This is a genomic window from Perlucidibaca aquatica (assembly GCF_001676655.1).
Classification (GTDB): domain Bacteria; phylum Pseudomonadota; class Gammaproteobacteria; order Pseudomonadales; family Moraxellaceae; genus Perlucidibaca; species Perlucidibaca aquatica.
The window spans coordinates 401,048-516,390 of record NZ_LZDB01000002.1; the positions used below are offsets into that span (position 1 = coordinate 401,048).

Genomic DNA, 115,343 nt, shown 5'->3' on the forward strand with positions numbered 1-115,343 from the left:
TGCCGAATTAGCCAGCTTACGAATCACGGGGCTGAAGAAGCTGTGCAGGGCAATGAGGTCGTCGGAGCGGGTGATGCCGGACGCATCAAAGACCAAGGCTTTAAATTTCTGACCATCTTCTGCGCTGGGTGCATAGGACACGGTGGCCAGGCCGGCGCTGGAGGCGAGGCCATGAACGGCGCTATCAGCCGCTGCAAATACCTCTGCCTTGATGTTCGCCAGCACTTGCGTGATGGCGGCAGTGAGTTCGCTGCCCGCGGCCGCGCCCACCAGAACGGCACCTTTAACAACGGGCGCTTCTGGCTTGAAGCGATCCAAAGCCAGTGGCGCCGGCAGGCCGAGATTCTTTGCCAGCAGTTGGCCCAGCGGGGAGTTCACAAAATCAATATAACGATCGCTCATGACGAGGTCCTCTCACAGGTAAAACAGCCAAGACTTTGTCGCGAAAAACGACACAAGTCGGAAGATTTTGACGGCATCGGGCCGTAGAAGTGCGGAGACTAGACAATTCGAAGGAAATTGGCGAGTACTGACGCGCGCACAACAAATCGTTAACATGCCGCCGACGCAGACTAACAAAGGCAATGGCAACAGAGTTTGCCGGTTGCCAATGCATTTACTGCATTTCGGCCAATGACCTGTTCAACGCTTGTGCTAGCGTGGCAGGGGTAATCAACAGGAGTTTCACATGACCACCATCCGTCGTGTCGCCATTGTCGGCGCCAACCGTATTCCATTCGCACGCTCCAACAGCGTGTACGCCACTGCTTCAAACCAAGACATGTTGACTGCCGCATTAGACGGCTTGGTCGATCGCTGCAACCTGGGTGGCAAGCGCATTGGTGAAGTGGTTGCCGGTGCCGTGCTCAAGCACAGCCGTGACTTCAACCTCACGCGTGAATGTGTTCTGAGCACCAAGCTCGATCCTCAGACCACTGCGTATGACATTCAGCAAGCCTGCGGCACTGGCTTGGAAGCCGCTATTTTGGTGGCTAACAAAATCGCCCTCGGTCAAATCGACTCCGGCATCGCCGGTGGTGTGGACACCACATCCGATGCGCCTATGGCACTGAGCGATGGCCTGCGCGGTGTATTGCTTGAAATTAATCGCTCCAAGACACCTGCTGATCGCCTGAAAGCTGCCAGCAAGCTGCGTCCTAAGCATTTCATTCCTTCTTTCCCACGTAACGGTGAGCCTCGCACGGGTCTGGCCATGGGTGACCATGCTGCCATTACTGCTGCTGAATGGCAGATCCCACGTGAAGAGCAAGATAAGTTGGCTATTGCTAGCCATCAGAAGCTGGCGGCTGCTTACGAGCGCGGTTTCTTCAATGACCTCATCACGCCATACCTCGGCCTCAAGCGCGACCAGAACCTGCGCCCCGAAGCGAGCTTGGAAAAGCTGGCCACGCTCAAGCCCTGTTTCGGAGATCGTGAAACCGGCACCATGACGGCCGCTAACTCCACCCCGTTAACAGACGGCGCATCGGTAGTGCTGTTGGCATCGGAAGAGTGGGCTAACGCCAACAACCTGCCAATCCTGGCTTACTTCATTGATGGCGAAGTAGCTTCCATCGATTTCGTTCACGCAAAAGAAGGCCTGCTGATGGCGCCAGCTTATGCCGTGCCCCGCATGTTGGCTCGTCGTGGTCTGACCCTGCAGGATTTCGACTACTACGAAATCCACGAAGCCTTTGCTTCGCAGGTCCTGTCGACACTGAAGGCTTGGGAGGATCCCACGTTCTGCAAAGAGCGTCTGGGTCTGGATGCGCCTCTGGGTTCGATTGATCGCAGCAAGCTCAATGTTAACGGCTCATCGCTGGCGGCAGGTCACCCCTTCGCGGCAACCGGTGGTCGTATTGTGGCCACGCTGGCCAAGATTCTCAGCGAGAAGGGTTCGGGCCGTGGCCTGATCTCTGTCTGTGCCGCTGGTGGTCAGGGTGTGGTTGCTATCATCGAGCGTTGATGAATTTGCAGCGTCGCCTAACGGTGGCGCTGCAGAACGAACGCATAAAAAAACCGGCGCACATGCGCCGGTTTTTTTCGTCTCAATTTCTCAGTCTAGCGTACTAAAAAAGCGAATTAACCTTCGATTTTCAGCAGTTCGATTTCGAATACCAGAGTTTCGTTAGGGCCAATCTTTTCGCCCGAACCTTGTGGGCCATAAGCTAGGTTGCCTGGGATGTAGAGCTTGTACTTGCCACCAATCTGCATGAGCTGAACGCCTTCAGTCCAACCAGGAATGACTTGGTTGAGCGGGAAAGTAGCAGGCTGGCCACGATCGTAGGAGCTATCGAAAACCGTGCCGTTGGTCAGTGTGCCCTTGTAATGCACGGTGACAACGCTGGTTGCAGCGGGCTTGGCACCGGAACCGGCTTTCAGGGTTTCAATCTGCAAACCGCTAGCGGTGGTTGTGACACCCGCACGCTTTCCATTGTCGGCTAGGAATTTGGCGCCGGCATCAATGGCGGACTTTCCTTTGGTTTCCATTTCTTTCATTTTCTTCTCACGCAGCTGTTGCGCCATCGTGGTCAGAATTTGTTTGCGCTCTTCATCGTTCAGCGCCAGTTCGGCTTTGTCCTGAACGTCTTGCAGGCCTTGTTGTAAGGCAGCGAGATCGATGTCATCACGGATAGGCTCCATCGAGCGACCGATATCGACACCGATGGCATAGCTGAATTTTTGCGTGTCGGACTCAAGGTTGGCTTTGCCGCTGAAGGGATTGTTGCAGGCAGCCAATGTCAGTGAGGCAATCGCCAGCGAAAGAACACGAATTTGAAGCTTCATTTTTTATCCTTGTAGTGAGGGTTAGCGAATTTCAGGTGACCGATTGAAGCGTAATTCAGTCGGGCTTTCCAGTGTTTGTAGCAAATTCTTGCAAGCGTTTGAGCAGGCTAGAGGTATCCCAGCGACCGCCGCCCATGCGCTGTACATCCCGATAAAAATCATTGATGACCGGGGTGAGGGGGAGTTGCACGCCCAAGCGACGCGCCTCCGCTTCCACGATATCTAAGTCTTTACGCATCCAGTCCACCGCAAAGCCATGATCGTATTCGTCCCTAATCATGGTCTGATGGCGGTTGATGAGTTGCCAGGAAGCCCCTGCACCTTGTCCTACTAGTGACATGACTTGCGCCACATCCAAGCCGGCTGCTTCGGCAAAGTGCATCCCTTCGGCGACGCCTTGAATAACTCCTGCCACACAGATTTGGTTGACCATTTTGGCAAGTTGACCTGCGCCAACGGGGCCTACATGGGCTTGTGCTTTTGCGTAGGCGGCCAAAATGGGTTGTGCACGAGCCACTGCTTCAGGGCTGCCGCCACAGAAAATACTGAGCTGGCCATTAATCGCGCCTTGTTGCCCGCCCGACACCGGCGCATCCACGAATTGCTGTTGGGATGACAATAATTGCTGGGCAATCTGGCGCGATACCTCGGCCGACACGGTGGAGTGATCAATGAGCAGGGCTTGAGGCTTGAGCCCCTTTAAGATGCCGCTTTCACCGTGAAGCACTTCGAGTAAATCTTCATCACGACCCACGCAAGTGAGCACAATATCAGCGCTTTGGGCCGCTAGGGCAGGTGAGTCTGCCAGTTTTCCGCCGTACTGGGTCTGCCATTGTTCCGCTTTATGTCGGGTGCGATTCCACACCACTACGTCGTGACCCGCTGCTAGGAGGTGACCTGCCATGGGGAAGCCCATGTTACCCAAGCCGATAAATGCCACCGCTGCCATTACATGCTCCTGTTCGTGATGTGCCCGTGGGATTTTACGCACCTAAGTCAATGAAGGCGTAAAATTTACTTGTAAATGCGAATCTATCTCATTTACTATCTGAGGGTCGATCTCATTTAATGGGTAACAACCTATGTATGTCTGCTTATGTCATGGCATTACGGACCGCGCCATTCGTCAGGCGGCCCAGCGGGGTGAGCAAACATTTGAGCAGTTGCAAGTCAGCACAGGGCTGGCCACTTGCTGTGGTGCCTGTCGTGACTTCGCAGAAAATATTTGGCAGGAGGCACTGAGTGCCGAGGCGGTTGTACGCCTGAGTCAAAGCTCACACACGTGGCAGCCCGTGGTATAACGGTCGCAATTATTCAATAGAGGCGGCTGCCCCATGAAAGGCGATAAAGCGGTTGTATCGCTGCTTAACCAGCAGTTGAAAAACGAACTCACAGCCATTAACCAGTACTTTCTTCATGCCCGCATGTATCGTCATTGGGGCTTGGAGCGTTTAGCGAAAAAAGAGTACGACGAGTCCATTGGCGAAATGAAGCATGCGGATAAGTTGATCGACCGCATTTTGATGCTGGATGGTCTGCCGAATGTGCAGGACATGCACAAAATTATGATTGGCGAAGATGTGCCGGAAATGCTGGGTGCCGATCTGTCGCTGGAAAAGACCGCCCAGTTAACCGTAAAAGAGGGCATTGCGGCCGCTGAGTTAGCGCGTGACTACGTGAGCCGGGACCTCTTGTTAATGATTCTTGAAGATACCGAAGAGCACATTGACTGGCTGGAAACCCAGCAGGACTTAATTGCTAAGATGGGTTTGGCGAACTATCTGCAAAGTCAGGCCTTTCAAGCCTCTTAAGCAAGCGATCTACACTTAGTTAGCAATAAAAAAGCCGCTTGCAGGCGAACCTGACAAGCGGCTTTTTGTTGCCTAAAAGAAGCGCTTAGCGCTTCTCTACGGGTGGCAAGTCGCGTTGCACATAGCCCGTGTAGAGCTGACGCGGACGACCGATCTTGTAAGGGCCGCTGTGCATTTCTAACCAATGCGAGATCCAGCCGACGGTGCGGGCGAGGGCAAAGATCACCGTGAACATGGAGGTTGGAATGCCAATGGCCTTCAAGATGATGCCCGAGTAGAAGTCGACGTTCGGGTACAGCTTACGCTCCACGAAGTACGGGTCGTTCAGCGCGATGCGCTCCAGTTCCATTGCCAGAGCCAGCTGCGGATCGTTGATGTTGAGCGCAGCAAGAACTTCGTCGCAGGTCTGCTTCATGACCTTGGCGCGCGGGTCGAAGTTTTTGTAGACGCGGTGGCCGAAGCCCATCAGCTTAACTTCCTTGGTCTTCACTTTCTCCATGAAGTCAGCCACGTTTTCCACGCTGCCGATCTCATCAAGCATTTTCAGCACGGCTTCGTTGGCGCCACCGTGTGCCGGGCCCCAGAGTGCGGCAATGCCAGCAGCGATACAGGCGTACGGGTTGGCACCCGTAGAGCCGGCGAGACGCACGGTCGAAGTCGATGCGTTTTGCTCGTGGTCGGCGTGCAGCGTGAAGATGCGGTCCATGGCCTTGGCCAGGATCGGGTTAACTTTGTAGTTCACATCAGCCGGCACTGAGAACATCATGTGCAGGAAGTTTTCGGCGTAGTTCAGATCGTTGCGTGGATACGTGAACGGCTGGCCGGCGGTGTACTTGTAGCTCATCGCGGCAATCGTCGGAATCTTGGCGATCAGACGAATAGCGGTAATTTCACGGTGCTTCGGATCATTGACGTCGAGGCCATCGTGATAGAAGGCGGACAGAGCGCCAACAACGCCGCACATCACCGCCATCGGGTGAGCGTCACGACGGAAGCCTTCAAAGAACTTGCGGAGCTGGTCGTTAACCATGGTGTGGTCGGTGACGAGCTTGGTGAATTCAGCCTTCTGTTGGGCATTCGGCAGTTCGCCGTTGAGCAACAGGTAGCAGACTTCAAGGTATTCAGCTTTTTCAGCGAGTTGGTCGATGGGGTAGCCGCGGTGCAGCAGGATGCCCTTGTCGCCATCAATAAAGGTGATCTTGGACTCACAGGCGGACGTCGCCATGAAGCCAGGATCATAGGTGAAATAGCCTTTCGCGAGCACGTCTTTGACATCAATGACATCAGGGCCAAGGGTGCCAGAAGTAATCGGCAGGGTCAGGGTTTCGTCGCCGATAGTCAGCGTTGCAGTCTTGGCCGTCATCACGGTCTCCTTAGAAAGGTCTTACGCTCGCAGCGCGTAGCCGGTGCTGGAAGCGGGGTAGCTTAAATCACAAGGTAAAATTGTCAATGAAGAGCAGCGCTCAGGACGCAAGAACTTCGACTTAAGTACTAGCAATTCCTATGCCCTTGTTGAGCTTTTGTGTGGCAAACCTATTTGTATTACGGAATGTGCGGGATTATACTTTCGCGGCAATCTCGTAACGCCCTTCAGATTATGCAAAATTGCATTTAATTTCAATGGCTTATGAGTGTTTCCGAACCATTTCTAATGGTTGCCAGACCCACCAGACCAACAGGATGCCCTCTGTGAAAAGTAACAGACCGGTCAATCTCTCGCTCGCGACTGTCATCGAATTAAATTTGAAGTCGCCAGTAGCCATTGCCTCCATTTTGCACCGCCTCTCCGGCGTATTGTTGTTCTTTGTCATTCCCGGCTTGCTCTGGCTGCTGGATTGCTCCTTGTCTTCTGCAGAAGGTTTTGCCTGTGTGCAAGCCATGTTGACGGGCACTGTGGGTAAGCTGGTGCTGTTTGTGGCATTAGCAGGCTTGGCGTACCACTTTATTGCGGGCGTTAAGCATTTGGTCATGGACTGGGGCGTAGGCGAAACGCTGGAAGGCGGTCGTACCTTTGCCAAGATCAGCCTTGTGGTGTCGGCACTCGTCATTGCCGCGCTCTTTGTAGGAGTGGTTCTCTAATGAAAAGCGCAACAAGTTTTTCGCGTTCTGGTTTGTCCGATTGGCTGCTGCAACGCGTTAGCGCCATTGTTCTTGCTGCCTACACTGTCTGGCTGGGCGGCTGGTTTCTGATCACGCCGGTGGTGGACTTCCAAACGTGGCACGATTTTATGAGCCAAACCTGCATGCGTATTTTTACGCTGCTGGCTCTGTTGGCCTTTGTGGCGCATGCCTGGATTGGTATGTGGACCGTTTTCACGGATTACTTAACGGTTCGACAGATGGGCCCTAAAGCCAACGTCGTGCGTTTGGTGGTGCAGGTTGCGATGGCGTTGGCCCTGTTTGTGGTCATCGTCTGGGGCATTCAGATTATTTGGGGCAACTAAGTCATGTCTAAAATGCGTACTGTAAATTTTGATGCCGTGATTGTGGGCGGTGGCGGCGCAGGCATGCGCGCCTCGCTGCAGTTGGCACAGTCGGGCTTCAAAACAGCGTTGATTTCCAAGGTATTCCCGACTCGCTCGCACACCGTGTCAGCGCAGGGCGGCATTACTTGTGCCATCGCTTCAGCTGACCCGAATGACGATTGGCGCTGGCACATGTACGACACCGTAAAAGGTGCCGACTTTATTGGTGACCAAGACTCCATCGAATATATGTGTTCGGTTGGTCCGCAAGCCGTTTTCGAATTGGAGCACATGGGGCTTCCATTCTCCCGTACTGAAGAAGGCCGTATTTATCAGCGTCCTTTCGGCGGTCAGTCCAAGGGTCCAGATAACCCCACGCAGGCTGCACGTACTTGCGCTGCCGCTGACCGTACGGGTCACGCGCTGTTGCACACGCTTTACCAGCAAAACCTGAAGTTCAACACCAAGTTCTACATTGAGTGGCTGGCGCTGGATCTGGTACGTAACCAAGACGGTGCTGTTTGTGGCGTCATCGCCATGGACATCGCCAGCGGCGAAGTCGTGTTCTTCAAGTCGAAAGCCACCGTGTTCGCCACCGGCGGTGCCGGCCGCATTTACTCGTCCACGACCAACGCGCACATCAACACCGGTGACGGCGTGGGTATGGCGGCTCGTGCCGGCATTCCGCTGCAAGACATGGAAATGTGGCAGTTCCACCCCACCGGTATTGCCGGTGCCGGTACGCTCGTGACCGAGGGTTGCCGTGGTGAAGGTGGCTACTTGCTGAATAAAGATGGCGAGCGCTTCATGGAGCGCTATGCTCCGAATGCGAAGGACTTGGCGTCGCGTGACGTGGTTGCGCGTTCCATGGCCACCGAAATTCGTGAAGGCCGTGGTGCCGGTCCAGATGGCGAATATCTCTATCTGAAGCTCGATCATCTCGGTAAAGACGTGCTGCACAGCAAACTGCCTGGCATCTGCGAACTCGCCATGACCTTTGCGCATGTCGATCCAGTTAAGGAGCCGATCCCGGTTATCCCAACCTGCCATTACATGATGGGCGGCATTCCGACCAACGTTCACGGCCAGGCTATCAGCACTGATGCCAATGGCAAAGACAGCATCATTCAGGGTCTGTATGCCGTGGGTGAAATTGCCTGCGTATCCGTGCACGGCGCCAACCGTCTCGGTGGCAACTCGCTGCTTGACCTCGTGGTATTCGGTCGTGCTGCCGGTCTTCACATCGAAGATGCATTGCGTCAAGGCATGGAGCAGCGCGAGCCCTCCGAGTCTGACGTAGCCAAGGCACAAGCCCGTATGGCGCGTTGGAATGGTTCGGTCAGCGGCGAAGCAGTGCCAGCTCTGCGTAAAGAGTTGCAGAAGTCCATGCAGAGCGCCTTCGGTATTTTCCGCCGTGGCGAAGATATGGATGTGGGTGTTTCGAAGGTGGCCGAGCTGCGTGAGCGTATTGCGAATGCGCACTTGGGCGACAAGACCAACTCCTTCAACACCGCTCGCGTTGAGGCATTGGAGCTGGACAACCTGCTCGAAACCGCTGAAGCCACCGCGTTGTCTGCTCAGACCCGTACCGAGTCCCGTGGTGCGCACAGCCGTGAAGACTACCCAGATCGTGATGACGAAAACTGGCTGGCTCACTCGCTGTACAACACGGAAACCAAGACCGTTGGCAAGCGTGCAGTTAACTTCGCGCCGAAGCAGGTCAAGGCCTTCCAGCCCAAGGCTCGTACATACTAATTTAGGGGTGCAACATGCTTAAAGTCAGCATCTATCGCTACAACCCGGATACGGATAGCGAACCGTACATGAAGGACTATCAGGTCGACACCCAAGGTCGCGATCTGATGGTGTTGGACATCTTGAACTTGGTAAAAGAGCAAGATGATTCGCTGGTCTACCGTCGTTCGTGCCGTGAAGGGGTTTGTGGCTCCGACGGTCTGAACATGAATGGTAAGAATGGTCTGGCCTGCATCACGCCGGTGTCGATTGCCACCAAAGGCGGCAGTCATCTGGTGGTTAAGCCATTGCCAGGCCTGCCTGTGTTGCGTGACTTGGTTGTGGACATGACCATGTTCTTCAACCAGTACGAGAAAGTTCAGCCGTACGTGATCAATGACACACCAGCGCCGGCTATTGAGCGTCTGCAGTCGCCAGAAGACCGCGCGATGCTCGATGGTCTATATGAGTGCATCTTGTGTGCGTGCTGCACCACATCGTGCCCATCTTTCTGGTGGAACCCTGAAAAGTTCCTGGGTCCATCGGCGCTGTTGCAGTCATGGCGCTTTATTGCCGACACGCGTGACACGGCAACAATGGAGCGTTTGGCTAAGCTCGACGACCCGTTCTCGCTGTTCCGCTGCCGCGGCATCATGAACTGCGTCAGCGCGTGTCCGAAGGGGCTGAACCCGACCAAAGCCATTGGTCACATTCGTAATATGTTGTTGACGCAGGGCTCCTAAGCCTCAGCTCAGCAAATAGTGCGAAATCAAGAGCCCGAGTGATGTTTCAACGTCACTCGGGCTTTTTTATTTCCGTTGGTCAAGAAAAGCATTTTCACACTTTAGTAGTGGTTCCTCACGCCCTGCAATCGCGCTAGTATCAAGCGGTTTTACAGCCATGCCCGCGCCGAAATGGGGCGAAAATCCAGAATATGTCATTGACGCTGGTTTTCTGAACAAGTTCACGTGGGGCATGTGAAGTTGGTGCGTATATTGCTTACTGGCATCGCGCGCTGAATGGTGTAATGGTTTTGCACTGTTTTGGTGAGCACGCACCATCAAGAGAAAGGGATGGGGGTCACGCTGCCTCAAAAAGGCACGTGAGAATCTGATTCAATAGTGGACGCGTGTGTTGAGGCCGATCGCCCAAACACGTTTGCTCGGGAAAAAAAGACTATGCAAGATGGCCAGATGTTGCGCCAGAGAGGAAGTTCGCAACTTTCCGCAGAGAACGCTGCCTATGTTGAGGCGCTGTACGAACAATACTTAGTGGCGCCACAATCAATCCCAGAAGATTGGCGCAATTACTTCGAAAAGCTTCCCCGCGTTGCTGACATTAGTCAGGACACGCCGCATCAAGGTGTGCGCGAGCAATTCCTGCTCTTAGCCAAAAATTCCAGTCGCTCTCAGCCTATGGCCGTTAGCCGCGTCAGTACCGATCACGAGCGCAGGCAAGTCGCGGTACTGCAATTAATTGCCGGTTATCGCAACCGTGGACATCAACGCGCCAAGCTCGATCCGTTGGCCTTGATGCCCAGGCCGTCCGTTCCGGATTTAGAGCTGTCACAACACGGCTTGTCTTTGGCTGATCTGGATACCGTGTTCAACACCGGTAATCTCGCCCTTGGCAAAGAAGAGTGCACCCTGCGTGAAATGGTCGATGCCATGAATGCCATTTATTGTGGCAGCGTCGGCGTGGAGTACATGCATATTGTGGATACCAACGAAAAGCGTTGGTTGCAGCAGCGTATGGAAGGCATGCGCGGTAATCCCAATTTCTCGGCTGAAACCCGTAAGCAACTGTTGCAGCAACTGACGGCAGCGGAAGGCTTAGAAAAATATCTGGGCACCAAATATGCCGGTGCAAAGCGTTTTGGCCTTGAAGGTGGCGAATCCTTGATTCCCATGATGACCGAGTGTATTCAGCGCGCGGGTACCTACGGCACGAAAGAAACCGTGATTGGCATGGCTCACCGTGGCCGTTTGAATGTGCTGGTCAATATTTTAGGTAAAAACCCCGCCAATCTGTTTGATGAGTTCGAAGGCAAAACCTTTAACGCCAAAGGTTCGGGTGATGTGAAGTATCACCAAGGCTATTCGTCAAACATCCTCACCGCCGGCGGTGAAATGCATTTGGCCATGGCCTTTAACCCGTCGCATTTGGAGATTGTGTCACCCGTAGTAGAAGGCTCTGTGCGTGCGCGCCAGGATCGTCGCGGCGATGTCACGGGAAAAATGGTGCTTCCCATTAGCATTCATGGTGACGCTGCATTCGCCGGTCAGGGCGTGGTCATGGAAACCTTCCAGATGTCCCAGACCCGGGCGTATCGCACCGGCGGTACCATTCACATTGTCGTGAATAACCAAGTGGGCTTTACCACCAGCCGTATTGATGACGCACGCTCGACTGAGTACTGCACCGGCGTCGCGAAAATGGTTCAACCCCCCATTTTCCACGTCAACGGTGATGATCCTGAAGCTGTGTTGTTTGTGACACAACTGGCCGTGGACTTCCGTATGGAGTTCCAGAAAGACGTGGTCATCGACATGTACTGCTACCGTCGTCGCGGCCATAACGAAGCCGATGAGCCGTCGTCGACGCAGCCGATCATGTACCAGGTGATTAACAACCTGCCGACCACGCGTGCACTTTATGCAGAACGTCTGCTGGCAGCTGGCGTGATCGCACCGGGTGAAGCCGATGCGATGGTTAATGAATACCGCCAAGCCTTGGAGTCGGGCCAGCATGTGGTGAAATCGCTGGTGATGGAGCCCAACAAAACGCTCTTCGTGGACTGGACACCGTACTTAAACCACGCCGTGGTGGATGAGTGGGAAACCGGGGTGCCTATCGCTGAGTTGCAAGCTCTGGGTAAGCGCTTAGGCGCATTGCCTGAAGGCTTTGTGGTGCAGCGCCAAGTACAAAAAGTGCTGGAAGATCGTCAGCGCATGTGGTCCGGCAACTTGGAATTGAACTGGGGCGCGGCTGAAATCATGGCCTACGCCACCTTGCTCGACAAAGACATGTTGGTACGTCTTACGGGGCAGGACGTGGGGCGCGGTACCTTCTCGCACCGCCATGCCATCATGTACAACCAGAAAGACAACCAGCCCTATGTGCCGCTACAGCACATCAGCAAGCGTGTTCCGTGCTTCGATATCTATGATTCGTTGCTATCGGAAGAGGCTGTGCTAGCGTTTGAATACGGCTACTCCACGACCACACCGAATGCACTCATTATTTGGGAAGCCCAGTTCGGCGACTTTGCGAACGGCGCGCAAGTGGTTATTGATCAATTCATCTCCAGTGGCGAAACCAAGTGGGAGCGTCTCTGCGGCCTGACCATGCTGTTGCCACATGGCTATGAAGGGCAGGGACCTGAGCATTCGTCGGCTCGTTTGGAGCGCTTCCTGCAGCTCTGTGCTGAGCACAATATGCAGGTCTGTACGCCGTCCACGCCCGCGCAAATTTTCCACCTGTTACGTCGTCAGGCCGTGCGCCCGCTGCGTAAGCCGCTCATCATCATGTCGCCCAAGAGTCTGCTGCGCCACAAACTGGCGGTGTCGACCTTGGAAGACTTGGCGCATGGTCGCTTCCAAACGGTAATTGGTGAGCTGGATGCCATTGCGCCAGAGTCGGTAAAGCGTATCGTCATCTGCGGTGGCAAGGTGTATTACGACCTTCTCGATAAGCGTCGTGAGTTGGCACTGGAAGGCGTGGCGATTCTGCGCGTAGAGCAGCTCTATCCTTTCCCCGACAGAATGTTGGTGGATGCCCTGAAGATTTACAGCAACGCCAGCGACGTGGTGTGGTGCCAGGAAGAGCCAATGAACCAAGGGGCTTGGTACAACACGCGCCATAACCTTGAGCGCGTGGTGCGTCAGTGGAAGCCGGAGTTGACCATAGGCTATGCCGGTCGCCCGTCTTCAGCAGCGCCTGCGTGTGGTTCGGTTTATTTACATGCAAAAGAACAAGCGGCCTTGGTCGCCGATGCCCTCGGCACCACAACAGCCTGAATGTGTTAAGCCAATTAGTGAGCTAGAAGGAATATCAAGATGAGTCTGGAAATTAAAGCCCCCGTTTTCCCAGAGTCCGTTGCCGATGGCACGGTGGCTACTTGGCACAAAAAGCTCGGTGAAGCCGTCAAGCGTGACGAACTGATTGTAGACATCGAAACCGACAAGGTGGTGATGGAAGTGGTTGCGCCCGCCGATGGTGTGATCAGCCAAGTCATTAAAAATGAAGGCGATACGGTACTGTCGCAAGAAGTACTGGCGATTTTCACCGCCGGTGCCGCTGCAGCTCCTGCCGCTGTAGCGCCTGCTGCCAGCGCAGCGGCGCCAGCGCCCACTGCATCGGCTCCAGCAGCAGCGGGTCCGGCGGCACGAAAAGCGGCTGCAGAGGCGGGTGTAGACCTTGCCGCAGTCGCTGGCAGTGGCGTGGGTGGTCGGGTTACTAAAGAGGATGTTGCCGCGGCTAAGCCAGCTGCCATCCCTGCGCCGGCCCCAGTGGTTTCTGCACCAGCCTTAGCGTTGTCTGTGGGCGAGCGCGTCGAGAAGCGTGTACCCATGACGCGTCTGCGCGCCAAGGTCGCCGAGCGTCTGCTCGAAGCCAAGCAGTCCACCGCCATGCTGACCACCTTCAACGAAGTCAACATGAAGCCGGTCATGGACCTGCGCAAGCAATACGTGGAGAAGTTCGAGAAGGTTCACGGCGTCAAGCTGGGCTTCATGTCTTTCTTTATCAAGGCCGCCGTTGAAGCGTTGAAGCGCTTCCCCGCTGTAAACGCCTCCATCGACGGCAATGACATCGTCTATCACGGCTTCCAGGATATCGGCGTAGCCGTGTCGTCGGATCGTGGTCTGGTCGTGCCGGTGCTGCGCAGCGTCGAGAAGATGAGCATCGCCGAAATGGAAAAGGGCGTGATGGAGTTTGGCAAGAAGGCCCGTGATGGCAAGCTCTCCATTGACGATATGACTGGCGGCACTTTCACCATCTCCAATGGCGGTGTTTTCGGTTCGCTGTTGTCCACCCCTATTTTGAACCCGCCACAGACCGCAATCCTTGGCATGCACAAGATCCAGGATCGCCCCATGGCCGTGAATGGCCAAGTTGTGATCCTGCCAATGATGTATCTCGCGCTGTCCTACGACCATCGTTTGATTGATGGCAAAGAAGCCGTGAGCTTCCTCGTGGCCATTAAAGAGCTGGTGGAAGATCCGGCCCGCCTGTTGCTGGAAATCTGAGCGAGAGAATTAAGTTATGACGCAACAAGCTGATTTAGTAGTCATTGGTGGCGGCCCCGGCGGGTATGAGGCGGCCATTCGCGCGGCTCAGCTCGGCCTTTCGGTCATCTGTATCGAGCGTCGAGTGCATAAGGGCAAGCCATCGCTAGGCGGTACTTGCTTGAACGTCGGCTGCATCCCGTCCAAGGCATTGCTGGACTCGTCGCACAAGTATCACGACCTGAAAGCGGGTTACGACAATCACGGCATCAGCACCGGCGAGGTCAAGCTCGATCTCGCCGCGATGCTGGCGCGCAAGGACAAGGTCGTTGATCAGCTCACCGGCGGTATTGCTCAGTTGCTGAAGGGCAACGGCATTACCTGGCTGCAGGGCAGCGGCAAGCTGCTCGCGGGCAAGCAAGTCGAGTTCACCCCACTGGAGGGTGAAGTTCAGATTCTTCAGGCCAAGCATGTGATTTTGGCCTCGGGTTCCGAGCCGGTACAAATTCCAGTCGCCAAGCTGGTCGATGATGTGGTGGTCGATTCCACGGGTGCGCTGGAGTTTCAGATAGTGCCGAAGCGCTTAGGCGTGATTGGCGCCGGTGTTATCGGTCTTGAGCTGGGTTCGGTCTGGGCGCGTCTGGGCTCGGAAGTGATCGTGCTGGAAGCGGTGGATCAGTTCCTGCCGATTGCCGATCGTGCCATCGCCAAGGAAACCCAGAAGATCCTGACCAAGCAGGGCCTGGACATCCGCCTCGGTGCGCGTGTCACCGGCACGCAAGTGGCCAATGGCCAGGTCACGGTCAGCTACACCGATGCCAATGGCGAGCACAGCGAAGTGTTCGACAAGCTCATCGTCGCCGTTGGCCGTCGTCCGGTCACGGCCGGTCTGCTCAGCTCGGATTCCGGCGTGTCGCTGGACGAACGCGGCTTTGTCGCCGTCGATGACCAGTGCCGTGCCTCCGTGCCGGGCGTGTTCGCCATCGGCGATCTCGTGCGTGGCCAGATGCTGGCGCACAAGGCCATGGAAGAGGGCGTGATGGCGGCCGAGATCATGGCCGGCCACCATGCCCAGTTCAATTACGACCTGATCATTTCGGTGATCTACACGCACCCGGAAGTGGCGTGGGTCGGCATGACCGAAGAGCGTGCCAAGGCCGAAGGCTTTGACGTGAAAACCGGCCAGTTCGCCTTCGCGGTGAACGGTCGCGCACTGGCCTCGGACGACAACCAGGGCTTTGTGAAATTTGTGGCCGATGCCAAAACGGATCGTCTGCTCGGCATGCATGTCATCGGCCCTGCCGCCGGTGACATCATCCACCAGGGACTGATTGCACTGGAATTCGGCGCCAGCGTCGAAGACCTGCAGTTGATGTGCTTTGCTCACCCGACGCTGTCGGAAGTAGTGCACGAAGCGGCGCTTGCGGTTGATGGTCGTGCGATCCACGCCATCCAGCGCAAGCGCAAGTAACTCTTTTTACAACGAGTGGTGATCACACGATGAATCTGCACGAGTATCAGGGCAAGCAACTGTTTGCCGAATATGGCCTGCCAGTGTCCAAGGGCTTCGCTGCCTCGACGCCGGAAGAAGCCCGCGCCGCTGCCGAGCGCATTGGTGGCGATGTCTGGGTTGTCAAAGCCCAGGTCCACGCCGGTGGCCGTGGCAAGGCCGGTGGCGTCAAGCTGGTGAAGTCGCTGGATGACGTCGAGGCATTTGCCCGCGCCCAGCTCGGCACGCGTCTGGTGACCTACCAGACAGACGCCAAGGGCCAGCCGGTTTCCAAGATTCTCGTCGAGAACTGCACGGATATCGCTCGTGAGCTGTATCTCGGTGCCGTGGTCGATCGCGCGACGCGTCGCATCGTCTTCATGGCGTCGACCGAAGGCGGCGTGGACATCGAGAAGATTGCCCACGACACCCCGGAAAAGATCCTGACGGCTGCCATCGATCCGCTGGTCGGCCCGCAGGCCTACCAGGGTCGCGAACTGGCCTACCAGCTCGGCCTCAGTGCCGAACAGGTCAAGCAGTTCGTGAAGATCTTCATGGGCCTCGGCAAGATGTTCACCGACCTCGATCTGGCGCTGCTGGAAATCAACCCGCTGGTCATCACCAGCGAAGGCAATCTGCACTGCCTGGATGCCAAGATCGCCATCGACTCCAACGCCCTGTACCGTCACCCCAAGCTCAAGGCCATGTATGACCCGAGCCAGGAAGACGAGCGCGAGCGTCGTGCCGTTGAGTGGGAGCTGAACTATGTTGCGCTCGAAGGCAACATCGGCTGCATGGTTAACGGTGCTGGTCTGGCCATGGCCACGATGGACTTGATCAAGCTCAAGGGCGGCCAGCCTGCGAACTTCCTCGACGTCGGCGGTGGTGCCACCAAGGAACGCGTGACCGAAGCCTTCAAGATCATCCTCTCCGATGACTCCGTGGAAGCCGTGCTGGTCAACATCTTCGGCGGCATCGTTCGTTGCGACATGATTGCCGAAGGCATCATTGGCGCCGTGAAGGAAGTCGGCGTGAAAGTGCCGGTCGTGGTTCGTCTCGAAGGCAACAATGCCGAACTGGGTGCCGCCAAGCTGCGCGAATCCGGTCTCAACATCATTCCGGCCGCCTCGCTGAACGAAGCGGGCGAGCTCGTCGTCAAAGCTGTGGGAGCCTGAACATGAGTGTCCTGATCAATAAAAGCACGAAAGTGATCTGCCAGGGCATCACCGGCTCGCAGGGTACGCTGCACACCGAGCAGGCGATTGCCTACGGCACCAACATGGTCGGTGGCGTCACGCCGGGCAAGGGCGGCACCACGCACCTCGGCCTGCCGGTGTTCGACACCGTGCGTGAAGCCGTCGAGAAGACCGGCGCCAACGCCTCCGTGATCTATGTTCCGGCCTCGTTCGCCAAGGACTCGATCCTGGAAGCCGTGGATGCCGGCATCGAGCTGGTGGTTTGCATCACCGAAGGTGTGCCGACCATCGACATGCTGTTCGTCAAGGAATACATCCTGCGCAAGGGTGGCGTGCGTCTGATCGGGCCGAACTGCCCGGGCATCATCACGCCGGGCGAGTGCAAGATCGGCATCATGCCGGGTTCCATCCACCTGCCGGGCAAGGTCGGCATCGTGTCGCGTTCGGGCACGCTGACCTATGAAGCCGTGAAGCAGACCACCGACCTCGGCTTCGGCCAGTCGACCTGCATCGGCATCGGTGGCGACCCGATCCCGGGCATGACCTTCATCGACGCGCTGCGTCTGTTCCAGGACGACCCGCAGACCGAAGCCATCATCATGGTGGGCGAGATCGGTGGTTCGGCGGAAGAAGAGGCTGCCGAGTTCATCAAGGCGCATGTGACCAAGCCAGTGGCTTCCTACATCGCCGGTGTCACGGCTCCTGCTGGTAAGCGCATGGGCCACGCCGGTGCCATCATCTCCGGTGGCAAGGGCACGGCGGACGAGAAGTTCGCTGCGCTGCAGGCCGCTGGTGTGAAGACCGTGTCGAACCCGGCCATGCTGGGTGCCGCCATTGCTGAATTGACGGGTTGGAAGTAATTCCGGCTTGTAGTTTGGTGATGTGAAAAAGCCCGCTTGCTTTCATGCATAGCGGGCTTTTTTATGGAGGGCCGTTATGATTCGTTCAACTTTTAATCACGTAAGTGAGACCTGTATGCGCAGCGTGCTAGTGCTTTGGTTTTCGATAACCTGCTTGATCCTTACCGCGTGTGGTGAACCTACAGCGTCAGCGGGCGCCGCGCCGTTACCTAATGACACTCCGGCCAGCGCGAGCCAAGCGCCGTTATTGCCGCTAACTAATATCCTACCGCCGTTGAGTTCTCCGTCATCCGCACCTGATTACACTGAAGCCTGTGGTCTAGATGGATTGAAGTGTCTGCGCTGGGTTGAAGCTGAGCTGGCAGGCTGGGAACGATTTTTCGGCTGTGATCATCGCGCGGTGTTTCCAACGGTCTATCGCTTACTCACCCAAGAAACCCGTTGGCAAATGGAAAATGACCCCAGTGTCTTTCAAGATCCAGCTGGGCTGGGTCAGGAAGCTGTGGAGTTTTATCGTCTTTATGAGCAGATGATTCGAGCGCATTTAGCTGGCGAGGCTATTCCGCCGGCCTGGCAGTTAGTCATGGATGTGGCACAAGAAGGTGATTGGACGGGTGGCCATGACATGCTTATGGCGATTAACGCACATGTTCAGCGGGATATGCCTTTTGCAGTAGCAAAAACTGGCCTTACCTTGCCCAGTGGGGAGTCTCGTAAGGCTGATCACGATCACTTTAATTCCATTCTGAATCGTGCATATCCGCGCATTGTGCAAGCGGTGGGGCAGCGGTATGACCCCATAATGCTGAATGTTGCTGATCTGGGCGTGCCGGGGAATTTAGCCGCAATGCAACTCGTGGCCCTTTGGCGCGAAGGGGTGTGGCGTAATGCTGAGCGTCTGACGCAAAGTGATGATGCACTTACGCGCGAAAGCATTGAGCAACAGGCGCTGATCACCGGGACCGTGATGAAAGTAGGTGAGGTGCCTGGCCGTCGTGCCATGCGGAAAGCGTACTGTGAGGCTCAGAAGGCAAACTAACGCTGGGTATCGAAATGATGGCTGCACTGTCCGCTTGATCTTCTTCCGCGAGACGGCAACAGTAGCGCTACTTTTTTACCTCTGAGTTGTTATGAAATTTCCCTATTTATTGCTTGCATCTGTCTTGCTCTGCTCAGCTGCGTTGATGGTCATGACAGGCGTTGGTGTGTCGCGAGCCGAGCAGCAGCATGACCCCATTGGTCAATTCATCACGGTCAAGGGCGTGAAGCTGCACTATGTGATGGCAGGCGAAGTAATGGCAGGCGAGGGGCCAGCCATTGTTCTGGTCCATGGTGCCAGTTCGAATCTGCGTGAATTTAGCAGCAGTTTGCTACCAGAATTAGCCAAGACGCATCGCGTGATTGCCTTTGATCGGCCCGGCTACGGCTTTAGTGAGCGGCCATCCGAAGACGCAGGCTGGCTAAACCCCGTGCAAGTGGCGTCGTTATTGCTCGATGCCAGTGAGGCGTTAGGCGTACATAAGCCGCTCATACTAGGCCACTCTTGGGCGGGTTCGGTGGTGATGTCGGCCCTCGTTCACTTGCCCGAGCGCGTTTCGGGCGGCGTGTTATTAAGTGGCGTGGCCGGGCATTGGACAGGTCCTTTAGATTGGAAATACACCTTGGCGGAACAACGGCCTTGGCTGAACAAACTCTTTGCTCACACCTTGGTTCAGCCCATCGGTAAGCATTTTGTGCAAGAGGGACTGGCGGAAGTGTTCGCCCCCGATCCTGTACCGGAAGGGCAGGTGGAGCGCAGCGGTATTGCGCTGGCGCTGCGTCCTAAAACCTACCTATACAATGTTCGCGACATGAATGAGCTCAGCGTGTTCATGCAAACGCTAAGTCCGCACTACCACCACATAAAGTCACCCTTGCTGATCATTCACGGCGAGGCCGATACGCTGGTGCCGTTTTGGAATCATGGACGACGCTTGCTGCCGGTCATTCCGCAAGCACAAGTTTTGCTGTTACCAAAGACAGGGCATGCCCCGCATCACACAAAGACAGCGGAGGTCACAGCGGCAGTTTTGGCCTTTAGTCGTGGCGAGGTACGCCCCCCCTTGGCTCAGCCGTGGCCCATCTGGCCAGAATTGCCGGCGGTAGATCTCGGCCAACCATGACGCTGCACTGCCTTAACAGCATCCGTGACGTGCGGGCGGCGGATTGGGATGCCCTAGTCCCTATCGATCAGCCGTTTTTGTCGCATGCGTTTTTATTGGCTTTAGAGCTCAGCGAAAGCGTCGGCCCCGGCACGGGTTGGCAGCCTGCACATGCCGTGCTGCACAACGATGTCGGTCAATTGGTGGCAGCAATGCCCGGCTGGCAAAAGCTGCACTCTCGCGGCGAGTATGTGTTTGATCAGGGATGGGCAGAGGCGGCCTTTCGTGCGGGTCTAGGGTATTACCCGAAATGGTTGTCGGCCGTGCCCTTTAGTCCCATCACCGGCCCACGCTTACTCGGCGCAGCCAAGGCCGTGAATGATTTGCTGATGCAGTTGCCTAGTCATTCGGCCTGGGCAGGCTTTAGCGGCTTACACGTAAACTTTACGGACTCATCGAATGATGCCTGTTTTGCCAGTGATACGCGTTGGCTGCATCGGCGCGACTGTCAGTACCGTTGGCTCAATCGCGGCTATACAGACTTTGAGGCGTTTCTCGCGCAACTCACCGCAGATCGTCGTAAGAAAATTCGGCAAGAACGCAAGAAGTTGATCCCGCTGGGGCTGAAGTATGTCTGGCGTTATGGCGATGACTGCGACGCTGCTTTGCAACAGCGCATCTACGCCTGCTATGCCAATACCTATGCGGTGCGTGGGCAACAGCCCTATCTGACGCCTGCTTTTTTTGCCGAGATTTTTGTCACGATGGCGCGGGCAGTGCAGGTGCTTTGCGTAGAGCGAGAGGGTGAGTTAGTCGCGATGGCGCTGTATTTGGCCGGAGACAAAACGCTGTATGGGCGCTATTGGGGTGCGTTAGACGAGATCCCTCTATTGCACTTTGAAGCCTGTCTTTATCAAGGTATTGAGCGCGCCATTGCCCAAGGGTTTGATGTTTTCGATGCCGGTGCGCAAGGAGAGCACAAGCTCATTCGCGGTTTTGAGCCCGTGCTGACCAGTTCCTGGCATTTGCTCCGACACGGCGGCCTACATGCGGCTATTGCCGATTTTCTACAGCGTGAACGCGGCGAGGTCCTGCGCTATCAGCAGGCAGCGCAAACGGCCTGCCCACTGAAAACCAGCACTTAACGACCGTTGTTGCAGCTCGGTAATGAGCTGCTGGCGCGCTTGAACCAGATAGGCGCGGAAACGGCAACAATCTTGCCGGTGGCTTGATCACGGATTCGCACAAATGCCCAATGTTGGCGGGCGTCGTTGTTCAGCGTAAAGCGGCTCGTCGTTCCCGATGCCGAGGCTACTGGCGCGTAGCCAGCTTGGTTATTGCGCACCGAACTGATCACATCAATCACGGTATTTTGCGCTTGCAGCGGCGTGCTTTTACCCGCGCGCTGGTTAACGCTGACCTGAAATTGAAGCTCATTGTTAGGCAGCGACAAGCGTGAGCCCATGGGGTAACTCACGCCATTGTGCGTGGCCGTAAAATTTAACAGAAGATGGTTATAGTTCTGTGCCACAGCATAGGTGCGTCGCGCCAACAGGGCCTCGCGCAAGTCTTGTTGGCTCTGAGTGCGCGCAATGATCACGGTCTTTGGCAGGTTGCTATTGCCCCAGCCGGTTTCGTGATGATCTTCCGAGCCTGTGGGCGCGAGATACCAGCCCTTGTCTAAGGCATAGCCAAACCAGCTTTGTAGCTTGCCATCGGTATCGTATTCGTCGCCTTTACCAAACACTTCAATACCCACCACACGATAGTCGGCACTCGGAACATAATTGAAGTCATTAAACGCATAGGCAGGGTCACCGGGAGCGGTGAGTAGGTCTTGAATGGGGTTGCTCGGGAGAGGGCTTTGATTGGCAAAGCCTGCAATGCCGAGCGGAGCGAGAGCATCTTTTAATTCGGTGAGTGGGCCATGAATAGCGTCCTCGCGACCGGGGTGATTGAACACCATAAGTCCATCACCCCCGCCGCCGCGACTCGCGGGGGTTACAAACCAAGCCCAGAAGCCTTCCATCGTCACCACATAGCCCGGTCCGGTTTTCGGGTTCACATAGTTCTGTGACATCAGCACATTGGCATGACCAAAACGGTCAGACGTCCATTCGAAACCACGAATGGCGGTGAAGCTAGGTGTTGTGGCCTGGAGGGCTTGTGCCTGAGTAGCTTCCCATTTTGTGAGGTTACTCGCGGGATTTTCCGGGTCCGAAAGTACGCAGGCGAGTGGGTTGGTGGCGCAAAACTCCGGGTCCTTAGCGATGACAACTGGTACGGGGAGCCCCATGTTATCGGAGTGATCGGTGGAGATGGCGAACGACCAGCCTTTGGCCTTGCCCCGTGCAAAGACATCAGCAGGTTTAGAGAGCTGGAAACCATCGGAATATGCCGTGTGCTCATGCAGCATGCCCGTAAAGTGAGGCCAATCGGTACGACCCACAGGATTACAAGCGCCAGCCGAATCGGATCCTGTGGAGACACCTAATGCAGGCGCGACGGGGTTAGCAGTCAGTAGTTGCTTCAAGCCGCTGAAACAGCCTACTTGTGTTGGTGCGGCTAGGCAATCCGTTAGGCTGGGCTCGCCGTAGTTGTCTTGAGCGGCAACCGGCACGCTGAGGTTTTCCGAGGTGCTGGCTAAGCCATCCGAAACGGTGACTTGAAAGCTCAGCGTGCTGGCATTGGCGGGTGCAGTAAAGCTAGCGTTTGCGCTATTGGCATCGGCAAGAAACACGGCCTCACCGCTGGTTTGTTTCCACATAAAAGTTAAGCCGTTGTTATCGGCATCCTGAGCACGCACTCTCAGTGCTACAGGCTCTTGGGGACGAGCAGGGTTAGGGTTGGCTTGAGCTTGCTCAATCACCGGAGCGGTATTGGCGGTGGAAGCGCTCTTGGTGATTCGTGTTTGCGCACGATCTTCGGCGCCGTCGTTATCGGTCACAGTCAGCTCAAAGGCATACACTTTCTCTGCCGCAGAGGGTGCATTCAAAACCGTTGTGACTTTGCAAGAACTTCCCACGAAAGTGGCAGGCGAAGTGGCCAAAGAGGTCCACACATAACGACTTATTTCGCCGTCTGGGTCAGCCGATTTACAGCCATCCAAGATGACACTGGTTGTTTCATGGCTAACGCGTTGATCGGCACCCGCGTTAGCAATAGGTAAGCGATTTGGCAGCACGTTGCGCACTAGCACCGTGGTTTTGTCTTCGCTGCTTTGACCTAGGTTATCTTCAACGCGGAAAATAAAGGTAAGCACGGTGTCTTGCTCGACCTGCGGTGCATTAAATTCGATGCTGGCTTGTCCGGTATCCGTGGGTAGGCTGGCTTTAATGCTATCGGTGCTTAGTTGCGACCAAGAAACTCGACGAACGGATTGCTGGCTACCGGCTCTGGCTTGTCCTTGCAGCGTCACGGGCTCCGCTTCTTTCGCGGTTTGGCTATTGCCGGCAATGGCCACGGGGCGCTCGGCATCCGTGCGAGGATTGCTGCTGGAGTTGCCCGATGAGGATGTGGTTTCACCGCAGGCAATAAGGGCTGTAGCAATAAACGATAGGCTTAAAAGACGAAAGGCATTCATTGGACATGCTCGTAGAAATTATTTATAGCCTTAGTCGTGAAAAATGACGAGGGCATTTTTTTGATTAAAAATACAGCATCAATGGGGTTGGCAGCAAACGTACTTGCATCAATTTGACGTTAGGCGAGGGAGTGCTATGGGCTGATTTGACAAGGCCAGTTCATGTCTGAATATGCCTAACTGCTCTGTTGATGAATAATTACCTATGCCACTGAGTGCAGTCTGAAGAGCATATTAAGCTGTAATTGTTACTGGTTTATTGCTGAGGACAGCGTGACTAAAAGGTAAAAAAATGCCCCGAAAAAACGGGGCATTTTATGAAGCAAAAGCGTGATCAGTGGTGATGACCACCGGCGCCATGCACATGGCCGTGATCTAACTCTTCCTGCGATGCGGCGCGAACTTCTTTCACGGTCACATCAAAGTGCAGTGTTTGGCCTGCTAATGGGTGATTGCCGTCAACAGTCACGGTGTCGCCTTCAACAGCGGTTACGGTGATAACTTGCATGCCACCGCCGGTCTGGGCGTGGAACTGCATGCCAACTTCAATTTGCTCAACACCTTGGAACAAGTTGCTGGGCACATTTTCAACCAGCGACGGGTTCACTTCGCCATAGCCTTCAGCGGGTGCGATGCTGACCTTCAGGCTGTCGCCAACGGCTTTGCCGAGCAGGGCTTTTTCCAGGCCTGGAATGATGTTCTGGTGACCATGCAGGTAAGCCAGCGGTTCGCCGCCGTTGGAGCTGTCGATGACTTCACCGGCATCGTTGGTCAGGGTGTAGTCGATCAGGGCGACGCTGTCTTGAGCGATTTGCATGTTAAAAACCTTTCAATAAGAAACGGCTGAAGTGCCGAGTGGCGCATATTATCCGATTCGGCGCATTTCAGAAATAACGTAGCCAACTCAGGCTGAGTCGATCCCGACGAGCATCTCGCTCACTCTGCTGCCACTGCAAGCGCAGAGCATTATCCCGATTGATTCCCCATTGCAGGCCAAGCTCAGTCTCACGACTGGCGCGCCCGGCTCCTGCCAGATAGCGACTATCCACTTGCCATTGCAGTGCGAGTGCTGGCCATTGACCAAAGCAGCCCAGCCTTGGCCCCACACGGCTATCTAAGCCATGGCCAGCTTCGTAGCGGTTGACCCACGCCAGCTGGCCATGACAGTAATTGGTTGAGTTCAGTGCTGTGGTTAGGCCGGCGCTGGCATTAAAGCTTGTTTGTGTGTGCCAACGTGGGCTGTCGCCTTCACTGAGCACAGGCTCTGCGCCTAAAAAAGCGGTCCAGCTCAATGGGGTGGCTAAAGCATCTACAGGCGTGAAGGTATCAACAGCAAGTAAGGTAAAGCGCTCTAACCCTAACCGCTGCTTTCCGGTGGGCGTGACATCCAGTCGTAGGGTAGTCTCCAACACACTGACGCGCGAACCGGGGCGATAGCCGGCGGGGTCGTCCAAGACATCGTGATAAGCCGGTCGGTAGTGCAGCAAGACGCTTTCACCCTGGGATGACTGCTGAAAGCCCACGCCGGTTCGGGCCGTCCGATGGCTTTGCTCGGGGCGTGTATTGGGTGTGGACGGCTGCGGGCGTTGCTCGGCAATTGGCACGCGATTTCTCGCCATCAGCAGTTGTCGAAACCAGGGGCCATAGTCGCTGCGCTGATCGCGATTGAAGCGGCGGTATTGCTCATCGTGTGCGAGCTCTAGGGCTTGCGCCTGCTCAATAGGAGCAAGCGTTTGCAAGGGAGCCAGCGTTCGTGTGCTAAGCATTTCCACCACGGCATGGTTTACCGCTTGTGAGTTGCGTGTCACCTGGGTTTGCAGGCGCGTGTTGGCAGAGGCACGCCAGCTCACCTGTTTCACCAGACCCGCGCTGACAATCTCACGCACGGTATCGGTCGGGATGACGGCACCTTTAAAACGAGCCTGTAGGTTGAGGCTAGGTCGGGTTGCGTCGAGCAGGCCTAGAAGTTCGTACGAGCAGTTTTCGCGCAGAAAGTAGTACGCTGTTTTTTGTTGGCGCCAATCCCAGTACACCCTAGCCATGTGCTTTGCTTCAGCGGGCGTTAAATTGAGCTCGTACTGCCACAAATCCCGGCTTTCTAAGTCGTTATATTCGCGAACTTTGTCGTAGTAGGGCAGCAGCGAGAAGCTGCCGGGGAAGCGTCCGGTCATGCCCGCTAGGGCATAGCTCAGGCCGCCCACGCCACCGCTGTTGGCGGAAAAATTGATGGCATAGGCTAATAAATCATTTTGCTGATTTTCGCTGTCGATGCGTAGCAAGGTGTGACCAAACAACGAGGACGGGTTCCCGGCGAAGTCACTGGCATAGACCAGCGTCACGCGCTCGGGCTTTAAGTCGCGTAGCCAGCTTTCAAATTCAGGGCAGGAGACGGAAGGCCACTGTTCCGCCAAGTCGGGTCGCTGTTCGCGTAACCAGTGTGCGCGGGCCGGGTACAAACATAGGGCGTGTTGGTTACCCAGAGGCGCTTGGCTGGCGAATGCCACTAGCGTGGTATCAAGCATGACGCGTGGCTGCTCTGCTTCCGTTCGAAGCAAGCGTAGCCAGTAGGGATCTTCAGCCAGTTGCTCCAAGCTAGGCGCGGCTGATAACAGACCCGCACCCAAAAGGCTTGCCAAGAAAAAGCCCTGCCTAAGCAGGGCTTTTGCTAACCGCAACGCGCTTAGGCCTTAACGACGTAAGCAGCGAGGGTGGCGTCTTGTGCGAGCACGCTGTTCATTGCGCTCAAGACTTGGCCGGCCGTGGTTTTGTCATCCGCAAAAATGGTGCTGAAGTTGTCACGAGTGGCTTGGAAGAACGCCGGCTTGTCTTGGCTAGGTACGCCCATCAAGTCAGCTAAGGTGTTCAACGTTTCGCCCTGGCCTACAGACATTTCGCTGGCGAGCTTGTCGATGTTGGAGCCGGTAAACATGGTGATGCGAACGGAAGAGCTCACCACGCCATTGTTATTACAGCCAAACACACCGGCAGTAATGGAAACGCTTTGGAAGAAAAAGCCATTGGTAAACGAAGCTAATGCTTTCGGTAATAAACCGGAGTTACCGGCCCAGATCGACGAGCCTACGCCGCAACCGGCGTCTGGATCGGCATAAGACATGCTGCTCGCACTAGCAAGAATGGCAACGGCAAGGAACTTTTTCATGGTGAAGTCTCTTCTAAGTTCGGGGAATTTGAGTGTAGTCATTTCTCTGCGTCTGCATAGCTGCCATTTGTCTAAAAGTGAGCAGATAAACAGCCCTTGAATTCTCAGTGATAGACCGCATTAACAAGCCATGGCAGTGCTTTGGGCATTGCAGCGTTGTATTGCGTCTTTTTTCAGGAGCTAATTCATGACCTCATCCGAACAAACCACGTCCACGGCATCGCAAAAGGAAACACGCGGCTTCCAGACCGAAGTGTCTAAGCTGCTGCACCTGATGATTCATTCGTTGTACTCCAACCCGGAGATTTTTCTGCGCGAACTGGTGTCGAATGCGTCCGATGCCGCCGACAAACTGCGCTTCGAGGCGCTAAGTAATGGCAGCTTGCTGGCGGAAGATCCTGAGCTGGGTATCTGGCTGGACGTGAACGCTGACGCTAAAACCATCACGTTGCGTGATAACGGTATTGGCATGAGCCGTGAAGAGGTGTTGCAGAATTTAGGCACCATCGCGCGTTCGGGCACGGCAGAGTTCATGAAGAACCTCAGTGGTGATGAGAAAAAAGACAGCCAAATGATTGGCCAATTTGGCGTGGGCTTTTATTCGTCCTTCGTGGTGGCGGATCGCGTCGTGGTGGAGACGCGTCGTGCAGGAGCATCGGCGGATGAAGGCGTGCGTTGGGAATCCGAGGGGACGGGTGAGTTTAGTATTGAAACCATCCACCATGAACAGCGTGGCACCACCATTACCTTGCATCTGCGCGAAGCCTCGCAAGAGTTTGCGGATGGCTGGCGTTTACGCAGCATCATCAATAAGTATGCCGAGCACATTGCGCTGCCGGTGTACCTGCGCAAGCCCGCTGAGAAAGAAGGCGAGGTTGGCGAATTCGAGCGCGTGAATCAGGCGCAGGCACTGTGGACACGCCCGCGCAGCGAGCTGAAAGACGACGAATACCAGACCTTCTACAAGCACATCGCTCACGATTATGAAGATGCCCTGAGCTGGAGCCACAACAAGGTCGAGGGCAAGCTCGAATACACCTCGCTGCTCTATGTGCCGGGTCGTGCGCCGTTCGATCTGTATCAGCGCGATGGCGCCCGCGGCCTCAAGCTCTATGTGCAGCGCGTGTTCATTCGCGACGATGCCGAGCAGTTCATGCCGCTGTACCTGCGCTTCATCAAGGGCGTGGTCGACTCCAACGACCTGCCGCTGAATGTCTCCCGCGAGCTGCTGCAATCGTCCGACATCATCGACAGCATGAAGTCGGCACTGACCAAGCGTTCGCTGGACATGCTCGCCAAGCTCGCTGAAGACCCAGAAAAATACGCCAAGTTCTACGCCATCTTCGGTCAGGTGCTGAAGGAAGGTCTGGCCGAAGATCACGCTAACAAAGATAAAATTGCCAAGCTGCTGCGCTTTGCCTCTAGCACCACCGGCGAAGGCACGCCCAGTGTGGCGCTGGCGGACTATCTCGGCCGCATAAAGGAAGGTCAGGACACGATCTATTACCTCACCGCCGACAACTACACCACGGCCAGTCAGAGCCCGCATCTGGAGCTGTTCCGCAAGAAGGGCGTGGAAGTGCTGCTGTTCATCGATCGCATCGATGAGTGGATGATGAGTTATCTCATGGAGTTCGAGGGTAAGAAGTTCCAGCACATTGGTAAGGGTCAAGTTGATTTAAGCCAGCTCGCTGGCGATAGCGCAGAGCCTGAAGTCAGCGCCGAGCAAACTCAGCAAGCCGAAGCCGTGGTTCAGCGCTTGCAGAAAGCGCTGAAGGATCGTGTGAAAGAGGTGCGTACCACCAACCGTCTTAGCGAGTCGCCGACTTGCTTGGTTTTGGATGCCTTCGATCCCGGTTTCCAAATGCGTCAGCTCATGGAAGCCGCTGGTCAGAAACTGCCAGACGTGAAGCCCATTCTGGAAATCAACCCGGCGCATCGCTTGGTCGAGCGCTTAGCGGAGGAGCAAGATGAGGCGCGTTTCAGCGACCTCGCACTGGTCTTGCTGGATCAAGCGGCGTTGGCCGAAGGCGCACAGTTGGATGATCCTGCCGCGTATGTGCGACGCGTACAGCGCCTTCTGCAAGGCGTCTAAGGCAAAACAGTCGGGTCTATTGCCAAATCGTCCGACAGAATTCCTTGGCGGGGCAGGGCCGGTCGGTATAATCCGGCCATCTTGCCCCGATTCATGGGGGCGTTCTGTCAGGATGTTTTCATGACTCAAGTTCGTGTAGCGGTGCTCGGTGGCGGCAGTTTCGGCACCGTCATCGCTAATCTCTCGGCCAGCAATGGCAACCCCACCACCTTGTGGCTGCGTGACCCTCAACAACTCGCCGATATGCGCGAGAGCCACGAAAATACGCGCTATTTACCCGGCTTCCAACTCTGCCCAGAACTCCAGTTTAGCGATGACTTATTGGCGACTGTGGCGCAGGCCGATCTGATTTTTGTTTCCATTCCGAGCAAGGCATTCCGCTCGGTATTGCAGGCCGCCAAAGCATCTTTGCGGCCCGAGCAAATGCTGGTTAGCACTACCAAAGGCATCGAGAAAGGCAGCTTTGCCTTGATGAGCGAAATCCTTCGTGAAGAAACTGGGCTGTCACGAATTGGGGTGATTAGCGGCCCGAATTTGGCCAAAGAAATCATGTCGAAACAAATCGCCGGCACGGTGGTGGCCAGCCATGACGAAGTGCTGCGCGACACGGTGCATGGCGTGTTGTCATGCCCGTATTTCCGTGTGTTCTCCAATACCGATGTCTATGGCGTGGAGCTCAGTGGCGCGCTGAAAAATATCTACGCTGTGGCCTCTGGCATTGCGGCGGCCCACAAGCTGGGTGAAAACAGTCGAGCCATGTTGCTGACGCGCTCTCTCGCTGAGATGAGCCGCTTTGCCGTGCATTTGGGCGCGAATCCATTGACCTTCTTAGGGCTTGCGGGAGTCGGCGACCTCATCGCGACCTGCTCCTCGTCGCTGAGCCGTAATTACCAGGTCGGCTTCGCCATTGGTCAGGGTCAGACGCTGCAGGAAATTGTGGAAGAGCTGGAGCAAACGGCCGAGGGCATTAACACCATCGAGATGGTGAAACATCGCGCCGATGCCTTGGGTATTCGTATGCCCCTCGTCAGCGGGCTTTACGAAATTATTTTCAATGGCCGCAGCCTCTATGACGTGGTGCTGGCCATGATGTTGGCCAGCCAAAGTAGCGATGTTGAATTTGTGCTGCCAAAGCCGGGCGAGGAATAAGCATGCGTTTGTATCTCATACGCCATGCAGAAGCCGCCGCTCATGAGGAGGATGCTGCCCGCGAGCTGACCGAGCTCGGCTGGGCACAGGCGCAGCTTGTGGCGGACTGGCTGTGCAAGCAAGTCTCTGGTCCGGTTCAGCTCTTGGCGAGTCCCTTGTTGCGCGCTCAGCAAACGGCCTCGGTGATGCAGCAAGCGTTTGGTCTATTGCAGTTTGAAACGCACGAAGAGCTCGCACCGGATGGCGACATTCTGCGTGCTGAGCAAGTGCTGTCTCTGGCGCTGCGTGCAGGTGTGGATGAGCTCATTGTGGTGAGCCATATGCCATTGATTGCTTCACTCAGCCAATGGCTCAGTGAAGGTGTGCTGAGTACCGGCGAGCCGTTTGCATTGGCGGAGGTTCGCGTACTGGAAGCACAGGTTATTGCGCCCGGTATTGCCACGGTGGTCGCGCAGTTTGTGCCACCGGAAAGCAACAATGCACTGCAAGATTTGCGCGCGATGCTTGCGCGCTTCGGCGATAACTGAGCGAGCTTAGGGATTCGTTGAGGGTAGGTTGCTGGTCACAAACTGACGCAGGCTAATGCCAGCAATACTGCAGATATTGGCTTGGATGCCGCGCTTCTCGAACTCGCGCTTTAGTTCGTTGATCAAGATGCGTTCTACCTCACCTTCAACATCCTTAACGAGCTTGCCAAACAGAGCCGACAACGAGCCTCGATGCTCCCGCACGAGTTCGTCTAGGTTGGTAATTTCAATGGTAATCATGCGGGGCTCCTGAGCGAGCAGGCATCTTACCCTAGCCCTCATGGCGCTTGTAAAGTGCCTTCAAGGAGTGTGTACGAGATGATTTTATTGCAGATGCTGGGGACAGCTATTTTGTCGAGCATTTTGACCCTGGCTATCGTGCGCTGGTGGTTGAGACGCAGCGGCGCACCGCTGTGGGAACACCACTTAGATGCCCTGCATGAGTCCATTGCACGCACGGTCGATGTGCGTGTGAAGCGCGCCATCATAGAGAGCTTGTCGGAAAGCGCGCAGCAAGAGGCGTTGCGCGATTCAAGTGGGAAGGCCAACCGCAGTGGCACGGATCTGATTAGTGAAAGCCTGCAAGCCTTGCTGAGCCGAAAGAAACGAGACTAGTTCACTCGGCTGCCATGGAGCTTAGTAGCGAGAGCGTCGCCAAAAGCGAGTACACACCAGCGTGGCGGCAAAGACCGCCCAGCTAATATGCAGGCTCGTGAGGCCTTCGAGTTTGCTGCTGATGGTGTCGCCAGGAGTAAAAACGAGGCAGGTACTGAGTACTAGCATGAGCATTAAGGCCACATCCCAGCGGCGTTGATGATGTAAGTCACGCACACTGTCGCGCAGGGTTTGCGCTTGCTCATCCACGTCGGCACGCAGCAATTTCAGCTGAAGTTGAGCATCCCGCATGAGGTTGGGCATGGGCATGAGGTCGGTCAGCCAACTGGGGTCGTGGCGGCGAAGCCGTGCCAACATATCGTTGAGATTGAGGTGCTCACCCAACCAGCGTTGCGCCGATGTGCGGAAATTAAATTCGCGCAGTAAATCCTTTAGCCAGACGACTTGAGCCTCATCGCCCCAGACATGAATCTTGCGGTCGTTATCGAGGCCTTGGCCACCGAGCAGGGCGCCGACAATCGCGATGGCTGAGCCGCCCACGCGAACCTTGGCCATGCCCGGGCTTTGGCTGGAAAGCTCAATGCCGTGGTCGGTGAATAGCACATAGAAAACGCCATAAGGGTCTGCGCTTTTGACGCGCACAATCAATCCTTCACGCGAGCGACATTGCGCCTGTGTATCAGCGTCTAAGTCTATAAAGGCATTGATCAGGCTTTCCAATCCGCCCAGCATTAATTCTTGAATGAGGGCCGGCTTGCGAGCGTGTTCTTTTTCTTCGGTGTGATGTGAGCTCATGGGCCTGACTTTTATCGGGTTCGGCGAATCCGCGCAAGTGTATACTCGCCGGCATATTTTAGCTGCGCTGTTGATGGCGCTGATTTTTCAGATCGGTAAGGACGGCAATGAGCGATTGGTGGCTTGAACTCAGCACGCGTGCAGACCTCTGGCTGCTCGTCAGCATGCCTTTTGTTGCTGCTTTTGTTGGTTGGCTGACGAACTGGCTGGCCATCAAAATGACCTTTGCGCCCATCGAGTTTGTTGGCATTAAGCGTTGGCACTTGGGCTGGCAGGGCATCATTCCCTCGAAGGCCGGCAAAATGGCCGGCATTGTGGTGGATAACTCCCTTGCCAAATTAGCCACGCTGTCTGAGCTATTTCGCGAGTTAGAGCCCGAGAAAATTGCGGCGCATATCAGCCAAAACGTGGGCTTGCGTCTGGAAGAATACATCGACGAGATCATGACGGAGCGCAATGCCGTGCTCTGGGAAAACTTGCCCATCATGGTGCGCAATCGTGTCTATGCCCGAGCTCGTCGCCAGCTGCCTGAGATCCTCGATAACATAGTCGATGACATGGCCGAGAACATTGAGCAGCTCATCGATTTGAAGGCCATGGTCGTGCGCCTCATGCAGGAAGATAAATCCCTCGTGGTGCGGGTGTTTCAGCAGGTAGGTCGGGTTGAACTCAAGTTTGTGGTGAACTCCGGGGCCGGCTTTGGTTTTCTTTTTGGACTTATCCAAGTGCTGGTGTATCTCGCTTTTCCGGAGAGTTGGGTCTTGCCGGTCTTTGGCTTTGCCGTGGGCTATCTGACCAACTGGTTGGCCTTGAATGTCATTTTTCGACCCGTTGAGCCGCTCAAGTTAGGTCCATTTTGTTTGCACGGTTTATTTATGCGTCGCAAATTAGCCGTAGCCGACACCTTTGCCGAGTTTTGCACGCGCGACATTATTAACCTGAGTAACCTCATGACAGAAGTTATGACCGGCGGCCAGGCGCATCGCAGTAAGGCCATGATTAAGCGGCATTTACGCCCTTTGCTCGAGTCGGGTGTGGTGCGCACCGCGATTCAAATCAGCATGGGCGCCGAGGGCTATGCCAACTTAAAGTCCCGGGTCGCTGATAAGGCACTGGAGATGTCGTTGGAGTCTGTGAGTGATATGCACTTCAGTCGTGAGCGATCGGGCGTGATACAGCGCATCCTCAGCCAACGCATGGCCGCCATGACCGATACGGAATTTCAACAATTACTCCGCCCCGCTTTTAAGGAAGATGAGTGGATTTTGATTATGCTAGGAGCCGCACTTGGGGCTATCGCTGGCTTTGTGCAATTATTGCTGATGGGTTTTTACTAAGCCTTTTCGGATTTGAAGAGTGAGGATGTAGCGTGGATATGAATGACAGCAAAGCCGCTCGTGGCCGTTTGAAAATTGCCCCGAGTAAAGACTTGCGTAAATACACGCAACAAATTTGGCTCGCAGGTCTGGGGGCGTTTTCACGCGCAGAAGAAGAGGGCGGGAAACTGTTCGATAACTTGGTCAAAATCGGCGAAGAGTTAGAGCATAAAACCAAGGAAATCACCGACTCCACGGCGCATGACTTAAAGGAAAAAGTTATCGAGAAGGCGTCGGATACCCGCGAGAAAGTTGAGCGGGCGATCGATGAGCGTCTCACGGGCACGCTAACGCGCTTGGGCATTCCCTCGCAAAAAGATATTGAAGTCTTAACGGACCGCATGGACCAACTCACGCGTGTCATTGAGCAACTAGCCAAGCAATTGGAAAAGTCGCGTTAAGCTGGCTGGCGAGTATTGACAGTGCTGGGGGCGATGCCTAGAATGCGCCCCCACAGATAAGCGGGAATAGCTCAGTTGGTAGAGCACGACCTTGCCAAGGTCGGGGTCGCGAGTTCGAGTCTCGTTTCCCGCTCCAAATACGAAAAACCCCCGGTGCCGAAAGGCCCGGGGGTTTTTTATGGCCGACGCTTGAGTTTTTTTGTTTTTCCCGAGATAGGCAGCTACCATACGCGGCTAACGAAACACACGACAGCTGGTGGAGAGCCGCATGATCCTTGGTAGCCTGGTGGCCTTAGTCACACCCATGAACTCTGATGGCAGTGTGGATTGGGCGGCACTTAAGCAGTTGGTTGAGTGGCATGTTGCCGAAGGCACGCATGGCATCGTCGCCGTGGGTACCACGGGCGAATCGGCTACCTTAGATGTGGATGAGCATCTGGAAGTCGTGCGTGTGGTCATTGAAGTGGCTGCAGGTCGCTTAGCGGTTATTGCCGGTACCGGTGCAAACTCCACACGCGAAGCAATTGAGCTCACACAAGCGGCCGCGAACTTAGGCGCAGACGCCGTCTTGCTCGTCACGCCGTATTACAACAAGCCCACGCAAGAGGGTTTGTACCAGCACTACAAAGCCATCGCAGAGGCCGTGCAAATCCCCCAAATTCTCTACAACGTGCCAGGTCGAACCGGCGTCGATATGCTGAACGCAACGGTGGCGAGATTGGCGGGCACGCCCAATATTGTCGGCATTAAAGATGCCACTGGCGACCTCGTGCGAGGCCAAGAGCTCATTGGCTTAGTAGGCGATCGTATGGCGGTGTATTCGGGTGATGATGCCACTGCCATTGAGCTGATCCTTCTGGGTGGCAAAGGCAATATTTCGGTCACCGCCAATGTGGCCCCGGGTGTGATGGCCAATGCCTGCGAAGCGGCGTTAGCGGGGCACGCTGAGCGAGCTCGCGAGCTAACCGAATCGGTAGCCCAGCTGCATCAAATTTTGTTTATTGAGTCGAACCCGATCCCGGTTAAGTGGGCATTAGCAGAAATGGGCCGTATGGGGCTCGGCATTCGCCTGCCTTTAACGGTACTCTCCGCAGATGCCCAGCCGCGCGTTCGTGCGGCGTTGTCTGCATCTGGAGTGCTTTAATGCGTCAATTCGTCCTTGTTGCCCTTGCGGTCACGCTGCTGCCCGCGTGCTCAGGTTACTTTCGTGATCGCAGCTTAGATTACGGTCAGGCTAAGCCTTCGCCCGCGTTGGTCATGCCTGCGGGCGTGGAAACCCGTCCGATCAAGCCGCTCTACCCCATTCCAGCGGTTGCCGAAACAGCATCCGCCTCGGGCAAAAACTTTGTTGTGCCTTTTCCTCCGGCCATGAAACCCGTTCAAGAAGTATCTCTGCCACCGCTGCCGAATAGCCCTGGGCGCACGCCTGTTAAATTGGGAACGGATGGTAATGGCGTTCCTGAGCTGCGTGTCGTTGGTCCTCGTGAGCGTGTTTGGGACGAGCTTGGCCGTGCCTTGAATAACGCGGGTGTGAGCCTGAAAGACCGTAACCAAGAGTTAGGTTTGGTGGATATCAGCATTGCTGGTCAGGACTACCAATTACGCATGGTGCGTGCCACCGAAGCCTTTGTGCTGAGCTTGCAACGCAACGATGAAACCTTGGCTCCAGTAGCCGTATCGCGAAATTTATTGACCACCTTGCAGGCGCGTTGGCCCTGAGGTTTGGAGAGTTTTGATGGAAAAGCGTGACCTGCTCTACACGGGCAAAGCCAAGTCTGTATTTGCTACCGATGATGCCGATCATGTGGTGATTGTTTATCGCAACGATACTTCTGCGTTCGATGGCAAGCGTATTGAACAACTGGATCGCAAAGGTGCGGTTAACAACCAATTCAATGCGTTCATCATGGACAAATTGTCTGCTGCGGGCATTGCCACGCATCAGGTCAAGCTGTTGTCGCCGACCGAATCGCTGGTCAAGCGCTTGCACATGATTCCGGTCGAGTGTGTGGTGCGTAACTACGCCGCAGGCTCACTGGTGCGTCGACTTGGCGTTGAAGAGGGTTTGGCGCTGAACCCGCCCACCTTCGAACTGTTCCTCAAGAATGATGCCTTGGGCGATCCCATGATCAATGAAGCGCATGCCGTGTCATTTGGCTGGGCGACCTTAGAGCAACTCACGGAAATGAAGCGTTTGTCGCTGCAAATCAACGACATTCTGAAGGCTTTGTTCCTCGCCGGCGACATGCTGTTGGTCGATTTCAAGCTAGAGTTTGGCGTGTTTAAGGGTCAGATTGTTTTAGGCGACGAATTTTCCCCTGACGGTTGCCGTTTGTGGGATAAAGAAACACGCAAGAAGCTCGACAAAGATCGATTCCGCCAAGGCCTCGGCGACGTGGTGGAAGCTTACGAAGAAGTGGCGCATCGTTTGGGTGTGACCATCGCCTAACAATCCAGGGGTGAGCGACATGCAAACGCAGAAGCTGTTACGCGGTGTAGTTATTTTGGCCTTAGCGAGCAGCCTCAGTGGCTGCTTGTTAACGAAATTAGTCACTATGCCCATGCGTGTTGTCGGCGCGTCGGCATCCCTCGTTGGGGCCTTTGTCTCTGTGGTGCCCGTGGTGGGCGACTCCGTTGATGAAGCCTTGGAAAGTGTTGATAGCGGTATTGATACCGCTGCCGATAGCATCGATAAAATTCCGCTGTAAGTAAGGCACTTGCTGAGCGCTAAGCGGCGACTGTTTTTTCGCCGCTCAGTGTTTGAATGTGTTGAGTTAGCGGAAGGCTTCCGGTATCTTTCGCATCCTTCGGAGAAGTGGCAGAGTGGTTGAATGCACCAGACTCGAAATCTGGCATACGGTCATACCGTATCGAGGGTTCAAATCCCTCCTTCTCCTCCAAATCACGCCCACGCAAGCGGGCAGTACCCCTAGATAACCCCCGCGAAGCCCAGTAATATCAAGGCTTCCGGGGGTTTTCTGTTTGCACGGTTGCCCTCACTTCACCACCGATAACCACGGTTCACCACAGCTAGTCTGTAGGTATCGCTGTAGGTACAAATCGGGAGAGGGCGGCACGATGCCTACAAATGCGCTGACAGATGCGCGCTGCAAGGGAGCCAAGGCCAGCGACAAGCCCTACAAGCTGTTCGATGGCGGTGGTTTGCACCTCTATGTTTCCACGACCGGCTCGCGTACTTGGCGGCTGGCGTATCGTCTGGCTGGCAAGCCGCAGACCATGAGTCTTGGCTCGTATCCTGAAATTACACTGGCTGCCGCGCGCGTGAAGCGTGAGGAAGTGAAACGGGCGCTGATTGAAGGCCATGACCCCATGGCTCCTCGGCGAGTCAATCGCCAAGGCATGACGCTGGCCGAAGCGACCGATACTTACTGGCAAGGCCGCAAGGATGTGTCTGCGACTTATCGCACCAATGCCCTGCGCGGCATTGAGCTGCATCTGGTGCGTTTGATGCCGAAGCCGATTGGCAGCATCACGCGTGATGACTTGCTGGGCGAATTGCTGCTCATGGATGCCGCCGGCCTGCATGTGTATGTGCGCAAGGTACGCATGTGGGTGGGGCAGGTGTTCGAGTGGGCGGTTGAAAACGGCATCGCCAACATCAACCCGGCGGCGCTGATCCGCCCGGAGAAAGCATTCGGCCGTGCCAAGGTCACCAGCTTTGCCGCCTTGGCCTTGCGAGAAGTGCCGGAGTTTCTGGAGCGCCTGGCGATGGAGGGCGACTTGCAAAGCGTGCTGGCGTGTCGCTTGCTGGCGCTGACTTGGGTGCGTACCAATGAGCTACGCATGATGGAGTGGTCGGAAGTCGACGAAGCCGCCAAGGTTTGGCTGATTCCGGCCGGCAAGATGAAGCGGGATCGCGATCATTTGGTGCCGTTGTCGAGCCAGTCGCTGGCCGTGCTCAAGCAGCTGCGGGCGCGGAGCCGGCCGGAAGCCCGTTATGTGTTCTCGGCTCCGCATCGCATGGATAGACCCATGTCTGAGAATGCGGTGCTGACCTTGATTGCGCGAATGGGTTACCGAGGGCGCATGACCGGCCATGGTTGGCGATCAGTGGCCAGCACCTGGGCCAACGAAAACGGTTACTCGCCAGATGCCATCGAGCGCCAGTTGGCGCATGTGCCTGACAACAAGATTCGTGCGGTCTACAACCGTGCCGAGTACCTGCCGGATCGCAAGAAGCTGTTGCAGGACTGGGCTGACTGGCTGGACAGCTGCGGCCTCACGCCAGCTTGATGCCGGCGCGCTCCAGTGTGGAGCGCTTCCAGCCCACGGTTTTGCGGGTTAAGGCGACATCCGGCATGGGCAGTTTGCTGGCCAGCAGCCAGCGACGGATGGTCTCGCTGCTCACATGAAGCAGTGCCTGCAGTTCGGGGCGGAAGATCACGCGGTCTTCAGTGGGGATATTCATGGCAATTCGACTCATGGAGGGGAATTGCCTGCCATGGTGGCCTTGCGGGTGAAACTGCCCAACCTGTTGCAGCGTAGCGCAGCGCGCTCTAGCGGCAAGGTCGTCAGCCGTAGTGAGCTAGCAAGTTGACCGGTCAAATGCCCGGCGATTTTGCCGGCGCTGAACATGGGATTTTCGCCAGAACATTCTTTTGATTTCAGCCTTGTTCACATGCCTGCAGAGGCCTTCTATTAATTCCGATCGTACTGTGATGTGACTGACGCCATCTCACTCAAACCTAAGCCTAACGGGATGGGGTACTATCCAGATAGTTGTTAGGTAAACGATGATGTTGATGAGTCAAGCATTTGGAAGAAAATAAAAAAATAGGGTTAAGTCGCGTGGCTAAAACGCAAAATGTGCTGCTTAGTTGGATAGGTGGAAATGATCTCATGGCAGTGTCAGGAGGTAACGCTGGGCCTGTGCTTGCGACGCTTAGATCCGGGTCTTTCTGTCAGGTCGAATTACTGTCCTCTTACCCGGCTGAGAAGGTTGAGCCCTATCTGTCCTGGCTGCGTGAGCAGGTAAGTGCGGAAATCAATATCAGCTATGAACCGCTGACATCGCCGGTGCATTTCGGCGATATCTATCAAGCTGCCAATGCCCATCTGGGGAGGATGCAGTCTCCTGAGACTAAGCTGTCCATTTTGCTTAGCCCCGGCACACCAGCCATGCAGGCTGTTTGGATTTTGCTTGGCAAGACTCGTTATCAAGTCACTTTCTATCAGTCCTCGTTAGAGCAGGGGGTTCAGAAGGTTGATGTGCCATTCGAGATCGCCGCAGAATATGTTCCGGTAGCTAACAGCATTACTGCTGATAGGCTACTTCAGCTTGCTGATGACCAGGCTCCAGTCAATGCGGCTTTTGATAGCATCATTACACAGAGTGAACGGATGCTCAGGCTCAAAGCGCAAGCGCAGATTCTTGCTCAAAAGCAGGTGCCTGTTCTGATTTATGGTGAAACAGGTACTGGGAAAGAGCTATTCGCCAGAGCGATTCACAATGCCAGTCTTCGCTCATCTGGACCATTCGTTGCGGTCAACTGCGGTGCTATCCCCCCAGAGCTGATTGACTCCACATTGTTTGGTCATCGCAAAGGAGCCTTCACAGGTGCTGTTGAGAGTCGTGCCGGAGTTTTCCAACAGGCTGATGGCGGAACTCTGTTCTTGGACGAGTTTGGAGAGTTGACTCCTGATACTCAGGTCCGTCTGTTACGAGTGCTGCAGGAGGGGGTGGTAACCCCTGTCGGAGGTAGTCAAGAGGTCCGCGTGGATTTTCGACTGATCTTGGCGACACACCGCAATCTGATGCAAGCGGTGGTAGATGGTGACTTCCGGGAGGACCTTTTCTATCGCGTTGCCATCGGTGTCCTGCATCTGCCGCCGCTTCGTGAACGAGAGGGTGATCTGTTGCTATTGGCCGATGCGCTGTTGAACGGAATTGCAGATAGGGACGAGCTGCTCAAAGGTAAGAAAATTTCCGCAAATGCAAAAAATCTTATCCTCTGTAACGCTTGGCGAGGCAATGTGCGTGAGTTGCAATCGACATTGCTGCGCGCTGCGCTTTGGTGTCGTAGTGATGTGATTGATGCTGATGATATAGAGCAAGCGCTGTTCCAATTGCCCCGAAATCAGGACGATCCAATGTCTCTTGATGTTTCTCAAGGAATTGATTTGCAAGAAGTAATATCATTTGTTGCTAGACATTATCTGCGACTAGCTCTGAAACTGACCGATAAAAATAAAACCCGTGCGGCCAGCCTGCTGGGGCTCAAAAGTCAGCAGACACTGACTAATTGGATGGAAAAGTACGGCATCGAATAAGAATTGGCACGGTCCTCGCTATAGGGCCCTCATGGACAGAATCGCTTATATGAAATCAGTCAACTTCGAGTTTCTCCGCACCGGCAACGAACTACTGGCGAACCTCGGTGGCCTCGCTGAAGCCGTCCTACATATCGATCCGGGTAGTGCACTCACTCGCCTGCGCAGCTTCGCAGAAGAGTTAACCAAAGCTATTTACAAGGAAGAGCTGCTGCCACGTATGCCGCAGTCAACCTTCTACGATCTGGTGAAAAACTCGGTGTTTACGGATTGCGTCAGCAAGTCGTTGGTTCACCAGATCAATTTCTTGCGTATCCAGGGCAATGACACCGCTCACGGTGCGGAAGGTGACCTGCGCGATGCACAGCTGGCACTGAAGACCGCGCATCAACTGGCCATGTACATGGCCATCAAGTACTACGGCATCGCACAAGCCGATATTCTCCCCTTTGCAGAGGTGCAGGATACGACAGCGACTCTAGCCAGTTTGCAAAAGACCGTCTTCAGCTATGAGAAAGAGCTCAATCAGCAGCAGGAAGAGCTGCAGCGCGTCATGGAAAAGCTTGAGCAGGAGCGCATTCGCAATCTCGACAAGCTGGAGCCGCCTGCCAAGCCTGACCAGCAAAAGCGTCAGCAGCAGAGCCAAAAGGTTGCAGACAGCCTGCAGTGGAACGAAGCTAAGACCCGCGCTCTGCTAATCGACGCCATGTTGGTGCAGGCGGGCTGGGATATTGGCAATACCTCGCAGGTCGGTCAGGAAGTGGATGTCGATTTTCCTGATAATTACTCCGGCAAGGGCCGTGCGGACTATGTGCTATGGGGCGACAATGGTCAGCCGCTGGCCGTGATCGAGGCCAAGAAATCAGGCAATGTCAGCCTACAGGCCGGGCGCGAGCAGGCCCGCATGTATGCCGATGGGTTTGAGCGCATGGGCATGCAGCGCCCAGTGATTTTCTACAGCAACGGCTACGAGACCTTCCTCTGGGACGACGCGCAGTACAACACCTACCGTCCGGTGTATGGCTTCTACAGCAAAGACAGCCTTGAATACCTGATCTACCAGCGCCAATACCGCAAACCGGAGCTGGAGCGACATAACCCGGATCTGAACATCGCTGACCGCCCGTATCAGATCGAAGCGATCAAAACGGTTGCCGCACACTTCCAGCAGCAACGCCGCCGCGCACTAATTATACAAGCCACCGGTACTGGCAAGACCCGCGTGGCCATTGCCTTGGCCGAGTTGCTGCTTCGCACCGGTTGGGCCAAGCGCGTGTTGTTTCTGTGTGACCGCAAAGAGCTGCGCGTTCAAGCCGATGATGCCTTCAAACAGAACCTGCCCAGCGAGCCGCGCTGCGTGATTGGTGAAACTAACAAGGTGGATCAGACTGCACGTGTTTACATTGCTACTTACCCGGGCATGATGAACCGCTTTGCGCAGCTCGATGTAGGCTTCTTCGACCTGATCATTGCCGACGAAAGCCACCGTAGCATCTATAACAAGTACCGTGATCTGTTCGACTATTTCGATGCTCTGCAAGTAGGCCTTACCGCCACCCCGGTGAAGTTTATTAGCCGCAACACCTTCGATATATTTGACTGCGAGACCACCGACCCGACCTTCGAGTTCGGTCTCGATGCCGCGATTAACAACGATCCGCCTTACTTAGTACCGTTCCGCGTCAAAGACCTCACCACCGACTTCCTGCGCGATGGCATTCACTACAACGACCTGAGTAAGGAACAGCAGCGTCAGCTCGAAGCAGACCTAGGCGAGGTAGAGGCCAAGCGCACCACCATCGCTGGCAAGGACATCGGTCGCAAGATCTTCAGTGTAGACACCGACCGCATCATCCTGGAAAACTTGATCAACAACGGCCTCAAGGATGAGACCGGCTCACTTGTCGGCAAGACCATCGTCTTCGCTCAGCGTCAAGACCATGCTGAGCATCTGGAGGCGCTGTTCTGCAAGCTCTACCCACAGTATGGCAGCAAAGTCTGCAAGGTCATTCATAACGCCATTCCTCATGTGGAGACGCTGATTAAGGAATTCAAAAAGCCCGGCAACGACTTCCGCATCGCCATTTCGGTGGACATGCTTGATACCGGCATCGACGTGCCCGAAGTGGTCAATCTGGTCTTTGCCAAACCGGTTAAGTCTTGGGTGAAGTTCTGGCAAATGATTGGCCGTGGCACACGACTGCGTCCTAACTTATTTGGTCAGGGTAAGCACAAAACCGAGTTCCTCATTTTCGATCACTACGGCAACTTCGACTTCTTCGAGCAAGAGTACGAAGAGCCGGAAGATCATGGCAGCAAGTCGCTCCTGCAGACTACCTTTGAAGCACGTCTGGATCTGGCGCAGGTGGCTCTCAAGCACAACCATGCCGCCGCCTTTGATGCCGCTATCGCGCTGCTGCGTGCCGACATCAATGATCTTCCGGAGAGCAGTGTCGCAGTCAAACGTGAGCTGCGAGCGGTGCATCAGTTGCAGCAGGGTGGCCAGCTGCAAAAGTTCGACGCCAAGACCCAGCACCTGCTGGCGACCACCATTTCCCCACTGATGTCTGCTCGTGTGCTGCGCGACAAACATGCCACCGCGCTCGACAAACTCATTGCTGGTATCGAGCGCTGCCTGGTGGAGCAAGCTAGCTGTTTCGAGGATGGCAAGATCACCCTGCTGGCAGAGATCGACAAGCTCGCTATCAATATTCAGGCTGTGCGACAGAAGGATGCCCTGATTGAAGAGGTACGCAGTGCTATTTTCTGGAAGCAGCCGAGCATCGACAAACTGGAGAACGCTCGCAAGGAGTTGCGCGGCATCATGAAATACCGACAAACCAGCGGTATCGATGATTATCCCATGCCCAGTACACGCACTGGCGATGGTGGTTTGAAAGTGAATGAGCGTAAGGTAATTATTGCTGGTGCCAACGAAGTTATGATCTATCGGCGTCGCCTCAAGGACATCCTCGACGGTATGCTGGCTGCCAACCCGACCCTGCAGAAAATCCACAAGGGCGAGCCAATTGCCGAGCAGGAGCTGGACTCGCTCACTTCGACGATCCTCTCCAGCCATCCTGGTGTCAGCCTGCAGGTGCTCAACGAATTCTATGGCCGCACCGCCAGTGAGCTACAGCTGACCGTGCGCGAGCTGATAGGTCTGGATGTGCAAGCTATCGAGCAGCATTTCGCCCAGTTCCTGCATACCCACCCCAGCCTTACGGCCCAGCAGGTGCAGTTCCTGAACCTGCTGAAAAGCTACATCGCCCAGCACGGCAGCATCGTCATTGAAAAGCTCTATGACGCTCCGTTCTCCAGCATTTCCCACGAAGGCATCGACGGCGTGTTTACTCCTGACGATGTGGGTGAGCTGGTGTTTGTGCTAAAGCCCTTTTTGCGAGCGGAAACCCCTCTCAACAGTCACTAGGAGTGAACATGCAAGCCAGTCAATGGACGTCTGAGATAATCGTGATTTGCGCAGTGCTCGCCATCGCCGCAGCCGTCATCGGCTCTGTGCTCGCAACCCTGCGTCAAAGCCGGCAAGTTAACCAGCTCGGTGCACAGCTTGAACAAGCGACAGAGGTCAAGACTTCAACAGAAGCACAGTCGCAATTACTTCAGCGCCAGCTTCGCGAGTCAGAGGGTCGAAGCCAAGCGCTTCAAGTGGAGGAGGGTAAGCTCAAGGCGCAGTTTCAGGCGTCGATCGAAACCAACGCTCGCCTGATGCAAGAACTGCAGGATCACAAAGCGACTGCAAATGACCTGCAGATGAAGCTCGAGGAAGCTAGCCGACAACATCACGAAGCTGCCAAGCGCTTGGAGGCAGCACAGTCCAGTATTCACGGTCAGCAAGAGCAGATGAGGGAGTTGCGGGAACGTCTTGATACAACTAGTACGGCCAAATTCGCGTTACAGGAGGAGAGGGATCGCTTGAAAGATGCACTGGCGAATGAGGAAACTCGTGCCAAGGTGGCGGAGGCCTCTGAGCGTGATGCCCGCGCACAGTTGGCTGAAACCAAGCAGCAACTGAATCTACAAGTAAAGGCGTTTGGCGAGCTTCAGGAGCGTTTCAATACCTTGTCATCTGAGCACACCAAGCTCAAAACCACCCTGAGCCAGCGCGAAGAGCACCTCCAGGAGCAGATGGCGCAGCTCGCTGATGCGCGCAAGTCGCTGACCCAAGAGTTTGAAAACCTGGCTAACAAGATCTTCGAAGAGAAAGGAAAAACCTTCACCCAGACCAGCCAGACTAGTATTGATGGCATGCTCAAGCCATTCCGTGAGCAGATCGAGGGCTTCCAGAAACGTATCAACGATGTTCATGACGCGTCTCAGCAGGGCAACACCAGCCTCAATGGTGAAATCAAAAAGGTTCTGGAGATCGGTCTACAGATGAGCAAGGAGGCTAACAACCTCACTTCTGCACTTAAGGGTGACTCACAGCAGCGCGGCGCTTGGGGAGAGGCCCAGTTGCGTAGAACGCTGGAAATGAGCGGTCTGATCGAAGAAGCCCACTTCGAGGTGCAGAGCTCCTTCAAAGATGCCGAAGGTAAAAGCAAACAGACCGATTACTTGATCAAAATCCCTGATGGCAAACACATCATCATCGACAGTAAAGTGTCATTGAATGCCTATGATCGCGCTGTCAGTGCAGAGACACCGGAGGCCTATCAGCTCGCCATGGTCGAGCACGTTAAGGCAGTGCGGAAGCACATTGATGACCTAGCATCCAAGGACTACACCAACCTTGTTGGTATGCGCAGCCCCAGCTTTGTACTGATGTTCATGCCGATCGAGCCGGCTTACATTGAAGCGATGAAGCACAACAAGGATTTGTTCGAGTACGGCTACAAAAAAGGCATCGTGCTAGTTTCGCACACCACCCTCATTCCCATCCTGCGTACTGTTTCCAACCTGTGGATGATCGAGCGCAGCAATACTGAGGCGCGGGAAATCAGTGAGAAGGCTGGCGAAATCTATAACCAAGTCTGCACCGTGGCCGAGCGACTCAGTAAGCTGGGCGGTACGCTCAATACGGCCAGTAATCATTACAATAGCACTGTAACGGCCTTGGCCGGGCAGCAAGGCCTTTACGGCAAGATTGATCGCTTCAGTCAGCTATCAGCCAAAGTCAGCAAATCCTTGCCAATGCTGGAGCCTGCCCACATGGACTTTGAAAGTGAGCGGCTGTCACTGATTGTCGTACCCATCGACGACGCTCCTGAGCAAAACGAAAGCCAGCCACTGTTATCTGTTCATGCTCCCGAAGGCGAACAGGTCTCAGAGTCAGCCACCATACCTAAAGATGAATTCGAGTTCTCCTGATGCTTACTGGCAAAATCCGCAACGATATCGACAAGCTCTGGGAGAAATTCTGGACCGGCGGCATCACCAACCCGCTGACCGTTATCGAACAGATCAGCTACCTTATGTTCGCCCGCATGCTCGACATGCAGGAGGATGTGGCTGAGCGCAAAGCCAACCGCACTGGTAAGGGCTTTGCCCGCCTATTTCCCAATACGCCGGAGGGCCAACTGCTGCGCTGGAAGAACTTCCGCAACATGAGTGGCAAGGAGCTGCATAGCCACCTCAAGCAGAATGTCTATCCGTTCTTCGCACAACTCGGCGGTGCCGAAGGCGAGGGCGGTGAGCGTGAAGGGCTTGGCCATATCAGCGAGTACATGCAGGACGCCGATCTTGAGATCAAGAACGAGTCCGTGCTCACCTCCGCCGTGGAGATGGTCAACGATCTGCCGCTGACCCAGAGCGATGTAAAGGGCGACATCTACGAATACCTGCTGAGCAAGCTCACCACCGCCGGCATCAACGGCCAGTTCCGTACTCCGCGCCATATCATCGACGCGATGATCGAGCTGATTGCCCCGCAGCCCACCGACGTGATCTGCGATCCGGCTTGCGGCACCGCTGGCTTCCTCGCCCGCACCATGGAATACCTTAACCGCGTGCACTCCAGCCCGGAAGGCACCTTCACAGACGAAGACGGCAACCGGCACTACTCCGGTGACCTTCTCGAGCCCTACCGCCAGCACATCAACAGCCAGATGTTCTGGGGCTTCGACTTCGACACCACCATGCTGCGCGTCTCCAGCATGAACATGATGCTGCACGGCGTGAACGGCGCGAACATCCGCTACCAGGACTCCCTGAGCAAATCCATCAAGGAGCACTACCCGCGTCAGGAGCAAAACTTCTTCGACGTGGTGTTGGCCAACCCGCCGTTCAAAGGTAGCCTAGACGAAACCAACACCAACCCCGACGTGCTCGGCCTGGTGAAAACCAAAAAGACCGAGTTGCTGTTCGTCGCCCATATCCTCTGCTCGCTTAAGCTCGGTGGCCGTGCGGCGGTGATCGTGCCAGACGGCGTGCTGTTTGGCTCGTCCAAGGCTCACCAGCAACTGCGCCAGGAGCTGCTCGATAACAACCAGCTGGAAGGCATCGTCAGCCTGCCCAGCGGCGTGTTCAAACCCTACGCCGGCGTCAGCACCGCCATCCTCATTTTCACCAAGGGCGGCACCACCGAGCGAGTGTGGTTTTACGACCTGCAGGCCGACGGTTACTCCCTGGACGACAAGCGCACCGAACTGAAAGGCGAGGGCAGCAACGACCTGCCCGACGCCATCGCCCAGTGGCAAAAATACCGGCAGATGGTGGAGGGCAATATCAGCACCAGCACCAGCACCATCAACACCCTGTTTGGCGACAAGCGCAAAAAGGCCTTTGTCGTGCCGGCCGAAGACATCGCCGCCAACAAGTACGACCTCAACATCAGTCGCTACAAGGAAGTGGAGTACCAGCAGGAAGCCTTTGAGGACCCGAAAGTGATTCTACAGCGGCTTAAAGGGCTAGAGCAGGAAATCATGGCGTGTCTGGATGAGCTGGAGGAGATGCTGTGAGTTGGCCCAATTTTAAGATTGGTGATTTATGCACCTTAATGACCGGTGGAACACCTAGTACAAGTAGGCCGGAGTACTACGAAGAAGGAACAGTGCCATGGATTGTCTCTGGAGATATTCACAAGAAAGAAATATCTGATTGTGAGAAAAGAATAACGGGGCTTGCTGTTAAAGAATCCAATGCTCGTTATTTGCCGAGAGATAGTGTCCTTATTGCTTTGAATGGGCAGGGTAAGACGCGAGGGACGGTTGCCTTGCTCAGGATGGAGGGTGCGACATGCAATCAGTCGATTGTTTCTATAAATCCAAATGATAAGCAAGAATTGTCTTCAGATTATCTTTTTCATTATTTGAATTCGCAGTATCAGAATATTCGGAATATCACTGGTGATAAGGATCGTGCTGGATTAAATATGCCATTAATTCGGGAGATCACTATCCCCCTCCCACCCCTACCCGAACAAAAGCGCATCGCCGCCATCCTCGACAAGGCCGACGCCATCCGCCGCAAACGCCAGCATGCCATCCAGCTTGCCGAAGACTTCCTTCGCGCCGTGTTTCTTGACATATTCGGCGACCCGGTGACCAACCCGAAAGGCTTCAAGAAAGGCTCTATCACTGAGCTTGCTGACATCATTACGGGGCATGCCTTCAAAAGTGATGAATATGTCAGTGATTCAGATGTGGCTGTAAGGCTTTGTCGCGGAACTAATGTGCTGACGAGTTATTTTGATTGGAGTGATACAGCTTATTGGCCCAAAGATCAGCTTGCTGGACTAGAGAAATATCTTCTCTTGAGTAATGATATAGTTTTGGCAATGGATCGTCCGTGGATATCGAGTGGCTTAAAGGTTTGTATCTTTTCTGAGCAAGAAGTCGATACATACTTGGTGCAACGCGTGGCTCGCTTGCGGCCTAAGGAAGCTATATTTTCCGAATATATTTATTCTTGCATCAAGTCACAGGCTTTTGCGAGCCACTGTTGCCCAACAGAGACAACAGTTCCTCATATTTCGCCAGTCGAGCTTCGTGGGTATGAAGTTTTAATTCCGGACAAAAAAACAATTTATAACTACCATGTAATAGTGGGGAAAATTAAATCTGCTATTACAGGGATGAAGGAAGCGGCTTCATATGCTGGAATTACATTTTATTCTTTGAGTCAAAAAGCCTTTGCTGGCCAGCTCTAGACTTTAGATAAGGACCCCCCCCTATGCGCCTCAAGTCGGTCAAGCTTACTCATTTTCGCGGCTACCGCGCCACTACCGTCATTCCCATCGATGACGCCATGACTGGCATCGTCGGTCGCAATGACTATGGCAAATCGACTATTCTTGAAGCACTAGCCATTTTCTTCGAAAGTGGTGACATCAAGGCAGACAAGAGCGATATGAACTGCTTCACCCTAGGCGATGGGGCCGAGCAGTTTGAGATTGCCTGCGAGTTTGATGCCCTGCCTGAGACACTTGTACTGGATGAAAATGCAGAGTCCTCATTAGCGCGAGAGTATCTGCTCAACGCTGTGGGTGCACTCGAGATTGTCAAAACCTTCAAGGCAAGCTCCGGCAAGCTTGAGCGAACAGCCATCCTTTGTCAGCACCCTAACGATGAAGTGCTAGCCGGGTTGCTGAGCCTCAAGATGGATGCTTTGAAAAAGCTTGGCGGACAGCGCGGCATAGCAGAGCAAGTCGCTGATCAGCGTGTGGCCTCGCACTGGCGTCACGCAATTCGTGAGGCAGCAAAGCCCTTTGCCTGTCAGGAAATGTTGCTCGATGTTAGTAAAGGGATTTCGACTGACAATAAATCCATCTGGGAAAAAATCGAGGCCCAACTGCCCACCTTCGCTCTATTCAAGGCGGATCGTGAAAGCAGTGATGGCGATGTCGAGGCTAAGAACCCGATGCAGCAGGCGGTCAAGGAAGCGCAAGCTGCACTGCAGGATCAGATTAGCGCGCTGGAGCAGCAGATCGAAGCCAGTGTGCTGGATGTCGCCACTCGCACCCTCGATAAGTTGCGGGAAATGGCGCCCGAGCTGGCCAATGAGCTGACTCCGCGTTTCAAGGAAAAGCCCAAGTGGAGTTTCAGTTTCACGCTGGACGGTGAGAATGGTATTCCCATCAACAAGCGTGGCAGCGGCGTGCGCCGACTAATTTTGCTCAATTTCTTCCGCGCTGAGGCGGAAAAGGCGGTAGTGGGCTCTCAGCGTAATGTGATATATGCCATCGAAGAGCCGGAAACCTCTCAGCACCCCAACTACCAGATGATGTTGATGAAGGCGCTGCTGGAGCTCTCCAATCAGTCCAACCGGCAAATCATTGTCACCACCCACGTTCCTGCGCTGGCCGGACTGATGCCCATTGATGGCATGCGCTATGTCACCAAGGATGAAAATGGTATCCCTATCGTCAAGATGCCTAATGATGATGTGCTGAAGGAGGCCGCTGAGAGCCTGGGTGTGCTCCCGGAAACAGGGATGGAGAGGGCAAAGGGCGTCGTGCTGGTAGAGGGTAAATCAGACGTCACCTTTCTTCGCCATGTGGCCAATACCTTGAAGGCTGGTGGGCATCTCCAATCTAATCTTGAGGATGCCGGCATTGTTCCGATCCTGATTGGGGGCTGTGGCAGTGTGAAGCACTGGGTTACCCTCAATCTTGCTGATGACCTCGGGTTGCCCTGGTGCGTGTTTCTTGATTCCGATATCGGTGGCAGCCCGGAGCAAGTAGCTTCAATTGCAAAGCGCAAGAGGGAAGTCGAAGCCTGCGGGCGTTCCTTCTATTCAACGCGTAAACGGGAAGTCGAAAACTACTTGTGCCCTGACATGATTAATGCTCGAACCGGGGTAACTGTGAACTTCACTGACACCTGCGATGCGAAGAAGATAATTGGTAAAGCATTGGGTATTAAGGGCGATGATCTGATCGACAAGCTCTGGCCGCACATGACTGCTGAACAAATCCTTCAGCGTTCGATATACCAGGAGGGGGCTGAGCAGCGTTCGGAGCTTAAAGATCTAGTCGAGAATCTGCTGCGGTTAGTCTCTTGACTCAAAAGTGTGTTATGTCCCGGCCTCTGCCGAGCTAGAGGATAAAAGCTATGCGCATTACGGAAATCGCTCTTACTAACTTTCGCTCATTTCAGTCCACTCAGTCCATAGCGCTCGCTCCCGTCACCCTGTTGTTCGGACCGAACAGCGTGGGCAAAAGCTCGGTACTGATGGCGCTGTTCTACATTCAGCAGTTACTGGAAAAAGGGCAGTGCGACCCGCAGCGTATCGATGCATTGGGTGAAAAACACATTGGTGGCTTCAGGAGCCTTGTGAATGGCAGGGACCTCGCCAAGCGAATTATCATCAAGTTAACCTTGGACAAGTCTGGCTCCATCGGTGCCAGCTACAACCAGATTGTGGAGCTGGTGGCTGACGATTTTGGCCTGCCCGTTGACAGCCCTACGGCTGATGCCAACCATATGGCTGTGGAGTTTCATATCGCTTGGTCTAAAGCAGAGAATATGGCCTATGTGGCCTGCTACAAAGTCTGGCTAGATGACTGCCTGATTGCCGAGCTTGCCAGTGATGCCGGCCTCAAGCAGCCTGTTATTACTTGGCTCAATTATCGGCACCCGGCGTTGTTAAGTGAGACTGATCAGGATGAGTACGCGGATGGAGGCTTTGTCAGCCGCCTGCATGAGCTCCTCAACGCCAATCGCAAACCCGAGGTCGTGTCCAGAAAGGATTTTGGGCAGAGCAGCGAGGTGACTTTTGAGCATGCCGTAATCGGCTTCAAAGGGCTTGCCGGTGCTTTACCTGTGCTGGGGAAGCGGCTGGAGAGTGTCATTGAGGCAGATCAGCAGGCTCTGACTCTGCGGCTGCATGAAATACTCTCGGATGTGGTGGTCGCTCCTCTCGACAACCTACTTGTGTTGCTCAACGAGAGCCTGTGCATCGGGCCGTTGCGAGTTATCCCAGACGCCCTGCATCAGCCCAATCCCTACCCGCAGCAGAAGGACTGGTATTCTGGTGCCGCTGCGTGGGATGTCACAGGGCGATTGAGCGGAGCAAACATGGTCGCGCTTAATCATTGGTTGAATGCGTCAGGCACACTGAATCTCGGATATTTCCTACGTTCGAAGAACGTGTTGAGCCAAGCCATCTACTCGGGATGTATTGATACCGCTAGTGAGCCACATGAATTAGTTGAGACTTTCGGAGACTCTTTTAGTCAGGACTTCTCAGAAGCCAAAGCGCGGCATCTGGTGGCAGAAAAGTTTTACAACAAGTGGGTGCTGTGGGACGACCTCAACAAGATTGAGGTAGCCTTTTCCGAGGTAGGTGTCGGAATATCTCAGTTGTTCCCGCTGGTGGTCGCAACAGTAAAGGCCGAGCGGGGCATCATCGCTTGCGAGCAGCCGGAGCTTCATGTTCACCCAAGGATCCAGGTCGGCATCGGCGACTTGCTTACGCAGGCTAACAAGAACACCACTTTCTTGATCGAAACTCATAGCGAACACCTAATCCTAAGAATCTTGCGGCGCATTCGAGAAACCTCCGATTACGAGCTGCCAGCAGGTCTAAAGCCTGTTTCTCCAGACGATGTATCCATCGTTTATATGGAACCGGGTGCGACGGGCGTGAAAACCCGACGGATTGAAATAGACCGCACGGGCGAGTTCACCAGCCGTTGGCCACATGGCTTCTTCGCAGAGCGTGGCGAGGAACTGTTCTGATGCACGCCATTTTTGCTATCGAGCCTGAGGCTATCAATACATGGCCAATCTTTCGTTATGCTGTGGAGAAGTTTGGCTACAGCAAAGGGTTGTTGATCGCCCGTTATCCGGGTAAATGGGAGAAAATGGTTATAGAGGCATGTCAGCGCAATGGTGTCCCTGATGTCGACATGATGCGAGTGGTGGAGAAATTACAAGCAATCAAGAGTGACCGGCTTGTGAAAATGGGGCTTCCATACCGCGATGGTGGTTGGCGGGAAAATGTTGGTGCTGAAGATGTCTTAAATAACTTGTCAGCTGTCTTAGTACATGGCCGTGTCGAATTAAACAAGTTTCATTGCATTGATGATGCTCATGAGAACCTGTTTGATAATCGTCGAGACTTTCGTGTGAAGCGGAGTGCGGAGGCGTTGGCTGAGGCAGCTAAGCATGTTTTAGTTGCCTCTAATAGCGTTGTACTTGTGGATGGCTATTTCCAGTCAAAACGAAGGTGCACAAAAGTTCTTTGCGCTATGTTCGCTGCTTCTCAGCAAGCTGAGGCATTGCCTAATCAGGTAATTATTTTTTCAGACCATTCCAATGATCCGCGTTCCTGGGATGTTGTTCGTCAAGAGTATAAAGCCTTGCTTGGTGAGTGGATTCAGCGCGGAATTGACATCACTATTTTTCGTTTGGCTAGGGAGCAGTTAGACTTAGATATTCATGCGCGCTACCTGTTCAATCAGAAAGCTGGACTTCGATTTGATCGGGGCTTTGTTGAGCCCGAAGATCACGGACAGCGCGAGCATGAAACTGACGTCAGCTGCATAGATTCGACATTAGTCAACGGGCTATATGCGCGTTTCATTGATGGTCGAGAAAGTCTGAGTGTTGTTGACGAAATTGTTCTGGAGTAGCTATCAGCGAGATGTTCCGGGGAACCATCGGCAGTGCGCGGGTGATCCTCGCGAGGTCGCCGAAAGGTGCTGGGGCGCAACACGGGGGTTCTGATTCTGCTGCAAAGCACAAAAGCGTAAAAGCGTATCCGTGCCTTCGTTCAAATCCGTAGTTGAGTAGCGTTCAGTGGGTCGGCCTTGCTGATCCCTTCACCGTACCACACCGTTCTCGCCGTCAAGGACTGCGCGTGCTCCGCATGCTCGCGGCGGTGCCGTCTGCGATCCCTGACTGCTGCGCTGCGATGTGTTCCGCCGGTCTCGGGCAAATCCGCCCGCAGATCGGAGAAAGACCATGTCGCATTTCACTGTCGTATCAAACAACACACTCCTCGTGCGTGACGCCAATGGCGCGTATGCCCCGGCATCCATCGAGGACATCCTCGAAGCTGCTCGTCGGGTCATCGATCACAAGCTGCGGCGAGATGGCCAGTTCATCTCGCCGGGCGCGGTCAAGGACTACCTGCAGGTAAAGCTGGCAGGTCTGGAGCACGAAGTTTTCGCCGCGATGTTTCTCGACAATCAACACCGGCTGATCGCCTATCGCGAGATGTTCCGAGGCACGCTTGATAGTGCCAGCGTGCATCCGCGCGAAGTCGTGAAAGAGGCGCTGACGCTGAACGCAGGGGCAATCATCCTGTCGCACAACCATCCCTCCGGGCACCCGGAGCCAAGTGACGCTGATCGCCACATCACCAAGCGCCTGCAGGATGCCTTGGCGCTGGTGGAGGTGAGGGTGCTCGACCACATCGTGGTCGGTGGCTTCACGTCGGTGTCGTTTGCGGAGAGAGGGCTCATTTGAGCCCTAGGGGGCTTTGCCCCCCTTTTTGCTTCGGCTATTGCCGTGCGCGCATGAGTCACTGGCCCTGCGGGTCTGACTCACTCAATACCAGCATCAAGCCTACACAGGCCAGCCGAATGGCTGGGTAATGTCGAGAGCGTCACCACTGTACTGGAGCGCTCTCGAATGTCTGCGAATACCCCTAGGCTCACTATTCCTCTGGATGTTGCCCGCTTCCTGAACAATGCCGAGGCGGCGGCGTTTCTTCGGCTGTCGCCGCGCACGCTGGAGAAGCGTCGCATGCTCGGCGATGGTCCGCGATTTCGCAAGGTCGGGCGGCGTGTGATCTACGCGTTGGATGATCTGATCTGCTGGGCGGATGCCCGCAGCTTCGAGGCGACTTTCGATCCGGATTACGGCAAGCCACACCAGGTACAGTGAGGTGCTTGCCATGAAGCTATCCAGAAGCAAGTCTCAACCTGCGCCTGCTGGCGAGCCCCAGCTGGAGCTGTTTCGGGCGTTGCCGCCGGTGATGGCACCGCGCGATGCGCAGGACCTGATGGCGTATCCGTTCTTTGCCTTGGGCAAGTCGCGACGCGTGCAGCCCATCGACTTTCAGTCGGGCGCTGTTCGGGTGCGCGTGGAGGGCACGCTGGAGCATGGCCTGGCGACGATCTGGGATGCCGACATCCTAATCTGGGCGGCGAGCCAGATTGTTGAGGCGCGCGATCTTGGTCTGCGCACCTCGCGGCTCATGCAGGCCACGCCCTACGAAATTCTGACTTTCATCGGCCGTGGCACTTCGCTGCGCGACTACCAGCGGCTGAAGGCGGCGCTCGATCGCTTGCAATCCACCAGTGTGGCGACTTCCATCCGCGAGACCACCGGGCGTCGTCTGCATCGTTTCTCGTGGATCAACGAATGGAAGGAGCTAGCCGACACTGATGGCAAGCCCTTGGGCTTGGAGCTGGTCCTGCCGGATTGGTTCTATGCCGGCGTGCTGGAAGAGGCGCTGGTGCTCACGATAGATCCGGCTTATTTCCGGCTGGGTGGTGGCATCGAGCGCTGGCTGTATCGGCTGGTGCGCAAGCATGGCGGCCGTCAAAAGGGTGGCTGGCATTTCGCGTTTCAGCATCTCTATCTCAAGTCGGGCTCCATGGCCCGCTACTCGGATTTTGCCCTCGATATTCGCCGCATCGTGGCCCGTCAGGTCTTGCCGGGCTACCGATTGGGTGTGCGTTTGCGGGCAGACGGACACGAAACTTTGACCTTCCAAGCGCATGCGGAGCCGGGTGCTCCAGCGTGCTCTGTCGGATGATAAAACGGAGGATAACCTGTGATCACTATCGTGCTATCAGGCGCAGCCAGGCTCGTGCTATCAGGCGCAAATGACTCGTGCTATCAGGCGCACAACTCAGGCTGCAGCCCTTGTGCCGTCTGCGTCTCAGCGCCCCTTAACTTATATAACTATAAAAGAATAACTGTAGTAGGGGCAAAGCCCTGCTGTGGACAAGTCACGGCAAAAACGAGGTGGCGAGCATGATTATTTCCCTACTAAACCAAAAGGGCGGTGTCGGCAAAACCACCTTGGCGACGCATTTGGCCGGTGAACTGGCGCAAGCCGGCCAGTCGGTTTTGTTGATCGATGCTGACCCGCAAGGTTCGGCATTGGATTGGTCACAGCGACGAGCACAAAGCGGCTATCCGCGATTGTTCTCGGTCATTGGCTTGGCGCGCGAGACGCTGCATCAGGAAGCGCCAGCAATGGCGCGTGGTGTCGATCACATCATCATCGACGGCCCGCCCAGAGTCGCGGCCTTGGCGCGCTCTGCGCTGCTGGCCAGCGATGTCGTGTTGGTGCCGGTGCAACCCAGCCCCTACGACATCTGGGCCAGTGCCGAGATGGTCGGGCTGATTCGTGAGGCTATGATCTTCAAGCCAGCTTTGCAGGCTGCGTTTGTCATCAATCGCCGCGTGGGTGCAACGGTGATTGGTCGCGAGGTGCGTCAGGCGCTCTCAGAGCAGCTGCTAGCAACTTTCGCAGCTGAGGTGCGGCAACGCATCGTCTTTGCCGATAGCGTCGCTTCTGGGGCGCTTGCGAGCGAGCTGGAGCCGGAGGGTAGGGCGGCGATGGAGATTCGCATGCTGGCGCAGGAGCTGCTCGGGAGGTCCTCATGAGCAGCCGACGCATGCCCTTCGGTCAGCGGCCGTCTGCTGACCCCTCGCTGGAGGCTTGGGTACGGCAGGGTGAAGCTGCGCCTCTGCCATCCGCCGAACCCGTCAAGGCCGATATCTACACCGCACGCATGACGCTAGATGTCACGCCGGAGATGCGAGCGCGCATCAAGGTCGCGGCCTTCAAGCGCGGTCGCACCGTCACCGATGTGCTGCGCGAATTGCTGGAGCAGCATTTCCCGGAGGATCAGCCATGAGCACGCTGCTGACGCGCGTGTCGCTGATCTTCATCCCGGACCGCGTGAACATATGGCTGCGTTTCGGGCATTCGGTGGCTGAGCATCTGCGGGATGGCCAACGCCGCTTTGCCGACTTCGCACCGGGCGCGCTGCTGTGCCGCATCGAGTGGCAAGCTAATCGCTATGGCACGACGCGTTGGGTGCTGCGCGTGCTGCAAACGGCGAGCGCTGGCGAGGCTGTTCAGGTTGTCGCTGGCGTGCAACCCGGCGCTCAGATCTTGCTGCGCGTCGCCAGCCAGCAGCGCGTGATGCAGGTGCTGGGACTGATTGATGACCTGGAGGCGCAAGGCCACGATCCGTCGCTGGTGCCGCCGGATTACTGGCGCATGGTTCACAACCGATTAGCTGCTCATATGCCACCGCCGGCCTACACGCATGAACGCCATGCAGCGTTCTGCGCGCGGGAGGCTGTGCGATGAGCCAACGACTCATTATCGCCAGCCTCTCGTTGGCCGTGACCGCACTCGGTGTGGCGCTGACGGTGTCGCTGCCATCCTGCGTGATCTACAACCCGAGTGTCAGTGCGCCACAAGGTTGGTATGCACTGGCCTCGGCAGATCGCTTGCAGGTCGGTGAGCATGTGCTGGTGCGCTTGCCGTCGGCGGCTGCCGAACTGGCTGCGCAACGACGCTATCTGCCGATGAACATTCCGCTGCTCAAACGTATCGCCGCGACTGCACCGCAACAAGTTTGCGTGCGTGCAGGTCGTGTGCTGATTGATGGTCAGCTTGCTGCTGTTCAGCGTGCAGCCGATGCGCAAGGCCGGCTGCTGCCACACTGGCAGGAATGCCGTCGATTGCGTGCAGATGAATTGTTTCTGCTGAGCGAAACCAGTGACGCCTCTTACGACAGCCGCTACTTCGGGCCGATCACCGTGAATCGGGTGATCGGCCGTGCTCGCGCCTTGTGGACGTGGGCTCAGTCGGGAGGTGAGCAGTGATGAGCGAGCGAATGCGAGCGGTAAAAGCGGAGGGCAAGATAAAAGGGGCCGGCACGCTAGCGTGCCTTGAGCCCTCCGCCAACAGCATTACAGGCAGCACCGGATGGGGCAGGATGCGTGCCGTGTTGAAGCTGAAAGCACTGCAGCTGCTGGCTTGGGGGCGTGCCGCCTACGCCAGCCTATGCCGTCATGCGCTGGAGCGTGCGGCATGAGCCGGCGCGATGAGGATGGCTTCGAGATCCGGCCAGCTGCGCCCCAGGGTCGGCATCAGCGTTTTGTCAGCCAGGTGATGCGCGAAGCGAGCAAGGCCAGTGGTCGTTCGCTGAACCGGCCGGCATCGCGCGCAGGGGCTTCGCTAGGGCGAGGGCAGGTGGCAGCGCGAGTCGCTGGGAAGGCGTTTGACCGCAAGGCGAGGCGGGTGGTTATCAAGGCTCGGCTGGTGAATCTGAGGAAGGCCGGTAGCCGATCCACGATTACGCACCTGCGCTATATCGAGCGCGAAGGTGTGGGGCCTGATGGTGAGCCGGGGAAGGCCTATGGACCGACTACTGACGATGCTGACATGGGCGCATTCGATGAGCGTGTGCGTGATGACCGGCATCAGTTTCGGTTCATTGTTTCGACTCAGGATGCGGTGCAAATCGAAGATCTGAAACACTTCACGCGTGACCTGATGACACGGGTTGAGGCAGACCTGGGCACGCAGCTAGATTGGGTGGCGGTGGATCACTGGGATACCGACAACCCCCATACGCATATCGTGCTGCGGGGGCGGCAGGCGGATGGCCATGATCTGGTCATTGCGCGGGAGTACATCGGCACGGGTATGCGGCAGCGGGCCAGTGAGCTGGCTACGGAGTGGCTGGGGCCACGCACTGAGCTAGAGATTCTGCAGAGTCAGCAGCGGGAGGTTCAGCGGCCAGGATGGACGGCGCTGGATCGGTCGCTACAGCGGTTGGCGAAGGATGGTCAGGTGACACTGAGGCAGCTGCATGAGCAGTGCCGAGATCCGAGGTATCGCAATCTGCTGGTGGGAAGATTGCAGTATCTAGAAGGGATGGGGTTAACAACGACAGTGGTTGGGCGAGGCTGGCAGATGCAGCCAAGTCTGGAAAAAGCCCTGAAGTCTGTTGGCATGGCAAAAGATATTGTCAGAACGAAGAGCCGTGAACTTGAGGTTTGAGTCAGGCTTATTGGTTGCGTGTGAAGCTTGATGATCAAGTGACAGAAACTCCATGGACTGATAATCTGAACTTATTGTTGTTGGGAATCACTCTCATTATGTCCGTGCGGTATCAAACAGCCATGAGGCGTCGCTGGTCACTATCTCTGATAGTGATCATGCTGCTGCATTGGTCGCTTGGTGCCTGCGCTGCGCTGGCCGACACCATCTGCCTTGAGCCTGATGGCAGGGTGGTCTGGGAGCAGGCTGGCAAGCCATGTGCTGCTGAAGCCTTGGAACAGGCCACGGGCAAGCCCTGCATCGATATTCAGACTCAAGACGGCCATGACGATCACTCGCCAGTCCCCTCGAAGCTGCAACTCGCAGACCTACAAACGCCACACCTGATTCCGGCCCTGACTTGGCTGCTACCCAGTATTCCCGCGCACCATGCGGTGAAGCCGGATGCGACCGGGCCACCCACAACGCCGTTCTCCGTCATCATTCGCGAAACTGCTTACCTGCTCATTTGATGCTTCCTGTTGACCACTGGAAGCAGGCCTTGGCCTGCGTTCTTTCGTCTGCATGGGAATCATCATGTCTCGTATTTTTGTTGTATTTGTATCCCTCATGGCCACGCTGTGCGCTGGCCTGCTTCATGCCGACAGCCTGAGTCTGTCGGAAGCCACCCGTCGGGTGCTTGAGAAGAACCCGCAGACAGCGGTCAGTTCTGCGTTGCAAGACGCCGCTGCCGGGCGCGTCAGGCAAGCCGGCGTACTCCCCAATCCTGAAGTGAACTATCTGTTGGAAGATTTTTCGGGCGACACCAATCGCTCGGCCAGCAGTGCCACAACGACCTACAGCGTGAGTCAGCGCTTTTCATTGCCTGGCAAACGCAGTGCGCGAACCTCTGTCGCGAGCGAAGAGCGCACCCTGACCGCGTTGGAAGCTCAAGCTGAGCGGCTGCGGCTGATTCGTCTCACCCGTGATAGCTATGTCGATGCCTTGGCCAGCGCTGAAAAGCAGTCAGCGGCTGAACGGAACTTGCTTCTGGCACAGCAACTGCGCGATGCCGTTGCGGCTAGAGTGACGGCCGGCAAGGTGTCACCCATCGAGTTGTCACGAGCCACTGTTGCCTTGGCAGGCGCTCGTCGTGCGGTCAATTTGGCGATGCAGGAGAGTCAATTGATGCGCCGGCAGCTAGCAAGCTTGTGGGGTAGTAGCCGGCTTGAAGAGCAGCTGATGGACATATTGGTATTGCCTGAGCAGTTGTCCGAGCCGTCAGACCTCGCCAGTGTGAGTCCCTACCTGAAACAGGCGGAGGCGCGTATTCAGCTTGAACGAGCTGCCCTGACGCTGGCCGAGCGTCAGCGGTTGCCGGACTTCACCCTGTCGGCTGGCACGAAGCGCGAAGCCATCACCCGTGAACAGAGTGTTCTGCTCGGAATCTCCGTGCCCATTCCCTTGTTTGATCGCAACCAAGGAGCTCTGCGCAGTGCGCGTGCCGAGCTGACGGCTGCCGAAGCCAGCTTGATCCTCGCACAGCAGCAATGGCAACGGCAGCGTGACCAGCTACTGGTGCAGCGCGAGGCCAGCTATCAGGACGCGCTGCAACTACGGGATGAAGTGCTGCGTATTGCCAGCGAGGCTTTGGAGGCAACACGCGAAGGCTACCGCGCGGGCAAGTTCTCGCTGATCGATCTGCTTGATGCCCAGCGCAGTCTGGTCGAGTCACAGGGCGTGTATCTCGCCGCCCGCATCTCCTATCACAAAAGTGAGGCCGCGCTCGATGAGCTGCTGGGCCGCGCTACTTTTTCTGGAAATACGCCATGAACATTGTCATCAAGTCCTTGCTGCTGTTACTGGCAGTAGCCGCCGGCTCTGGCCTGACCTGGGGCCTGCTGGAGTACGGCCCGTTCCGGCATCAGCATGAAATCCATCTCACTGCTCCGACTGGCGAGACTCATGCGGAAGACACGGAAGCAGCTCATACGGAAGGACATGCCGAAGCCATCAAGCTGACAGACGAGCAGCTGGTCGCCAATGGCCTGCGCATCGAGACAGCCGCACTTGGCAATTTTGCCAGTGGTTTGTCGCTGCCGGGGCAGCTGGTGTTAAACACGGATCGCGAGGCTCGCGTGTTGTCACCGATTACCGGGATGGTGCGTTCGGCTCCGATTCAGATTGGCGCACAGATCAAGGCCGGCACGGTGCTGGCTGTGATCGAAAGCCCTCAGCTCTCCGATGTGGCGGCGCGCTATCTGGCTGCCAAGGAGCGGCAAGTCATGGCGCAATCGTCCTTTGCCCGTGAAGAGAGCCTGTGGCAAAAGAAAATTAGCGCCGAGCAGGACTATCTCGCCGCTCGTCGCGAGCTCAATGATGCCCGTATCGAAACTCAAAGTGCCTTGCAGAGCCTGCTGGCACTGGGCATGAGCGAGCATGATGCCAAAGCACTGAAGCCGGGTGGCCGTCTGGCCAGCTATGCCTTGCGTGCGCCGATCTCGGGCACGGTTCTGTCCAAGGACCTGACCCTTGGCGAGGCCGTGACATCCGACAAGCCTTTGTTCCGGCTGGCGGACCTCTCGACGCTCTGGATTGATCTGGCGGTGCCGGTCACTGACCTGCCCAAGATTCGTGCAGGCCAGACGGTCGTTGTGACTGATAAAGCCGGCATGAGCAGCCAAGGCCGTGTGATTTTCGTACAGCCTGAGCTCGATGAAGCCAGTCGCAGCGGCTCTGTGCGCGTGCAAATCGACAACAGCCAAGGGCTGTGGCGCTCGGGCCAGTTCGTGCAGGCGCAAATCCAGACGGGTGCAGTCTCTCAGACACTCAGTGTGCCGTTATCCGCCATCCAGATGCTGGAGAACCAGCCGACCATCTTTGTGGCTGACAAGGATGGTCTGGAGCCGCGCACAGTCGTGCTCGGTCGGCGCAGTGGTGATCGGCAGGGGGTGATCAGTGGTTTGAAGGTTGGCGAACGGTATGCCAGTGGCAATGTCTTCGTTCTTAAAGCTGATCTGAAGAAGGGAGAGGCCGAACATGAAGATTGATTGTTTGCGCCTGTCGCAGGAGAGAAGCCATGTTTGATCGCGCCATTGGCTTCTCCCTTTCGCATCGTTATCTCGTACTGGTGATGGTCTTGATGCTGGCTGCTTTCGGGATTTTTTCCCTGCAGAAACTGCCCATCGACGCCGTGCCGGACATCACCAACAATCAGGTGCAGATCAATACCGAGCTGGCCGGCTTGTCACCCGAGGACATCGAAAAGCAGGTTACTTTTCCGATTGAAAGCGCATTGGCCGGGATATCCGGATTGGAATCCACGCGCTCACTGTCACGCAATGGTTTTTCGCAGGTCACGGCCGTGTTTCGTGACGATGTGGACATCTATTTTGCCCGCAACCAGGTCACGGAGCGCCTGAACGAGGCCAAGGATGTGTTGCCGCCGGAGGCGTCGCCACGCATGGGGGCGATTTCGACGGGTCTGGGCGAGGTCTACATGTGGGCGGTGAAGTTCGCTCACCCGAGTGGTCAGGGGGCCAAAGTTAGCAATGGGCAGCCCGGCTGGCAAAGTGATGGCAGCTATCTCACCCTCGAGGGCGAATACCTGCGTACTCCGGTAGCGCAGGCCGCTTATCTGCGCACGGTGCAGGACTGGATCATTCGGCCCCAGCTCAAAGGCTTGCCGGGTGTGGCCGGCATCGACAGCATCGGTGGCTACGAAAAGCAGTATCACATCCAACCCGATCCGCTGCGGCTGAGGGAGTACAACCTGTCCGTCACCGATCTGGTCGAGGCCTTGGAAAAGGCCAATCAGAGTCGTGGTGGTGGATTCGTCGAGCAGCGTGGCGAGGCTTATCTCGTGCGCGCCGATGGTCGCTTGAAGCGAATGGAAGACATTGCCGCCACGGTAGTAGCGACACGAGGCAATACACCGATCTATGTGCGTGACCTGGCCAAGGTCGAGATCGGCGAAGAGCTACGCACCGGTTCGGCCAGCGAAAATGGCCACGAGGTGGTGGTCGGTACGGCATTGATGCGTATCGGCGAGAACTCGCGCACGGTCGCAGTCACTGTCGATGACAAGATGATCGAGATACGACGCAGTCTGCCGCCGGATGTTGAAGCGCAGACGGTGCTCAATCGCAGCAAGCTGGTCAATGCGACCGTGGCTACGGTGATTAAGAACCTCAGCGAGGGCGCATTGCTGGTGATCGTCGTGCTCTTTCTGATGCTCGGCAACATCCGCGCAGCCTTGATCACAGCGGCAGTCATCCCGCTCACCGTATTGCTGATGAGCACGGGCATGGTCAAGGCCGGTATCAGCGGCAACCTGATGAGTCTGGGCGCATTGGACTTCGGCCTTATAGTCGATGGCGCGGTCATCATCGTTGAGAACTGCCTGAGTCGTCTGGCGGCTCGCCAGCATCATCTCGGCCGGCTGCTGAGTCTGGAGGAGCGACTGTCTGAAGTGCTGCATGCCACCCGTGAAATGGTGCAGCCCTCGGTTTTTGGCCAAGCCATCATCATCACGGTGTATCTGCCCATCTTGGCTTTGGAGGGCGTCGAAGGGAAGATGTTCCACCCCATGGCCGCGACGGTGATCATGGCGCTAGTTGCCGCCTTCGTGTTGTCACTGACGCTGATCCCGGCACTCGTCGGCATCTTCTTCACCGGCTCCATCGAGGAAAAGGAGAATCGATTTCTCGCCAAGGCTCATGCGCTGTATGTGCCGGCCTTGAGCTGGGCGATGCGTGAGCATAAAAAGGCGATGGGCATGGCGCTGGGTGCTTTTGCCGTCGCCGTGGTGATCTTCACTCAGTTGGGGCAGGAGTTCGTGCCGACGCTGGATGAAAAAGATGTCGCCATGCATGCGCTACGCATTCCCAGCACGGGCATCAAGCAGTCCAGCAGCATGCAGCTGCAGGTCGAACGCACCGTCGCGCAGTTCAAAGAAGTGGCCTATGTCTTCTCCAAGACCGGTACCGCCGAAATGGCCGCCGACCCGATGCCGCCGAGTGCATCAGACACTTTCATCATCCTTAAACCGCGCGAGGAATGGCCGGATTCGAGTCAGACCAAGGCTGAGTTGATCGAACGCATCGAGCAAGCGGTCAGCAAGCTGCCCGGCAACAACTACGAGTTCACTCAGCCGATTCAGATGCGCTTTAACGAGCTGCTGTCGGGTGTACGCGCGGATGTCGCCGTCAAGGTGTTTGGGGATGACTTCAACACCATGCTGTTGACGGCCAATCAGATCGCGCAGACTTTGCGAGGCGTACAGGGGGCCAGTGAAATCAAGGTTGAGCAGGTTGAGGGGCAGACGCTGCTCGACATCAGCTTTGACCGCGATGCCCTGGCGCGCTTTGGGCTTCGCATGGCCGATGTGCAGGACACGGTGGCGGCTGCCATTGGCGGGCGTCAGGCGGGCGAGATTTTCGAGGGTGACCGTCGCTTCGATGTGATGGTGCGTTTGCCGGAAGCCGTGCGCACCGATCTCGATCTTTTGCGCAATCTCCCCATCCCCGTGCGTGATGCCCAATCGGATCAAGGCTTCATCACCTTGGGCAGTATCGCTACACTGTCTCTGCGCGATGGTCTCAATCAAGTCAGTCGGGAAAATGGCAAGCGCCGTGTCGTGGTGCAGGCCAATGTCCGTGATCGCGATTTGGCCTCATTCGTTGAGGAAGCCGAGCAGCGCATCAATACGCAAATCAAGTTGCCGGCTGGTAGCTGGCTGGTCTGGGGTGGGCAGTTCGAGAATCTGCAGGCGGCCAAGTCTCGCCTCATGATTGTCGTGCCGGCCTGTTTCGCCTTGATTCTGATGCTGCTGTTCATGGCGCTGGGCACGGTACGGCAGGCATTGTTGGTGTTCAGCGCGGTGCCGCTGGCCTTGACGGGTGGCATTCTCGCACTGTGGATATGCAGCATTCCGTTTTCGATCACTGCAGCCATTGGCTTCATCGCGTTGTCTGGCGTGGCGGTGCTCAATGGTCTGGTCATGGTCAGCCGCATCAATCAGCTGCGTGCTAACGGCATGGCGCTCACACAGGCGGTGCAGGAAGGCTCGCTCTCGCGTCTGCGTCCAGTATTGATGACAGCGCTGGTTGCATCGCTGGGCTTTGTGCCCATGGCACTAGCCACAGGCACCGGAGCCGAGGTGCAGAAGCCGCTGGCCATTGTGGTCATTGGCGGTCTGATCACCAGTACGCTACTGACGCTGGTGGTGTTGCCGGCGTTATATCGCATGATTGAGCAATGGCGAGTGGAGAGAAGCAATGTCTGATAGTTGCGGTGATTCTTGTGCTAGCAAGGTGCCGGTCGTTGACCCTCAGTATCGCCGTATATTGGTGATTGCGCTGCTGGTCAATCTGGTCATGTTTGTCGTCGAAATCATGGCGGGTTCGGCGGCAGGCTCTAGTGCCTTGCTCGCCGATGCACTGGACTTTCTTGGCGATGCCGCCAATTACGGCATCAGTCTGTATGTGCTGGGTCATGCCATGGTCTGGCGCGCTCGCGCGTCGTTGCTGAAAGGCCTGACCATGGGGCTGTTTGGTTGCTGGGTGTTGTACGCCACGGTTGGGCGCTTGCTGGCCGGGCAAGTGCCCGAGGCCAGCACCATGGGCATCGTGGGCTTGCTGGCACTGCTGTCAAATGTGGGCGTGGCTTTGATGCTCTATCGCTACCGCACGGGCGACAGCAACATGCAGTCGGTGTGGATCTGCAGCCGCAACGATGCCATCGGCAATATCGCGGTGATGTGCGCTGCCGGTGGTGTCTGGTTGACGGCAAGTGCTTGGCCGGATGTGGTGGTTGCACTGGGTATGGCAGTGCTGGCCATTTCGGGTGCAACTCAGATCATCCGAGCGGCTTTACACGAACTTCGAGAGGAGAAAGACATCGCATGAGCAGTCTGATTCTGCTGAAAACGCTGGGGCTGTTCGTGGTGACGGCCTTGGCCGAGATCATTGGCTGCTTTCTGCCCTATCTCTGGCTGAAAAAGCAGGGCTCGCCTTGGTTGCTGCTGCCGGCCGCAGCCAGCCTGATGCTGTTCGCTTGGCTGTTGACCTTGCACCCAGAGGCCAGCGGTCGTGTGTATGCAGCCTACGGTGGGGTTTATGTGGTGGTGGCGCTGCTCTGGTTACGCTGGGTTGATGGCGTAGCGCTGAATGCCAGCGACTGGATGGGTGCAGGCATTGCACTGGTGGGCATGGCCGTCATTGTTATGGGTTGGAGATCTGCGACATGAATGCCGAGCATGAAATCGCGGAAATATTTCGTCAGTTAAATGAGCAGCTGACGGTCAATGACCCTCGTGCCAAGCGCGATGCTGCACATGCCTGTTGCGAGAAGCTGGAGACACTGTTGAGCACCGTCGATGCGGAGCAGAGATCATTGGTTGAGCAGGCTTGTCTGCGTGCCCGCTGCACCTTTGATGCGTTGCACCAGGACTTGCAGGAGACGCTGGAGTGGGCAAGCTCCGCCTCCGTTGATTGATGCTGCGACGATCCGAGCCATTGCCAAGACTGAAAACGGGCGCATAATACTTTCCATGACTGCCGTTCGACGCAAATCCATCTCGCTCCTCATGAGCCTTGTTCTGACGATCTTCTCGATATGTCAGGTACAGGCTTGGGCGGCTGTGCCTGCGCCAGTTGAATCTGCAAAAATGGAGTCCATGACGGATTGCCATGGTGGGCAAACGGACACGCCTTCTGCCGCGCAGGATTGCCACAATACCTGCCAGCATCTGCAGCAACACAACGATGTAGCTCAAAAGCTGCCGCTGCCAGATGTCACCCCCGTTCTGCTGGTCATTCTCCAGCCATTCGACCTGCCTGATGCCGGCTATATCACCGCATCGGCCTACCGCCCTCCTGATCCTTCCATCATTCATCCCTCGCCAACGATTCGCTTCCATCGCTTCCTGAATTAAGCCCTCGTTTTGGCCGGCTCCCGCTTGGCCATATCAGCTCGTATGCCTGCAAGGCATGTGTCGTTCATTCCATTGAACCTGATTGACGAGGCAATACCTCATGAATTTCCGTATTTCCCGGCCAATGGGTCGGGTGGTGCTAGCGCTGATAGCGCTGGTGCCTGCCGCCTTGTCGGCGGCATCGCTCAGCTTTCTTGAGGCCCAGCAAGTCGCCTTGAGCCAATCGCGTCAGCTGGTCGCCCAAGATGCTGCCATGACTTCGGCCCGTGAGATGGCAGTCGCTGCTGGTGAGCGCCCTGACCCAATGCTGAGCATCGGCATCGACAACCTGCCGGTGAATGGCAGTGACCGTTTCAGCATCACCCGTGACTTCATGACCATGCGCAAGGTTGGCGTGGCGCAGGAATTTACTCGTGGCGAGAAACTGGACTTGCGCCGACAGCGCCAGGAGCGCGAGGCTGAGATTGCCGCTGCTGGCAAAGCGCTGGTGCGTAGCGAGGTCTTGCGCAGCGCTGGCAAGGCTTGGCTGACCAGTTACTTCCTGAGTCAGCAGCGTGTGTTGTTGCAGGAGCAGTTGCAGCAGGCGCGCCAGCAATTGGTAGCCAGTGAGGCCGCCTATCGCGGTGGCCGCACCGCATCGACCGACACGATAAATACCAGAGGCGAGTTGCTGTTGCTGGAAGACCAGCTGCAAATCATGGCTCGCCAGCTCAAGCAGGCAACCGCTGCGCTGGCGCGCTGGGTGGGCAATGAGCAGAGCAGGCAGCCGTTACTCGGAAAACCGGACTTTGATCGTATTCATTTCGTGATCGACGATCTGGAAGGTCATCTGACGCGCCACCCTGATCTGGTCATGCAGGATCGCCGGATCGCTTTGGCAGATACCGAGGCCCATCTGGCCGAAGCTAACAAGCGGGCTGATTGGACCGCCGAACTCAGTTATGCCCAACGAGGCTCGGCGTTTTCCGACATGGTGTCGCTAGGCCTATCTGTACCTCTGCAATGGGATCAGGCTCGACGCCAGAATCGTGAGCTTGCCGCTCGTCAGGCGCAAGTCGAGCAGGTCAGAGCTGAGCGTGATGACATGCTGCGTGCTCATGTCGCGGAAGTACGCGCGATGGTTGATGACTGGCAGTCGGGGCTGAGTCGGCTGCAACGCTACCGTGAGCAAATTCTGCCACTGAGCAAGTCGCGCACCCAGGCCGCTCTCGCTTCTTGGCGTGGCGGTCGAGGCGCGCTCAGTGATGTCTTGGCGGCACGCCGTGCCCTGCTGGATACCCAACTACAAGCATCGCAACTGGAAATGCAGACAGCCCTGACCTGGGCTGATCTGGAGTTTTTACTGCCTAATGAAAGCCGGAGCGCACCATGACACGCAAAACTTTGATGATTTCCGTGGCTGCTCTCACCTCGCTCGGGCTGGGGGGCTGGGGCCTCTACAGTCTGGGCATGCACCAAGGCATGGCCATGTCAGCGCCTATCAGCACCGAGGCCGGCAAGGCTGAGTCCAAGGTGTTGTACTGGCATGACCCGATGGTGCCGGCTCAGCGCTTTGACAAGCCCGGCAGGTCGCCCTTCATGGACATGGATCTCGTACCTGTCTATGCCGATGAATCTGCTGGAGAGAATGCCGAAGAAGGCGGTGTCAGGATTGCTTCGCAGGTTCAACAGAATCTTGGTATCCGCACGGCGGAGGTCAGATCGGGACAGTTGTCGTCCGGCATGACAGCGGTTGGCAGCGTGACATGGAACGAGCGCGCCGTTGCGGTCATGCAGGCGCGAGCCTCGGGGTTTGTCGAGCGCCTGAGCGTGCGGGCATCCATGGACAAGGTGCAGCGCGGCCAAGTGCTGGCCGAGCTGTATGTCCCGGATTGGGTGGCGGCGCAGGAGGAGTTTCTGGCGGTACGCGGCATGACCGGTGAAGGCAGTGCTGATTTGCGCCAAGGTGCGCGCCAGCGTATGCGATTGGTGGGCATGAGCGAGGCACAGATTGCCTTGGTCGAGCGCAGTGGCAGAACACAGGCGCGACTGGCCATTGTCGCCCCGGTCAGCGGTGTGGTGGTGGAACTGGGCATACGCGAGGGTATGACAGTGACACCGGGCATGACCCTGTTCCGCATCAATGGCCTCGATAGTGTCTGGGTCAACGCCGAGGTGCCTGAGTCGATGGCTGCGCAGGTGCGTCCTGGTAGTCGGGTAGAGGCCAGTTCATCGACCTGGCCCGGCAAGGTCTTCACGGGCCGCGTCAGCGCGCTGCTGCCGGAGGTGGATGCGACCACACGCACCCTTAAGGCGCGCATCGAACTAGCGAATCCGAACGCCGAGCTGGTGCCGGGCATGTTCACTAACCTGCAACTGGCAGGCGCAGTGCGTGCTAATGCCTTGCTGGTGCCTGTCGAGGCAGTTATCCGCACCGGGCAGCGTAGTGTCGTGTTCACGGTTGATAAGGCTGGGAGCTTCCATCCAATAGATGTCACCACCGGTCTGGAGCGTGAGGGAGAGGTCGAGATACTCACCGGCCTAGAGAAGGGGCAGAAGGTCGTTGTATCAGGCCAGTTCTTGGTGGACTCCGAGGCCAGTCTAAAGGGTGTTAGCAGCCGTATGCAGGCTGAAGACATGCCAGCTGGCATGGACGGCAAGATGGACATGCGGGGGATGGGGCAATGATCGCGCAATGCATACGCTGGTCCATCGGAAATCGCTTTTTGGTGCTGCTGGCAACCTTGATGCTCACGGCTGCGGGGCTTTGGTCGGTTAATCGAACCCCGCTGGATGCCTTGCCCGACCTGTCGGATGTGCAGGTGATCGTACGCACGACATGGCCGGGGCAGGCACCACAGCTGATTGAAAACCAGATCACCTACCCACTGACTACCACCATGCTGTCGGTGCCGGGTGCGAAGACTGTGCGCGGCTATTCGTTCTTCGGGGACTCCTATGTCTATGTCCTGTTTGAGGACGGCACTGATCCGTACTGGGCGCGCTCGCGTGTGCTGGAGTACCTCAGCCAAGTGCAGTCACGCTTGCCCTCGCAAGCGCGAAGCGCGCTGGGGCCGGATGCCACAGGCGTGGGTTGGATCTATGAATATGCACTGGTAGACCGGACAGGCCATCTCGATCTGTCGCAGCTGCGCGCCTTGCAGGACTGGTTTCTCAAGTACGAGTTGAAGACGGTGCCGGATGTGGCCGAAGTGGCCAGCATCGGCGGCATGATCAGGCAGTCCCAGATCGTGCTCGATCCTGACCGACTGCGGGCATTCAACATCGCCCACACGCAGGTCATCGACGCCGTGCAGAAGGCCAATCAGGAGGCAGGCGGCTCGGTGCTGGAGCTGGCCGAGGCCGAGTACATGGTGCGGGCCACCGGTTATCTGAAGACGCTGGATGACTTCCGCAGCATTCCGCTGATCACCACGCCGGCAGGTGTTTCCGTGCGTCTTGGTGATGTCGCACAAGTGCAGATCGGCCCCGAGATGCGCCGTGGCATCGCTGAACTGGACGGTGAAGGTGAAACTGTGGGTGGCGTGATCATCATGCGCTCCGGACGCAATGCGCTGGCAACCATCGAGGCCGTCAAGGCCAAGCTTCAGTCGCTCAAATCCAGTCTACCCAAAGGGGTCGAGATCGTACCGGTCTACGATCGCTCGCAGCTGATCGAGCGTGCCGTCAGCAACCTGGGCTACAAGCTGCTGGAAGAGTTCATCGTGGTCGCGCTGGTTTGCTTGGCCTTCCTGTTTCATCTGCGCTCCGCGCTGGTAGCGATCATTTCGCTGCCGCTGGGCATACTCGCGGCCTTCATTGTCATGCGCTATCAAGGCGTGAATGCCAACATCATGTCGCTGGGCGGCATCGCCATCGCCATCGGGGCCATGGTCGATGCCGCCGTGGTCATGATCGAGAACGCCCACAAGCACCTTGAAGCTTGGCGTCATGATCATCCAGATCGCGAGCCCGAGCCTGATGAACACTGGCGGGTGATTGGCGAGTCAGCGGTCGAGGTCGGGCCGGCACTGTTCTTCTCGCTGCTCATCATCACTTTGTCGTTCATTCCGGTGTTCACGCTGGAAGCGCAGGAGGGACGGTTGTTCGCGCCGCTGGCCTTCACCAAGACCTATGCCATGGCCGCAGCAGCTGGACTGGCGGTGACGCTGATTCCGGTACTGATGGGCTATCTGGTTCGCGGACGCATCCCGGCCGAGCGTGACAACCCGATCAACCGAACCTTGATTCGCTGGTACGAGCCGGTACTGGCCATGGTCTTGCGCCGGCCTGGCCGAGCCATGGCAATCACAGCCTTGGTGGTTGTCGCCAGCCTGTGGCCGCTGTCCCGTCTCGGTGGCGAGTTCATGCCGCCGCTGGATGAAGGCGATCTGCTCTACATGCCGTCGGCGCTGCCGGGATTGTCAGCTGGCAAGGCCGCGCAGTTGCTGCAACAGACCGACAGGCTTATCAAGACCGTACCCGAGGTTGCCAGCGTCTTCGGCAAGGCCGGGCGTGCCGATACCGCGACTGACCCGGCCCCGCTGGAGATGTTCGAGACCACCATTCGATTCAAGCCGCGCGAGCAATGGCGTGCTGGCATGACGCCGGACAAGCTGGTGGCGGAGCTGGATCGCGTGGTGCGCGTGCCAGGATTATCGAATATCTGGGTGCCGCCGATTCGCAATCGCATCGACATGCTCGCTACGGGCATCAAAAGCCCGGTCGGCATCAAGGTCTCGGGGGCCAGTCTGGCCGAGATCGACCGCCTCACTGGGGAGATCGAGCGTGTGGTGAAGCAGGTACCGGGCGTCAGTTCGGCGCTGGCCGAGCGGTTGCGCGGTGGTCGCTACATTGATGTCGATATCAACCGCGACGCCGCTGCCCGTTACGGCCTCAACATCGCGGATGTCCAGAGCGTGGTGTCGGCGGCGATTGGCGGCGACAACATCGGCGAGACGGTCGAAGGCTTGCAGCGTTTCCCGATCAACCTGCGCTATCCGCGCGAGCTTCGCGACTCACTGGAGGGTTTGCGTAATCTGCCGGTGGTCACCGAACGCGGTGCGCAGATCCGTCTTGGCGATGTCGCCGCACTGACCATCAGCGACGGTCCGCCGATGTTGCGCAGCGAGAATGCCCGGCTCTCAGGCTGGGTCTATGTCGATATCCGCGACCGCGACCTCAAATCGGCGGTGCAGGACATGCAAGAGGCCGTAGCCAAGAAGATCAAGCTGCCACCCGCCTATGCCATCTCTTGGTCAGGCCAGTTTGAGTTTCTTGAGCGCGCGACAGCTCGCCTCAAGGTCGTGGTGCCCGGCACGCTGATGATCATCTTCGTCTTGCTCTACCTAACCTTCCGTCGTGTCGATGAGGCAATGCTCATTATGGCGACCTTGCCCTTTGCCTTGGCCGGTGGGATCTGGCTATTGTGGCTGCTCGGGCACAACCTATCGGTGGCCAGCGGAGTTGGCTTCATTGCTCTGGCCGGTGTTGCTGCAGAATTTGGTGTGATCATGCTGCTGTACCTGAAGCAGGCTTGGCAGCGCCGTGTCGAGCAAGGCCGGACCAGCCGTGCCGATCTGCTGGAAGCTATCCAGGAAGGTGCCGTGCTGCGTGTGCGCCCAAAGGCAATGACGGTGGCGGTCATTGTTGCAGGTCTGTTGCCGATTATGTGGGGCACTGGCACCGGCTCTGAGGTCATGCAGCGTATCGCCGCGCCCATGGTCGGCGGCATGCTTACTGCACCTGTGTTGTCGATGCTGATCGTCCCGGTTGCTTTCTATTTCATGCGGAGAAAAGAAACGCGATGAGTAACCGTTCTTTTACTCATTCCACCAAGCAAGTGGAGCAACGCCTCATTGAAGAGCTGAGAGCGGGCAATGCTGCTGCTTGGCGAGAGGCGATGACGCTGTATGGCGGTGCGATGCTGAGCATCGCGCGCAACTTTTCGCCACACCAAGCGGACGACATCGTGCAAGAAGCTTGGATTGCCGCCTATAAGGGCATGGAGCGCTTTGAAGGCCGAGCAAGCTTGAAAACCTGGCTGATTCGTATTGTGATGAATTGCGCCTACAGCTACCTGCGTCGAAAAAATACCGTGCTATCGCTGGAAGGGCTTGAGCCACAGCATGACCCGCTGGACGGCGCATTTCTGGCGGATGGCCATTGGCGACAACGCTTTGAGTCCTGGACGGATGATTCCCCGCAGGCACTGCTCGAATCCCATGCGTTGGGTGACTGCCTTGAGCGCCATTTCGATGCACTCCCGACCGGGCAGCGCATGGCGCTATTGCTGCGAGATATTGACGGCCTGGGTGCCGATGAAATTTGTGAAACACTGAATATCAAGCCTTCGCATTTCCGAGTGCTGCTGCATCGCGCTCGTGTGCGTGTGCACAGCATGGTGTCGAATTTTCAGGCGACTGGAGAGTGCTGAGCGTATCTAGCAGCCAGGGTCAGGCCAGTGGCAGCGTTATCGTGAATTGCGTCATTCCGTGCTGAGAGCTGACCTTAATCTTGCCTTGATGAGTAAATACGATTGAGCGTGTGATGGCCAGCCCGAGTCCGACCCCTTCTTCTGTGCGCTGGCGCGCGCCATCCGCTCGATAGAAACGCTCGAAAAGATGTGGCAGATGCTGCTCGGGAATGGTGTCTCCCACATTCTGGACGGTGAGGCAGGCTTCGTTTCCCTGTGTGGAGACAGCCACATGGATGACAGTTTCCGGGTAGGCGTGACGCACGGCGTTAGACACCAAATTACTGATCACCCGACGCAGCATCAGGGCATCACCCATAACCAGTGCTTGCCCACTGGTGTTCAGAGTAAGCGATTTGTCAGCGGCAAGTGCCTCGTAGAAATCCAGCACGGCCGTGATTTCGCTGGCCAGCTGCACGGTTTCACGGTGTGGAATGATCAGGCCATTGTCAGCTTTGGCTAGGAACAGCATGTCACTGATCATGCGCGCCAAGCGCTCGAACTCTTCCAGGTTGGAATACAGAACCTCACGGTAGTCATCATTTTCTCGGGGCTTGGAGAGCAGCACCTGAGTTTGCGTCATCAGATTGTTGACGGGTGTCCGCAGTTCATGAGCTAGGTCGGATGAAAAAGCTGACAGTCGCTCTAGGGAGTCACTCAGCCGATCCAGCATAGCGTTGAATGCACGAGCCAGTGACTCCAGCTCGATAGGGATGGTCTCGATGGCGAGCCGGTTGTGCAGCCGCTGAGCAGAAATACTTTCAGCAACAACAGCCATTTTCTGTACAGGCCTTAAGCCACGCCGAATGGCTACCCAGCCGAACAAGGCCATGCACAACAGACCCCCAGAGCCAATGAGTAGCAGCTCGCGTTCAAAGGCCGCGAGAAACTTTGCATGGTGCAGCGTGTTGATGGCGATGCCGACGCGCCATTCCGGTTTTCCGTCCGACATCAAAATGTCGGTCACTACCAATCGGTACGCTATGGTGCCATCTGACCATGAGCGCAGAGCAAGAGAGCCTGTCGCGGTCATCATGGCGGCATCTGGCAAGCGATCATGCCCTGCCATGAAAACGTCCTGACCTGCGCTGTTCTGAACTCGCACCACCAAATCGTGATGGCCCACCAGCGCACTGCTCAGTTGCCGCTGGATGCGTGTTGTATTGTCGGTCGCTGTCGCGTTTTGGAGGATGTTATTGATGAGCTCCAGTTTGCCAGTGATAACGGTTTTATCCTGCTCGACGAAGTGGCGATTAATCGAAGCTTGAATCACCAGCCCCATCACCGAAAAAACCAGCGCAGCCAGCAGCGTGAAGAGCATGCTGGTGCGTGCGGTAATGGAGTCAGGCAGTAGGCGTATCATTTGTCTTTTCCTCCATGACATAACCCATGCCGCGTAGTGTGTTGATCAGCTTGGTGTCAAAGCCGGTATCAACTTTGGTGCGCAGTCGCTTGATGGCGACTTCGACCACATTGGTGTCGCTCTCGAAGTTCATGTCCCAGACCTGAGAAGCGATCAGCGAACGCGGTAGCACCTCGCCTTGGCGGCGCATCAGCAATTCCAGCAGCGCGAATTCCTTGGCGGTAAGGTCAATGCGGCGACCAGCACGAATGGCACGACGGCGCAGCAGGTCCAGCTCCAGATCGGCGACCTTGAGTGTGTCGGTATCACGCGAGCGCCCACGGCGCAGCAGGGTACGCACACGGGCTAACAGCTCGGCAAACGCAAAGGGTTTGACGAGATAGTCGTCGGCACCTAGCTCAAGACCTTTGACACGATCCTCTACCTGGTCGCGTGCTGTCAGGAAAAGTACCGGCATCGACAACCCAGCCTTACGGATACCGGCCAGCACTTGCCAGCCGGTGATTTCAGGCAACATGACATCGAGGATAACCAGATCATAGTCGCCAACCAGCGCCTGATGATGCCCAGTCAGGCCATCGGTGACCCAGTCCGTGCTGTAGCCGGCTTCGCTCAGGCCCTTTCTCAGGTACTCGCCTGTCTTGGCTTCGTCTTCCACCAGCAGGATCTTCACATCCAGCCTCTCATGCTTGCTGTATTTCAAACGAACAATAGCGGGTTTGCTGAAGATTAAGTAATGCTGACAAAAATGTAATTTTGGGGTCAGGTTGGCGTCCCGAAGCCCACCGCATGATGCACTCATCAAATCGCTGTTGATGAGGTCACGCATGCCGCTGTTCATGTCTACTCAGACACCTACCGCTGCCAAGGTTCTATCAAGCCACTCTGGCATGCGCCTGTTGCCGCTGGTGGCGGTGTTGGTGTTGGCTGGCTGCGCTTCGCTGCCAGCAGATCGTGGTTTGTCCAGCGTCAATGCGCTGGTCAAGGCGCGTGATCCTGCACTGGCTGCTAGGCCAACGAGTATTCATGTTTCGGATGCTGATCTGAATCAGCAGGTGGACAGCCTGCTGTCACAGCCGTTGACGGCTGAACGGGCGGTTGGTGTCGCCTTGCTGCGCAATCCCAAGGTACGCCTGGAGTATGCACGCCTCGGTCTGAATCAGGCGGACTGGGTGGAGGCCAGTAGGCTCTCCAATCCTGTGCTGTTGTTCTCTGCGCTGCGTTCCGATGTTAGCGGCGATGCCACGCGGCTGGGTTATGGCTTAGCGCAGAACTTCACTGACCTGCTTTTCATTCGCAGCCGTGGTCGCTTGGCCAAGGCTGAGATGATCAATCGACAGGCAGAAGCAGCCTTTGCGCTGCAAAGCCTGGCGGCTGATGTGAACCAGGCTTATTTCGAGGCGGTTGGCAGTGCCCAGATCGGCCAGATGCGTACCGTGATTGCCAGGGCCGCGCGAGCATCGGCCGAGCTGGCTAAGCGCTTTCATGACGCAGGAAACATCAATGCCTTGGAGCTGGCGCGCGAACAGGCGGCGGCTGAGCAGGCCGAGCTGGATCAGGAAGCTGCGCAGGCTGAGGCGGAGTCGGCTCGGGTGTCACTAAATACCTTGATGGGTCTGTCCACCAACACATCATGGCATCTGGAGGCGCGCCTTCCGTTGCCGGTGGCTGATGAGTCGGCACCACAGGAGCTCATCGATCTCGGTTTGAAGCAGCGCCTCGATCTGGTCGTCGAGCGCATGCGGGTCGAGCGCTCAAAGGATGCTCTGGGGCTGGCCAGAGCTTTGCGCTGGGTGCCTTTTCTGGAGATTGGCATCGAGGGCGAGCGTGACTTTGATCACTCCCGCTCTCTCGGGCCGACGGTGGCTTTTGAGCTGCCGATCTTTGGCAAGTCCGGCAGTGGTGTTTTACGCGCAGAGGCTTTGCAGGAGCAAGCCAAGGCCACTGTTGCCTTGCTGGAAGGCGAGGTCGCCAACGGTATCTCCAACGCTTATGCCCGTATGGTTTCTGCCCGAAGCCGTGTCTTGCGCCACCAGCGCGGGCTCATTCCGCAGCGCGAGGCCATCGTGGCTCGGACACAGGAACTGCAGAACTACATGATCGTGGGGCAATTCGAGCTGCTGTTGGCCAAGCGTGAGGAATACAGCGCTTATGAGGGCTATCTGGCGACCTTGCGTGATTACTGGCAGGCGCGTGTGGGATTGGCCAGGGCCGTCGGTGGCGCATTGCCCAGCGACGTTCGTATCGGAGCGCTCAGCATAAGTCCAGTTGTGCTGCCGGAAGACCCCCCTACAGGCGCGGGCCATGCGGGTCACAACATGTCGGCGATGGAGGGCATGAGCATGGAAGGCATGGATCACAGTCAACATGGTGCTTCCACGCCGCCGAAGCCGCCTGTTACGACTGGCCATGACATGAACAGTATGAGTGGCATGAGTCACGGCAGCATGACGGACATGGGCGCTATGGAATCAACCCCAGCACCTGCACCTGAAACAACGCCCACCACATCGCCTCACCAAGGTCATTGAAACGTCACTCACGATAACTGAGCGCCAAGGAGCTACATCTTGAATATCTCAACCCGTACCACACTGATTGCTGGCCTACTGCTGGCCACCCAGAGCGTCTTTGCTCATGACCCCGCCATGCATGCTGCACAAGCGGCTGCCAACAAAGCTGGCCCAGACTGCGCCTCGATGGCCAAAATGGACATGGCAAAGATGGACATGAATGACCCAGTCATGAAGGCGATGCACATGAAATGCATGCCTACTCAGAAGCCAGCCGACGACAAAGCTGCACCCATGGATCACAGCAAGATGCCCGGCATGGGCAATGACATGACAATGCCGGAGCACGGAGGCCACTAATGATTTCTCGACGAGATTTGCTGCAATGGGCGGGTGTGGGCGGTGTCGGCCTGCTGGCAGGGGCTGCTCGCAATGCCTCGGCCCAGCCCATGAGTCATGACATGTCCAGCATGGAGGGGATGTCTGGCATGAGCATGGCCAGCATGCCGGCAACGCCGAGCCCAGTCGCGGCCAAAGCCAAGCGGCATGCCCAGGGTTATCTGCCGGTACGCACCCTCAATGGCTGGACGCTGCCCTACAAGATGAACGGCGGGGTCAAAGAGTTCCATCTGGTTGCTGAAGAGATCGAACACGAGTTCGCGCCGGGCTCGCGTGCCAAGTGCTGGGGTTATAACGGCACCACACCAGGACCGACGCTGGAGGTTGTTGAAGGTGATCGTGTCCGGATCTTCGTGACCAACCGGCTGGGCGAACCGACCAGCGTGCATTGGCATGGGATTGATCTGCCGGCTGGCTATGACGGGGTATCGGGTCTGAATCAGCCACCGATCAGGGCCGGAGAGACCTTTGTCTACGAGTTCACACTCAAGCAGCACGGCACCCACATGTACCACCCACATGCGGATGAAATGACCCAAATGGCTTTCGGCATGATGGGACTGTTCATCATCCATCCCAAAGCTGGAGAAGAAGTTCCCATTGATCGGGACTACGCTTTCTTGCTGCACAACTGGGCGATGCACCCAGGCACTTATCGGCCAGATCCTTCCGTGATGCAGGATTTCGACCTTTGGTCCTTCAACAGCAAGGTTTTTCCGGCGATTGATCCTCTGGTCATGCGTACTGGCGAGCGCATGCGCATTCGTATCGGCAACTTGTCGATGTGGAATCATCCTATCCATCTGCACAGCAACCCTTTCTGGGTCACCGGCACTGATGCGGGGCGCTGGCCGAAAGCCCAATGGCGCAGAGAAGTGACTGAAATTGTTGGTGTGGGCCAGATGCGCGACATCGAGTTTGTGGCCACAGAGCCGGGTGATTGGGCGCTGCATTGCCACATGGCTCACCACACCATGGGCCCGATGGGTCATGGGATTCCCAACCCAGCCGGAGTCGATCAGTCCGGTGTCGAGGCTGAGATTCGCAAAATGTTACCGGGCTATGGCGCGATGGGGCGCAATGGCATGAGCGAGCACAGTGGTCATGTCGCCATGGGCCTGAAGGGGCCAGAGAACACACTGCCGATGATGGCGGGCGAAGGTCAGTTCGGTCCCATCGAAATGGGTGGCATGTTCACCATAGTCAAGGTCCGCGATAACCAACCAAGCAACGACTTCACCGATCCCGGCTGGTATCGCTACCCCAAGGACAAGATTGCCCGGCGTGTCAGCAAGAGCCCCGACTTCGGTGAGCCGGTTCGCCGTAATCCTTATGGCACAACTGCCGACAAGCCAGCGGCTACGCCGAACACCATGCCCGACATGCCGGGCATGGATCATTCAAGTCATGGTGGTTAAAGCAGGAGTTGACTCATGAAAACGATGAAGATCCTGTTGGGGCTGGGCGCGCTGGGTGCGCTTGCAGGGCTGGGCTTTCTCTACTCCGGCATCTACTCCATGGGGGCGGATGACGAACACACCAAGCCGGTCTATTGGGCGCTGGAGACATTGCGTGAACGGTCGATAGCGGTGCGCAGCAAAGACATTGCCGTACCACTTCTTGATGATGCTCAGATGCTGCTCAGTGGGGGCGCGGATTACAATGACATGTGCGCGGGCTGCCATCTCAAGCCCGGTGTGAAAAGCTCTGACATGGCCATGGGTTTGTATCCACGACCGCCTAATCTGGCGAAGGGCACCGCTGAGCATGGCCATGGCGGTGATGATCATGGCGATGCAGCAGTCAGTGCTGCCCGCCAGTTCTGGATCATCAAGCACGGCATCAAGGCCTCCGGCATGCCGGCCTGGGGCAAAACCCATGATGATGCGAGGATCTGGGCCATGGTCGCTTTTCTGCAAAAGCTGCCGCAGCTTGACGAGACCCAGTATCAGATTTTGACGGCCCGCGCGGAGCCCGTGAGTGGTCACGCGAAGCATACCGAGGACGGCATGACACCATGAGTCGATCACACAACACATTCTGGGCCATCGGCCTGCTGGTCTTGATCATTGGCGGTTTGGGTGCTCTCAGTCTGCTTTCTGACAATGCTCCCCAGCCAATAGCCCAAGCGGCGGCTAATACCATCGTGGTTCACAAAAGCCCGACCTGCGGATGCTGTGGCAAGTGGGTTGACCACCTCAAGGCTGAAGGCTTTGCTGTCGAGGTCCGCGATGAAGAGGAAATGAATGCCGTTAAGTCGCGCTTGGGCATCCCGGCGCGCCTGGCGTCCTGTCATACTGCCACGGTCGGTGGTTACCTGATCGAAGGGCATGTCGCTGCGGCGGACATCAAGCGACTGCTACAAGAGAAGCCTAAGGCTCAGGGGCTGGCAGTGCCCGGTATGCCGGTAGGTTCACCGGGTATGGAAGTGGGGGATAAACGCATGCCGTACGAGACTCTGCTCTTCAGCGGTGAAGTGGCCACAACTTATGCTCAGCATGGCGAGTGAGCGATAGGTCACCGATTCTTGAGCGGGCTCAGGTGTCAGGAAAGGAAAGCGACTTCACGCCATCAATGACGGCGCAGTCGCTGATCAAGCTATTGTAATGGCGTAACTTCTCAAGGCATACCTGTTGACCTAGGTTGTCTGGATATAGACCTCAACGGTCTTTGACCAGCACCACTCCGACACCGACTCTCGACGAACAGCACGCAGCTCCGCGTGCTGGTTCGCGAGCTTCGGGAGGTCGCCATGCAGGCGTCCGGTGTGCTGGTTGGTCAGGTGCTGCTGGTCCTCGGCATTGTGCTGCTGGGGACTTGGGGCGCGACACAGTATGTCGCCATTGCACTGGCCTATCAGACCCAGCTCGGTCTGCCATGGTTCTTCCTCGCTGATACCCCGATCTACTACCCGTGGCAGCTGTTCCACTGGTGGTACTTCTTCGATGTCTATGCCCCGCATGTCTTCCTGACCGGCGGCCTGATTGCCGCTGGCAGCAGTCTGGTCGCTGTTGGCTTCGCCATTTCTGCATCTGTTTGGCGCAGTCGTCAGTCTCAACTGGTCACTACCTATGGATCAGCACGCTGGGCCACTGAGCCTGAGATTGAGCAAGCCGGGTTGACCGGTTCGGCCGGCGTGTTTCTGGGCAAGCTGGAGTCCAGCTACCTGCGTCACGAAGGTCCGGAGCATGTCATGGCCTTCGCGCCGACGCGCTCTGGCAAAGGCGTTGGCCTCGTCGTGCCGACCCTGCTGACCTGGCCGGGCTCCGCCGTCATCCACGATATCAAAGGCGAGAATTGGAGCCTGACCGCTGGCTGGCGCTCACGTTTCTCGCATTGCGTTCTGTTCAACCCTACTGATGCTCGGTCAGCTGCTTACAACCCGCTTCTGGAAGTCCGTCGCGGTGCCCATGAAGTGCGCGATGTGCAGAACATCGCCGACATTCTTGTAGACCCCGAAGGTGCGCTGGAGAAGCGCAACCACTGGGAGAAGACCAGCCATGCTTTGCTGGTCGGAGCCATCCTCCATGTGCTCTATGCCGGCAGCGACAAGACGCTGCGCGGTGTCGCCAACTTTCTGTCTGACCCGGCACGCTCTTTCGATGTGGCACTGCATCTGATGATGACCACACGGCACCTGGGCGAGGTCGTGCATCCGGTGGTGGCATCAGCCGCACGCGAAGTGCTGAATAAGAGCGAGAACGAGCGCTCTGGCGTGCTGTCCACGGCCATGAGCTTTCTGGGGCTGTACCGTGATCCGACGGTGGCCGAAGTCACTTCGCGCTGTGATTGGCGTATTGCCGATCTGATCAGCGCTGAGCATCCGGTGTCGCTGTATTTGGTCGTGCCGCCGTCCGACATCAGCCGCACCAAGCCGCTGATCCGTCTCCTGCTGAATCAGATTGGCCGGCGCCTCACCGAGTCGCTCGATGGCAGTGACGGCATCGAGCGTAAGCACAAGCTGCTGCTTATGCTCGATGAATTCCCCGCGTTGGGCCGGCTCGACTTCTTCGAGAGTGCGCTGGCCTTCATGGCGGGCTATGGCCTGCGTGCCTTTTTGATTGCGCAATCGCTAAACCAGATCGACAAAGCCTACGGCCCCAATCACGCCATCCTCGATAACTGTCATGTCCGCATTGCCTTTGCCACTAACGACGAGCGCACCGCCAAGCGCATCTCGGAAGCATTAGGTACCGCCACTGAGCTGAAAGCACAGCGCAACTACGCCGGCCACCGACTTGCCCCGTGGCTCGGGCATCTCATGGTCTCGCGTCAGGAAACAGCACGCCCCTTGATGACGCCGGGCGAAGTCATGCAGCTGCCGCCGGATGATCAAGTGGTGATGGTCTCCGGCCATCCGCCGATCCAAGCCAAGAAGATCCGCTACTACGCCGACGCCAACTTCACAGGCCGTGTGCTGCCACCGCCCGTGCTGACGGAGAGCGGCTTTACCGACTCGCCAGCCGCACGACCGAACGACTGGTCCGGTCAGCTTGCGCTCTTCGCTGATCAGAGCAGTGCCTTGCTGTCCTCTGGCTTGCCCGCAGGCAGTGACCTGCCAGCCCTGACACCGCGCGTCAGCACCGATGTCGGTCTGCTCGATGACGACTCATCTGCTACCGCGTCACGCCCAGCTGCTTTGAAGGCCTTGCGCACGGCGCGCATGGCTGCCCTCGACCCCAATGACGGAATCTCGCTATGAGCCGCGCTCGCCTGAACATCTTCATCGAAACCGATCACGCCCGCCGGCTGGAGGAATTGGCTGCGCTCAAGGGCTTGTCCAAATCCTCCATCATTGCCGCTGCCTTGGCCTCGTTCCTGTCGCCGGATGCGGCTGACCGTCGTGAGGCGGCGTTCGCTAAACGGCTGGATCGACTGTCGAACCAGTTCGACAAGCTGGAGCGTGATCAGAACATCCTAATCGAGACATTGGCGCTCTACATCCGTTACTTCCTGACCGTCAGTGCGCCGGTGCCCGAGGCACAGCAGGAGGCCGCGCGTGCTCAAGGCCGGTTACGCTTTCAGCAGTTCATCGAGCAGCTGGGCCGCAACCTGATGCGGGGTCGCAGTCTGGTGAAAGACATCCAGGAAGAGGTCTTTCCGGATGCCGGCCAGTTCTTTGCGATGGACGATCCGGCTGCACCGGCCACGAGCACACCGGATGACGGTGGGCTGATATGAACAGCCCAGCCTTTGTCATTCCAGTCACGCTGGAAACCACCGCGATTGAGCGGCGCATCCGCATGCTGCGCACGGCCATGGGGCCGATCATCACGCAGGCCTTGGAAGACCCCGAGGTCGTTGAGGTTCTGCTAAACCCCGATGGCTCACTCTGGCTCGACAAGCTCGGCTCTGGCCGTGCCCCCGTGGGCATCTCGATGACCCCAGCCGATGCCGAACGCATCATCCGTTTGGTCGCGGCGCATGTCCGCGCCGAAGTGCATGTCGGTGCGCCGATTCTCTCGGCGGAATTGCCAGAGACCGGCGAGCGCTTTGAGGGCGTGTTGCCTCCGGTGGTAAAAGCCCCGGCCTTCGCGATTCGTAAACGCGCCATGGGCGTGATTCGGCTGGATCACTATGTCACCGACAACATCCTCACCGCGCATCAAGCTGACTTTCTCAAGAAGGCCGTGCGAGGCCGGCTGAATATCCTGATTGCCGGTGGCACCAGCTCCGGTAAGACCACCATGGCCAATGCCTTGCTGGCCGAAATGGCAGTCACGGGTGATCGCGTGATCATTCTCGAAGACACGATGGAGCTGCAGTGCTCCGCTGAAGACCATGTGCCGCTGCGCACACGCCCCGGTGTGGTCTCGATGAGCGAGCTGGTGCGCTCGACACTGCGCCTGCGCCCGGATCGCATCGTCATCGGTGAGGTCCGAGGCTCTGAAGCACTGGACCTGCTCAAGGCCTGGGGCACGGGTCATCCCGGTGGTGTCGCCACCATCCATGCCGGCTCCGCCATGGGCGCGCTGACCCGCCTCGAACAACTCATTCTCGAAGTGGCACTCACGCCACCTCGTGCGCTGATCGCTGAAGCGGTCAACGTCATCGTCTTCATTGCCGGACGTGGCCGAGAACGCCGCGTGCAGGAGATCGCCTGCGTCACTGGCTTTGATGCTCACAGCTACTCGTTGACCGCTGTTTCCCTTGAATCCGGAGATCCGACATGACGCATCCACGCGTTTCAGTAAACCCGTTTTTACGCCTTTACCAGTCTGCCGGCTTGCTGGCGCTTAACCTGATGCTGGCCGCCCAGGCGCATGCCGCCGGTTCCAACATGCCGTGGGAGGGGCCGCTGCAATCGGTGCTCGACTCGGTACAAGGGCCGGTGGCTCGCATCATGGCGGTCATCGTCATCATCGTGACCGGTTTGGCGCTGGCCTTTGGCGATAACAGCGGCGGCTTTCGCAAGCTGATCCAGATCGTCTTCGGCCTCTCGATTGCCTTTGCTGCCTCGTCGTTCTTCTTGGCCTTTTTCAGCTTCTCGGGCGGGGCGGTGGTGTCATGACACTGCCCATCGCTCAAGGCTTTGAAGTGCCCCTGCATCGGTCACTGACCGAACCCATTCTGCTCGGCGGTGCGCCGCGCACGGTGGCCGTGGTCAACGGCACCTTGGCGGCCGCTGTAGGACTGGGACTACAGCTGTGGTTGCCGGGTCTGGCCTTGTGGCTGGCCGGGCACACGCTCGCGGTGTGGGGAGCCAAGCAAGACGCGCAGTTCATGGAAGTGTTTGCGCGCCACCTCAAACACAAAAACCTGCTCGATGTCTGAGGTCGCCATGATCAATCTTGCCGAGTTCAGAAAGCGTCCTGCCCAGTTGGCCGATTGGCTGCCGTGGGCAGGCTTGGTCGCACCCGGTGTGGTGCTCAACAAGGATGGCTCCTTTCAACGCACGGCACGCTTTCGTGGGCCGGACCTCGACAGTGCTACCGAGAGCGAGCTGGTCGCCACAACGGCACGGCTCAACAATGCGCTGCGTCGGTTGGGCTCGGGCTGGGCATTGTTTGTCGATGCCGAGCGGCAGGCTGCTGCTGGTTATCCGCAATCGGACTTCCCGGATGCCTTGTCCTGGCTGGTCGATGAAGAGCGCCGTGCCGCCTTCGAGGAGGCGGGCAGCCACTTCGAGAGTCGCTATCACTTCACGCTGTGCTATCTGCCGCCGGAAGAGTCGCGCGCGAAAGCGGCTCGATTGCTCTATGAGCACAGTCACACGCAAGGCGTGGACTGGCGTGAGCAGTTGGCGTCCTTTCAATCGGAAGCGGAGCGTTTCTACAACCTGCTCGATGGCGTCATGCCGGAGCTGGACTGGCTGGATGACAGCCAGACACTGAGTTACCTGCATCGCACGGTCTCGACACGCCAGCATTCGGTGGCGGTGCCTGAAGTGCCGTTCTATCTGGATGCCTTGTTGGCTGACGAGCCCTTGGCCGGTGGGCTGGCCCCGCGATTGGGCGATCAGCATCTGCGTATCATCTCGGTACGCGGCTTCCCGACATCGACTTGGCCCGGTCTGCTCGATGACCTGAACCGACTGGGCTTTGCCTATCGCTGGAGCACGCGCTTTCTTTGCCTCGATAAGTCGCAGGCGGAAAGCGAATTGGTTCGCCTGCGCCGGCAGTGGTTTGCCAAGCGTAAGGGCGTACTCACGCTTTTACGGGAATCCGTCTTTCAGCAAGAGAGTCCGCTGGTGGATTCGGATGCTGACAACAAGGCGGCAGACGCCGATGCAGCCTTGCAGGAGCTGGGCAGCGATGAAGTCGCCTTCGGCTATGTCACCGCCACGGTGGTGGTCATGGATGCCGACCCGGTTGCAGCGGATGAGAAGATCCGCGCCATCGAGCGCGCGATTCAGGGCAGGGGCTTTGTCACCATTACGGAAACCCTGAATTCCGTGGATGCGTGGTTATCGTCATTGCCCGGTCATGCCTACGCCAATGTCCGGCAGCCGCTAATTTCGACACTCAATCTGGCCCACCTGTTGCCGATCTCAGCGGTCTGGGCCGGTCCTGAGCGCAATGAGCATCTCGATGCGCCGCCGTTGATCGTGACGCGCACCGATGGCGCGACGCCGTTCCGGCTGGTCACGCATGTCGGCGATGTTGGCCACACGCTGGTGGTGGGGCCGACCGGCATGGGAAAGTCGGTATTGCTGGCGACACTCATGCTGCAGTTTCGGCGCTATCCCGGATCACGCCTGTTCGTCTTCGACAAGGGCGGATCGGCTCGTGCCACCGTGCTGGGCCTCGGCGGTGATCACTACGACCTGGGACAGGAGGGCGCGATTGCCTTCCAGCCACTGGCACGCATTGATGAAGACAACATGCGCAGCTGGGCCGCCGAGTGGCTGGCCGGACTGCTTTTGCATGAAGGTGTGGTGGTCACGCCCGAGGTCAAAGATTCGCTGTGGTCGGCGCTGGGTAGTCTCGCCAGTGCGCCGTTGGAGCAGCGCACGCTGACCGGCTTGCTGGTGCTGCTGCAATCCAATCCCCTGCGTCAGGCTTTGCAGCCGTACACCTTGGGTGGCCCCTTCGGCCGTCTGCTGGATGCCGACGCCGACCGGCTCGCGCTGTCGGATGTGCAGTGCTTCGAGATGGAAGAGCTGATGCACAGCCCGACCGCCGTGCTGCCGGTGCTGAGTTATCTCTTCAAGCGATTGGAGGAGCGCTTCGATGGTCAGCCGACACTGCTGATCCTCGATGAGGCGTGGGTGTTTCTGGATGATCCGGCTTTCGCCGGTCGTATCCGTGAATGGCTCAAGACCCTGCGCAAGCGCAATGTCTCGGTGATCTTTGCCACGCAGTCACTGGCCGACATTCAGCGCTCCACCATCGCTCCGGCCATCATTGAAAGCTGTCCGAGTCGCATCTTTCTGCCTAACCCACAGGCGGTGGAGCCGCAGCTGCGGGAGATCTACGAAGGCTTTGGCCTCAATGCGCGCCAGATTCAGTTGATTGCGCGGGCGGAGCCCAAGCGCGAGTACTACTACCAATCCCGTCTTGGCAATCGCGTCTTCGAGCTGGGCCTCGGCCCGGTCACGCTGGCCTTTGCTGGTGCTTCGAGTCCCCAACACCAAAAAACCATGAACGCCTTCCAAGGCGTCATCGATCCCGCCGATTTTGCCTTGGCCTGGCTGCGTCATGCCGGGCTGACCTGGGCCGCAGACCTGTTGGCCCGCTATCCCCGCCACCCGGAGAAATCCTCATGAAAACTCGTCTCGCGTTATCCCTCGTGATCGCCTTGGGCCTGTCGCAACAGGCATCCGCCATTGTGGTCTTTGATCCCAGCAATTTCTCGCAAAACCTGCTGACAGCGGTTCGCACGCTGGAGCAGGTCAACAACCAGATTCGGCAGCTGCAGAACGAGGCGCAGATGCTGAGCAACGATGCCAAGAACCTGCGTGGCCTGAACTACAACGCCAGCGGCCGCTTGCAGTCGACGCTGGCGACCACCAATCGCTTGATCCAGCAGGCGCAAGGGCTGGCCTACGAGGTCTCGCAGGCGGACAGCACCTTTGCGCGTCTCTACCCCGAAGCCTATGCCGGCACAGTCTCGGGCAGCCGTATGGCCGCTGACTCGCGCGAGCGCTGGAGCAACTCCCTGCAAGCCTTGCGCACCTCCATGCAAATGCAGGCGCAGGCCGCGCAAAACTTTGCAGCGGACGAAACGGTGCTAACCGACTTGGTGGCGCAGAGCCAGGGTGCCGTCGGCAGCTTGCAAGCCACACAAGCGACTAATCAGCTGCTCGCTTTGCAGGCACGACAGTCGATTCAGGCGCAGCAGCTACAAATCACCCAGGGGCGGGCAGCCGCACTTGAGCAGGCCCGCACGGTGGCCGCTGAAGAGCGCGCTCGTGAGGTTCGTCAGCGCTTTCACAGCGACAGCACGCGCTACACGCCGTTCGCCGTGAACTTCTACAGCCACTAAGGAGCGTCGGATCATGACGACCCGCCATCTTGCGTTGTGCCTGTCTCTTTTCATGTCGGGGGCTCTCGGGCTGGTTGGCTGCAGCCAGCCGGCACCGGATATCACGGTGGAGTATCTCGTGGCTCACCCTGACGAATTGAAAGCGCTTCAGCAAAAGTGCCGATTGGAGCGTGACACGCTGGATGAGCGTGTCTGCGTGATCGTCAGCGAAGCGCAGCATCGCCGCTTCTGGGGCGATGGCAAGACGCGATACACGCCGGGTGGCGGAGTTCGCCATGAATGACATCGGGGTCATTGATCGCTTCCTCGATGTCTTCTCGCGCTACATCGACTCAGGCTTTGGTCTGTTGGGTGGCGAGGTGGCCTGGCTCAGTGCCACCTTGATCGTCATCGACATGACGCTGGCTGGATTGTTCTGGGCTATGGGCGGCGATGAGGTGTTAAGCAAGCTGCTCAAGAAGATCCTCTATGTCGGTGCCTTCGCCTTCATCATCGGCAACTTCAACAGCTTGGCCGGGATCATTTTCAACTCGTTCTCGGGTCTGGGGTTGGTGGCGTCTGGCAGCAACATGACGCAAGCCCAGCTGCTGCAGCCCGGTCGCTTGGCCGAGGTCGGCATCGATGCTGGCCGGCCGATCATGGCCCACATCAAACAGCTCTCCGGGTTCCCCGACTTCTTCATGAATATCGACACCATCGCGGTGATGTTCTTCGCGTGGGTCATCGTCATCATCAGTTTCTTCGTGCTCGCTGTGCAGCTGTTCGTCACGCTGATCGAGTTCAAGCTGACCACCTTGGCGGGTTTTGTGCTGGTGCCTTTTGCGCTCTGGAACAAGACGGCCTTTCTGGCCGAGCGGGTGCTCGGCAATGTCGTCTCATCCGGCATCAAGGTACTGGTGCTGGCCGTGATCATCGGCATCGGCTCGACGATCTTTGGTGAGTTTCAAGCGCCGCAAGGTGCGGAGCTATCCATTGATGAAGCCTTGGCCATCATGCTGGCTTCGCTTTCACTGTTTGCACTCGGCATCTTCGGACCGGGTATCGCCAGTGGCCTGATTGCTGGAGCGCCGCAACTCGGTGCAGGTGCTGCTGCCGGTGCAGCGCTGGGCGCAACCGGGATTGCTGTTGGTGCCGGAGCCGCCGCCATGGGCGGTGCCAAGCTAGCCGGATCAGTCGGTGGCTCTGCGGTGAAATCAGCCAGCTCCATGGCCGATGGTGCTCGCGATGCTTACAGCGCGGGTGCCGCCACCACCGATGGGGGTTGGCGTGGAGCGGCAGCAGGAATGGCCAATGTCGCCCGCTCAGGCGCTGCTTCGGTGCAACGCGGAGTGCGCAGTGCCGTGGGTTCATCCGATACCAGTTCCGCTTCAGACGGACCACAAAGCGCAGGTAGGTCGCCCGAATGGGCGCAACGACTGCAGCGCAATCAACGCATCACCCAAGGTGTTTCCACCACAGCCCATGTCATGCGCTCGGCCGATCACGGCGGTAGCGGTGCTAGCCCCAGCTTGCGTGACGACTCGGAGAAATGACCATGCGATTCAAACGCGCCCAAGTGCGCTACTCGGAAACCCCCGAACCTGTTACGCCTTATCAGGCAGCCGGGCAGGTCTGGGATCAACGCCTCGGCGCAGCCCGCGTGCAAGCGCAAAACTGGCGACTGATGGCCTTTGGCTGCCTATCACTGAGCCTGATCATGGCCGGCGCACTGGCGTGGCGATCCGGCCAGTCGCTGGTAACGCCCTATGTGGTCGAAGTGGATAAGACTGGGCAGGTGCGCGCCATCGGTGAAGCCCTCACGCCTTATAAGCCGGCGGATGCCCAGATTGCCTTTCATCTGGCCCACTTCATCAGCAATGTCCGCTCGCTGGCCATCGACCCGATTGTGGTGCGTCAAAACTGGCTGCAGGCCTACGACTACACCACCGACAAAGGCGCGGCCACGCTCAATGAATTTGCCCGTGTGAACGACCCGTTCGCACAGGTCGGGCGCAAATCCGTCTCTGTGGAAGTAACCAGTGTTGTCCGCGCTAGCGACAACTCGTTCCAAGTGCGTTGGATCGAGCGCCACTACGACAGCGGTACGCCCACCGGGCAGGAGCGTTGGACGGCGGTGCTGTCCATCGTGCAGCAACCGCCGCGTGACGAAGCGCGCCTGCGTAAAAATCCCCTCGGCATCTACATCAACGGGTTGAGCTGGAGCCGCGAATTGGGCTCGGTCGACACCGCTACCCCTCGCTAGGAGTCACACCATGAAGCGATCCACTGCGTTTGCTGTTCTGCTGCTGGCCGGCTGTGCCAGTCAGCCACCCGTTTCCTTAGATGATGCTGTGCAGGCTGAGCCTTTGCCGGAGATCCCTAAACCCATTCAGGTCGTAGAGGTGCCCAAGCTGTTACCACTGCCGAACCAGCTCAAGCGTCTCCCGGTAGAAGGCAAAGAAGGCATCAAGGAACCGCTTGATGCCAAGTCGCGTGTGGCGCGCGCCAATCAGGAAGCTCGTGTTATTCCCTCGCAGGAGGGCTACATAAATGCGATTCAGGTCTGGCCCTATGCCGATGGCGCGCTCTATCAGCTCTTCACCAGCCCCGGCCGCGTCACCGTGATTGCCCTGCAAGCGGGCGAAGAACTGGTGACGGTCTCGGCCGGCGACACAGTCCGCTGGATCGTCGGTGACACCACCAGCGGTGCTGGTGCGACCCAACGCGTGAACATTCTGGTCAAACCCACGCGCAGTGGTATCCGAACCAATCTGGTCATCACCACCAGTCGCCGTACCTACCTGCTAGAGCTGACCGCCACCGAGAAAGCCTGGATGGCATCGGCCTCGTGGGAGTATCCCAAGGACCGCATGCTGGCGTTGCAGAAACAGGCCAGCATTGCCGATGCCAAAGCGCCGGTCGCGCAAGGTCTATCGCTGGAGCAGCTGCGCTTTCGTTACGAGATCTCAGGCGACAAGCCAGCTTGGCGGCCGGTGCGTGCCTTCGATGATGGCGAGCATGTCTACATCCAGTTCCCGGCTCGCATCGCTCAAGGTGAACTGCCGCCGCTGTTCGTGGTTGGCCCGCAGGGCGATGGCCAACTGGTGAACTATCGCTATCGCGCGCCGTACTACATCGTGGATCGCCTGTTTGGTACCGCTGAGCTGCGCCTTGGTGGCGATAAAGCGCAAGCCGTCCGGATTGCCCGTAACGATTTGAAGGGAGGTCGCCATGACGACAGCCACGATTGATCCCGCTAGCCTGCCACCGAAAGTTGATCCCGAGAGTCTGGCGCTGCGCGCCCAACCGCGCCCGGTGACGCGACTCAATCGCAAGGTGCTCATGGCCGGTGCTGGCACCGTCTCGCTGGTCTTGCTCGGTGTCACAGCATGGTCGCTGCAGCCGGTGCAGCGCAAAACCTCCGAGCAAGGCCCGGAGCTGCACAATGTCGAGCGCGTGGCTCGCGCAGAAACCATTGATGCCTTGCCGCAGGACTACAACCAGATGCCCCAGCAGCTCAACGGTTTACCACCCGGTGCGCCGCCGTTGGGCGATCCGTTGCCGGGCGATTTGGCCAAGCCGATGCTCGATGCCCATCGCGCCGGCACCTACACTCCGACCTATCAGGGAGGCTCACCGGCGATGGCCAACGGCCAGTATGGTCGCAGTCAGGAAGAAGTGGCGAAGTCCTCGGTATTCTTTCGGAGTAGTCAGGCCGGGCAGGGAAGTGCTGTCGCTTCTGCCGCAGCATCATCAGCCACTGCAAACTCAGCCGGCCCCTTCGATGCACTGTCGGCACAGCTGAGTGGCGGCACGCAGCAAGCCGATCCCACCGCTACTCAGAACATGCAGGACCAAAAACAGACCTTCACTGAGCGAGCCGGAGATACGGAAAAGCGTAATACCGGAAATCTGGAAAAGCCGGTATCGCCGTATCAGGTCATGGCAGGAACGCTAATTCCAGCGGCGCTGATCACTGGCATTAACTCTGATTTGCCGGGCCAGATCATCGCTTCCGTCACCGAGCCGGTCTACGACACGGCCACCGGCCGTTATCTGCTGATTCCGCAAGGCTCACGCCTGATCGGTCGCTATGACAGCAAAGTGGCCTTCGGTCAGCGCCGGGTGCTGCTGGTTTGGCAGCGCGTCATCCTGCCGGATACCTCGTCAATCTCGCTCGATCGCTTGCCCGGCGTTGATCTCGCCGGCTATGCCGGACTTGATGACGGCGTGGACTGGCACTGGGATCGGATTCTGTCTGGCGTAGCACTTTCCACGCTGCTGGGTGTCGGAGCCGAGTTGGCTGCACCAGATACCAGTGGCGCAGATGGCCGAGTCGTCGTGGCTACCCGTGAAAGCATCCAAGAATCCATCAATACGGTCGGTCAGGAGCTGACGCGCCGCAACTTGAGCATCCAGCCCACGCTGACGATCCGGCCGGGTTTTGTGATGCGTGTCATGGTCAACAAGGATCTGGTGCTCAAACCCTATCAGCCGTTGTTTTTCAACAAGGGGATGCCGCAATGACTGCACTGAGACTCGGGCCGCTGCCTAAGACAGAAACCTTGAAGCTCACCATCTCGCTGACGGTGGAGCTGAAAGCACAGCTGGATCGCTATGCGAAGCTGCATAGCCAGACCTGGGGCGAGACCGTCGATGCGACAGCCTTAGTCCCGCACATGCTGGAGGCCTTCATGGCGCGGGATCGAGGCTTTCGGCAGGCCAAGAGCAAGCGTGAATAGCGCATTTGTCTACATAGATGGAATTCTGCTATTCTTTGTTCGCGATTTGCGAATATGGAATAAAGAAATGAACCTCAAGCCACAAGATGTCATGGTTGTGCTCGGTGCGATGCTCAAGCCACCGGCAACTTCGACCTATCAGGATCGATCCTGGCAGCTGGCCATGAGCGTGTCAGAGGTTCATGCGGCGGATCGTCGCCTGAAGGCAGCCGGCTTGCTGGCAGAAGGGCGTCCGGTCAGGGCCGCGCTGGAAGAGTTTCTAGTTCACGGCCTGCGCTATGTCTTTGTGCCGGAGCTGGGCTCTGTGGTCAGAGGCATGCCAACTGCCCATGCCGGCCCCGGCTTGTCAGCACTGTTTGCTGAGGATGATCTGCCACCGGTATGGCCAGATCCTGAAGGCGTGATTCGTGGCTTGTCGTTCTCGCCGTTATATCGATCAGCGCCAGAAGCTGCCCGTCGCGATATCAAGCTGCACGAGCTGTTGGCACTGGCAGATGCTCTACGTGGTGGCCGTGCCCGCGAGCGCAAATTGGCAGCTGAGTTGATGCACAAACATTTGAAAGGTGAATTGCATGCGGCCTGATCCGAATCGCGAAATGATGCGCCAAGTAGCCCTTCAGCTGGGCGACCTGACTGAGCAGCTTGTCTTTGTTGGCGGCGTGACAGCAGGGTTGCTGATCACCGATCCCGGTGCGCCAACAGTACGCCCGACTCAAGATGTCGATGTTATAGCGGTCATTGAGTCGCATACCGATTACTACCGATTGAGCGAGCTGCTGCGGCAGCGTGGGTTCAGTGAGGACCGCTCTGAAGGCGCGCCGATGTGTCGCTGGATTTCAGGAGGATGGCAGCTTGATGTCATGCCGACTGATGAGAGCATTCTGGGGTTTAGCAATCGTTGGTATGCCTTGGCCGCATCAACCGCCGAGACCATGGAGCTTGATGGTGATATCAAGATTAAGGTCATAACGGCACCATGCTTTATCGCCACCAAGTTGGAAGCTTTTCACGGGCGCGGGCAGGGAGATTACCTAGGGAGTCACGATCTGGAGGACATTATCGCCGTGATTGAGGGGCGGCCGGAGATTCTGACTGAATGTGCTGCAGCTTCTGCTGAACTACAGAGTTATCTGAAAGTTGAGCTGTTCAAGCTGATGAAAAATGATGCCTTTATGCAGGCATTGCCAGGCCATATTCTCGAAGAGAATCGCTTGCCTGTTGTTAAAAGCCGACTTCAGGCATTGGCGGGGCCCGCCATGGCATTTTTGGCAAATCAGGCCAAACCGCCAACAGCTCTATAAACGGCTGCACGATATCCGGGATGTCTTGTGCGTATGTAGACCTCCGATATAGGCGAAAAATTGATTAAGTGCCGTGATTCCATCGGCGTTCTCACTAACTCCTAGATTGCGCTGGAAGCGCCTCATAGAGATGTGACGGGTACGGCAGCGCTTTCGCGAATCCTCTACGGCACAGCATCAACCAGTTCGAAATGATTAGATAGAGTGCTATTTTTAGCCAATGACTATAAATTTACGAAAAAATCTAATCAAAACGCTGCAGGTCACCATGCCACGCGGTGAGCCATTCGATCTGGCTGGGCTTAAAGCGCTGGAGATCAGCGCAGTGCTTGCGGCCAAGTATGCCGAGAGCGGTTGGCTGGTGCGTCTGGGGCAAGGCGTGTATGCCTTCGCCGGAGATGACTGGACAACACATGGCGGCCTCAAGCTGTTGCAACGTCGTGTGCCCGGCTTGCATGTCGCGGGCAAGTCAGCGCTTGCGCTGCAAGGCGTTCGCCACAACCTGGCACTACGTGAAACGCTAGTGTTGTGGGGAGACTCTCGTCTCTACAGGATGCCGGAATGGTTCACACAGCGCTATCCCGCGCGATATGTCGGTGCTCGGCTTTTCGACTGGTCACAGCAGGAAAGCCTTGAAGCAAAAACTTTGCATACTCCACCGGGTGTTACTAAAGAACTGGTCGTCTCCGTGCCGGAGCGTGCTGTGCTGGAGCTGCTGCATGATGTCGGCACCAAGCAAGATGTGGAGGAGGCGATGGCATTGTTCGAGAGCCTCAGGAGCCCTCGAATAGCAGTTATGGGGCAATTGCTGAGTTGCTGTACCAGTGTGAAGACAGTGCGTTTGTTCCTGACCTGGGCACGGGAAACTGAGCTGTTGGATGTGGATGCCTTGTTATCGGTGTATTCGATACCTGTCGGTAGCAGCAGTCGCTGGGTCACCCGTCTCAAGGACGGCAATTTGATGAGTTTGAAGCCCCTTGGATAAATTCTATGCCGATACTGTTCGCATGCCGAGGAGCTACCAGCACTTCGCTGGAAGCTCGCTAATTTTCAGACATTCCAAAGCAAGCGACCGGATGATTTCCATCATCAATCGGCGCAGCTGAAGGCGCTGTTCTGGCTCTGATTGAGTGATTGATCGTCTGGCCTCTGGCTAGGCGAGCTTAGGCAGTGCGGGTATGTCGTCTTCCAGCAATTTCATGAACGGCAGAACCGCGAGAGGGATTTCTTGCGCATGGTGCAGCATGTAAGTCGTGATAACCGGGGAGTGTCCTGTCAATGGCTTGATCACGACATCATCTTGGCCATGTCCGCTGAGCTGTGCCATAGAGGCAAATCCGATGCCGAGACCTGATGCGACCAGAGTAATCATCAAGTTGATGCTATCCGTGAGCTGGACAACATTTACATGCTTGTTGGTCTGTCTGACCAAACGATGAATTTGCGTATGAACTGAGTTCACACCCTTCGCAGCCGGCAGAATCAGTGGATAGCTGCTCAACTCGGCGATTGTGAAATCATTGCTTCGTGCCAACGAGTGATGATCAGGTAGCAGTGCGCAAAGTCCGTCGTGCCACAGTGGCGCTGATTCAATGTCAGGATCATCGGGGGCAACTAATGCAAGGCCCAAGTCAATTTCGTGACTGTGAATGGCTTCTTGCAGCTTGTTCTGTGTCATTTCATACAGGCGCACATCCAGCTCGTGATTGTGCTGGCGAAGCTTGCTAATCAAGGTACTGACACGATGCTGGGGCACACCGTCGGTGATGGCTATACGCAGCTGCTGGTTGTAGCCCAGCGAAGCAGACTTGATGGCTGATTTTGCTTGTTCAACGGCAGCCAGTATTCGGCGGGACTCGGCTAGGAAGACTTGCCCTGCTTTTGTGATGGTTGTACAGCGTGTGGTGCGTTCGAGAAGCCTGACGCCCAGGTGATTTTCGAGGTCTTTGATAGCGCGCGATAAGGGTGACTGCTCGATGTGCAGTCGTTTTGCGGCGCGTTGAAAATGCAGCTCTTCAGCAACGGCAATAAAGTAGCGTAGGTGGCGCAATTCCATCAGCAATGCCTCCGATCCTTGGATTACTTATCAAGTAATGTCATGTATTTGTAATGTATGACTTTTTTGCTTAAATCCATCTTATTGACTTTTGTTTGGTTGATTTGCTGGCTTTGTGTAACTTGTGCGTGGTTTATTAGTAACGGAGAGATGATTTATTGGTTCTCGGTCAGTGATTAAGACCTTTGGTGTTTTAGTGCGCCTTTTTGTCGGGTCTTAAAAGATCCACCGGGATTGGTTTAGGCCTGTGATTGCGTAAGAAAAATCAAAAAAGTACCGGAAATTAGTTGATCACTACAGAACGATCACAATCATCTAGTCAGGGGGCTGTGATGCCCCCTGACCCCTTACTCATCGTGTGTGACAGGTTGGTGAGCAGTAGTAGCAGCCATCTGCCCGAGGGTTCTTAAGCTTGGCTGCAGATACAGCTTCACGGCATGTGGCATAAATGCCAATGTATAACCGGTTCACAGGCAATGGCAGTCTGGTGCAGCTGGACTTATGAACCTCGTGGTCGCCGTTATACTGTGCGTTTAGGTTTGCATAGTAATGATCCATCTGTACCTCCTTATCGAGCCTTGTTGGATTGCGACACCAAAGACCCGGCAAATGCCTTCGTTTCGGCGCTGTACTTTTCACTACGCAGCACGGAGGAGGCTATCGCCTCCATTTCCTTGCCAGTTTGATTTGCTGAGTTGGCTTGTGACATAACAGAGCCTGCGAGCGTTTTCTTGATCGCAGAGGCACTGGGGTCACGCAGCGTAGCTGCAGCCTTTGAAGTCAGCTCGGGGGAGCTGGTTTTTTGGGGCATGATAAAACTCTCCAATCATACAGATCTGGATTCATCTGCAAACCTAAGAGGGTAGCGTTGCTACCTGATGTCAGATCGGGTGGAGCTCCGATCAGTTGAAACATGGCTGGCGGCTCCGCAATACCGATCTCCAGCCGTCATGTGCTTTGCTTTGACCTCACCACGGGTCATTCATTCCTACCGCCCCATGAACAGAGCACACGACTGTCCTTATGGACAGCAATAAGTGTCGGGTGTTTATCGATTAAAAAGCAAGCTATTTTTCGCTAAAACACTATATCTAGTGTTTTTTTAAATTTTTTAAACTATATAGTGTTGATGAACGGTGGGTTTGACGAGTATTTCGATGCTGAGAAGAGCCTCTGCAAGACCTCGTAGCTTCTGAGGGAAGTTTGATGTACTTCTGATATGCGTGTGTGTTGTGTCACACCCGAAAATATTCGTGGTTTAAGTAAGCCATAGATGTAGGCATATTTGGCGGCATTTCATCAAAAAATTATCTCAAGCTTTTGATTTTAAATAGCTAGTGAATCCCTCCTTCTCCTCCAAATTGAAAACCCTTGATTATTGATAAAATCAAGGGTTTTTTGTTTTTAAGCCATCATTTTTCCCCGTTGTATTTGTGCGTTAACGCACCGTCAGACCCTCTTCGAATGCCCAGTCTTGCCAAGGTACAGGTACCTCTGGAGACCTATCGTGGAATGCTTCGAGCAGGCGGGCGACGAGTGTGCAGCCAAGCCAACCCTATTGGCGATCAATGGTGGCTCCTCCAGCATTCGCTTCGCTGTTTATGACGCGGATGCGGCACTGCACAGAATACTGCACGGAAAAATTGATCGGATTGGTCTCAGTGATACTCGGCTGCGTGTCGAGGCGAGCGGGAAGCTGAATGAGATTGCGCTCAGTGCTCCCGATCATCGCACTGCGGCGATCTTGCTGCTCGACTGGCTAGAAGAGCGGCCGGAGGCGGGATCGTTGCGAGCGGTGGGGCATCGTGTCGTGCATGGCATGACGCACAGCGAGCCCGAGCGCATCACTCCCGATTTGCTGGCGGAGCTGCAGCGCATCAGCGGCTATGACCCTGAGCATATGCCGGGCGCATTAGCCTTGATTAACACCGTTGCCGAGCGATTGCCGAGCGTACTCCAAGTGGCCTGCTTCGATACCGCCTTTCATCGCGACATGCCGCGTGTTGCCCGTCTGCTCCCCATTCCACGGCGTTACCAGGACAAGGGTGTTTGCCGTTATGGCTTTCATGGCTTGTCCTATGCGTATCTGATGGAGGAGCTGCACCGACTGGGCGACCCAGCGGCACAGAGTGGGCGCGTGATCCTGGCGCATCTCGGTAATGGTGCCAGTCTTGCGGCGATCCGCGATGGACGCAGCATCGACACCAGCATGGGCTTCACGCCGGCCTCGGGCATTCTCATGGGGAGCCGGTCCGGCGACCTTGACCCTGGGCTAGCCATATTCTTGTCGTGCACCGAGGGCATGAGCCCGGCGCAGTTCCACGCAATGACGACTCACCAATCCGGCCTGCTCGGTGTCTCCGGTATCAGTTCAGATATTCGCGACCTGCTGGCGTGCGAGCACACTGAGTCATCCGCTGCCGATGCTGTGTCTCTGTTTTGCTATGAGGTCAGGAAGTGTATCGGTGCTTATGCCGCAGCACTCGGAGGTTTGAACACCTTGGTCTTTTCCGGCGGTATAGGCGAGAACGCCGCACGGATTCGGACGCGAATCTGCGAAGGCTTGGATTTTCTCGGCATCGCATTGCAGCAGGACAGGAATGCCATGCATGCCCCGCTGATTTCGGCAGAGGGCGGGCAGGTTGCTGTTCGTGTCATCCGCACCAATGAGGAGCTCATGATTGCTCGCTCGACTTACCGCCAACTGAGTGCTCTGCCGCACAGACGATCGATTGAGTCGTGTCATAGGGTCGATCAAGCCCCCCAGTGACGGCAGGAGAGACCGCTATGTTGCGCAGCATAAAAGAGCTTGAAGGCTATTCCGTAATAGCTATCGACGGCTATATCGGAGAGGTCAAGGATTTCTATTTCGACGATGCCACGTGGGTGGTCCGCTATTTAATTGTGGACACAGGGACTTGGTTGCAGAGTCGAAAGGTACTGGTCTCGCCGATTGTCATCGACCGGACGAACGCGTCGGAGCATGTTTTACAGGTCAAGATCACCAAGGAGCAGGTGGAAAACAGCCCAGACATCAACACAGACAAGCCGGTATCGCGGCAGCACGAGGAGAGCCATCTCCGCTATTACGGCTACCCGCCTTATTGGGGCGGCATAGGGCTTTGGGGCGATGGCATGAGCCCTGAACTTTACGTGGAAAATCTTCGTGTCCTCGCGGCAGCCGAAGAGGCGAAGCACCGTGATGACGACCCTCATTTGCGCAGTTGTAACGCGATCATCGGCTATCACGTTCATGCCAGTGATGGCGATATCGGCCATGTTGAGGGTATGTTGATTGATGAAGAAACGTGGTCCCTGCGGTATCTGGTGGTGAATACCAGCAATTGGTGGCTAGGCCATTCGGTGCTGATCGCGCCGCCTTGGATAACGGCCATAAGCTGGACTGAGGAGACGGTCACGGTGGATATGAGTCGGGAAGCGATACAGCTGGCACCGCGTTATAACCCCTTGAATACGCTACTCCGGCAGCAGGAAAGTGACACCTATAAGCATCATAAACGCCGTGATTACTGGTCGGAGCCTTGAGCGTGACGGTCTATACCTGCCCCATGCACCCGGAGATTGCGCAAGCGCATCCGGGGGCTTGCCCGAAGTGCGGTATGGCGCTGGAAGCGAAGACGACGATCGTGGCTGATGTGCCGGAAGATAACGCTGAGCTGAGCGATATGACGCGGCGCTTCTGGGTCGCCGCTGTGCTGACGTTGCCGGTTTTTTTTCTGGCCATGTCGCATCTGATGCCCGGGCTGGTGCATGACGCCTGGGTCAACGGTAACCCGTCGCGTTGGCTGCAATTCGCACTCGCCACGCCCGTGGTGGTTTGGGCGGGCTGGCCGTTCTTTGTGCGTGGCTGGCGCTCGCTGCTAACGGGCTATCTCAACATGTTCACCTTGATCGCTATCGGTGTCGGTGCGGCGTATGTGTTCAGTGTGGTGGCGATGCTGGCGCCGGGCCTGTTCCCCTTCAGCATGAATCACCAAGGTCGTGTCGCGATTTACTTTGAGGCCGCCGCCATGGTGGTGGTGTTGGTGCTGCTCGGCCAGGTGCTTGAACTACGGGCGCGCAGTCGTACTGGCAGTGCCATCAAGGCGCTGCTCAATCTGGCGCCAGCCGTGGCGCGCCGGATTGAAGCGAGTGGTGATCAAGAAGTCTCGCTGGATCAGGTCTTGGTCGGCGACCTTCTGCGCGTGGTACCTGGCGACAAAGTCCCGGTAGATGGCGTGGTGACCGAGGGACACTCCAGTGTAGAAGAGGCCATGGTCACCGGTGAGCCGTTGCCGGTCGAAAAAGTGCAGGGCGACAAGGTCACGGGGGGCACGACGAATGGTACGGGGAGTTTCGTCATGCGTGCCGAACGCATCGGCAGCGACAGCCTTCTCGGTCAGATTGTCAGCATGGTGGCCGAGGCACAGCGCAGTCGTGCGCCGATTCAGAGTTTAGTGGACAAGGTAGCCGCCATTTTCGTGCCGGCAGTGCTGGTCATTTCAGTGCTGACCTTCGTGGTCTGGATCTGGATCGGACCTGAGCCGAAGCTGGCCCATGCCATGATCAATGCGGTGGCGGTGCTGATTATCGCCTGCCCCTGTGCGTTGGGGCTGGCCACGCCGATGTCAATTATGGTGGGTGTTGGTCGTGGCGCGCAGATCGGTGTGCTGGTGAAACATGCCGAGGCACTTGAACGTTTGGAGAAGGTGACCACACTCGTCGTTGACAAGACCGGGACGCTGACCGAGGGCAAGCCGACGCTGATCGATGTGCTTCCTGCCGATGGTGTCGACGCTAACGAGTTGCTGCGCCTCGCGGCCTCGCTGGAGCAGAGCAGTGAGCATCCACTGGCAACTGCCATTATGGCGGGCGCGAAGGACAGGGCTATCGCACTGGGCGTCGTGACGGATTTTCGTTCGGTAACGGCCGGTGGGGTTGTTGGCCGTGTGCATGGGCGTGCTGTGATGATTGGCAAGCCCGAGTTTCTGCGCAATGAACATGTTACGGACCTGGAGGCCTTAGAGACCATCGCCGTGAAGCTTCAGGAGGATGGCAAGACCACCTTGTTTGTAGCGATTGATGGTAAACCTGCGGGCATTCTTGCGGTCGCAGACGCGATCAAGGCCACTACTGCTGAAGCAATTCGGGCACTTCACGACTTGGGTCTGAAGCTGGTCATGCTGACCGGCGATAACCATCGCACGGCCGCTGCGGTGGCGAAGTCACTGGGTCTGGATGCCGTGGAGGCAGAGGTCGAACCGGCGGGCAAAGTCGAGTACATCAAGATGCTGCGCGCGCAAGGACAGAGTGTGGCGATGGCTGGGGATGGCATCAACGATGCGCCAGCACTCAGCGAGGCCGATGTCGGCATCGCCATGGGCACCGGCACGGATGTGGCGATGCAGAGCGCCGGCATTACCTTGGTGAAAGGTGATCTGCGTGGCATTGCGCAGGCTATTCGCTTAAGTCGCGCCACGATGTGGAATATTCGCCAGAACCTACTGTTTGCCTTCTTCTACAACGCGCTCGGTATTCCGATAGCCGCTGGCGTGCTGTACCCGTTCTTCGGTCTGCTGTTAAGCCCAATGATTGCCGGTGCTGCCATGAGTCTGAGTTCGGTTTCGGTGATCGGCAATGCCCTGCGACTTCGGTCGAAAAAGTTCTAGTGCATCTACGGAAGACCTGAGCCATGAACAGCACAACGCTTGCAAATAAGACCTTATCGCCGGAGTTGCTGTACCAGATCGATGCTTACTGGCGTGCGGCTAACTACTGCTCCGTGGGTCAGATTTATTTGTTCGATAACCCCTTGCTCAAGCGTCCGCTGGCGTTCACCGATATCAAGCACATGCTACTGGGACACTGGGGCACGACGCCGGGCCAGAATTTCATTTATGTGCACCTGAACCGAGTCATTCGCCAATACGACCTCGACATGATTTATATCTGTGGGCCTGGGCATGGTGGTCCTGCGGTGGTCGCGAATACTTATCTGGAGGGCAGCTACAGCGAGATTTATCCCCACATCACCCAGGATGAGGCGGGTCTGCAAAAGCTGTTTCTTCAGTTCTCATTTCCCGGCGGTATTCCCAGTCATGCATCGCCCGAGTGCCCGGGGTCGATTCACGAGGGTGGGGAGCTGGGTTATTCGCTCAGCCATGCCTTTGGCGCGGCATTCGACAACCCGGATCTGATCGTTGCTTGCGTGATTGGCGACGGCGAAGCTGAGACCGGTCCGCTGGCCACCGCTTGGCATTCCAACAAATTTCTCGATGCCGCCAATGACGGCGCAGTACTGCCGATTTTGCATCTCAACGGCTACAAGATTGCCAGCCCCACCGTGCTGGCGCGCATCACGCATGAAGAGCTGGATCAATTGCTCCGCGGTTACGGCTGGACGCCGCTGTTTGTGGAGGGCTCTGACCCAGCGCTGATGCACGAGGCGATGGCCGCGGCGCTTGATACCGTGCTCGCGCAGATCAAGGCCATTCAGTACAACGCGCGTGTTGACGGAGATCGTGCCCGTCCCCGCTGGCCAATGATCGTGCTCAAATCGCCCAAGGGTTGGACAGGCCCGAAAGTGGTTGATGGTCTGGCAATCGAGGGAACCTTTCGGGCGCACCAAGTGCCAGTCAAACATGCAGCCACCAATCCCGAGCATTTGCAGTGGCTGGAAGATTGGCTGCGCAGCTACAAACCGGAAGAGCTGTTCGATGAACAGGGTCGCTTCAAACGCGAGCTCGCCGAGCTTGCTCCGCCGGGCCAGCGACGCATGGGGGCAAATCCGCATGCCAATGGTGGCGGCCTGTTGCGCGAACTGCAGCTGCCGGATTTTCGCGACTATGCCGTTGACGTGCCAGTGCCGGGTGTCGCCGGCATCGGTGATACGCATGTGCTGGGTCCGTTCTTGCGCGATGTCGCAGTGCACAATGATGCGCAGCGCAACTTCCGCGTTTTCGGCCCCGATGAAACCGTGTCAAACGGATTGGCGGCGCTGTTTGAAGTGACGCGTCGCCAGTGGAATGCCGCCACCGAGCCCAACGACGAGCACCTAGCGACCAGTGGTCGCGTACTGGATTCGATGCTCAGTGAGCACCAATGCCAAGGCTGGTTAGAAGGTTATCTGTTAACCGGGCGTCATGGCCTATTCAACTGTTATGAAGCCTTCATCCATATTGTTGATTCGATGTTCAATCAGCACGCGAAATGGCTCAAGGTGGCGTCACAGCTGCCGTGGCGTAAACCGATTGCGTCGCTGAATTATTTGTTGGCTTCGCATGTCTGGCGCCAGGATCACAATGGGTTTACACATCAGGATCCCGGCTTCATCGATCACGTTGTGAACAAGAGTTCGTCGGTGGTGCGGGTCTATCTGCCGCCAGATGCGAATTGCCTGCTGTATGTAATGGACCACTGCCTGCGCAGTCGAAATCACGTCAATGTCGTCGTTGCTGGCAAGCATCCTGCGCCACAGTGGCTGAGCATGGACGCGGCGGTTGAGCATTGCCAGGCCGGTATCGGTATCTGGCACTGGGCGAGTAATGATGCCGGCGCAGAGCCAGATGTTGTCATGGCCTGTTGTGGCGACGTGCCGACCTCGGAAACTCTGGCTGCAGTCTCCATTTTGCGCGAGCAGCTGCCGACACTGAAAATTCGCGTGGTGAATGTGGTGAATCTGATGCGCCTGCAACCACCGCATGAGCATCCGCACGGTCTGAATGATGCGCAATTCGATGCGCTGTTCACGGCGGACAAACCGGTGATTTTCGCGTTCCACGCCTATCCTTGGCTGATTCATCGGCTCACCTATCGGCGTAACAATCATCGCAACATTCACGTCCGTGGTTACAAGGAGGAAGGCACTATCACCACGCCTTTCGACATGACCGTGCTCAATGAGCTGGATCGTTTTCATCTGGTGATAGACACCATTGATCGCGTGCTGGTGACGGGCGAGCCGGGCCAAGTGCTGAAGCGGAAGCTCCAAGACAAACTCATTGAGCACAGGACCTACATCAACAAGCACGGCCAGGATATGCCCGAAATTCGCCACTGGCGATTCGGCCATTTTTAAATGTCCGTGCGATAGCGAACAGACAGTCTTTGCCGTCAGGAACATGGTTGTTATTCATCGATTTTGGAGATTCACCATGCACGTTAAAAATACATGTCGGGTTATTTCGGTCGCTTTATTTCTGAGCGCAAGTGCTATGGCTGCTGCTCAGTCCGGTAGTGCCACGACTCAGCCGAAAAGTGCAATGAGTACGGCTGCCAGCGATAGCGTTATCACTGCCAGAGTGAAGGCCAGCTTTGTCAATGATGCTAGGTTGAAGGGCGCTGATATCAGTGTCAGTACGGTTAATGGCATCGTCATCTTGCATGGTTCGGCACCCACGTCAGATGCGCGTGGCACCGCGGGATATATTGCACAAAGCACCGCGGGCGTTGGTGGCGTTAACAACAACATCCAGACTCCTTCTATGGCGAACAATCTCGAGAAAAATACCAAGCAGGCGGTGAAAAAGACTGAGCGTGTGGTCTCGGATAGCTGGATAACCACCAAGGTTAAATCGGCGTTGCTCGCGAATAGCATCACCAAAGGTCTCAAGATCAGTGTGTCGACTACCAATCACGTCGTGACCTTGAGCGGAGCGATTTATACGCAAGAGGCCATTGATCGCGCCATGAGCTTGGCCCTGCAAATTCAAGGTGTTGCGAGTGTCAATGCAGATGGTCTGACTATTGTCAGCAATTGAACCTAAACCAACGATGTAACAGGAGTCGATCATGAACAAGGACACCATCAAAGGCGATTGGAAACAGCTCTCTGGCAAGATCAAAGCGAAGTGGGGTGAACTCACGGACGATGATCTCAAGCAGAGCGAAGGCAATAGCGAGTATCTCCTTGGCAAGTTGCAGGAGAAGTATGGCCTAGCAAAAGATAAGGCCAAGCAGCACCTTAAAGACTTTGGGCTCTAACGAGCCGGACTGACAAGCGGGAAAAGAGGCCACGATATTCCACTATCTGTGGCCTCATTTTTTTGCGGCTCCACCGTGGTGCTGAACAGTTGCCGTATGGCAAGGAGATAATATGAAGCTTGGCATGATCGGACTGGGGCGCATGGGCTCCAATATGGCTCAGCGACTCGCGCTGGGTGGCCATGAGCTGTGTGGGTTCGACCCCAATCCACAGGCTTATACGGCGCTGAAGAACAACGGAGTGTTTTTGGCCAACTCACTGGCCGACTTGATCGCAAGCCTGCCAGAACCGCGAACCGTGTGGTTGATGGTGCCTGCGGGTGTAATTACAGAATCTACATTGGCGATGCTTTCGCCGCTCTTGGTTGCCGGGGATTCGATCATTGATGGTGGCAACTCCAACTACAAAGATACGGTGCGTCGAGCCAAGGCCTTGGCTGTTCAAGGCGTTCATTACCTGGATTGCGGTACCAGTGGTGGTGTGTGGGGGCTGACTGAGGGCTATAGCCTAATGATTGGCGGTAACGCGACCGTCGTTGAGCGACTGACACCGCTTTTCGAGACACTGGCACCTGCCAAAGACAGGGGCTGGGGGCATGTTGGCCCTTCCGGAGCAGGTCACTTCACCAAGATGATCCATAACGGTATCGAGTACGGTTTGATGCAGGCCTATGCCGAGGGGTTTTCGATCTTGCAGCACAAAGCTGACTTCACTCTGGATCTGCATCAAATCGCGGAAATCTGGCGTCATGGCAGTGTGGTGAGATCGTGGCTGCTGGACCTGACCTCGGTGGCGCTGGCTGGCAACCCGGCCATGACCGGGATCGCGCCGCGGGTGGATGATTCCGGCGAGGGTCGCTGGACGGTCGCCGAGGCCATAGACCTGGAGGTATCGGCCCCGGTCATCACCATGGCGTTGTTGGAACGCTTGCGTTCGCGAGACCCGGACTCTTATACGGACAAATTGTTGGCCGCGATGCGCCAGCAGTTTGGTGGCCATGCCGTGGGTACGCCATGAATCATATCGAGCTTAAGCATGAGCCCTGTCGCGTCAATCAGCGCTGGCTCCGGGTTACTGACACCCAAGCACTCCAGGAGCTCGCAGCCTGGCACATCTTCACCACGGCTGTGCGGGCGATCGAACAGCGCGGACGCTTCCTGATCGTACTGGCTGGCGGCAACACGCCACAGGCCACGTATCGCCTGTTACGCGAGGCAGTCACTGACTGGTCCTGCTGGCATGTCTACTTTGGCGATGAACGTTGCCTGCCGATTGAATCGGCTGATCGCAACAGCCGCATGGTACTGGACAGCTGGCTGAACGAAGTGCCAATTCCCGCCGCGAATGTTCACATCATCCCTGCGGGCCTTGGTGCTGAGGCGGCTGCGAACGCATACTCGGCAACACTGCAAGATGTGGGTTGCTTTGATTTGGTGGTGCTTGGTCTAGGTGAGGATGGGCATATTGCAGGTCTGTTTCCGGGGAATGACCTAGGCAGCCATGCGCAAGCACCGGATGTACTGGCGGTATTTGATGCGCCCAAGCACCCGTCTGAGCGGGTGTCACTGAGTGCCAGACGCTTGAGCCACACGCGCGAGGTACTGATGCTGGTAACGGGTGAGGCCAAACGCAACGCGGTGCTGCAGTTACGCACTGGCGCCGATATCCCGGCACAGCAGATCTGTCGTGATGCGGTGATGGATGTGCTGGTGGAGTCGATGCTGTTGCCAGACGAGAGCAATGGCTCAAGAGCGCAGTAGTGTCTGATCCACCATTTGCTGGGCTTCAAACAGAATAGCGCGCAGATGTGCCTCGTCACGAAAGCTTTCCGCGTAGATTTTGTAGATGTCTTCTGTTCCGGAGGGGCGAGCCGCGAACCAGCCATTGGCCGTGATCACCTTGATGCCTCCGATGGCGGCATGATTGCCCGGAGCCTGATCAAGCACCGCCTCGATTTTTTCGCCAGCGAGTTCGGTATGAGTTATCTGCGTCGGCGTCAGTTTCGCCAGACGAGATTTTTGCTCGACGGTGGCCGCCGCCTCGACACGATCCGCGACAGGTTTACCGAGCGCGATGGTCAGGTCGGCGTAAAGCTCGCCGGGATCACGCCCGCCGCGTGCCGTGATTTCGCCAGCGAGCAGCGCCAGCACGATGCCATCTTTGTCGGTGCTCCAGACCGTGCCATCCCGGCGGCTGAGTGATGCTCCGGCACTCTCTTCGCCGGCAAAAGCGAGCGTGCTGTCCAGCAAGCCATCAACAAACCATTTGAAGCCGACCGGCACCTCGTAGAGCTTGCGTCCGAGCTTGGCTGCCAGACGGTCAATGATCGCGCTGCTGACGACAGTCTTGCCGATTCCGGCCCGTGACGACCAGTGCGGTCGATGGCGGAAGAGGTAGTCAATGCAAGCGGCAAGGTAGTGATTGGCGGGCAGCAGCCCGGCGGTTCTGGTAACGATGCCGTGGCGATCATGATCCGTGTCGCAGGCAAACGCGATATCGAAGTCGGCCTTAAGTTTCAGTAAACGCTGCATGGCATAGGGCGATGAAGGATCCATGCGGATTTTGCCGTCCCAGTCGGCGCTCATGAAGCGGAAGGTAGGGTCGATGGCATCGCTGACCACCGTCAGGTCGAGGCGGTAGCGCTCGGCGATGGCGGCCCAGTAATGCACGCCCGCGCCACCGAGCGGATCAACGCCGAGACGAAGGCCGGCACTGCGGATGGCGTCCAGGTCGAGCACGCTGCTCAGGTCAGCGACATAGGTATCCAGGTAGGGGTATTCGCGCGTGGTGGTGCTCTGCCGTGCCTGTATAAGCGGCAGCCTGCGCACCCCTGTCAGGGATGCCGCCAGCAAGGCATTGGCTCTGTTTTCTATCCAGCGGGTGACGCGGGTGTCGGCTGGCCCGCCATTGGCCGGGTTGTATTTGAAGCCGCCACTATCGGGCGGATTGTGCGAGGGTGTGATCACGATGCCATCGGCAAACCCTGAGGTACGGCCTCGGTTATAAGTGAGGATGGCGTGAGAGATCACCGGCGTGGGGGTGTACTCGCCATGAACGGCGATTCGGGTTTCCACGCCATTCGCAGCCAGTACCTCCAGCGTGGTGTCAAAGGCCGGCTGTGACAGTGCATGGGTATCCATGCCGAGGTACAGCGGCCCACTGATGTTGCTGTGCTGGCGGTAGTCACAGATCGCCTGGCTGATCGCGAGTACATGCCATTCGTTGAAACTGCGCTGCAGGGAGCTGCCCCGGTGCCCGGAGGTACCAAAGCCGACGCGCTGAGCCGGCACGGCGGCATCCGGGCGCAGGTCGCTGTAGGCAGCCAGCAGTGCGGGCACATCCACGAGCAGTGAGCTGGGCAGCAGCTTGCCGGCGAGTGGGCTGGCTTGGTTGCTCACGGCGCAGCCTCGCGCCGTTGCTGATAGTGTCGGATCAGTGCTTCTGTCGAGCTGTCATGGCAGGGAATTGAAGGATTCAGTTTAGCCATTTCAGTGGCGGTGCTTTCGGCCAATATTTTGCCCAGCTCAACACCCCACTGGTCGAAGGAGTCAATGTCCCAAATCACGCCCTGCACAAACACACTGTGCTCATACAGGGCGACCAGGCTACCCAAAGCATGCGGTGTGAGTTGCTCCGCGAGAATGGTGTTACTGGGGCGGTTGCCGTCAAAACTACAGTGCGACACCAGCGCATCGGGCGTGCCAGAGGCTCGTGCCTCTTGGCCCGTCTTGCCGAACGCCAAGGCATGGCTCTGGGCAAACAGGTTGGCCATGAGCTGATGGTGCTGATCACCGAGTGGGTTCAGTGAGCGGCAGAAACCGATGAAGTCACAGGGAACCCGCTGCGTGCCCTGATGCAGCAATTGGTAAAAGGAGTGCTGACCATTGGTTCCGGGCTCTCCCCAATAGATCTGCCCCGTCGGGTAGTCCACCCGTGTGCCGTCGCGGGTGACATGCTTGCCGTTGCTTTCCATGGCCAATTGCTGCAGGTAGGCTGGAAAGCGTTTCAGGTATTGCTCGTAGGGCAGTATGGCTACGGTTTGTGCGCCGAGAAAGTTGCTGTTCCAGATTGCCAGCAGACCGAGCAGCACGGGCAGATTGCTGTTGGCTGTTGTGTCGCGGAAATGCATGTCCATGGCTCTGAATCCGGCCAGCATGTCACGGAAGTTATCGGGTCCGATGGCCAGCATGGTAGACAGCCCGATGGCCGAGTCCATCGAGTATCGACCACCGTCCCAGTCCCAGAGGCTGAACATGTTGTCGGTACGGATGCCGAATTTGATGACCTCTTCGGCATTGCTTGAGGCGGCCACAAAATGACGGGAAATGGCTTGCTCATCACCTAGGGCCTGCAGGCACCAAGCGCGTGCAGCATGAGCATTGGTCAGCGTTTCCTCGGTGGTGAAAGTCTTGGAGCAGATGATGAACAGGGTTTCTGCCGGCACCAGGCCCTGCACGGCTTCGGTGAAATCGGTGCCGTCGATGTTGGCAATGAAGCGAAAGGTCAGGTCGCGTTGACTGAAGTGGCGCAAGGCCTCGAAGGCCATGACGGGGCCCAGATTGGAGCCTCCGATGCCGATGTTGATGATGTTGCGGATAGGCCTGCCGCTGTGCCCCAGCCAGGCACCACGACGCACGCAATCGCAGAATACGGCCATTCTGTCGAGTACGGCGTGTACATCCGGAACAACATTTAGGCCATCGACCAGAATCTGCTCATTGCGCGGGGCACGCAGCGCGGTATGCAGCACGGCGCGCTGTTCGGTGGTGTTGATACGATCCCCGCGAAACATGGCCTGAATCCAGCCATCTAGGTCACATGCCTGTGCCAGTGCCAGCAGCAGACTCAGTGTTTCGTCGGTGATGCGCTGTTTGGAGTAGTCGAGATAGAGCCCGGCTGCTTCGGCATGCAGGCGTTCGCCGCGATCGGCATCGGCAGCGAACAGTTCTCGCAGATGATGCGAACTGATCTGCCCGGCATGTTTCTGCAGGGCCTGCCATTGCGGGCGCTGGGTCAGCGTCAGGGCTGCCGGCGCTGCAACAGGACGTGTCATGAGGATATTCATGGCGTGCCGCCAAGCCAGAACAGCGCCGGGTCGAGATCGCAGATATCTGCGATTTTCGCGACGCAGAGGTCGGGTCTGGGCGTGACGGCAGTGCTTTCGGCGTCCATCGCGTAATGACCCTGGCGAACTAGGACGGTCGTTAGCCCGTGGCCCATCGTGCGCTTCATGGCGGCCAGCAGGTGGGGCTTGTCGTCGATCATGACATGGTGGCTGCCGGGAAAGCGCCGTTGCACCAGGTCCAGGCAGCGCTCTTTGTGAATGACGATCAGAACCTGGCCATCGACCCTCTCGCTCAGTCCGGCGCGCGTGATCTTGCGCGGCTGAAAGACAATATCGCCATCGGAGAGTATGGCCGTGCTGCCCAGGGAGCGCAGATGCTCAATCACCTTGAGAGCCCCTGGGTAAAGTCGGTCCTGGAAGGGATATTCCAGCAGAAATTCGGCCATTTTTTGCAGGGCCGTATCGTCTTCACAGTCGTTGCGCAGTTTTTGCAAGACGCCCAGGTAATCGACATAGCCGAGTGAGTCGCGTAGCTCGGCATGGATATGCCAATAGCGTTCGCGTTCTTCGCGGCCAAGCTCGCGATCCAGTTGTTGGGTCAGGTCGGCGGTGAAACGGTCGTTATCGAGCAGGGTGTTGTCGACATCCAGCAAAAACACGATACCGATAGCGGTCAGCACGGTGTGGCCTCCTCGGGTTTGGGGTCATGCCAGCCTTCCTCGTCACTGACGATATTCATCGCGGCGGTGGGCCCCCAGGTGCCCGGGAGATACTCATGGATCGCTGATGCCTGCGCGAAAATTGGGTCAATGACCCGCCAGGCCGCTTCTACGCTGTCATCACTGGTGAACAGCGACGGGTCACCGTGAATGGCATCACGCAGCAGGCGCTCATAAGGCAGTTTTTCGCTGCGCGACTGATGGCGTGCAATCAGTTCGACGGGCTCGCCGCGCATGGCTTCGCCGGCCTGTTTGACTCTGGCGCCGACCGAAATAACCACCTCCGGGCTGAGTCGGAAGCGGAAGTAGTTAGACGTTGCCAAACTGATTTCGTCAAAAATGGCTAGGGGAGGACACTTCAAGTGAATCACCACTTCTGTGGCGGTAATGGGCAGGTGTTTGCCGGCGCGGATGTAGAAGGGCACACCCGCCCAGCGCCAGGTATCGATATACAAACACAGTGCCGCGAAGGTCTCGACCTGCGAGTCTGCCGCCACGCCCGCTTCGCCGAGATAGCCCTTGAACTGACCACGGACTACCTGGCTGGGATCTAGCGGCCGCATGGCACGGAGCAGACGCAGCTTTTCGGCACGCATGGCTTCCGGCTCGCGTCCGACCGGCGCATCCATCGCCAGCAGCGCAATCACCTGCAACAGGTGGTTTTGCACCACGTCGCGGAGCGTGCCGACCTCGTCGAAGAATGCACCACGACTCTGCACACCAAAGCTTTCGGCCATCGTGATCTGGACGTTGTCGATGTGGTCTCGATTCCAAACGGGATCGAGAAAGGCGTTGGCAAAGCGGAAGTACAGCAGATTTTGCACCGCCTCTTTGCCCAGATAGTGATCGATCCTGAACACGGCCGACTCTTGAAAGACCTTGTGCAGCGTTCGATTCAGCGCTTGCGCGGAGGCGAGGTCGCGCCCGAACGGCTTTTCGACAATGACGCGGGCATTCTTCACGCAGCCTGCGTTAGCCAGTCCCTGCACAACAGCGCCAAACATGCTGGGGGGAATCGCCAGGTAATGGAGCGGGCGTTTAACATCGCCCAGAAGCAGCTTCAGGCTTTCGTAAGTGGCGGGGTCGCGATAGTCGCCATCTACATAACGAAGCTGTGCCGACAGCTTGGCGAAAGCATCGGCATCGACCCCCCCGTTGTGTTCAAGGCTGTCGTGCGCTCGCTCGCGCAACTTGTCCAGACTCCAGCCGGCACGCGCCATGCCGATGATGGGCATGGACAGCTCACCGCGCTTGATCATGGCCTGCAGGGCTGGGAAGATTTTCTTGTAAGCCAGATCGCCGGTGGCACCGAAGAAGACCAGTGCGTCGGAGCAGGGAGCAGTCATCGTGGCGCATCCGGCAGGTGTGCCCGTTGAATACGCACATCGACGACATGATCCTGATGGTCGTCGGTGAGCGGAATGACGCTATCAAGCTGCGCAATGCCATCGAGTGTCATGGTGATGGTGTTACTGGCCTCTGGAGTTGAGATCTGCGTTAGCTGAATCCGATAGGTCGTCTCGCGATAGCGATAGCGCAGGGATAGCGTTGGCCATTCATCTGGCAGGCAGGGAGCCAAGCGCAGCGTGTCACCTTCCAAATTCAAGCCCAGCAAGGACTCCACGATCAGTCGATAGAACCATCCTGCCGAGCCGGTATACCAGGTCCAGCCGCCACGACCGGTATGCGGAGACACGGCGTAAACATCGGCGGCGATGGCATAGGGTTCCGTCTTGTAAATGGCGACAGCATGAGCATCTTGGGTGTGATTAAGCGGATTGATCATCCTCATCAGCTCCCAAGCGCGGCGACTATCTCCCTGCTTGGCAAAGGCCATCGCGGCCCAGATCGCCGCATGGGTGTATTGGCCGCCGTTCTCGCGGACACCGGGGACGTAACCCTTGATGTAGCCGGGATTCATGGCGGAGGTGTCGAACGCGGGATCGAGGAGCTGGATCAGGCCTTTGTCGCGACGCACCAGACGGCTATCGAGGGCATTCATGGCCGCGGTTGAGCGATCTTCATCGCCAGCGCCGGATAGCACGGACCAGCTTTGCGCGATGGAATCGATGCTGCATTCCGGATTGGTTGCCGAGCCCAGCGGGGAGCCATTATCGAAATAGGCGCGGCGATACCAGTCGCCGTCCCAACCATGTTGCGCGAGGTTGTCACGCAGCTTGGCGGCTTCATCCAGACAGCGCTCGCCGAACGCGGGGTCACCCTGCTGGTGTGCCAGATCAGCAAACGAGATCAGGACGTCATACAAGAAGAATCCCAGCCACACGCTTTCACCCTGGCCATGGATGCCGACCAGGTTCATGCCGTCGTTCCAATCGCCGGATCCCATCAGTGGCAGGCCATGCTGACCAAAGCGAAGTCCATGCTCAATCGCGCGGACACCATGCTGGTAAAGGCTGGCTGTTTCCGAGGTATGCCCGGGCAGGTCGTAATAAGACTCTTCTTCGGTGCCCAGTGCTCGGCCCTGGAGAAAGTGCAGCTCAGTATCCAAGACGCCGATGTCGCCTGAGCTGAGCACATAACGGCAGGTTGCCAGCGGCAGCCAGAGGTAGTCATCAGAACAGCGTGTGCGAACGCCGCGCCCGGCGGGCGGGTGCCACCAATGCTGCACATCACCTTCCTCATACTGGCGTTCAGCACAGCGCAGCAAGTGCTCACGTACGAGCTGGGGTTGCGTATGCACCAGCGCCATAACATCCTGCAACTGATCGCGAAAACCGAAGGCACCACCGGACTGGTAGAAGCCGCTGCGCGCCCAAAGTCGGCAGGCCAGCGTCTGGTAGACCAGCCAGCCATTGGTCAACACATTCAGGGCTGGATCTGGGGTGTCCACCTGTATGGCGCCGAGCGTGTGCTGCCAATAACGCTGAACTTTTTCCAGAGCGGCACGCGCCGAACCCGTGACACGCAGTCGTCGTGCCAAATTGCGAGCCTGCTGGAGGTCACGCCCGGCGCCAAGACGGAAGATGATTTCACGCTCCTGGCCGTCGGCGAGATCGAAGGGAACCTGAATCGCCCCACAGGGGTCCAGGGCAGCGCCGAGCTTGCCGGAAAGTCGTGACTGCAGCATCGCCTCCGGAGACCTGAGCGATCCGTTGCGGCCCATAAACTCGGTGCGATCGCCCGTCAGGGTTCGCGACAGATCGTCAACATCGAGAAAAGCGACACGCCCATCAAACTCCGTGTTGTAGGCATTGCGCGCGAACAGGGCACCACTGCCAGGATCCAGCTCGGTCACGACATGCATGGCCGATTTCGAACGAAGATCCCCCAACACCCATTCCACATAGCTGGTTGCCGAGAGCCGGCGCAGGCGGCCGGAACCGTTGCGTACTTTCAGTACTGAGAATTTGACGGCATCGACCAGATCCACATAGACCCACAGCTCCGAGTGAATGCCGCCGGTGGTATGTTCGAACACACTGTAGCCAAAGCCGTGCCGAGTCACATAAGGCATGGCGCCGCTACACGGCAGCGGCGAGGGCGACCAGAAATGTCCACTTTCCTCATCGCGCAGGTAGATGGCCTCACCGCCGGACGCTCCTACCGGGTCGTCGCTCCACGGCGTCAAGCGGAACTCATGGGCATTCTCGCTCCAGGTGTAGCCCATCCCGCTTTCCGAGATCACCGTGCCGAAATTTGGATTGGCCAGCACATTTACCCAGGGGGCGGGGGTCATCTGAGCCTGTGCCGTGGTGATGACATATTCGCGACCATCTGCCGTGAAGCCGCCGAGTCCGTTGCTCAGAATCAGGTCTGCTCGGGGGGGGGCTGGCGTTACGGCTGGCTCGGATCGATGGGTTCGGGTGGGTACAAGCCGTATCGATTTTTTCTCTGAAATGTCCCGGCGCTTGATCTGCTCTGCCAGGCTGCCTCGGCTGTCGGCAATGATCACGCGCGCCACGGCTTGCAGCAGGATGCGATCCTCATTGGATATCTGCTCGGCAGAGCGCACGAAGATGCCACCGGGTCGGTCAATGAGATTGGTTTCCGTGCCGGTGGCGATCAGCCCCATGATCCGATCTTGCAGCTGCTGTCGGTAACTGATGTGGTCTTCGTTCCAGATCACTAGATCCACCGCCAGACCCTTCAGGCGCCAGTAGGCATGACACTGGATCATCTGGCGCGCCAGTTCGATGTGAGCCGCATCGGCAATTTTCAGCAGCACAATCGGTAAGTCGCCCGAAATGGCATAGCCCCATAAGCCGGATTGCCCTCGCCGATTTTGCATGAGCACGCCGGCGTCGGCGCGCAAGGAGGCATTGGCATAGAGTACGGAGCCGGCCAGGTGTCGGTATACCTGGGCATCGGATTCGCTGGCGTTAATTTGTCGCAGGGTCACGCCATTGTGTGTCCAGGCGAGGTCGAAAACGCGATCGGCAAGATGACGGTCCTGATATTTATCCACCAGTGCCATGCAGGTATCGCGACTGTCCGTGGCTCCCGAGACCAAATCAATCGTGGCCGATGCGCCGGCTTCGACGGTGATCCTGCAGCGAATGGCGACGATAGGATCGAGCACGGAACCCTGCGTGTCGGACAGCGCACGGGTATCACTCATGGCCAGTGGTGCTGCTAGGGTGCGGCCGCGACCCAAGAAGCGCATGCGATCGGTCTCGTAGGAGACGGCAGTGACGGCGGTGCCGTTTGTTGCTAGCAGGTGAAACATCCACGGCGATGGCTCGCCGCTCGAACGCGGGCGTCGGGTGCAGAGAATGGCCCGGCGACTATCGAGAATCTCCGTTTGCACGAACAGATTTCCGAACGCCGGTTGCATCAGGTCAGCGGCCGGTGCTGCCAGAACGACTTCCGCGTAACTCGTGATCTCGATGATTCGTGGAGATTGACTACGGTTGCTGATGCGAACTCGGCGCAGCTCGATGTCATCCTCGGGCGAGACGACGATTTCGGAGTAAGTTTCGATGTCGTGATCGCGTCGCCGATATTCGGCGCGGCCCTCGGAAAACAGGGTCTCGTAACTTTCTGCAGGCTTGACGGTGGGCTGATGCGTTGCTGACCAGAATTCGCCGCTGACCACATCACGGACATAGATGAACGAGCCCCAGCCATCACAGGTGCTGTCTTCGCGCCAGCGAGTGACGGCGAGATCCTTCCAGCGGCTGTAGCCACCTCCGGCATTGGTGACCATGACCTGATAGCGCCCGTTGGACAGCAGGTTTGCTTCGGGCACGGGCGTGTCCAGTCCGATGGACATGTGCGTGGCGGCTTCCGAGGTGTCGCAGAAGGCGCCACCTTCGGCATGCTCGGCCATCTGCACTTGCATCGTCGAGACTTTCGGAATGCGCTCCTGCAGCAAGAGCAGGGTGGCCTGGAGCTGAGGGTCAGACTCGAAGCGCCGCTGCATAGGCCGGTCGAGCAGCACATAAGCCAGTGACAGCAGATTCATGCCCTGATGATGCGCCATGAACGATTGCACAATCACGCTGGTCTGGCCGTTCCCGAGGCGGGAAGGTGTGTAGTCGATGGCTTCATAGAGTCCGAAACGACCTTCCAGACCGCTGGCGGCCAAGCGTTGAAGGTTGGCGCAAGCTGCCTCAGGCTCGACCATCAACGCCATTGCAGAGGCATACGGCGCGATGACGGAATCTTCTGCCAGTCCACGTTTCAGCCCGAGCCCGGGCACGCCGAACGCGTGATACTGATAATTCAGGCTGGCATCAATAGTGTTGTAGCCAGACTCCGAGATTCCCCAGGGCAACATGCGCTGGCGTCCATAGGCGATCTGCCGAGCTACAGCGGCCTGACAGGTCTGATTAAGCAGCGTGCCATCGTAAGTGGGCATCACCAGCAGCGGCATCAGATACTCGAACATCGATCCGCTCCAAGACACCAGCGTTGGCGTGCCCCCTACCGTTGTCAGTAGTCGGCCCAGCGCAAACCAGCTTTCCTGCGGCAGTTGCCCTTGCGCAATGCCAACAAAGCTAGAGAGCCTGGCCTCCGAGGCCAGCAGGTCGTAGAAGTTGTTATCTCTTCGGCATTCATCGACGTTATAGCCGATGGCCAGCAGGTGCCGCGTTCGGTCATAAAGCAGTGCGTACTGCATATTCGAGAAGTCGGTAGCCGCCGCGATCAGGTGCTCGATGGCGGCCATGCGCTGAGTCGCGTGCTCGTGTCCGTTCATGAGCAAGTCGTTAAACTCGCGAAGCCACTGGGCTTCCTCTGCTGTTGTGGCCACCTGAAGTCTTGTCTTGATGGCGGCTTGATGTGCGGCGATACGTTGCGGTAGCTCACGCAGG

105 protein-coding genes, 2 tRNA genes and 1 pseudogene (2 of these 108 running past the window's edge) are annotated in these 115,343 nt (G+C 57.1%); 88 read left to right on the top strand and 20 right to left on the bottom strand.

The window, feature by feature from the left end; all coding sequences use genetic code 11:
• Window positions 1-402: the beginning of a 3-oxoacyl-ACP reductase gene (locus A8710_RS05495; RefSeq protein ID WP_068858504.1), read on the bottom strand. It extends 1,005 nt beyond the left edge of the window; only the first 402 of its 1,407 coding nucleotides appear in the window; it begins with the start codon at window positions 400-402; its stop codon lies beyond the left edge, outside the window.
• 286 nt (window positions 403-688) lie between these two features.
• Between A8710_RS05495 and A8710_RS05500 the strand changes: the two genes are divergently transcribed.
• Complete coding sequence (locus tag A8710_RS05500; protein ID WP_068858506.1) at window positions 689-1,966, top strand: acetyl-CoA C-acetyltransferase; 1,278 nt, start codon at window positions 689-691, stop codon at window positions 1,964-1,966.
• 116 nt (window positions 1,967-2,082) lie between these two features.
• On the opposite strand, the gene A8710_RS05505 is transcribed toward A8710_RS05500, so the two are convergent.
• Both A8710_RS05505 and A8710_RS05510 read right to left on the bottom strand, forming a co-directional pair.
• The gene (locus A8710_RS05505) at window positions 2,083-2,787 is read right to left on the bottom strand and encodes an FKBP-type peptidyl-prolyl cis-trans isomerase (RefSeq protein ID WP_068858508.1); all 705 of its coding nucleotides are present in this window, start codon (window positions 2,785-2,787) and stop codon (window positions 2,083-2,085) included.
• Window positions 2,788-2,842: 55 nt separating this feature from the next.
• Complete coding sequence (locus tag A8710_RS05510; RefSeq protein ID WP_068858510.1) at window positions 2,843-3,736, bottom strand: NAD(P)-dependent oxidoreductase; 894 nt, start codon at window positions 3,734-3,736, stop codon at window positions 2,843-2,845.
• A 133-nt stretch (window positions 3,737-3,869) separates the two neighbouring features.
• Here A8710_RS05510 and A8710_RS05515 point away from each other — a divergent pair, with 133 nt between their 5' ends.
• Window positions 3,870-4,088, top strand: a complete 219-nt coding sequence (locus A8710_RS05515) for a (2Fe-2S)-binding protein (protein WP_068858512.1) — start codon at window positions 3,870-3,872, stop codon at window positions 4,086-4,088.
• A 33-nt stretch (window positions 4,089-4,121) separates the two neighbouring features.
• Complete coding sequence (bfr, locus tag A8710_RS05520) at window positions 4,122-4,598, top strand: bacterioferritin (RefSeq protein WP_068858514.1); 477 nt, start codon at window positions 4,122-4,124, stop codon at window positions 4,596-4,598.
• Window positions 4,599-4,683: 85 nt separating this feature from the next.
• Here bfr and gltA read toward each other — a convergent pair whose 3' ends face one another.
• Window positions 4,684-5,961, bottom strand: a complete 1,278-nt coding sequence (gene gltA, locus A8710_RS05525) for a citrate synthase (protein WP_068858516.1) — start codon at window positions 5,959-5,961, stop codon at window positions 4,684-4,686.
• A gap of 326 nt (window positions 5,962-6,287) precedes the next feature.
• Here gltA and sdhC point away from each other — a divergent pair, with 326 nt between their 5' ends.
• From sdhC to A8710_RS05585, 12 genes are all read left to right on the top strand, one after another.
• Entirely contained in the window at window positions 6,288-6,677 is a 390-nt protein-coding gene (gene sdhC, locus A8710_RS05530; RefSeq protein ID WP_068858518.1) for a succinate dehydrogenase, cytochrome b556 subunit, read from the top strand.
• Entirely contained in the window at window positions 6,677-7,042 is a 366-nt protein-coding gene (gene sdhD / locus A8710_RS05535) for a succinate dehydrogenase, hydrophobic membrane anchor protein (RefSeq protein ID WP_068858520.1), read from the top strand. The genes sdhC and sdhD overlap by 1 nt, the downstream gene beginning before the upstream one ends.
• A 3-nt stretch (window positions 7,043-7,045) precedes the next feature.
• Window positions 7,046-8,818, top strand: coding sequence for a succinate dehydrogenase flavoprotein subunit (sdhA, locus tag A8710_RS05540; RefSeq protein ID WP_068858522.1), 1,773 nt, complete (start codon window positions 7,046-7,048; stop codon window positions 8,816-8,818).
• Between the two features lie 14 nt (window positions 8,819-8,832).
• Complete coding sequence (locus tag A8710_RS05545) at window positions 8,833-9,540, top strand: succinate dehydrogenase iron-sulfur subunit (protein WP_068858524.1); 708 nt, start codon at window positions 8,833-8,835, stop codon at window positions 9,538-9,540.
• Window positions 9,541-9,975: 435 nt separating this feature from the next.
• A complete protein-coding gene (locus A8710_RS05550) occupies window positions 9,976-12,816 on the top strand; it encodes a 2-oxoglutarate dehydrogenase E1 component (RefSeq protein WP_068858526.1) in 2,841 nt (946 codons plus the stop codon).
• A gap of 39 nt (window positions 12,817-12,855) precedes the next feature.
• Window positions 12,856-14,046, top strand: a complete 1,191-nt coding sequence (odhB, locus tag A8710_RS05555) for a 2-oxoglutarate dehydrogenase complex dihydrolipoyllysine-residue succinyltransferase (RefSeq protein WP_068858528.1) — start codon at window positions 12,856-12,858, stop codon at window positions 14,044-14,046.
• Window positions 14,047-14,062: 16 nt separating this feature from the next.
• Window positions 14,063-15,496, top strand: a complete 1,434-nt coding sequence (gene lpdA / locus A8710_RS05560; RefSeq protein WP_068858531.1) for a dihydrolipoyl dehydrogenase — start codon at window positions 14,063-14,065, stop codon at window positions 15,494-15,496.
• Between the two features lie 29 nt (window positions 15,497-15,525).
• Window positions 15,526-16,689 carry an ADP-forming succinate--CoA ligase subunit beta gene (gene sucC / locus A8710_RS05565; protein WP_068858533.1) on the top strand — a complete coding sequence of 388 codons (1,164 nt, stop codon included), beginning with the start codon at window positions 15,526-15,528 and terminating at the stop codon, window positions 16,687-16,689.
• Window positions 16,690-16,691: 2 nt separating this feature from the next.
• Complete coding sequence (sucD, locus tag A8710_RS05570) at window positions 16,692-17,570, top strand: succinate--CoA ligase subunit alpha (protein WP_068858535.1); 879 nt, start codon at window positions 16,692-16,694, stop codon at window positions 17,568-17,570.
• A 76-nt stretch (window positions 17,571-17,646) separates the two neighbouring features.
• Window positions 17,647-18,609, top strand: coding sequence for a DUF5995 family protein (locus tag A8710_RS05575; RefSeq protein ID WP_198341624.1), 963 nt, complete (start codon window positions 17,647-17,649; stop codon window positions 18,607-18,609).
• Between the two features lie 91 nt (window positions 18,610-18,700).
• Window positions 18,701-19,732, top strand: a complete 1,032-nt coding sequence (locus A8710_RS05580; protein WP_068858539.1) for an alpha/beta fold hydrolase — start codon at window positions 18,701-18,703, stop codon at window positions 19,730-19,732.
• On the top strand, window positions 19,729-20,856 hold the full coding sequence (locus A8710_RS05585; RefSeq protein WP_068858541.1) for a GNAT family N-acetyltransferase: 1,128 nt from the start codon (window positions 19,729-19,731) through the stop codon (window positions 20,854-20,856). Before A8710_RS05580 ends, A8710_RS05585 begins: the two co-directional genes overlap by 4 nt.
• Here the strand turns inward: A8710_RS05585 and A8710_RS05590 are convergent.
• The 4 genes from A8710_RS05590 to A8710_RS05605 all read right to left on the bottom strand — a co-directional run bounded on the left by A8710_RS05590 (window position 20,853) and on the right by A8710_RS05605 (window position 26,454).
• On the bottom strand, window positions 20,853-23,294 hold the full coding sequence (locus A8710_RS05590; RefSeq protein WP_068858543.1) for a PKD domain-containing protein: 2,442 nt from the start codon (window positions 23,292-23,294) through the stop codon (window positions 20,853-20,855). The genes A8710_RS05585 and A8710_RS05590 overlap by 4 nt on opposite strands.
• Before the next feature lie 334 nt (window positions 23,295-23,628).
• On the bottom strand, window positions 23,629-24,111 hold the full coding sequence (locus A8710_RS05595) for an FKBP-type peptidyl-prolyl cis-trans isomerase (protein WP_068858545.1): 483 nt from the start codon (window positions 24,109-24,111) through the stop codon (window positions 23,629-23,631).
• Window positions 24,112-24,178: 67 nt separating this feature from the next.
• Entirely contained in the window at window positions 24,179-25,930 is a 1,752-nt protein-coding gene (locus A8710_RS05600) for an Lnb N-terminal periplasmic domain-containing protein (protein ID WP_068858547.1), read from the bottom strand.
• 44 nt (window positions 25,931-25,974) lie between these two features.
• Complete coding sequence (locus tag A8710_RS05605) at window positions 25,975-26,454, bottom strand: DUF3015 family protein (protein WP_068858549.1); 480 nt, start codon at window positions 26,452-26,454, stop codon at window positions 25,975-25,977.
• 187 nt (window positions 26,455-26,641) lie between these two features.
• Between A8710_RS05605 and htpG the strand changes: the two genes are divergently transcribed.
• The 3 genes from htpG to sixA all read left to right on the top strand — a co-directional run bounded on the left by htpG (window position 26,642) and on the right by sixA (window position 30,225).
• Window positions 26,642-28,549 (top strand): molecular chaperone HtpG, encoded by a 1,908-nt coding sequence (gene htpG, locus A8710_RS05610; RefSeq protein ID WP_068858551.1) that lies wholly within the window; start codon window positions 26,642-26,644, stop codon window positions 28,547-28,549.
• Window positions 28,550-28,669: 120 nt separating this feature from the next.
• Window positions 28,670-29,698, top strand: a complete 1,029-nt coding sequence (locus A8710_RS05615; protein ID WP_068858553.1) for an NAD(P)H-dependent glycerol-3-phosphate dehydrogenase — start codon at window positions 28,670-28,672, stop codon at window positions 29,696-29,698.
• A gap of 2 nt (window positions 29,699-29,700) precedes the next feature.
• Window positions 29,701-30,225 carry a phosphohistidine phosphatase SixA gene (gene sixA / locus A8710_RS05620; protein WP_068858555.1) on the top strand — a complete coding sequence of 175 codons (525 nt, stop codon included), beginning with the start codon at window positions 29,701-29,703 and terminating at the stop codon, window positions 30,223-30,225.
• Between the two features lie 6 nt (window positions 30,226-30,231).
• On the opposite strand, the gene A8710_RS05625 is transcribed toward sixA, so the two are convergent.
• Window positions 30,232-30,465: a hypothetical protein gene (locus A8710_RS05625; RefSeq protein ID WP_068858556.1), complete on the bottom strand. Its 234-nt coding sequence runs from the start codon at window positions 30,463-30,465 to the stop codon at window positions 30,232-30,234.
• Window positions 30,466-30,543: 78 nt separating this feature from the next.
• Between A8710_RS05625 and A8710_RS05630 the strand changes: the two genes are divergently transcribed.
• Window positions 30,544-30,840, top strand: coding sequence for a hypothetical protein (locus A8710_RS05630; protein WP_068858557.1), 297 nt, complete (start codon window positions 30,544-30,546; stop codon window positions 30,838-30,840).
• A 21-nt stretch (window positions 30,841-30,861) separates the two neighbouring features.
• On the opposite strand, the gene A8710_RS05635 is transcribed toward A8710_RS05630, so the two are convergent.
• Window positions 30,862-31,635, bottom strand: a complete 774-nt coding sequence (locus tag A8710_RS05635) for a hypothetical protein (protein ID WP_068858558.1) — start codon at window positions 31,633-31,635, stop codon at window positions 30,862-30,864.
• Here A8710_RS05635 and A8710_RS12465 point away from each other — a divergent pair.
• From A8710_RS12465 to A8710_RS05680, 10 genes are all read left to right on the top strand, one after another.
• Complete coding sequence (locus A8710_RS12465) at window positions 31,634-31,762, top strand: hypothetical protein (RefSeq protein WP_264753526.1); 129 nt, start codon at window positions 31,634-31,636, stop codon at window positions 31,760-31,762. The genes A8710_RS05635 and A8710_RS12465 overlap by 2 nt on opposite strands.
• Window positions 31,743-32,972: a DUF445 domain-containing protein gene (locus A8710_RS05640; RefSeq protein ID WP_068858559.1), complete on the top strand. Its 1,230-nt coding sequence runs from the start codon at window positions 31,743-31,745 to the stop codon at window positions 32,970-32,972. The genes A8710_RS12465 and A8710_RS05640 overlap by 20 nt, the downstream gene beginning before the upstream one ends.
• Before the next feature lie 38 nt (window positions 32,973-33,010).
• Window positions 33,011-33,412: a phasin family protein gene (locus A8710_RS05645; RefSeq protein WP_068858560.1), complete on the top strand. Its 402-nt coding sequence runs from the start codon at window positions 33,011-33,013 to the stop codon at window positions 33,410-33,412.
• Between the two features lie 60 nt (window positions 33,413-33,472).
• A tRNA-Gly gene (locus A8710_RS05650) sits at window positions 33,473-33,548 on the top strand.
• A 132-nt stretch (window positions 33,549-33,680) separates the two neighbouring features.
• Window positions 33,681-34,556 (top strand): 4-hydroxy-tetrahydrodipicolinate synthase, encoded by an 876-nt coding sequence (gene dapA / locus A8710_RS05655; RefSeq protein ID WP_068858561.1) that lies wholly within the window; start codon window positions 33,681-33,683, stop codon window positions 34,554-34,556.
• Window positions 34,556-35,131, top strand: coding sequence for an outer membrane protein assembly factor BamC (gene bamC / locus A8710_RS05660; RefSeq protein ID WP_068858563.1), 576 nt, complete (start codon window positions 34,556-34,558; stop codon window positions 35,129-35,131). The genes dapA and bamC overlap by 1 nt, the downstream gene beginning before the upstream one ends.
• A 16-nt stretch (window positions 35,132-35,147) precedes the next feature.
• Complete coding sequence (gene purC, locus A8710_RS05665; protein WP_068858565.1) at window positions 35,148-35,861, top strand: phosphoribosylaminoimidazolesuccinocarboxamide synthase; 714 nt, start codon at window positions 35,148-35,150, stop codon at window positions 35,859-35,861.
• 19 nt (window positions 35,862-35,880) lie between these two features.
• On the top strand, window positions 35,881-36,120 hold the full coding sequence (locus A8710_RS05670) for a DUF6726 family protein (protein ID WP_068858566.1): 240 nt from the start codon (window positions 35,881-35,883) through the stop codon (window positions 36,118-36,120).
• Window positions 36,121-36,221: 101 nt separating this feature from the next.
• A tRNA-Ser gene (locus tag A8710_RS05675) sits at window positions 36,222-36,312 on the top strand.
• 178 nt (window positions 36,313-36,490) lie between these two features.
• Complete coding sequence (locus A8710_RS05680) at window positions 36,491-37,666, top strand: tyrosine-type recombinase/integrase (RefSeq protein WP_068858567.1); 1,176 nt, start codon at window positions 36,491-36,493, stop codon at window positions 37,664-37,666.
• Here A8710_RS05680 and A8710_RS05685 read toward each other — a convergent pair.
• Window positions 37,653-37,841 carry a helix-turn-helix transcriptional regulator gene (locus A8710_RS05685; protein WP_068858568.1) on the bottom strand — a complete coding sequence of 63 codons (189 nt, stop codon included), beginning with the start codon at window positions 37,839-37,841 and terminating at the stop codon, window positions 37,653-37,655. The two genes, A8710_RS05680 and A8710_RS05685, sit on opposite strands and share 14 nt — an antisense overlap.
• A gap of 347 nt (window positions 37,842-38,188) precedes the next feature.
• On the opposite strand from A8710_RS05685, the gene A8710_RS05690 reads away from it, so the two are divergent.
• The 29 genes from A8710_RS05690 (at window position 38,189) to A8710_RS05830 (ending at window position 71,982) form a co-directional block, all read left to right on the top strand.
• A complete protein-coding gene (locus A8710_RS05690) occupies window positions 38,189-39,703 on the top strand; it encodes a sigma-54 interaction domain-containing protein (RefSeq protein ID WP_227512994.1) in 1,515 nt (504 codons plus the stop codon).
• A gap of 49 nt (window positions 39,704-39,752) precedes the next feature.
• Window positions 39,753-43,133: a DEAD/DEAH box helicase family protein gene (locus A8710_RS05695; protein WP_068858569.1), complete on the top strand. Its 3,381-nt coding sequence runs from the start codon at window positions 39,753-39,755 to the stop codon at window positions 43,131-43,133.
• Between the two features lie 8 nt (window positions 43,134-43,141).
• Complete coding sequence (rmuC, locus tag A8710_RS05700; RefSeq protein WP_068858570.1) at window positions 43,142-45,031, top strand: DNA recombination protein RmuC; 1,890 nt, start codon at window positions 43,142-43,144, stop codon at window positions 45,029-45,031.
• Entirely contained in the window at window positions 45,031-46,620 is a 1,590-nt protein-coding gene (locus A8710_RS05705; RefSeq protein ID WP_068858571.1) for a type I restriction-modification system subunit M, read from the top strand. Before rmuC ends, A8710_RS05705 begins: the two co-directional genes overlap by 1 nt.
• Window positions 46,617-47,810: a restriction endonuclease subunit S gene (locus A8710_RS05710; RefSeq protein ID WP_068858572.1), complete on the top strand. Its 1,194-nt coding sequence runs from the start codon at window positions 46,617-46,619 to the stop codon at window positions 47,808-47,810. The genes A8710_RS05705 and A8710_RS05710 overlap by 4 nt, the downstream gene beginning before the upstream one ends.
• A gap of 23 nt (window positions 47,811-47,833) precedes the next feature.
• Window positions 47,834-49,663 carry an AAA family ATPase gene (locus tag A8710_RS05715; RefSeq protein WP_068858574.1) on the top strand — a complete coding sequence of 610 codons (1,830 nt, stop codon included), beginning with the start codon at window positions 47,834-47,836 and terminating at the stop codon, window positions 49,661-49,663.
• A gap of 50 nt (window positions 49,664-49,713) precedes the next feature.
• Entirely contained in the window at window positions 49,714-51,342 is a 1,629-nt protein-coding gene (locus A8710_RS05720; RefSeq protein ID WP_094078674.1) for a DUF3696 domain-containing protein, read from the top strand.
• A complete protein-coding gene (locus A8710_RS05725; RefSeq protein ID WP_068858575.1) occupies window positions 51,342-52,238 on the top strand; it encodes a hypothetical protein in 897 nt (298 codons plus the stop codon). Before A8710_RS05720 ends, A8710_RS05725 begins: the two co-directional genes overlap by 1 nt.
• Window positions 52,239-52,569: 331 nt before the next feature.
• Window positions 52,570-53,076 (top strand): RadC family protein, encoded by a 507-nt coding sequence (gene radC, locus A8710_RS05730; RefSeq protein WP_068858576.1) that lies wholly within the window; start codon window positions 52,570-52,572, stop codon window positions 53,074-53,076.
• Between the two features lie 165 nt (window positions 53,077-53,241).
• Window positions 53,242-53,496 carry a helix-turn-helix transcriptional regulator gene (locus A8710_RS05735; RefSeq protein WP_068858577.1) on the top strand — a complete coding sequence of 85 codons (255 nt, stop codon included), beginning with the start codon at window positions 53,242-53,244 and terminating at the stop codon, window positions 53,494-53,496.
• Window positions 53,497-53,506: 10 nt separating this feature from the next.
• The gene (locus A8710_RS05740; protein ID WP_068858578.1) at window positions 53,507-54,373 is read left to right on the top strand and encodes a replication initiator protein A; all 867 of its coding nucleotides are present in this window, start codon (window positions 53,507-53,509) and stop codon (window positions 54,371-54,373) included.
• 221 nt (window positions 54,374-54,594) lie between these two features.
• Entirely contained in the window at window positions 54,595-55,233 is a 639-nt protein-coding gene (gene parA / locus A8710_RS05745) for a ParA family partition ATPase (RefSeq protein ID WP_068858579.1), read from the top strand.
• On the top strand, window positions 55,230-55,487 hold the full coding sequence (locus A8710_RS05750; protein ID WP_068858580.1) for a chromosome partitioning protein ParB: 258 nt from the start codon (window positions 55,230-55,232) through the stop codon (window positions 55,485-55,487). The genes parA and A8710_RS05750 overlap by 4 nt, the downstream gene beginning before the upstream one ends.
• The gene (locus A8710_RS05755) at window positions 55,484-55,948 is read left to right on the top strand and encodes a DUF2840 domain-containing protein (protein ID WP_094078675.1); all 465 of its coding nucleotides are present in this window, start codon (window positions 55,484-55,486) and stop codon (window positions 55,946-55,948) included. The genes A8710_RS05750 and A8710_RS05755 overlap by 4 nt, the downstream gene beginning before the upstream one ends.
• The gene (locus A8710_RS05760; RefSeq protein WP_068858582.1) at window positions 55,945-56,469 is read left to right on the top strand and encodes a S26 family signal peptidase; all 525 of its coding nucleotides are present in this window, start codon (window positions 55,945-55,947) and stop codon (window positions 56,467-56,469) included. The genes A8710_RS05755 and A8710_RS05760 overlap by 4 nt, the downstream gene beginning before the upstream one ends.
• Window positions 56,469-56,681, top strand: coding sequence for a hypothetical protein (locus A8710_RS05765; protein ID WP_068858583.1), 213 nt, complete (start codon window positions 56,469-56,471; stop codon window positions 56,679-56,681). The genes A8710_RS05760 and A8710_RS05765 overlap by 1 nt, the downstream gene beginning before the upstream one ends.
• Window positions 56,678-57,652 carry a DUF3363 domain-containing protein gene (locus A8710_RS05770; protein WP_068858584.1) on the top strand — a complete coding sequence of 325 codons (975 nt, stop codon included), beginning with the start codon at window positions 56,678-56,680 and terminating at the stop codon, window positions 57,650-57,652. Before A8710_RS05765 ends, A8710_RS05770 begins: the two co-directional genes overlap by 4 nt.
• Before the next feature lie 158 nt (window positions 57,653-57,810).
• Window positions 57,811-58,164, top strand: coding sequence for a hypothetical protein (locus A8710_RS05775; protein ID WP_157686314.1), 354 nt, complete (start codon window positions 57,811-57,813; stop codon window positions 58,162-58,164).
• 64 nt (window positions 58,165-58,228) lie between these two features.
• Window positions 58,229-59,464 (top strand): TolC family protein, encoded by a 1,236-nt coding sequence (locus A8710_RS05780; RefSeq protein ID WP_198341625.1) that lies wholly within the window; start codon window positions 58,229-58,231, stop codon window positions 59,462-59,464.
• Complete coding sequence (locus tag A8710_RS05785) at window positions 59,461-60,681, top strand: efflux RND transporter periplasmic adaptor subunit (protein ID WP_068858588.1); 1,221 nt, start codon at window positions 59,461-59,463, stop codon at window positions 60,679-60,681. The genes A8710_RS05780 and A8710_RS05785 overlap by 4 nt, the downstream gene beginning before the upstream one ends.
• 29 nt (window positions 60,682-60,710) lie before the next feature.
• A complete protein-coding gene (locus tag A8710_RS05790; protein ID WP_068858590.1) occupies window positions 60,711-63,917 on the top strand; it encodes an efflux RND transporter permease subunit in 3,207 nt (1,068 codons plus the stop codon).
• The gene (locus tag A8710_RS05795) at window positions 63,910-64,539 is read left to right on the top strand and encodes a cation transporter (protein WP_068858592.1); all 630 of its coding nucleotides are present in this window, start codon (window positions 63,910-63,912) and stop codon (window positions 64,537-64,539) included. Before A8710_RS05790 ends, A8710_RS05795 begins: the two co-directional genes overlap by 8 nt.
• Window positions 64,536-64,880, top strand: a complete 345-nt coding sequence (locus A8710_RS05800; protein ID WP_227512995.1) for a YnfA family protein — start codon at window positions 64,536-64,538, stop codon at window positions 64,878-64,880. The genes A8710_RS05795 and A8710_RS05800 overlap by 4 nt, the downstream gene beginning before the upstream one ends.
• A complete protein-coding gene (locus tag A8710_RS05805) occupies window positions 64,877-65,128 on the top strand; it encodes a hypothetical protein (protein ID WP_068858594.1) in 252 nt (83 codons plus the stop codon). The genes A8710_RS05800 and A8710_RS05805 overlap by 4 nt, the downstream gene beginning before the upstream one ends.
• A 91-nt stretch (window positions 65,129-65,219) precedes the next feature.
• Window positions 65,220-65,567, top strand: coding sequence for a hypothetical protein (locus A8710_RS05810; protein WP_157686315.1), 348 nt, complete (start codon window positions 65,220-65,222; stop codon window positions 65,565-65,567).
• 100 nt (window positions 65,568-65,667) lie between these two features.
• Window positions 65,668-66,939, top strand: coding sequence for a TolC family protein (locus A8710_RS05815; RefSeq protein WP_068858598.1), 1,272 nt, complete (start codon window positions 65,668-65,670; stop codon window positions 66,937-66,939).
• Window positions 66,936-68,234 (top strand): efflux RND transporter periplasmic adaptor subunit, encoded by a 1,299-nt coding sequence (locus tag A8710_RS05820; RefSeq protein ID WP_068858600.1) that lies wholly within the window; start codon window positions 66,936-66,938, stop codon window positions 68,232-68,234. The genes A8710_RS05815 and A8710_RS05820 overlap by 4 nt, the downstream gene beginning before the upstream one ends.
• Complete coding sequence (locus tag A8710_RS05825) at window positions 68,231-71,356, top strand: efflux RND transporter permease subunit (protein ID WP_068858602.1); 3,126 nt, start codon at window positions 68,231-68,233, stop codon at window positions 71,354-71,356. Before A8710_RS05820 ends, A8710_RS05825 begins: the two co-directional genes overlap by 4 nt.
• On the top strand, window positions 71,353-71,982 hold the full coding sequence (locus A8710_RS05830; RefSeq protein WP_068858603.1) for an RNA polymerase sigma factor: 630 nt from the start codon (window positions 71,353-71,355) through the stop codon (window positions 71,980-71,982). The genes A8710_RS05825 and A8710_RS05830 overlap by 4 nt, the downstream gene beginning before the upstream one ends.
• A gap of 19 nt (window positions 71,983-72,001) precedes the next feature.
• On the opposite strand, the gene A8710_RS05835 is transcribed toward A8710_RS05830, so the two are convergent.
• Window positions 72,002-73,384, bottom strand: coding sequence for a heavy metal sensor histidine kinase (locus A8710_RS05835; protein ID WP_068858604.1), 1,383 nt, complete (start codon window positions 73,382-73,384; stop codon window positions 72,002-72,004).
• Window positions 73,365-74,057, bottom strand: a complete 693-nt coding sequence (locus tag A8710_RS05840; protein ID WP_068860622.1) for a heavy metal response regulator transcription factor — start codon at window positions 74,055-74,057, stop codon at window positions 73,365-73,367. The genes A8710_RS05835 and A8710_RS05840 overlap by 20 nt, the downstream gene beginning before the upstream one ends.
• Before the next feature lie 154 nt (window positions 74,058-74,211).
• Here A8710_RS05840 and A8710_RS05845 point away from each other — a divergent pair, with 154 nt between their 5' ends.
• From A8710_RS05845 to A8710_RS12515, 22 genes and pseudogenes are all read left to right on the top strand, one after another.
• Window positions 74,212-75,915, top strand: coding sequence for a TolC family protein (locus A8710_RS05845; RefSeq protein WP_068858606.1), 1,704 nt, complete (start codon window positions 74,212-74,214; stop codon window positions 75,913-75,915).
• 39 nt (window positions 75,916-75,954) lie between these two features.
• A complete protein-coding gene (locus A8710_RS05850; protein WP_068858608.1) occupies window positions 75,955-76,257 on the top strand; it encodes a hypothetical protein in 303 nt (100 codons plus the stop codon).
• Window positions 76,257-77,714, top strand: a complete 1,458-nt coding sequence (locus tag A8710_RS05855) for a multicopper oxidase family protein (protein ID WP_198341626.1) — start codon at window positions 76,257-76,259, stop codon at window positions 77,712-77,714. The genes A8710_RS05850 and A8710_RS05855 overlap by 1 nt, the downstream gene beginning before the upstream one ends.
• 15 nt (window positions 77,715-77,729) lie before the next feature.
• Window positions 77,730-78,317, top strand: coding sequence for a c-type cytochrome (locus A8710_RS05860; protein WP_068858610.1), 588 nt, complete (start codon window positions 77,730-77,732; stop codon window positions 78,315-78,317).
• Window positions 78,314-78,805, top strand: coding sequence for a DUF411 domain-containing protein (locus tag A8710_RS05865; protein WP_068858612.1), 492 nt, complete (start codon window positions 78,314-78,316; stop codon window positions 78,803-78,805). Before A8710_RS05860 ends, A8710_RS05865 begins: the two co-directional genes overlap by 4 nt.
• A 243-nt stretch (window positions 78,806-79,048) precedes the next feature.
• A complete protein-coding gene (locus A8710_RS05870; RefSeq protein ID WP_068858614.1) occupies window positions 79,049-80,998 on the top strand; it encodes a conjugal transfer protein TraG in 1,950 nt (649 codons plus the stop codon).
• Entirely contained in the window at window positions 80,995-81,477 is a 483-nt protein-coding gene (locus A8710_RS05875) for a CopG family transcriptional regulator (protein WP_068858615.1), read from the top strand. The genes A8710_RS05870 and A8710_RS05875 overlap by 4 nt, the downstream gene beginning before the upstream one ends.
• A gap of 62 nt (window positions 81,478-81,539) precedes the next feature.
• Window positions 81,540-82,469 carry a P-type conjugative transfer ATPase TrbB gene (trbB, locus tag A8710_RS05880; protein WP_454557327.1) on the top strand — a complete coding sequence of 310 codons (930 nt, stop codon included), beginning with the start codon at window positions 81,540-81,542 and terminating at the stop codon, window positions 82,467-82,469.
• Window positions 82,466-82,807 (top strand): TrbC/VirB2 family protein, encoded by a 342-nt coding sequence (locus tag A8710_RS05885; protein WP_068858619.1) that lies wholly within the window; start codon window positions 82,466-82,468, stop codon window positions 82,805-82,807. Before trbB ends, A8710_RS05885 begins: the two co-directional genes overlap by 4 nt.
• Window positions 82,804-83,070 carry a VirB3 family type IV secretion system protein gene (locus tag A8710_RS05890; RefSeq protein WP_068858621.1) on the top strand — a complete coding sequence of 89 codons (267 nt, stop codon included), beginning with the start codon at window positions 82,804-82,806 and terminating at the stop codon, window positions 83,068-83,070. Before A8710_RS05885 ends, A8710_RS05890 begins: the two co-directional genes overlap by 4 nt.
• A gap of 7 nt (window positions 83,071-83,077) precedes the next feature.
• On the top strand, window positions 83,078-85,504 hold the full coding sequence (trbE, locus tag A8710_RS05895) for a conjugal transfer protein TrbE (protein WP_068858622.1): 2,427 nt from the start codon (window positions 83,078-83,080) through the stop codon (window positions 85,502-85,504).
• Window positions 85,501-86,223: a P-type conjugative transfer protein TrbJ gene (gene trbJ / locus A8710_RS05900; protein ID WP_068858624.1), complete on the top strand. Its 723-nt coding sequence runs from the start codon at window positions 85,501-85,503 to the stop codon at window positions 86,221-86,223. The genes trbE and trbJ overlap by 4 nt, the downstream gene beginning before the upstream one ends.
• Before the next feature lie 13 nt (window positions 86,224-86,236).
• Window positions 86,237-86,506 carry an EexN family lipoprotein gene (locus tag A8710_RS05905; protein ID WP_068858626.1) on the top strand — a complete coding sequence of 90 codons (270 nt, stop codon included), beginning with the start codon at window positions 86,237-86,239 and terminating at the stop codon, window positions 86,504-86,506.
• Window positions 86,499-87,755, top strand: coding sequence for a P-type conjugative transfer protein TrbL (gene trbL / locus A8710_RS05910; RefSeq protein ID WP_068858628.1), 1,257 nt, complete (start codon window positions 86,499-86,501; stop codon window positions 87,753-87,755). The genes A8710_RS05905 and trbL overlap by 8 nt, the downstream gene beginning before the upstream one ends.
• Window positions 87,756-87,757: 2 nt before the next feature.
• On the top strand, window positions 87,758-88,465 hold the full coding sequence (gene trbF, locus A8710_RS05915) for a conjugal transfer protein TrbF (protein WP_068858630.1): 708 nt from the start codon (window positions 87,758-87,760) through the stop codon (window positions 88,463-88,465).
• 10 nt (window positions 88,466-88,475) lie between these two features.
• Window positions 88,476-89,453, top strand: a complete 978-nt coding sequence (gene trbG / locus A8710_RS05920; protein ID WP_068858632.1) for a P-type conjugative transfer protein TrbG — start codon at window positions 88,476-88,478, stop codon at window positions 89,451-89,453.
• Complete coding sequence (locus tag A8710_RS05925; protein WP_068858634.1) at window positions 89,434-90,729, top strand: TrbI/VirB10 family protein; 1,296 nt, start codon at window positions 89,434-89,436, stop codon at window positions 90,727-90,729. Before trbG ends, A8710_RS05925 begins: the two co-directional genes overlap by 20 nt.
• On the top strand, window positions 90,726-90,944 hold the full coding sequence (locus A8710_RS05930) for a DUF2274 domain-containing protein (protein ID WP_068858636.1): 219 nt from the start codon (window positions 90,726-90,728) through the stop codon (window positions 90,942-90,944). Before A8710_RS05925 ends, A8710_RS05930 begins: the two co-directional genes overlap by 4 nt.
• The gene (locus A8710_RS05935) at window positions 90,937-91,527 is read left to right on the top strand and encodes a hypothetical protein (RefSeq protein ID WP_198341627.1); all 591 of its coding nucleotides are present in this window, start codon (window positions 90,937-90,939) and stop codon (window positions 91,525-91,527) included. The genes A8710_RS05930 and A8710_RS05935 overlap by 8 nt, the downstream gene beginning before the upstream one ends.
• A gap of 13 nt (window positions 91,528-91,540) precedes the next feature.
• Window positions 91,541-92,245, top strand: a complete 705-nt coding sequence (locus A8710_RS05940) for a hypothetical protein (protein ID WP_198341628.1) — start codon at window positions 91,541-91,543, stop codon at window positions 92,243-92,245.
• 220 nt (window positions 92,246-92,465) lie between these two features.
• Entirely contained in the window at window positions 92,466-93,230 is a 765-nt protein-coding gene (locus A8710_RS05945) for a type IV toxin-antitoxin system AbiEi family antitoxin domain-containing protein (protein ID WP_068858642.1), read from the top strand.
• 15 nt (window positions 93,231-93,245) lie between these two features.
• Window positions 93,246-93,371: pseudogene (locus A8710_RS12515) on the top strand (nucleotidyl transferase AbiEii/AbiGii toxin family protein); the annotation flags it as partial.
• A 27-nt stretch (window positions 93,372-93,398) separates the two neighbouring features.
• Here A8710_RS12515 and A8710_RS05950 read toward each other — a convergent pair.
• Entirely contained in the window at window positions 93,399-94,301 is a 903-nt protein-coding gene (locus A8710_RS05950) for a LysR family transcriptional regulator (RefSeq protein ID WP_068858644.1), read from the bottom strand.
• 568 nt (window positions 94,302-94,869) lie between these two features.
• Complete coding sequence (locus A8710_RS05955) at window positions 94,870-95,112, bottom strand: hypothetical protein (protein WP_068858646.1); 243 nt, start codon at window positions 95,110-95,112, stop codon at window positions 94,870-94,872.
• Window positions 95,113-95,808: 696 nt separating this feature from the next.
• Between A8710_RS05955 and A8710_RS05960 the strand changes: the two genes are divergently transcribed.
• The 8 genes from A8710_RS05960 to pgl all read left to right on the top strand — a co-directional run bounded on the left by A8710_RS05960 (window position 95,809) and on the right by pgl (window position 105,044).
• Window positions 95,809-97,071, top strand: coding sequence for an acetate/propionate family kinase (locus A8710_RS05960; protein ID WP_068858648.1), 1,263 nt, complete (start codon window positions 95,809-95,811; stop codon window positions 97,069-97,071).
• Window positions 97,072-97,088: 17 nt separating this feature from the next.
• The gene (locus A8710_RS05965; RefSeq protein ID WP_068858650.1) at window positions 97,089-97,847 is read left to right on the top strand and encodes a PRC-barrel domain-containing protein; all 759 of its coding nucleotides are present in this window, start codon (window positions 97,089-97,091) and stop codon (window positions 97,845-97,847) included.
• 2 nt (window positions 97,848-97,849) lie between these two features.
• The gene (locus A8710_RS05970) at window positions 97,850-99,970 is read left to right on the top strand and encodes a copper-transporting P-type ATPase (protein ID WP_227512996.1); all 2,121 of its coding nucleotides are present in this window, start codon (window positions 97,850-97,852) and stop codon (window positions 99,968-99,970) included.
• 23 nt (window positions 99,971-99,993) lie between these two features.
• The gene (locus tag A8710_RS05975) at window positions 99,994-102,378 is read left to right on the top strand and encodes a phosphoketolase family protein (protein ID WP_068858652.1); all 2,385 of its coding nucleotides are present in this window, start codon (window positions 99,994-99,996) and stop codon (window positions 102,376-102,378) included.
• Window positions 102,379-102,514: 136 nt separating this feature from the next.
• Window positions 102,515-103,060, top strand: a complete 546-nt coding sequence (locus A8710_RS05980; protein ID WP_068858654.1) for a BON domain-containing protein — start codon at window positions 102,515-102,517, stop codon at window positions 103,058-103,060.
• Window positions 103,061-103,091: 31 nt separating this feature from the next.
• The gene (locus tag A8710_RS05985) at window positions 103,092-103,283 is read left to right on the top strand and encodes a CsbD family protein (RefSeq protein ID WP_068858655.1); all 192 of its coding nucleotides are present in this window, start codon (window positions 103,092-103,094) and stop codon (window positions 103,281-103,283) included.
• A 112-nt stretch (window positions 103,284-103,395) separates the two neighbouring features.
• Window positions 103,396-104,301: a phosphogluconate dehydrogenase (NAD(+)-dependent, decarboxylating) gene (gene gnd, locus A8710_RS05990; protein ID WP_068858656.1), complete on the top strand. Its 906-nt coding sequence runs from the start codon at window positions 103,396-103,398 to the stop codon at window positions 104,299-104,301.
• A complete protein-coding gene (pgl, locus tag A8710_RS05995) occupies window positions 104,298-105,044 on the top strand; it encodes a 6-phosphogluconolactonase (protein ID WP_082968691.1) in 747 nt (248 codons plus the stop codon). The genes gnd and pgl overlap by 4 nt, the downstream gene beginning before the upstream one ends.
• Here the strand turns inward: pgl and pgm are convergent.
• The 5 genes in view from pgm to A8710_RS06020 are tightly spaced (at most 8 nt apart) and all read right to left on the bottom strand, a layout consistent with a single transcriptional unit that may run on beyond the window.
• On the bottom strand, window positions 105,030-106,682 hold the full coding sequence (pgm, locus tag A8710_RS06000; RefSeq protein WP_068858657.1) for a phosphoglucomutase (alpha-D-glucose-1,6-bisphosphate-dependent): 1,653 nt from the start codon (window positions 106,680-106,682) through the stop codon (window positions 105,030-105,032). The two genes, pgl and pgm, sit on opposite strands and share 15 nt — an antisense overlap.
• A complete protein-coding gene (gene pgi / locus A8710_RS06005; protein WP_068858658.1) occupies window positions 106,679-108,337 on the bottom strand; it encodes a glucose-6-phosphate isomerase in 1,659 nt (552 codons plus the stop codon). Before pgi ends, pgm begins: the two co-directional genes overlap by 4 nt.
• An 8-nt stretch (window positions 108,338-108,345) precedes the next feature.
• Window positions 108,346-109,029 carry an HAD family hydrolase gene (locus tag A8710_RS06010; RefSeq protein ID WP_068858659.1) on the bottom strand — a complete coding sequence of 228 codons (684 nt, stop codon included), beginning with the start codon at window positions 109,027-109,029 and terminating at the stop codon, window positions 108,346-108,348.
• Window positions 109,023-110,414 (bottom strand): glucose-6-phosphate dehydrogenase, encoded by a 1,392-nt coding sequence (gene zwf / locus A8710_RS06015; RefSeq protein WP_068858660.1) that lies wholly within the window; start codon window positions 110,412-110,414, stop codon window positions 109,023-109,025. Before zwf ends, A8710_RS06010 begins: the two co-directional genes overlap by 7 nt.
• Window positions 110,411-115,343, bottom strand: the 3' portion of a protein-coding gene (locus tag A8710_RS06020) for a glycoside hydrolase family 94 protein (RefSeq protein WP_082968692.1). 3,770 nt of this gene lie beyond the right edge of the window; only the last 4,933 of its 8,703 coding nucleotides appear in the window; its start codon lies off the right edge, out of view — the gene reads right to left on this strand; it ends in the stop codon at window positions 110,411-110,413. Before A8710_RS06020 ends, zwf begins: the two co-directional genes overlap by 4 nt.

What these genes read in the sequence shown, in the direction of transcription:
- A8710_RS05500 (WP_068858506.1), top strand. Translation starts at nt 689, where the DNA reads ATGACCACCATCCGTCGTGTCGCCATTGTCGGCGCCAACCGTATTCCA.
- A8710_RS05505 (WP_068858508.1), bottom strand. Translation starts at nt 2,787, where the DNA reads ATGAAGCTTCAAATTCGTGTTCTTTCGCTGGCGATTGCCTCACTGACA.
- A8710_RS05510 (WP_068858510.1), bottom strand. Translation starts at nt 3,736, where the DNA reads ATGGCAGCGGTGGCATTTATCGGCTTGGGTAACATGGGCTTCCCCATG.
- A8710_RS05515 (WP_068858512.1), top strand. Translation starts at nt 3,870, where the DNA reads ATGTATGTCTGCTTATGTCATGGCATTACGGACCGCGCCATTCGTCAG.
- bfr (WP_068858514.1), top strand. Translation starts at nt 4,122, where the DNA reads ATGAAAGGCGATAAAGCGGTTGTATCGCTGCTTAACCAGCAGTTGAAA.
- gltA (WP_068858516.1), bottom strand. Translation starts at nt 5,961, where the DNA reads ATGACGGCCAAGACTGCAACGCTGACTATCGGCGACGAAACCCTGACC.
- sdhD (WP_068858520.1), top strand. Translation starts at nt 6,677, where the DNA reads ATGAAAAGCGCAACAAGTTTTTCGCGTTCTGGTTTGTCCGATTGGCTG.
- sdhA (WP_068858522.1), top strand. Translation starts at nt 7,046, where the DNA reads ATGTCTAAAATGCGTACTGTAAATTTTGATGCCGTGATTGTGGGCGGT.
- A8710_RS05545 (WP_068858524.1), top strand. Translation starts at nt 8,833, where the DNA reads ATGCTTAAAGTCAGCATCTATCGCTACAACCCGGATACGGATAGCGAA.
- A8710_RS05550 (WP_068858526.1), top strand. Translation starts at nt 9,976, where the DNA reads ATGCAAGATGGCCAGATGTTGCGCCAGAGAGGAAGTTCGCAACTTTCC.
- odhB (WP_068858528.1), top strand. Translation starts at nt 12,856, where the DNA reads ATGAGTCTGGAAATTAAAGCCCCCGTTTTCCCAGAGTCCGTTGCCGAT.
- lpdA (WP_068858531.1), top strand. Translation starts at nt 14,063, where the DNA reads ATGACGCAACAAGCTGATTTAGTAGTCATTGGTGGCGGCCCCGGCGGG.
- sucC (WP_068858533.1), top strand. Translation starts at nt 15,526, where the DNA reads ATGAATCTGCACGAGTATCAGGGCAAGCAACTGTTTGCCGAATATGGC.
- sucD (WP_068858535.1), top strand. Translation starts at nt 16,692, where the DNA reads ATGAGTGTCCTGATCAATAAAAGCACGAAAGTGATCTGCCAGGGCATC.
- A8710_RS05575 (WP_198341624.1), top strand. Translation starts at nt 17,647, where the DNA reads ATGATTCGTTCAACTTTTAATCACGTAAGTGAGACCTGTATGCGCAGC.
- A8710_RS05580 (WP_068858539.1), top strand. Translation starts at nt 18,701, where the DNA reads ATGAAATTTCCCTATTTATTGCTTGCATCTGTCTTGCTCTGCTCAGCT.
- A8710_RS05585 (WP_068858541.1), top strand. Translation starts at nt 19,729, where the DNA reads ATGACGCTGCACTGCCTTAACAGCATCCGTGACGTGCGGGCGGCGGAT.
- A8710_RS05590 (WP_068858543.1), bottom strand. Translation starts at nt 23,294, where the DNA reads ATGAATGCCTTTCGTCTTTTAAGCCTATCGTTTATTGCTACAGCCCTT.
- A8710_RS05595 (WP_068858545.1), bottom strand. Translation starts at nt 24,111, where the DNA reads ATGCAAATCGCTCAAGACAGCGTCGCCCTGATCGACTACACCCTGACC.
- A8710_RS05605 (WP_068858549.1), bottom strand. Translation starts at nt 26,454, where the DNA reads ATGAAAAAGTTCCTTGCCGTTGCCATTCTTGCTAGTGCGAGCAGCATG.
- htpG (WP_068858551.1), top strand. Translation starts at nt 26,642, where the DNA reads ATGACCTCATCCGAACAAACCACGTCCACGGCATCGCAAAAGGAAACA.
- A8710_RS05615 (WP_068858553.1), top strand. Translation starts at nt 28,670, where the DNA reads ATGACTCAAGTTCGTGTAGCGGTGCTCGGTGGCGGCAGTTTCGGCACC.
- sixA (WP_068858555.1), top strand. Translation starts at nt 29,701, where the DNA reads ATGCGTTTGTATCTCATACGCCATGCAGAAGCCGCCGCTCATGAGGAG.
- A8710_RS05625 (WP_068858556.1), bottom strand. Translation starts at nt 30,465, where the DNA reads ATGATTACCATTGAAATTACCAACCTAGACGAACTCGTGCGGGAGCAT.
- A8710_RS05630 (WP_068858557.1), top strand. Translation starts at nt 30,544, where the DNA reads ATGATTTTATTGCAGATGCTGGGGACAGCTATTTTGTCGAGCATTTTG.
- A8710_RS12465 (WP_264753526.1), top strand. Translation starts at nt 31,634, where the DNA reads ATGGGCCTGACTTTTATCGGGTTCGGCGAATCCGCGCAAGTGTATACT.
- A8710_RS05635 (WP_068858558.1), bottom strand. Translation starts at nt 31,635, where the DNA reads ATGAGCTCACATCACACCGAAGAAAAAGAACACGCTCGCAAGCCGGCC.
- A8710_RS05640 (WP_068858559.1), top strand. Translation starts at nt 31,743, where the DNA reads ATGAGCGATTGGTGGCTTGAACTCAGCACGCGTGCAGACCTCTGGCTG.
- A8710_RS05645 (WP_068858560.1), top strand. Translation starts at nt 33,011, where the DNA reads ATGAATGACAGCAAAGCCGCTCGTGGCCGTTTGAAAATTGCCCCGAGT.
- dapA (WP_068858561.1), top strand. Translation starts at nt 33,681, where the DNA reads ATGATCCTTGGTAGCCTGGTGGCCTTAGTCACACCCATGAACTCTGAT.
- bamC (WP_068858563.1), top strand. Translation starts at nt 34,556, where the DNA reads ATGCGTCAATTCGTCCTTGTTGCCCTTGCGGTCACGCTGCTGCCCGCG.
- purC (WP_068858565.1), top strand. Translation starts at nt 35,148, where the DNA reads ATGGAAAAGCGTGACCTGCTCTACACGGGCAAAGCCAAGTCTGTATTT.
- A8710_RS05670 (WP_068858566.1), top strand. Translation starts at nt 35,881, where the DNA reads ATGCAAACGCAGAAGCTGTTACGCGGTGTAGTTATTTTGGCCTTAGCG.
- A8710_RS05680 (WP_068858567.1), top strand. Translation starts at nt 36,491, where the DNA reads ATGCCTACAAATGCGCTGACAGATGCGCGCTGCAAGGGAGCCAAGGCC.
- A8710_RS05685 (WP_068858568.1), bottom strand. Translation starts at nt 37,841, where the DNA reads ATGAATATCCCCACTGAAGACCGCGTGATCTTCCGCCCCGAACTGCAG.
- A8710_RS05695 (WP_068858569.1), top strand. Translation starts at nt 39,753, where the DNA reads ATGAAATCAGTCAACTTCGAGTTTCTCCGCACCGGCAACGAACTACTG.
- rmuC (WP_068858570.1), top strand. Translation starts at nt 43,142, where the DNA reads ATGCAAGCCAGTCAATGGACGTCTGAGATAATCGTGATTTGCGCAGTG.
- A8710_RS05705 (WP_068858571.1), top strand. Translation starts at nt 45,031, where the DNA reads ATGCTTACTGGCAAAATCCGCAACGATATCGACAAGCTCTGGGAGAAA.
- A8710_RS05715 (WP_068858574.1), top strand. Translation starts at nt 47,834, where the DNA reads ATGCGCCTCAAGTCGGTCAAGCTTACTCATTTTCGCGGCTACCGCGCC.
- A8710_RS05720 (WP_094078674.1), top strand. Translation starts at nt 49,714, where the DNA reads ATGCGCATTACGGAAATCGCTCTTACTAACTTTCGCTCATTTCAGTCC.
- A8710_RS05725 (WP_068858575.1), top strand. Translation starts at nt 51,342, where the DNA reads ATGCACGCCATTTTTGCTATCGAGCCTGAGGCTATCAATACATGGCCA.
- radC (WP_068858576.1), top strand. Translation starts at nt 52,570, where the DNA reads ATGTCGCATTTCACTGTCGTATCAAACAACACACTCCTCGTGCGTGAC.
- A8710_RS05735 (WP_068858577.1), top strand. Translation starts at nt 53,242, where the DNA reads ATGTCTGCGAATACCCCTAGGCTCACTATTCCTCTGGATGTTGCCCGC.
- A8710_RS05740 (WP_068858578.1), top strand. Translation starts at nt 53,507, where the DNA reads ATGAAGCTATCCAGAAGCAAGTCTCAACCTGCGCCTGCTGGCGAGCCC.
- parA (WP_068858579.1), top strand. Translation starts at nt 54,595, where the DNA reads ATGATTATTTCCCTACTAAACCAAAAGGGCGGTGTCGGCAAAACCACC.
- A8710_RS05750 (WP_068858580.1), top strand. Translation starts at nt 55,230, where the DNA reads ATGAGCAGCCGACGCATGCCCTTCGGTCAGCGGCCGTCTGCTGACCCC.
- A8710_RS05755 (WP_094078675.1), top strand. Translation starts at nt 55,484, where the DNA reads ATGAGCACGCTGCTGACGCGCGTGTCGCTGATCTTCATCCCGGACCGC.
- A8710_RS05760 (WP_068858582.1), top strand. Translation starts at nt 55,945, where the DNA reads ATGAGCCAACGACTCATTATCGCCAGCCTCTCGTTGGCCGTGACCGCA.
- A8710_RS05765 (WP_068858583.1), top strand. Translation starts at nt 56,469, where the DNA reads ATGAGCGAGCGAATGCGAGCGGTAAAAGCGGAGGGCAAGATAAAAGGG.
- A8710_RS05770 (WP_068858584.1), top strand. Translation starts at nt 56,678, where the DNA reads ATGAGCCGGCGCGATGAGGATGGCTTCGAGATCCGGCCAGCTGCGCCC.
- A8710_RS05775 (WP_157686314.1), top strand. Translation starts at nt 57,811, where the DNA reads ATGCTGCTGCATTGGTCGCTTGGTGCCTGCGCTGCGCTGGCCGACACC.
- A8710_RS05780 (WP_198341625.1), top strand. Translation starts at nt 58,229, where the DNA reads ATGTCTCGTATTTTTGTTGTATTTGTATCCCTCATGGCCACGCTGTGC.
- A8710_RS05785 (WP_068858588.1), top strand. Translation starts at nt 59,461, where the DNA reads ATGAACATTGTCATCAAGTCCTTGCTGCTGTTACTGGCAGTAGCCGCC.
- A8710_RS05790 (WP_068858590.1), top strand. Translation starts at nt 60,711, where the DNA reads ATGTTTGATCGCGCCATTGGCTTCTCCCTTTCGCATCGTTATCTCGTA.
- A8710_RS05795 (WP_068858592.1), top strand. Translation starts at nt 63,910, where the DNA reads ATGTCTGATAGTTGCGGTGATTCTTGTGCTAGCAAGGTGCCGGTCGTT.
- A8710_RS05800 (WP_227512995.1), top strand. Translation starts at nt 64,536, where the DNA reads ATGAGCAGTCTGATTCTGCTGAAAACGCTGGGGCTGTTCGTGGTGACG.
- A8710_RS05805 (WP_068858594.1), top strand. Translation starts at nt 64,877, where the DNA reads ATGAATGCCGAGCATGAAATCGCGGAAATATTTCGTCAGTTAAATGAG.
- A8710_RS05810 (WP_157686315.1), top strand. Translation starts at nt 65,220, where the DNA reads ATGAGCCTTGTTCTGACGATCTTCTCGATATGTCAGGTACAGGCTTGG.
- A8710_RS05815 (WP_068858598.1), top strand. Translation starts at nt 65,668, where the DNA reads ATGAATTTCCGTATTTCCCGGCCAATGGGTCGGGTGGTGCTAGCGCTG.
- A8710_RS05820 (WP_068858600.1), top strand. Translation starts at nt 66,936, where the DNA reads ATGACACGCAAAACTTTGATGATTTCCGTGGCTGCTCTCACCTCGCTC.
- A8710_RS05825 (WP_068858602.1), top strand. Translation starts at nt 68,231, where the DNA reads ATGATCGCGCAATGCATACGCTGGTCCATCGGAAATCGCTTTTTGGTG.
- A8710_RS05830 (WP_068858603.1), top strand. Translation starts at nt 71,353, where the DNA reads ATGAGTAACCGTTCTTTTACTCATTCCACCAAGCAAGTGGAGCAACGC.
- A8710_RS05835 (WP_068858604.1), bottom strand. Translation starts at nt 73,384, where the DNA reads ATGATACGCCTACTGCCTGACTCCATTACCGCACGCACCAGCATGCTC.
- A8710_RS05845 (WP_068858606.1), top strand. Translation starts at nt 74,212, where the DNA reads ATGCCGCTGTTCATGTCTACTCAGACACCTACCGCTGCCAAGGTTCTA.
- A8710_RS05855 (WP_198341626.1), top strand. Translation starts at nt 76,257, where the DNA reads ATGATTTCTCGACGAGATTTGCTGCAATGGGCGGGTGTGGGCGGTGTC.
- A8710_RS05860 (WP_068858610.1), top strand. Translation starts at nt 77,730, where the DNA reads ATGAAAACGATGAAGATCCTGTTGGGGCTGGGCGCGCTGGGTGCGCTT.
- A8710_RS05865 (WP_068858612.1), top strand. Translation starts at nt 78,314, where the DNA reads ATGAGTCGATCACACAACACATTCTGGGCCATCGGCCTGCTGGTCTTG.
- A8710_RS05870 (WP_068858614.1), top strand. Translation starts at nt 79,049, where the DNA reads ATGCAGGCGTCCGGTGTGCTGGTTGGTCAGGTGCTGCTGGTCCTCGGC.
- A8710_RS05875 (WP_068858615.1), top strand. Translation starts at nt 80,995, where the DNA reads ATGAGCCGCGCTCGCCTGAACATCTTCATCGAAACCGATCACGCCCGC.
- trbB (WP_454557327.1), top strand. Translation starts at nt 81,540, where the DNA reads ATGCTGCGCACGGCCATGGGGCCGATCATCACGCAGGCCTTGGAAGAC.
- A8710_RS05885 (WP_068858619.1), top strand. Translation starts at nt 82,466, where the DNA reads ATGACGCATCCACGCGTTTCAGTAAACCCGTTTTTACGCCTTTACCAG.
- A8710_RS05890 (WP_068858621.1), top strand. Translation starts at nt 82,804, where the DNA reads ATGACACTGCCCATCGCTCAAGGCTTTGAAGTGCCCCTGCATCGGTCA.
- trbE (WP_068858622.1), top strand. Translation starts at nt 83,078, where the DNA reads ATGATCAATCTTGCCGAGTTCAGAAAGCGTCCTGCCCAGTTGGCCGAT.
- trbJ (WP_068858624.1), top strand. Translation starts at nt 85,501, where the DNA reads ATGAAAACTCGTCTCGCGTTATCCCTCGTGATCGCCTTGGGCCTGTCG.
- A8710_RS05905 (WP_068858626.1), top strand. Translation starts at nt 86,237, where the DNA reads ATGACGACCCGCCATCTTGCGTTGTGCCTGTCTCTTTTCATGTCGGGG.
- trbL (WP_068858628.1), top strand. Translation starts at nt 86,499, where the DNA reads ATGAATGACATCGGGGTCATTGATCGCTTCCTCGATGTCTTCTCGCGC.
- trbF (WP_068858630.1), top strand. Translation starts at nt 87,758, where the DNA reads ATGCGATTCAAACGCGCCCAAGTGCGCTACTCGGAAACCCCCGAACCT.
- trbG (WP_068858632.1), top strand. Translation starts at nt 88,476, where the DNA reads ATGAAGCGATCCACTGCGTTTGCTGTTCTGCTGCTGGCCGGCTGTGCC.
- A8710_RS05925 (WP_068858634.1), top strand. Translation starts at nt 89,434, where the DNA reads ATGACGACAGCCACGATTGATCCCGCTAGCCTGCCACCGAAAGTTGAT.
- A8710_RS05930 (WP_068858636.1), top strand. Translation starts at nt 90,726, where the DNA reads ATGACTGCACTGAGACTCGGGCCGCTGCCTAAGACAGAAACCTTGAAG.
- A8710_RS05940 (WP_198341628.1), top strand. Translation starts at nt 91,541, where the DNA reads ATGATGCGCCAAGTAGCCCTTCAGCTGGGCGACCTGACTGAGCAGCTT.
- A8710_RS05945 (WP_068858642.1), top strand. Translation starts at nt 92,466, where the DNA reads ATGACTATAAATTTACGAAAAAATCTAATCAAAACGCTGCAGGTCACC.
- A8710_RS05950 (WP_068858644.1), bottom strand. Translation starts at nt 94,301, where the DNA reads ATGGAATTGCGCCACCTACGCTACTTTATTGCCGTTGCTGAAGAGCTG.
- A8710_RS05955 (WP_068858646.1), bottom strand. Translation starts at nt 95,112, where the DNA reads ATGCCCCAAAAAACCAGCTCCCCCGAGCTGACTTCAAAGGCTGCAGCT.
- A8710_RS05965 (WP_068858650.1), top strand. Translation starts at nt 97,089, where the DNA reads ATGTTGCGCAGCATAAAAGAGCTTGAAGGCTATTCCGTAATAGCTATC.
- A8710_RS05975 (WP_068858652.1), top strand. Translation starts at nt 99,994, where the DNA reads ATGAACAGCACAACGCTTGCAAATAAGACCTTATCGCCGGAGTTGCTG.
- A8710_RS05980 (WP_068858654.1), top strand. Translation starts at nt 102,515, where the DNA reads ATGGCTGCTGCTCAGTCCGGTAGTGCCACGACTCAGCCGAAAAGTGCA.
- A8710_RS05985 (WP_068858655.1), top strand. Translation starts at nt 103,092, where the DNA reads ATGAACAAGGACACCATCAAAGGCGATTGGAAACAGCTCTCTGGCAAG.
- gnd (WP_068858656.1), top strand. Translation starts at nt 103,396, where the DNA reads ATGAAGCTTGGCATGATCGGACTGGGGCGCATGGGCTCCAATATGGCT.
- pgl (WP_082968691.1), top strand. Translation starts at nt 104,298, where the DNA reads ATGAATCATATCGAGCTTAAGCATGAGCCCTGTCGCGTCAATCAGCGC.
- pgi (WP_068858658.1), bottom strand. Translation starts at nt 108,337, where the DNA reads ATGACACGTCCTGTTGCAGCGCCGGCAGCCCTGACGCTGACCCAGCGC.
- zwf (WP_068858660.1), bottom strand. Translation starts at nt 110,414, where the DNA reads ATGACTGCTCCCTGCTCCGACGCACTGGTCTTCTTCGGTGCCACCGGC.